The organism is Sphingomonas sp. So64.6b, assembly GCF_014171475.1.
Classification (GTDB): domain Bacteria; phylum Pseudomonadota; class Alphaproteobacteria; order Sphingomonadales; family Sphingomonadaceae; genus Sphingomonas; species Sphingomonas alpina_A.
On record NZ_CP048817.1, the window covers coordinates 4,546,131 to 4,661,473 of the forward strand.

At 63.2% G+C, this 115,343-nt stretch carries 98 protein-coding genes (2 of these 98 cut by a window edge); 54 read left to right on the forward strand and 44 right to left on the reverse strand.

Annotated elements, in window-relative coordinates; translation table 11 throughout:
* Positions 1–1,826: the 3' portion of a S9 family peptidase gene (locus G4G27_RS21825; RefSeq protein ID WP_183110575.1), read on the forward strand. Its footprint begins 169 nt before the window's first position; only the last 1,826 of its 1,995 coding nucleotides appear in the window; the start codon falls outside the window, past its left edge; the stop codon is at positions 1,824–1,826.
* Entirely contained in the window at positions 1,804–3,096 is a 1,293-nt protein-coding gene (locus G4G27_RS21830; RefSeq protein WP_183110576.1) for an MFS transporter, read from the forward strand. Before G4G27_RS21825 ends, G4G27_RS21830 begins: the two co-directional genes overlap by 23 nt.
* Here G4G27_RS21830 and G4G27_RS21835 read toward each other — a convergent pair.
* Positions 3,093–3,845: a GntR family transcriptional regulator gene (locus G4G27_RS21835; protein ID WP_183110577.1), complete on the reverse strand. Its 753-nt coding sequence runs from the start codon at positions 3,843–3,845 to the stop codon at positions 3,093–3,095. The genes G4G27_RS21830 and G4G27_RS21835 overlap by 4 nt on opposite strands.
* Positions 3,846–3,858: 13 nt before the next feature.
* The gene (gene argE, locus G4G27_RS21840) at positions 3,859–5,055 is read right to left on the reverse strand and encodes an acetylornithine deacetylase (protein WP_345940661.1); all 1,197 of its coding nucleotides are present in this window, start codon (positions 5,053–5,055) and stop codon (positions 3,859–3,861) included.
* Positions 5,056–5,537: 482 nt separating this feature from the next.
* Between argE and G4G27_RS21845 the strand changes: the two genes are divergently transcribed.
* The 3 genes from G4G27_RS21845 (at position 5,538) to bla (ending at position 10,159) form a co-directional block, all read left to right on the forward strand.
* A complete protein-coding gene (locus G4G27_RS21845; RefSeq protein WP_183110578.1) occupies positions 5,538–7,946 on the forward strand; it encodes a TonB-dependent receptor in 2,409 nt (802 codons plus the stop codon).
* Positions 7,947–8,030: 84 nt separating this feature from the next.
* Positions 8,031–9,146, forward strand: coding sequence for an FAD-binding oxidoreductase (locus tag G4G27_RS21850; protein ID WP_183110579.1), 1,116 nt, complete (start codon positions 8,031–8,033; stop codon positions 9,144–9,146).
* A 20-nt stretch (positions 9,147–9,166) separates the two neighbouring features.
* Positions 9,167–10,159 carry a class A beta-lactamase gene (gene bla, locus G4G27_RS21855; RefSeq protein WP_183110580.1) on the forward strand — a complete coding sequence of 331 codons (993 nt, stop codon included), beginning with the start codon at positions 9,167–9,169 and terminating at the stop codon, positions 10,157–10,159.
* Positions 10,160–10,219: 60 nt separating this feature from the next.
* Here bla and G4G27_RS21860 read toward each other — a convergent pair whose 3' ends face one another.
* Both G4G27_RS21860 and G4G27_RS21865 read right to left on the reverse strand, forming a co-directional pair.
* On the reverse strand, positions 10,220–11,146 hold the full coding sequence (locus tag G4G27_RS21860; protein WP_183110581.1) for an ornithine cyclodeaminase family protein: 927 nt from the start codon (positions 11,144–11,146) through the stop codon (positions 10,220–10,222).
* A 7-nt stretch (positions 11,147–11,153) separates the two neighbouring features.
* Positions 11,154–12,155 (reverse strand): membrane dipeptidase, encoded by a 1,002-nt coding sequence (locus tag G4G27_RS21865; RefSeq protein WP_183110582.1) that lies wholly within the window; start codon positions 12,153–12,155, stop codon positions 11,154–11,156.
* A 152-nt stretch (positions 12,156–12,307) separates the two neighbouring features.
* Between G4G27_RS21865 and G4G27_RS21870 the strand changes: the two genes are divergently transcribed.
* Positions 12,308–13,558 (forward strand): MFS transporter, encoded by a 1,251-nt coding sequence (locus tag G4G27_RS21870; RefSeq protein WP_183110583.1) that lies wholly within the window; start codon positions 12,308–12,310, stop codon positions 13,556–13,558.
* Here G4G27_RS21870 and G4G27_RS21875 read toward each other — a convergent pair.
* Entirely contained in the window at positions 13,547–14,155 is a 609-nt protein-coding gene (locus G4G27_RS21875) for an XRE family transcriptional regulator (protein ID WP_183110584.1), read from the reverse strand. The two genes, G4G27_RS21870 and G4G27_RS21875, sit on opposite strands and share 12 nt — an antisense overlap.
* 90 nt (positions 14,156–14,245) lie before the next feature.
* Here G4G27_RS21875 and G4G27_RS21880 point away from each other — a divergent pair, with 90 nt between their 5' ends.
* Positions 14,246–15,772, forward strand: coding sequence for an amidase (locus G4G27_RS21880; protein WP_183110585.1), 1,527 nt, complete (start codon positions 14,246–14,248; stop codon positions 15,770–15,772).
* Positions 15,773–16,298: 526 nt separating this feature from the next.
* On the opposite strand, the gene G4G27_RS21885 is transcribed toward G4G27_RS21880, so the two are convergent.
* The 3 genes from G4G27_RS21885 to G4G27_RS21890 form a co-directional block, all read right to left on the reverse strand.
* Complete coding sequence (locus tag G4G27_RS21885; RefSeq protein WP_183110586.1) at positions 16,299–17,807, reverse strand: MFS transporter; 1,509 nt, start codon at positions 17,805–17,807, stop codon at positions 16,299–16,301.
* 109 nt (positions 17,808–17,916) lie between these two features.
* Positions 17,917–18,141: a hypothetical protein gene (locus tag G4G27_RS24045; RefSeq protein WP_210275211.1), complete on the reverse strand. Its 225-nt coding sequence runs from the start codon at positions 18,139–18,141 to the stop codon at positions 17,917–17,919.
* A 64-nt stretch (positions 18,142–18,205) separates the two neighbouring features.
* A complete protein-coding gene (locus G4G27_RS21890) occupies positions 18,206–19,786 on the reverse strand; it encodes an AMP-binding protein (RefSeq protein ID WP_183110587.1) in 1,581 nt (526 codons plus the stop codon).
* A 263-nt stretch (positions 19,787–20,049) separates the two neighbouring features.
* Here G4G27_RS21890 and G4G27_RS21895 point away from each other — a divergent pair, with 263 nt between their 5' ends.
* The 4 genes from G4G27_RS21895 to G4G27_RS21910 all read left to right on the forward strand — a co-directional run bounded on the left by G4G27_RS21895 (position 20,050) and on the right by G4G27_RS21910 (position 24,276).
* Positions 20,050–20,370 (forward strand): CoA transferase, encoded by a 321-nt coding sequence (locus G4G27_RS21895; RefSeq protein ID WP_183110588.1) that lies wholly within the window; start codon positions 20,050–20,052, stop codon positions 20,368–20,370.
* Positions 20,367–20,702: a CoA transferase gene (locus G4G27_RS21900; RefSeq protein WP_183114009.1), complete on the forward strand. Its 336-nt coding sequence runs from the start codon at positions 20,367–20,369 to the stop codon at positions 20,700–20,702. The genes G4G27_RS21895 and G4G27_RS21900 overlap by 4 nt, the downstream gene beginning before the upstream one ends.
* Positions 20,703–20,876: 174 nt before the next feature.
* Positions 20,877–23,363 (forward strand): TonB-dependent receptor, encoded by a 2,487-nt coding sequence (locus G4G27_RS21905; RefSeq protein WP_183110589.1) that lies wholly within the window; start codon positions 20,877–20,879, stop codon positions 23,361–23,363.
* Between the two features lie 43 nt (positions 23,364–23,406).
* The gene (locus G4G27_RS21910) at positions 23,407–24,276 is read left to right on the forward strand and encodes a TetR/AcrR family transcriptional regulator (RefSeq protein ID WP_183110590.1); all 870 of its coding nucleotides are present in this window, start codon (positions 23,407–23,409) and stop codon (positions 24,274–24,276) included.
* Here G4G27_RS21910 and G4G27_RS21915 read toward each other — a convergent pair.
* Entirely contained in the window at positions 24,273–24,818 is a 546-nt protein-coding gene (locus tag G4G27_RS21915) for a TetR family transcriptional regulator (RefSeq protein WP_183110591.1), read from the reverse strand. The genes G4G27_RS21910 and G4G27_RS21915 overlap by 4 nt on opposite strands.
* Before the next feature lie 443 nt (positions 24,819–25,261).
* On the opposite strand from G4G27_RS21915, the gene G4G27_RS21920 reads away from it, so the two are divergent.
* From G4G27_RS21920 to G4G27_RS21945, 6 genes are all read left to right on the forward strand, one after another.
* Positions 25,262–26,446: an amidohydrolase family protein gene (locus G4G27_RS21920; protein ID WP_183110592.1), complete on the forward strand. Its 1,185-nt coding sequence runs from the start codon at positions 25,262–25,264 to the stop codon at positions 26,444–26,446.
* A gap of 75 nt (positions 26,447–26,521) precedes the next feature.
* Positions 26,522–26,965: a VOC family protein gene (locus G4G27_RS21925; RefSeq protein ID WP_183110593.1), complete on the forward strand. Its 444-nt coding sequence runs from the start codon at positions 26,522–26,524 to the stop codon at positions 26,963–26,965.
* A 505-nt stretch (positions 26,966–27,470) separates the two neighbouring features.
* Positions 27,471–27,962, forward strand: a complete 492-nt coding sequence (locus G4G27_RS21930) for a hypothetical protein (RefSeq protein ID WP_183110594.1) — start codon at positions 27,471–27,473, stop codon at positions 27,960–27,962.
* A gap of 79 nt (positions 27,963–28,041) precedes the next feature.
* Entirely contained in the window at positions 28,042–28,413 is a 372-nt protein-coding gene (locus G4G27_RS21935; protein WP_183110595.1) for a transposase, read from the forward strand.
* Positions 28,410–28,601, forward strand: a complete 192-nt coding sequence (locus tag G4G27_RS21940) for a hypothetical protein (protein WP_183110596.1) — start codon at positions 28,410–28,412, stop codon at positions 28,599–28,601. The genes G4G27_RS21935 and G4G27_RS21940 overlap by 4 nt, the downstream gene beginning before the upstream one ends.
* A 914-nt stretch (positions 28,602–29,515) precedes the next feature.
* Positions 29,516–31,855 (forward strand): TonB-dependent receptor, encoded by a 2,340-nt coding sequence (locus tag G4G27_RS21945; RefSeq protein ID WP_183110597.1) that lies wholly within the window; start codon positions 29,516–29,518, stop codon positions 31,853–31,855.
* Between the two features lie 82 nt (positions 31,856–31,937).
* Here G4G27_RS21945 and G4G27_RS21950 read toward each other — a convergent pair whose 3' ends face one another.
* Together G4G27_RS21950 and G4G27_RS21955 are read right to left on the reverse strand one after the other, a co-directional pair.
* Positions 31,938–32,543: a TetR/AcrR family transcriptional regulator gene (locus G4G27_RS21950; RefSeq protein WP_183110598.1), complete on the reverse strand. Its 606-nt coding sequence runs from the start codon at positions 32,541–32,543 to the stop codon at positions 31,938–31,940.
* 501 nt (positions 32,544–33,044) lie between these two features.
* Positions 33,045–34,361 (reverse strand): MFS transporter, encoded by a 1,317-nt coding sequence (locus G4G27_RS21955; protein WP_183110599.1) that lies wholly within the window; start codon positions 34,359–34,361, stop codon positions 33,045–33,047.
* Between the two features lie 84 nt (positions 34,362–34,445).
* On the opposite strand from G4G27_RS21955, the gene G4G27_RS21960 reads away from it, so the two are divergent.
* Together G4G27_RS21960 and G4G27_RS21965 are read left to right on the forward strand one after the other, a co-directional pair.
* A complete protein-coding gene (locus tag G4G27_RS21960) occupies positions 34,446–34,592 on the forward strand; it encodes a hypothetical protein (protein WP_183110600.1) in 147 nt (48 codons plus the stop codon).
* A 10-nt stretch (positions 34,593–34,602) separates the two neighbouring features.
* On the forward strand, positions 34,603–35,517 hold the full coding sequence (locus G4G27_RS21965; RefSeq protein ID WP_183110601.1) for an alpha/beta hydrolase-fold protein: 915 nt from the start codon (positions 34,603–34,605) through the stop codon (positions 35,515–35,517).
* A 209-nt stretch (positions 35,518–35,726) separates the two neighbouring features.
* Here G4G27_RS21965 and G4G27_RS21970 read toward each other — a convergent pair whose 3' ends face one another.
* Positions 35,727–36,731, reverse strand: a complete 1,005-nt coding sequence (locus G4G27_RS21970) for an AraC family transcriptional regulator (RefSeq protein ID WP_244624459.1) — start codon at positions 36,729–36,731, stop codon at positions 35,727–35,729.
* Positions 36,732–37,421: 690 nt separating this feature from the next.
* Between G4G27_RS21970 and G4G27_RS21975 the strand changes: the two genes are divergently transcribed.
* From G4G27_RS21975 to G4G27_RS21990, 4 genes are all read left to right on the forward strand, one after another.
* Positions 37,422–38,597 carry an amidohydrolase family protein gene (locus tag G4G27_RS21975; RefSeq protein WP_183110602.1) on the forward strand — a complete coding sequence of 392 codons (1,176 nt, stop codon included), beginning with the start codon at positions 37,422–37,424 and terminating at the stop codon, positions 38,595–38,597.
* A 33-nt stretch (positions 38,598–38,630) separates the two neighbouring features.
* The gene (locus G4G27_RS21980) at positions 38,631–40,037 is read left to right on the forward strand and encodes an FAD-linked oxidase C-terminal domain-containing protein (protein ID WP_183110603.1); all 1,407 of its coding nucleotides are present in this window, start codon (positions 38,631–38,633) and stop codon (positions 40,035–40,037) included.
* A 154-nt stretch (positions 40,038–40,191) separates the two neighbouring features.
* A complete protein-coding gene (locus G4G27_RS21985) occupies positions 40,192–42,342 on the forward strand; it encodes a TonB-dependent receptor (protein ID WP_183110604.1) in 2,151 nt (716 codons plus the stop codon).
* Positions 42,343–42,526: 184 nt separating this feature from the next.
* Positions 42,527–43,462 (forward strand): alpha/beta hydrolase-fold protein, encoded by a 936-nt coding sequence (locus G4G27_RS21990; protein WP_183110605.1) that lies wholly within the window; start codon positions 42,527–42,529, stop codon positions 43,460–43,462.
* Positions 43,463–43,639: 177 nt separating this feature from the next.
* On the opposite strand, the gene G4G27_RS21995 is transcribed toward G4G27_RS21990, so the two are convergent.
* From G4G27_RS21995 to G4G27_RS22030, 8 genes are all read right to left on the reverse strand, one after another.
* The gene (locus tag G4G27_RS21995; RefSeq protein ID WP_183110606.1) at positions 43,640–44,932 is read right to left on the reverse strand and encodes a DUF3422 domain-containing protein; all 1,293 of its coding nucleotides are present in this window, start codon (positions 44,930–44,932) and stop codon (positions 43,640–43,642) included.
* Complete coding sequence (folD, locus tag G4G27_RS22000; protein WP_183110607.1) at positions 44,929–45,837, reverse strand: bifunctional methylenetetrahydrofolate dehydrogenase/methenyltetrahydrofolate cyclohydrolase FolD; 909 nt, start codon at positions 45,835–45,837, stop codon at positions 44,929–44,931. The genes G4G27_RS21995 and folD overlap by 4 nt, the downstream gene beginning before the upstream one ends.
* A 4-nt stretch (positions 45,838–45,841) precedes the next feature.
* Positions 45,842–46,699 (reverse strand): formyltetrahydrofolate deformylase, encoded by an 858-nt coding sequence (gene purU, locus G4G27_RS22005; protein ID WP_183110608.1) that lies wholly within the window; start codon positions 46,697–46,699, stop codon positions 45,842–45,844.
* Positions 46,700–46,755: 56 nt separating this feature from the next.
* Positions 46,756–47,277, reverse strand: a complete 522-nt coding sequence (locus tag G4G27_RS22010; protein ID WP_183110609.1) for a sarcosine oxidase subunit gamma family protein — start codon at positions 47,275–47,277, stop codon at positions 46,756–46,758.
* Positions 47,270–50,317 (reverse strand): sarcosine oxidase subunit alpha family protein, encoded by a 3,048-nt coding sequence (locus G4G27_RS22015; protein ID WP_244624460.1) that lies wholly within the window; start codon positions 50,315–50,317, stop codon positions 47,270–47,272. The genes G4G27_RS22010 and G4G27_RS22015 overlap by 8 nt, the downstream gene beginning before the upstream one ends.
* Positions 50,206–50,502 carry a sarcosine oxidase subunit delta gene (locus G4G27_RS22020; protein WP_183110610.1) on the reverse strand — a complete coding sequence of 99 codons (297 nt, stop codon included), beginning with the start codon at positions 50,500–50,502 and terminating at the stop codon, positions 50,206–50,208. The genes G4G27_RS22015 and G4G27_RS22020 overlap by 112 nt, the downstream gene beginning before the upstream one ends.
* 9 nt (positions 50,503–50,511) lie before the next feature.
* The gene (locus tag G4G27_RS22025) at positions 50,512–51,762 is read right to left on the reverse strand and encodes a sarcosine oxidase subunit beta family protein (protein ID WP_183110611.1); all 1,251 of its coding nucleotides are present in this window, start codon (positions 51,760–51,762) and stop codon (positions 50,512–50,514) included.
* A 1,108-nt stretch (positions 51,763–52,870) separates the two neighbouring features.
* A complete protein-coding gene (locus tag G4G27_RS22030) occupies positions 52,871–53,620 on the reverse strand; it encodes a phytanoyl-CoA dioxygenase family protein (RefSeq protein ID WP_183110612.1) in 750 nt (249 codons plus the stop codon).
* 114 nt (positions 53,621–53,734) lie between these two features.
* On the opposite strand from G4G27_RS22030, the gene G4G27_RS22035 reads away from it, so the two are divergent.
* Positions 53,735–54,631, forward strand: coding sequence for an AraC family transcriptional regulator (locus tag G4G27_RS22035; RefSeq protein ID WP_183110613.1), 897 nt, complete (start codon positions 53,735–53,737; stop codon positions 54,629–54,631).
* An 88-nt stretch (positions 54,632–54,719) separates the two neighbouring features.
* Here the strand turns inward: G4G27_RS22035 and G4G27_RS22040 are convergent, their stop codons facing one another.
* The 3 genes from G4G27_RS22040 to G4G27_RS22050 are packed head-to-tail and all read right to left on the reverse strand — an operon-like array spanning position 54,720 to position 58,899.
* A complete protein-coding gene (locus tag G4G27_RS22040) occupies positions 54,720–55,598 on the reverse strand; it encodes a LysR family transcriptional regulator (protein WP_202049615.1) in 879 nt (292 codons plus the stop codon).
* Positions 55,599–55,606: 8 nt separating this feature from the next.
* Positions 55,607–58,033, reverse strand: a complete 2,427-nt coding sequence (locus G4G27_RS22045) for a sodium:solute symporter (RefSeq protein WP_183110614.1) — start codon at positions 58,031–58,033, stop codon at positions 55,607–55,609.
* Positions 58,033–58,899, reverse strand: coding sequence for a CoA ester lyase (locus G4G27_RS22050; RefSeq protein ID WP_183110615.1), 867 nt, complete (start codon positions 58,897–58,899; stop codon positions 58,033–58,035). Before G4G27_RS22050 ends, G4G27_RS22045 begins: the two co-directional genes overlap by 1 nt.
* A 241-nt stretch (positions 58,900–59,140) precedes the next feature.
* Here G4G27_RS22050 and G4G27_RS22055 point away from each other — a divergent pair, with 241 nt between their 5' ends.
* From G4G27_RS22055 to G4G27_RS22075, 5 genes are read left to right on the forward strand one after another with little or no spacing between them, the layout of a single operon-like run.
* On the forward strand, positions 59,141–61,336 hold the full coding sequence (locus tag G4G27_RS22055) for a TonB-dependent receptor (protein WP_183110616.1): 2,196 nt from the start codon (positions 59,141–59,143) through the stop codon (positions 61,334–61,336).
* Positions 61,337–61,355: 19 nt separating this feature from the next.
* Positions 61,356–62,339 carry a ribokinase gene (locus tag G4G27_RS22060; RefSeq protein WP_183110617.1) on the forward strand — a complete coding sequence of 328 codons (984 nt, stop codon included), beginning with the start codon at positions 61,356–61,358 and terminating at the stop codon, positions 62,337–62,339.
* On the forward strand, positions 62,336–64,480 hold the full coding sequence (locus G4G27_RS24275) for an SUMF1/EgtB/PvdO family nonheme iron enzyme (protein ID WP_183110618.1): 2,145 nt from the start codon (positions 62,336–62,338) through the stop codon (positions 64,478–64,480). Before G4G27_RS22060 ends, G4G27_RS24275 begins: the two co-directional genes overlap by 4 nt.
* Positions 64,464–66,368, forward strand: a complete 1,905-nt coding sequence (locus G4G27_RS22070) for a beta-L-arabinofuranosidase domain-containing protein (protein ID WP_202049616.1) — start codon at positions 64,464–64,466, stop codon at positions 66,366–66,368. Before G4G27_RS24275 ends, G4G27_RS22070 begins: the two co-directional genes overlap by 17 nt.
* Positions 66,365–67,537: a CoA transferase gene (locus tag G4G27_RS22075; RefSeq protein WP_183110619.1), complete on the forward strand. Its 1,173-nt coding sequence runs from the start codon at positions 66,365–66,367 to the stop codon at positions 67,535–67,537. The genes G4G27_RS22070 and G4G27_RS22075 overlap by 4 nt, the downstream gene beginning before the upstream one ends.
* A 392-nt stretch (positions 67,538–67,929) precedes the next feature.
* Here the strand turns inward: G4G27_RS22075 and G4G27_RS22080 are convergent, their stop codons facing one another.
* Positions 67,930–68,937, reverse strand: coding sequence for a helix-turn-helix domain-containing protein (locus tag G4G27_RS22080; RefSeq protein WP_183110620.1), 1,008 nt, complete (start codon positions 68,935–68,937; stop codon positions 67,930–67,932).
* 242 nt (positions 68,938–69,179) lie between these two features.
* Positions 69,180–70,049: an NAD(P)-dependent oxidoreductase gene (locus tag G4G27_RS22085; RefSeq protein WP_183110621.1), complete on the reverse strand. Its 870-nt coding sequence runs from the start codon at positions 70,047–70,049 to the stop codon at positions 69,180–69,182.
* 1,796 nt (positions 70,050–71,845) lie between these two features.
* On the opposite strand from G4G27_RS22085, the gene G4G27_RS22090 reads away from it, so the two are divergent.
* Positions 71,846–72,370: a GNAT family N-acetyltransferase gene (locus G4G27_RS22090; RefSeq protein ID WP_183110622.1), complete on the forward strand. Its 525-nt coding sequence runs from the start codon at positions 71,846–71,848 to the stop codon at positions 72,368–72,370.
* A 239-nt stretch (positions 72,371–72,609) separates the two neighbouring features.
* On the opposite strand, the gene G4G27_RS22095 is transcribed toward G4G27_RS22090, so the two are convergent.
* Entirely contained in the window at positions 72,610–73,275 is a 666-nt protein-coding gene (locus G4G27_RS22095; protein WP_183110623.1) for an HD domain-containing protein, read from the reverse strand.
* A 180-nt stretch (positions 73,276–73,455) separates the two neighbouring features.
* Positions 73,456–73,767, reverse strand: a complete 312-nt coding sequence (locus tag G4G27_RS22100) for a cupin (RefSeq protein WP_183110624.1) — start codon at positions 73,765–73,767, stop codon at positions 73,456–73,458.
* Positions 73,768–73,861: 94 nt separating this feature from the next.
* Here G4G27_RS22100 and G4G27_RS22105 point away from each other — a divergent pair, with 94 nt between their 5' ends.
* The 4 genes from G4G27_RS22105 to G4G27_RS22120 all read left to right on the forward strand — a co-directional run bounded on the left by G4G27_RS22105 (position 73,862) and on the right by G4G27_RS22120 (position 79,841).
* Positions 73,862–74,326 carry an Lrp/AsnC family transcriptional regulator gene (locus tag G4G27_RS22105; RefSeq protein WP_183110625.1) on the forward strand — a complete coding sequence of 155 codons (465 nt, stop codon included), beginning with the start codon at positions 73,862–73,864 and terminating at the stop codon, positions 74,324–74,326.
* A gap of 629 nt (positions 74,327–74,955) precedes the next feature.
* The gene (locus tag G4G27_RS22110; RefSeq protein ID WP_183110626.1) at positions 74,956–77,310 is read left to right on the forward strand and encodes a hypothetical protein; all 2,355 of its coding nucleotides are present in this window, start codon (positions 74,956–74,958) and stop codon (positions 77,308–77,310) included.
* Positions 77,311–77,763: 453 nt separating this feature from the next.
* Complete coding sequence (locus G4G27_RS22115; protein ID WP_183110627.1) at positions 77,764–78,417, forward strand: alpha/beta hydrolase; 654 nt, start codon at positions 77,764–77,766, stop codon at positions 78,415–78,417.
* The gene (locus G4G27_RS22120) at positions 78,414–79,841 is read left to right on the forward strand and encodes an alpha/beta hydrolase (RefSeq protein ID WP_183110628.1); all 1,428 of its coding nucleotides are present in this window, start codon (positions 78,414–78,416) and stop codon (positions 79,839–79,841) included. Before G4G27_RS22115 ends, G4G27_RS22120 begins: the two co-directional genes overlap by 4 nt.
* A 139-nt stretch (positions 79,842–79,980) precedes the next feature.
* On the opposite strand, the gene G4G27_RS22125 is transcribed toward G4G27_RS22120, so the two are convergent.
* Positions 79,981–80,949 carry a quinone oxidoreductase gene (locus G4G27_RS22125; protein WP_183110629.1) on the reverse strand — a complete coding sequence of 323 codons (969 nt, stop codon included), beginning with the start codon at positions 80,947–80,949 and terminating at the stop codon, positions 79,981–79,983.
* A 92-nt stretch (positions 80,950–81,041) separates the two neighbouring features.
* Here G4G27_RS22125 and G4G27_RS22130 point away from each other — a divergent pair, with 92 nt between their 5' ends.
* From G4G27_RS22130 to G4G27_RS22155, 5 genes are all read left to right on the forward strand, one after another.
* Positions 81,042–81,947: a LysR family transcriptional regulator gene (locus G4G27_RS22130; RefSeq protein WP_183110630.1), complete on the forward strand. Its 906-nt coding sequence runs from the start codon at positions 81,042–81,044 to the stop codon at positions 81,945–81,947.
* A 1,098-nt stretch (positions 81,948–83,045) separates the two neighbouring features.
* Positions 83,046–84,197, forward strand: a complete 1,152-nt coding sequence (locus G4G27_RS22140; RefSeq protein WP_202049618.1) for a serine hydrolase domain-containing protein — start codon at positions 83,046–83,048, stop codon at positions 84,195–84,197.
* A gap of 143 nt (positions 84,198–84,340) precedes the next feature.
* Positions 84,341–85,162, forward strand: a complete 822-nt coding sequence (locus G4G27_RS22145) for a hypothetical protein (protein ID WP_183110633.1) — start codon at positions 84,341–84,343, stop codon at positions 85,160–85,162.
* A gap of 61 nt (positions 85,163–85,223) precedes the next feature.
* The gene (locus G4G27_RS22150) at positions 85,224–85,703 is read left to right on the forward strand and encodes a hypothetical protein (protein ID WP_183110634.1); all 480 of its coding nucleotides are present in this window, start codon (positions 85,224–85,226) and stop codon (positions 85,701–85,703) included.
* Positions 85,704–85,766: 63 nt separating this feature from the next.
* Positions 85,767–86,165, forward strand: a complete 399-nt coding sequence (locus tag G4G27_RS22155; protein ID WP_183110635.1) for a hypothetical protein — start codon at positions 85,767–85,769, stop codon at positions 86,163–86,165.
* A gap of 611 nt (positions 86,166–86,776) precedes the next feature.
* Here G4G27_RS22155 and G4G27_RS22160 read toward each other — a convergent pair.
* The 4 genes from G4G27_RS22160 to G4G27_RS22175 form a co-directional block, all read right to left on the reverse strand.
* The gene (locus G4G27_RS22160; RefSeq protein ID WP_183110636.1) at positions 86,777–88,126 is read right to left on the reverse strand and encodes a phage tail tip lysozyme; all 1,350 of its coding nucleotides are present in this window, start codon (positions 88,124–88,126) and stop codon (positions 86,777–86,779) included.
* A gap of 84 nt (positions 88,127–88,210) precedes the next feature.
* The gene (locus G4G27_RS22165; protein WP_183110637.1) at positions 88,211–89,059 is read right to left on the reverse strand and encodes a hypothetical protein; all 849 of its coding nucleotides are present in this window, start codon (positions 89,057–89,059) and stop codon (positions 88,211–88,213) included.
* A gap of 62 nt (positions 89,060–89,121) precedes the next feature.
* Entirely contained in the window at positions 89,122–89,631 is a 510-nt protein-coding gene (locus G4G27_RS22170) for a hypothetical protein (RefSeq protein ID WP_183110638.1), read from the reverse strand.
* Between the two features lie 68 nt (positions 89,632–89,699).
* Positions 89,700–89,936: a hypothetical protein gene (locus G4G27_RS22175; RefSeq protein ID WP_183110639.1), complete on the reverse strand. Its 237-nt coding sequence runs from the start codon at positions 89,934–89,936 to the stop codon at positions 89,700–89,702.
* Positions 89,937–90,182: 246 nt separating this feature from the next.
* Here G4G27_RS22175 and G4G27_RS22180 point away from each other — a divergent pair, with 246 nt between their 5' ends.
* Together G4G27_RS22180 and G4G27_RS22185 are read left to right on the forward strand one after the other, a co-directional pair.
* Positions 90,183–90,800 carry a hypothetical protein gene (locus G4G27_RS22180; RefSeq protein WP_183110640.1) on the forward strand — a complete coding sequence of 206 codons (618 nt, stop codon included), beginning with the start codon at positions 90,183–90,185 and terminating at the stop codon, positions 90,798–90,800.
* 115 nt (positions 90,801–90,915) lie between these two features.
* Positions 90,916–91,641 (forward strand): DUF6683 family protein, encoded by a 726-nt coding sequence (locus G4G27_RS22185; protein WP_183110641.1) that lies wholly within the window; start codon positions 90,916–90,918, stop codon positions 91,639–91,641.
* Between the two features lie 4 nt (positions 91,642–91,645).
* Here the strand turns inward: G4G27_RS22185 and G4G27_RS22190 are convergent, their stop codons facing one another.
* The 7 genes from G4G27_RS22190 to G4G27_RS22220 form a co-directional block, all read right to left on the reverse strand.
* Positions 91,646–92,002, reverse strand: a complete 357-nt coding sequence (locus tag G4G27_RS22190) for a helix-turn-helix transcriptional regulator (RefSeq protein WP_244624461.1) — start codon at positions 92,000–92,002, stop codon at positions 91,646–91,648.
* Positions 91,999–92,778 (reverse strand): type III secretion system export apparatus subunit SctT, encoded by a 780-nt coding sequence (gene sctT, locus G4G27_RS22195; RefSeq protein ID WP_244624462.1) that lies wholly within the window; start codon positions 92,776–92,778, stop codon positions 91,999–92,001. The genes G4G27_RS22190 and sctT overlap by 4 nt, the downstream gene beginning before the upstream one ends.
* A complete protein-coding gene (sctS, locus tag G4G27_RS22200) occupies positions 92,775–93,044 on the reverse strand; it encodes a type III secretion system export apparatus subunit SctS (RefSeq protein WP_183110642.1) in 270 nt (89 codons plus the stop codon). The genes sctT and sctS overlap by 4 nt, the downstream gene beginning before the upstream one ends.
* A gap of 168 nt (positions 93,045–93,212) precedes the next feature.
* Positions 93,213–93,908 (reverse strand): type III secretion system export apparatus subunit SctR, encoded by a 696-nt coding sequence (gene sctR / locus G4G27_RS22205; RefSeq protein WP_183110643.1) that lies wholly within the window; start codon positions 93,906–93,908, stop codon positions 93,213–93,215.
* 5 nt (positions 93,909–93,913) lie between these two features.
* A complete protein-coding gene (locus tag G4G27_RS22210) occupies positions 93,914–94,915 on the reverse strand; it encodes a FliM/FliN family flagellar motor switch protein (protein ID WP_183110644.1) in 1,002 nt (333 codons plus the stop codon).
* Complete coding sequence (locus G4G27_RS22215) at positions 94,912–95,247, reverse strand: flagellar biosynthetic protein FliO (protein WP_183110645.1); 336 nt, start codon at positions 95,245–95,247, stop codon at positions 94,912–94,914. The genes G4G27_RS22210 and G4G27_RS22215 overlap by 4 nt, the downstream gene beginning before the upstream one ends.
* Positions 95,247–96,398, reverse strand: coding sequence for an EscU/YscU/HrcU family type III secretion system export apparatus switch protein (locus G4G27_RS22220; RefSeq protein WP_183110646.1), 1,152 nt, complete (start codon positions 96,396–96,398; stop codon positions 95,247–95,249). The genes G4G27_RS22215 and G4G27_RS22220 overlap by 1 nt, the downstream gene beginning before the upstream one ends.
* A gap of 510 nt (positions 96,399–96,908) precedes the next feature.
* Between G4G27_RS22220 and G4G27_RS22225 the strand changes: the two genes are divergently transcribed.
* The 12 genes from G4G27_RS22225 to G4G27_RS22280 are packed head-to-tail and all read left to right on the forward strand — an operon-like array spanning position 96,909 to position 107,692.
* On the forward strand, positions 96,909–97,544 hold the full coding sequence (locus G4G27_RS22225; RefSeq protein ID WP_183110647.1) for a transglycosylase SLT domain-containing protein: 636 nt from the start codon (positions 96,909–96,911) through the stop codon (positions 97,542–97,544).
* A 6-nt stretch (positions 97,545–97,550) separates the two neighbouring features.
* Positions 97,551–99,539 carry a flagellar biosynthesis protein FlhA gene (locus tag G4G27_RS22230; RefSeq protein WP_183110648.1) on the forward strand — a complete coding sequence of 663 codons (1,989 nt, stop codon included), beginning with the start codon at positions 97,551–97,553 and terminating at the stop codon, positions 99,537–99,539.
* Between the two features lie 8 nt (positions 99,540–99,547).
* A complete protein-coding gene (gene sctC / locus G4G27_RS22235) occupies positions 99,548–101,443 on the forward strand; it encodes a type III secretion system outer membrane ring subunit SctC (protein ID WP_183110649.1) in 1,896 nt (631 codons plus the stop codon).
* Positions 101,440–102,588 carry a hypothetical protein gene (locus G4G27_RS22240; protein ID WP_183110650.1) on the forward strand — a complete coding sequence of 383 codons (1,149 nt, stop codon included), beginning with the start codon at positions 101,440–101,442 and terminating at the stop codon, positions 102,586–102,588. The genes sctC and G4G27_RS22240 overlap by 4 nt, the downstream gene beginning before the upstream one ends.
* 40 nt (positions 102,589–102,628) lie before the next feature.
* Entirely contained in the window at positions 102,629–102,943 is a 315-nt protein-coding gene (locus G4G27_RS22245) for a hypothetical protein (protein WP_183110651.1), read from the forward strand.
* A gap of 14 nt (positions 102,944–102,957) precedes the next feature.
* The gene (locus tag G4G27_RS22250; protein ID WP_183110652.1) at positions 102,958–103,356 is read left to right on the forward strand and encodes a hypothetical protein; all 399 of its coding nucleotides are present in this window, start codon (positions 102,958–102,960) and stop codon (positions 103,354–103,356) included.
* A gap of 31 nt (positions 103,357–103,387) precedes the next feature.
* Positions 103,388–104,176, forward strand: a complete 789-nt coding sequence (gene sctJ / locus G4G27_RS22255; RefSeq protein WP_183110653.1) for a type III secretion inner membrane ring lipoprotein SctJ — start codon at positions 103,388–103,390, stop codon at positions 104,174–104,176.
* Positions 104,173–104,688, forward strand: a complete 516-nt coding sequence (locus G4G27_RS22260; RefSeq protein ID WP_183110654.1) for a hypothetical protein — start codon at positions 104,173–104,175, stop codon at positions 104,686–104,688. Before sctJ ends, G4G27_RS22260 begins: the two co-directional genes overlap by 4 nt.
* On the forward strand, positions 104,685–105,299 hold the full coding sequence (locus tag G4G27_RS22265; RefSeq protein WP_183110655.1) for a FliH/SctL family protein: 615 nt from the start codon (positions 104,685–104,687) through the stop codon (positions 105,297–105,299). Before G4G27_RS22260 ends, G4G27_RS22265 begins: the two co-directional genes overlap by 4 nt.
* On the forward strand, positions 105,289–106,617 hold the full coding sequence (locus tag G4G27_RS22270) for a FliI/YscN family ATPase (RefSeq protein ID WP_275944103.1): 1,329 nt from the start codon (positions 105,289–105,291) through the stop codon (positions 106,615–106,617). Before G4G27_RS22265 ends, G4G27_RS22270 begins: the two co-directional genes overlap by 11 nt.
* A complete protein-coding gene (locus G4G27_RS22275) occupies positions 106,614–107,069 on the forward strand; it encodes a hypothetical protein (protein ID WP_183110656.1) in 456 nt (151 codons plus the stop codon). Before G4G27_RS22270 ends, G4G27_RS22275 begins: the two co-directional genes overlap by 4 nt.
* Entirely contained in the window at positions 107,066–107,692 is a 627-nt protein-coding gene (locus tag G4G27_RS22280) for a hypothetical protein (RefSeq protein WP_183110657.1), read from the forward strand. The genes G4G27_RS22275 and G4G27_RS22280 overlap by 4 nt, the downstream gene beginning before the upstream one ends.
* A gap of 41 nt (positions 107,693–107,733) precedes the next feature.
* On the opposite strand, the gene G4G27_RS22285 is transcribed toward G4G27_RS22280, so the two are convergent.
* Positions 107,734–108,582: a hypothetical protein gene (locus G4G27_RS22285; RefSeq protein ID WP_183110658.1), complete on the reverse strand. Its 849-nt coding sequence runs from the start codon at positions 108,580–108,582 to the stop codon at positions 107,734–107,736.
* 29 nt (positions 108,583–108,611) lie between these two features.
* Positions 108,612–110,060, reverse strand: coding sequence for a DUF2974 domain-containing protein (locus tag G4G27_RS22290; RefSeq protein ID WP_183110659.1), 1,449 nt, complete (start codon positions 110,058–110,060; stop codon positions 108,612–108,614).
* Positions 110,061–110,208: 148 nt separating this feature from the next.
* On the opposite strand from G4G27_RS22290, the gene G4G27_RS22295 reads away from it, so the two are divergent.
* Positions 110,209–110,583, forward strand: a complete 375-nt coding sequence (locus G4G27_RS22295; RefSeq protein ID WP_183110660.1) for a hypothetical protein — start codon at positions 110,209–110,211, stop codon at positions 110,581–110,583.
* 16 nt (positions 110,584–110,599) lie between these two features.
* Here G4G27_RS22295 and G4G27_RS22300 read toward each other — a convergent pair whose 3' ends face one another.
* The 3 genes from G4G27_RS22300 to G4G27_RS22310 form a co-directional block, all read right to left on the reverse strand.
* Positions 110,600–112,699, reverse strand: a complete 2,100-nt coding sequence (locus G4G27_RS22300; protein ID WP_183110661.1) for a prolyl oligopeptidase family serine peptidase — start codon at positions 112,697–112,699, stop codon at positions 110,600–110,602.
* Positions 112,699–113,187 (reverse strand): FKBP-type peptidyl-prolyl cis-trans isomerase, encoded by a 489-nt coding sequence (locus tag G4G27_RS22305; protein WP_183110662.1) that lies wholly within the window; start codon positions 113,185–113,187, stop codon positions 112,699–112,701. Before G4G27_RS22305 ends, G4G27_RS22300 begins: the two co-directional genes overlap by 1 nt.
* Before the next feature lie 68 nt (positions 113,188–113,255).
* On the reverse strand, positions 113,256–115,343 hold the 3' portion of the coding sequence (locus G4G27_RS22310) for a pitrilysin family protein (protein WP_183110663.1). 741 nt of this gene lie beyond the right edge of the window; the window shows 2,088 of its 2,829 coding nt (coding positions 742–2,829); its start codon lies beyond the right edge, outside the window; it ends in the stop codon at positions 113,256–113,258.

Consider the following 115,343-nt stretch of genomic DNA (forward strand, 5'->3'; position numbering starts at 1 on the left):
CGGTCATGCGGATCGGGATCGTCGGGCCGGGCGGGGCGCTCGCGCTGCTGTCCGACGACGGTGCGAACGATACCGATCCGCATTGGTCGCCCGACGGCCGGACGCTCGCCTTCCTGTCGGATCAAGGGCATGGCGGCGGCAATTTCCAGCTCTGCCTGGCCGATGCGGATGACCTTGCCTCGCGCAAGGCTAGCCCGGTCCTGATCGGCGAGGCGGTCGAGGCCTTTTCCTGGTCAGCGGACGGGCGTCGCATCCTGATCCAGACTGCCGATGCCGGTGCCGATGCCGCGGGTTCGGCGAGCACCGCCCGGATCGGCAGTGCGGCGAAAGAGGCGCGGCCGTCCTGGATGCCGACCGTCGAGACTGGCGGTCACAACAATCTTTGGCGTCGCGCGCGGATCTGGGACGTGGAGAGCGGTGTGTTCACCGATCTCGGCGTTGCAGGGCAGAATGTGTGGGAGGCCGAATGGTGCGGCCCCGACGCGGTCGTCGCGATCCTGTCGGCGAGGCCGACCGAGGGTGGCTGGTACCAGACGGGGATCGGCATTGCACCGGCCGAGGGTGGTCCGTTCGTGCCGTTCGCCACCTCGGACGTCGAACTGGCCAAGATCTGTGCCTCGCCCGATGGGCGACGGATTGCGGTCCTTCAGGGGCGTTTCCATCGTACGGTCGCGCTGGGCACGCTGGTGCTCTACGACCGGGATGGCGGCAAGCCGGTGATTCCTGAGGTCGGTGCCGAAATCTCTTCGCTGGCGTGGCGAACCAACAGCGCGCTGTTCTTCACCGGTTTCCGCACCCCGGGGACGGTGGCGGGCACGCTCGATGTCTCGACCGGCGTCGCGACGATCGAGTGGGAATCCGCAGGCACCGCGGGCCGCAAGGTGCCCTATGCGAGCCCGGTGGGCGAGCATGCGCTGCTTGTGCCGGGCCATGGATCGGGCCGCTATCCGCATCTGTTGCGGGTCGAGCGCGCGCGCGAGGAGATGGTGCTCGATCTTGCCACTCCCGCGATTGGCGATCTGATCGATACGATCGGGTCCGCCGAAGCGATCTGCTGGCGTGGTCGCGACGGGCTCGAGGTGCACGGGTATCTGATGATGCCCGCCGGCGTCGTGCGGCCGCCGCTGGTCGCCTTCATCCATGGCGGGCCTTCTCACCTGTTCCGCGACAGCTGGACGTTCGACAATCCGCTCGCCGCCTTGCTGGTGAGCCAAGGCTATGCGGTATTCTTCCCCAATCCGCGGGGCAGTTCCGGACGTGGGCTGGATTTCGCCAGCCGGGTGATCGGAGACTGGGGTGGCGAGGATCGTCACGACGTGCTTGCCGGGATCGACCATGTCGTCGCGCATTACGATGTCGACGGCGCGCGGCTGTTCGTCACGGGGGGCAGCTATGGCGGCTACATGACGACCTGGCTGGTCACGCAGACCGACCGGTTTAACGCCGCCTGCGCGATCGCGCCGCTCAGCGACATGCGCTCCTTCTTCTTCACTGCGCATCATCCAGAATTCCTCGAAATCTATTCGAAGGGCGGGCCCTATGAAGTCGGCGGGATCTTCGACACGCGCAGCCCGCTGCGGTATGCCGACAAGGTCTCGACACCGACGATGCTGATCGCAGGCGAAATGGACAGGACCACGCCGCCGACCCAGGCGAGCCAATTCCATCACGCGCTGGTGCTGCGCGACGTGCCGTCCGAGCTGGTGCTGTATCCCGAAGAGGGTCACGCGGCCGCGCGGCTCGAGGCGCAGATCGACCAGGGCGTGCGCGTGCTGCGCTGGTTCAAAACCTGGGAGGACCGCTATGGGGGCGATCGCAGGCGCTGAGCTGTCCACCTCGGACGTATCGCAGCGCTACACGCCGATGCGACGCTGGATATTTCTGGCGGTGCTGTTCCTGGTCGGCACATCCAGTTCAGTCGACCGGGTGGTGATTTCGGTGCTGCTCGAGCCGATCAAGCATGAATTCCAGGTGTCGGATGCCGAACTCGGACTGCTTAGCGGCCTCTCCTTCGCCTTGCTCTATTCGGTGCTGGGTTTGCCGATCGCGCGCTATGCCGACCGCGGCGACCGCAAGCTGCTGATCACCGTTGCGATCAGCGTGTGGAGCGTGATGACCATGCTCTGCGCTGCTGCGACCGGCTTCTGGCACCTGCTCGCCGCGCGGATCGGGGTGGGCGTGGGTGAGGCGGGGGCGACGCCGCCGTCGCAATCGCTGATCGTCGATTATTTTCCTGCCGCTATGCGCGCCCGGGCGATCGGCATTTTCGCCACCTCGGGCACGGCCGGCTATCTGGTCGGGCTGTCGATCGGGTCGCAATTGGTGACGGCATTCGGCTGGCGCGTGACCCTGGTCGCGTTCGGAATGCCGGGGCTGCTGATCGCGGCGATCGTTTTCTTCGTGCTCGATGAGCCCCGGCGACAGGCGGGCGCGAAAGAGGCGGGCGCTGGCGAGAGCTTCGCTGTCTCGATCCGGAAACTGGCGGCGAAACCGGCCTATGTGCGGCTGCTGATCGCCTCTACCCTTTACAGCTTCGCGGCTTATGGTTCGCTGGTGTTCGTGCCGTCCTATCTGATCCGGGTGGTCGGTAGCCCGATCGCTACGGCGGGGCTCTATTACGGGATGAGTTCGGCCTTCGCGGTGCTGGTCGGCAGCCTCGCCGGCGGCTGGTTATGCGATGTGCTGGTCCGCCGCGACCGGCGCTGGACTGCGTGGTTTCCAGCGATCGGCTTCGGCCTGGCGGCGGTGCCGTGCATGGCGATGTTCCTGATCGACGACCTGACATGGTTCCTCGTCGTCAGCACGATCGGCGGCGTGTTGCTCTATGCCTCGCTGCCGGCCTCCTTTGCCGCGATCCATGCGGTGTGCGGCAGCGCCCGGCGTGCCACCGCGATCGCGATCATGCTGTTCTTCGGCAATCTGCTCGGCTTCGGAGTGGGCCCGGTGGCGACGGGTGCGCTCAGCGATATGTTCAGTGCGGCCCATGGCCCGGCAGGCCTGCGCTATGCCTTGCTGATCGTGATGTCGCTGACGATCCCGACCGCGATCATCACGTTCCTCGCTGCGCGGCACATGTCGGCCGATATGGAGGACTAGCGGACCTTGCGTTCGTCGAGCGACAGTTCCGAGGTCGGTTTGCCGGAAATGAAGGTCTTCATCCGGTCGCGAAACTCGTCGGAATGGAGATAGGCGAGTTCCTCGGCGCGGTCGGCATCGCCGGCGCGGATCGCCTCGATCATCTCCTGATGCTGCGCCACGACGATGTCGTAGTCGGCCAGGCTTGTACCATTCTGGCGGAAGGCGAGCAGCGAGAGGCGCATCACGCCGCGCAGCATCTTCGAGCAGTCGGCAGCCATATACTGATTGCCGCACGCTTGGTTGATCGCGTCGTGGAATGCCCAGTTGGTCTCGACCACCAGTCGTGGATCGCCCGTCTCGCAGGCGCCGGCGAATTCGTTGTTCGCGCGTTCCAGCGCGTCCAGATGATGGGGGAGGCGGCGTTGCGCAGCCCAGCGTGTTGTCGCGCGCTCGTAGAGCTCCAGCGTTTCGATCAGCTGCGGGACCTGATCGAAATCCAGTGGCGCCACCCGTGCGCCCCGATTGGGCGCGAGCACGACGAGGCTATCGGCGGCGAGGCGGATCAGCGCCTCGCGGATGGGAGTGCGCGAAAAGCCGAGCTCCCGGCTGAACTGCACTTCGTCGAGCTCGGCATTGGGGGGAAGCTTGAGGCTCAGTATCTGTTCGCGCAGCAGCGAATAGACGCGCTGACCGCTCGACTGCCTGACCTCGTCCTCGCCTGCGCCGTCCTCGATCTCGATTGGTTCAACGGTCTTTTGTTTCGCCATCCCTGAGCCCCCCTCAACCAACCCGGACGAATGACACTAGCCTTGAGATGAAGCGGGCGCCCGCCTCCATCTGGCTGAGTTCGATGAACTCGTCCGGTCGATGTGCCTGCGTTATCGATCCCGGGCCGCATATGACAGTGGAAAGGCCCGCCTGCTGAAACTGTCCGGCCTCCGCACCGTAGGAAACCGCGCTGCCCGGCATATTCGCACCGCTCAACATGGCCGAGAGGCGCTCGGCCGCGCCTTCCGGTTCGCGACGAAGTGAGGGCACCTTGGCCAGCCGCTCCACCATGATGCCGGTATCGTCGCCTTCCGCCGCTAGGCGCTGCCGGGCCTGTTCGACCGCCGCCCAGAAGGGGGCGAGCACCTCTTCCGCGTCGCGATCGGGCACGCAGCGCAGGTCGAAGGTGAAGCGGCATTCGCGCGCGAGAATGTTGGGCGCGGTGCCGCCATGGATGGTGCCGACCGTCAGCGTCGACCAGGGCGGATCGAAATGCTGATCTCGGTGGTGCGTCTCCGACTCTGCGATGCGGGCGAGCGTCGACAGCAGGTCGATCGCGACCATGTTGGCCGAGATGCCCTCGGTCACCAAGCTGGAATGCGCCTCGCGGCCCGTGACCACCACCTCGTAGAGCTGGATGCTCTTGTGGCTGTTGACGATCTGCATGTTGGTCGGCTCGCCGACGATCGCCGCCATCGGGGTGTAGCCGAGGTCGAGGATATTGCGGATCAGATCCGGCGCGCCGAGGCACCCGACCTCCTCGTCATAAGAGAAGGCGAGGTGCACCGGGCGCTCCAACTGCTCGTTCGCGAGCAGCGGCACGGCGGCCATGGCCAGCGCGAGAAACCCCTTCATGTCGCTGGTGCCTCGGCCATAGAGACGACCGTCGCGCTCGATCAGTTCGAACGGGTCGGAACTCCATGGCTGGTCGACCACGGGCACGACATCGGTGTGGCCCGACAGGATGATTCCGCCCGCGGTGCCCTGTCCGACTGTCGCCAGCAGGTTCGCTTTGGTACCGTCCGCGTTGGCCACGCGGAGTGCGGTGATGCCGTGATCGGCGAGATAGGACTCTACATAGGCGATCAGCGCGAGGTTCGAATCCGCGGAGGTGGTGTCGAACGACACCAGTCTCGCGAGGATGTCGATCGCTTCGCGCGCAATGGAGTCGCATCCCGCGAGCGCGGGCTTGTTGATGGCGGATTGCACGATTGTCCTATTCCCCTTGGCCGGGACGAATGGGAGCGGCGCGGCGGCGCTTCCCACGACACGATCGAGTCATTCTTCCGCCCCGCAAATCTCAACAAATCATGTATACATATTGTATTCTAGCGGTACACAGTCAACCGATATTTCGGCCGTAGGAGACCTCGTGAAGATTGCTGCCGGCGACTTCGTTGCCGGCTCGCGGCGAGGCAAGGCCTTGGGCGATTTGTACGCCTGCAGACGCGGGAAGCTAACAGCAGGTTGATTACCCTGACCTTCGCATCTGCGCCGCGCGCAACTAATATTCGAATAAAAATAATATTTGCGAAAACGAAAATTGCTGTTACGCTCTGATTCGGTGGTCATGGGATTGAGAAAAATGCGGCTTTGTCCGCGGTATCTCAACGTATTCGTTTTCCATCATATTTTTCGAACCGCCGGTCAGCGGCGGTCGAGGAGCCGTGTCAAATCGCGAAAGGGTCAATATGAACGGGCAGAAACTTACGCCGTACACGCGCCACAAGCTCCTAAGGATCACACTTGGCGCGGCGGCATTCGGCTCGAGCAATATCTCCGTGGCCCATGCGCAAGATGTGCCGGTAGAACAGGCATCGACCGACAACGGCATCGGTGGCGATATCGTGGTGACGGCGCGCAAGCGCGAAGAAACGCTCAGTGACGTGCCGATCTCGGCGGCGGCGATCGATTCCAATATCATCGAAAAGTCGAGCATCGCCGATATCTTCGAGACTCAGTACATCGTTCCCGGGCTGCTGATCGACAAGGGTAATGGCAACGAGAATACCGTGACGATCCGCGGTGCCGGGTCGGCCGTGCTCGGCGTCGGTGTCGAGCCATCGAGCGCGTTGCACGTTGACGGCGTCTTCGTTTCTCGCCTCACATCGCTCAACGCCGCCTATCTCGATGTCGAGCGCGTCGAAGTGCTGCGCGGCCCGCAAGGCACGTTATATGGCCGCAACTCGATCGGCGGCACGATCAATATCATCTCGAAGCGTCCTACGGCGGCCCCGGAATTCCGCTTCGAGGGAGAGGCGGGCAGCTTCGGCCATATCAAAGCGCAGGGGATCGCAAGTGGCCCGATCGCCGGCGACTCCGTGCTGGCGCGCGTTGCCGTCCAGCAGGTCAGCGAAAGCGGCTATCTCGACAACATCGCCACCGGCCGCAAATACGGCAAGGTCGATCATTTCAGCGTGCGTGGATCGGTCCTCACGCACCTCGACCCCACCAAGGACTTCATTGTCCATGTCGATTACGATCGGCAGCGCGATGACGGGCAGGGACAACGCGGCGTCGGCATCGGCCTCGATCCCAAGGATCGTTTCGATTTGCGCACGCTCGGCGCGCTTGAGCCCCGCGGTCCTTATGAGATCGGCAACGACCTGCAGAATTTCGCCAATACCGATGTGTTCGGGGTCAGCGGCCAGTTCGACTGGACGATGGATCGGATCGGCTTTCGCTCGATCACCGGCTTTCGCAAGGACAAGAGCCGAGCGCAGACGGACCTCGACGCCAGTTCGGTCAGTCTCGGCAATAACCGGGTCGACAATGACGGCAGGCAGTTCACCCAGGAGATCCAGCTCTTCAGTCGCGGCAAGAGCAGGCTCGACTGGCTGGTTGGCGCTTTCTTCTTCAACGATAAATCCGAGTACGGCTTTACTCAGGCGCTCAATATCGCTCATGACGCACGTGTAGGGGCTGGTTTCCTGGGACTTGGCGGCCTTGGTGGGTTCGTGCGCCCGCCGGCTTCCGATCCGGCAACCTGGGCCACGGTCAGCGCCGAGGCCCAATCGGTACGTACAAACAGCTTCGCGGTGTTTGCCAATACCACCTACAACTTTACCGACTGGCTGAGCCTCAACGGTGGCGTTCGCTACAGCACAGAGACGAAGCGTTTCGGCGCCCGCGCCGCCAATATCTACGTCGATCCCGGCCTCGGTCCGGTGCGGGTCGGTACGACCACGATTCCGTTTACCGTTATCCCCACGACGCTCGACGCGGAGCGCGACAATGCGACCCTGCGCCAACATTACAATAATTTCCTGCCTAGCGTGACCTTGTCAGCCAAGCCGATCCCGGAACTGATGATGTACGCGACCTATTCGCAGGGCTTTCATTCGGGTGGCGTGAATCTGCGCCTGTCGAAAGCACCGCTGGCTGACGCGGCATTCAACCCGGAAAAGGCGAAGAATTACGAACTGGGCATGAAGGGCGATTTCCTGAATGGCCGGCTGCGCGCCAATCTGGCGATCTATCAACTCGACTATACCGATCGACAGGTTTCTTCGGTCTTCCCGGATCCACTGACGGGGATCATCCGCAACATTACATTGAACGGCGTCGCGACACGCTCGCGCGGGCTTGAATTCGATATGTCGGTGCGCGTCAGTGAGGAGTTGAGTTTTATCGGGTCGGCCGGGCTGATCAAGACGAAGGTGCTGCGCGACACCCGGCCGATCGACCCTGCAGATCCGAGCAAAGGCAATGCGGTCGTGGACGTGTCAGGCGAGAATGTCGAATTGAACGGCGTACCCAAGAAGATGTTCAGCCTGATCGGCAATTATAGCCGGTCGATCTCCGACAGCCTCACCTTCGATGGATCGCTCACTTGGGCATGGCGCGCCCGCACTCCGATCTATTCGAATGTCGGGGGCACCTCAACACTCGACCCGAACCTTGCGATCCCGGCCTATCACCTGGTCAACGGCCAGCTCCAGATCCGCGGTGCGGACAATGGCTGGGGCGTCGGACTTTACGCCAAGAACCTGCTGAACAAAGTCTACTATAACAGCTTGTTCGCGGGCAGCTTCGCCGTCCGCCGGGAATTCGTCGCGCCACCGCGCGAATTGGGCGTTCGGGTCTTCAAGTCCTTTTGACCTTAACCAACCGGGGCGCCGCGGCCGATCAGGGCGGCGGCGATCCCGCTGCATCCTTATTCCAATTGGAGCTGCGCCGATTTTATGTCCGGCCTGAAGCATATACTCGTCATTGGCGGCGGCATCGCCGGTGCCTCTATCGCCTATGAGGCGGCGGCAACTCACCGCGTGACTCTGGTCGAGACCGAAGCTGCCCTCGGCTATCACGCTACCGGCCGATCGGCCGCGATGTACCTCGCCGGATATGGTAATGAGGTCATCCGCGAACTCACCGTCGCGAGCCGGTCTTTCTTCCAGGAGCCGCCGCCCGGGTTTGCCGCAGCACCGATTCTGAAACGACGCGGCTTGCTGACGATTGCCGAGCCCGGGGACGAGGCGCGGCTGGACGGGCCGGAATTCCGCGGTCAGGAATCACTGACACCCGCTCACGCGCAGGCGGTCGTACCTTGCCTTCGGGCCGACACGATTGTGGCTGCGATGTTCGACCGCGATGCGGCGGACATCGACGTCGATCTGCTACATCAGGGCTATGTCCGCGCCGCACGCGCCCGCGGCGTCACGATCCTGTCAAACGAGAATATCGTATCGGCAGGCCGGGCTGACGGCGGGTGGTCGATCGATACGTCTGCCGGACCGATCGCGGCGGATGTGGTGATCAATGCGGGCGGCGCCTGGGCTGACCAGATCGCAGGTCTTTTCGGCGCGGCACCGGTCGGCCTTTCCGCCATGCGTCGAACCGCCGTGCTCATCGACCCGCCGGCCCTGGCCGAATTCGACCGCTGGCCGATGGTCATGACGGCAAAGGAAGATCTCTATTTCAAGCCCGATGCCGGGATGCTGCTGGTGTCGCCGGCCGACGAGACGCCGACCGAACCGTGCGACGCTCAGCCCGACGAATGGGATGTCGCCGTCGCGATCGACCGGCTGCAGACGATCAGCGATGTACCCGTGCGCCACATCGCCCATCGCTGGGCGGGCCTGCGCACCTTCGCGCCGGACCGAGCCCCGGTCGTCGGTTACGATCCTGCGCTGCCCGACTTTTTCTGGTTTGCCGGGCAGGGCGGCTATGGTCTGCAGATGGCGCCTGCCCTGGCGCGCCTCGGCGCAAGTCTGCTCAATGGCGCTGCCGATCTGGGCGGCCTCGACTCTCTTGTCCATCGCTTGGCGCCGGATCGGTGCGGGCTTGCTGCAACGTCCTGACCCAACAAAGGAACTATCCCATGCGATCAATCCTGTTTCGTATTGCTGCGCTCAGCCTTCCGCTGGCCGTTTCCTGCCCGGCCATCGCTGCAGTCGAAAAATCGGCCGGCGCGTCACTTCAGGCAAGCATCGCGGCGTTCGAAAAGGGAACCGGCGGCAAGGTCGGATTTTCCGCGCGTCACCTCGAAAGCGGCGACGAGGTATCGTATAACGGCGACGAATATTTTCCGATGGCGAGTACCATGAAGGTCGCGGTCGCCACGCTGGTGATGAACCGCGTTGATCGCGGCGAAGTCGAACTGACCCAGATGATCACCGTCGAGCCGAAGTTCCTTGAGCAATCCGGGCCGGTAGCCGAATCCGTGATGCATCCCGGCATCTCGCTGTCGGTCGCCAATCTGCTCGAACTCATGCTGACCAAGAGCAACAATACCGCCACCGACATGATGGTCCGCCTCGCCGGGGGTCCGGCAGCGGTGACCGCATGGCTCCGCGACAATGGCATCAAGGGCCAGAATGTCGATCACGACACGCATGGCCTGCTGCTGAAATTCTACGACTTGCCCGCCGACAAGCCGTTCCTCACATCCTTTATGGCGAAGGCCGCACAGGACCCGAAAATCTTCGATACCATCTATCAGGACAAGCCCGCGTTCGACGCGGATGTGCAGGACAGCTCGACACCGAAGGCGATGAACCTGCTGCTGACCAAGCTGTTTTCCGGCAAACTCATCAGCCCGGCGAGCACGCTTTTCCTGCGCGGCGTGATGGAGCGGTGCACGACCGGTCCCGAACGATTGAAGGGCATGTTGCCGGTGGGAACGACGGTCGCGCACAAGACCGGCACGCTCGGCGGCTCGGCAAATGATGTCGGCCTGATCACACTCCCCGGCGAACGCGGCCATGTGATCATTTCGGTCTATGTGAAAGGGGCGACCCAGCCTTCCGCCGCGCGCGACAAGGCGATCGCCGAGAGTTCACGGGCCGCTTACGACTATTTCCTGTATCGGTAACCCAGCATGGATAGGCGCGCTCACCGCGCTTATCCAAGCCTGTCGGCGCGGATCGACCAGTCAGGTACGGGTGAGCAGCGACGCTGCGGCGAGATCCTCGCTCGCGTGACCCACCGATTTGAACACGGTGATCGCCTGATTGTTCGTCCGCCCGACACAACGCCCGCATATCAGATCAGGCAGGTCGCCACCGAACTGCGCATCGCGCAGCGCCCCTGAGGCGAGCGGCCCGATCAGGTCGCCGGCTTCGCGACGCGCGACGTCCGTCATATCGGCGAAGACGATCGTAGCCCGGCGAAACACATCGTCATCGGCCTCCCGCATGTCGGGGGTAAAGCCGCCGACGAGATCGACATGCGTTCCCGCCGACAGCCATTTGCCGGCCAGCACGGGGCTGGATGCTGAGGTCAGACAACTGATGATATCCGCAGCGGCAGCGTCTCCGGCAATGTCCTGGGATAGGCGGACAGGAAGACCAAGGTCTCTCAGCTTGGCCACCAACGCTGTGCCCCGCTCCGGCGAACGGCCGAAGATGGCGATATCGGAAATGGCTGGAAACATCGTCGCATAGGCCGCCGCGAATTCTTCCGCCAATCGGCCGGTCCCGATGATGAAGATCCGGCGCGCATCGGGGCGGGCGAGGTATTGTGCGGCGATGACCGAGGTCGCTGCCGTTCGCCGTGCAGTCAGTTCTTCCCCGTCGATCAACGCGATCGCCGCGCCGGTCCGTCCGTCGAACAGGATATATGCCGCGTTGATGCGCTGCGCCATTTCCGGAAAGAAGGTGACAAGCTTGACACCAATCAGATGGCCAGCCTGCCAGGCTGGCATCACCAGCAGCGTGGCGTCTGCTGCTCCCGGAACGCGGATGGTGTGACGGTGGCGCGTCGGCACCACCATCTCACCACTAAAACCATCACGAACTGCAGTGACCAGCAACGGCCAGTCGAGCGCCTGACGGACGTCCACCGATGAGAATATCCGCATCGGGGGATCAATCGCCCCAAACGGTTTCGTAGAGGCGCATCCAGTTACCGCCGAGAATCTTGCGGATCGATTCTGCGTCGAAGTCACGCTCGACGAGCCGGCGCGTAAGGTTGATCATGGTACGTGGCGTTTCGATGCCCTCGGGATAGTAATAGGGTGGCTTGGGGTAGGTGTCGGCCCGCCAGATCCCGGCGGCGATCGCCTGATCATAAATCGCCACGGCGGCTTCATCGCTCATGATCGGCCACTGCATCGATGCATAGTCGATGCCGAGGCCGACATTATCGATCCCGATCAGCCCGGCAATGTGGACTATGTGATCGATGAAATGGTCGAGCGTCGGTCGGGACGCATCGTTCACAAAAGCGGGAAAGCCGACCACACCGACCATGCCGCCATTGCCGCCGATTGCCTTGATCACGTCGTCGGTGACATTGCGAGCGGAAGGGTGGATCGTGGCGGAATTACCGTGGGAAATCACCACTGGTGAGGTCGATGCTTCGATCGCCTCCAGCGTCGTGCGTGGCCCGGTATGCGCGCAATCGACAACGATCCTGGCCTTGTTCAGCGCGGCGACGAGATCCTGGCCGAAATAGCTCAGACCAGAATCAGTTCGTTCGCTGCCGCCATCGCCGACGCGATTGCGCCGGTTGTAGCAAAGCTGGATCACCTTGATGCCAAGATCGCCATAGAGCGGCACCAGTTCGAGATTGTCCTCGATCGGGTCCGCTCCCTGAAAATGTAGCATGATGCCGGTTTGGCCGGCTTGCTTGACCGCCCGGATATCGGCCGCGCTGCGGATCAGTCGGGTGTCCGACCGGCCGGCGATATAGGCATGCCAGGACGCGATCGCCTTGAACGCAAAATCGGCATTCTGCACCCAGGCGAGGGTCGGAGTGACGACCGTAACGCCGCCCTCGCGATACCAGTCCACATATTGTTTCTCATAAGTGATCGGGCAGACCGCGTCGATGATGATGCTTTCGGCGTGCAGCGCTTCGATGTCCATGAAGACCCCTTCATTCTTTATTCAAATATCGTTTCGGAATAATTTTGCGCTTGGAATAGGGCTGGGCGGAGAAGATACCCGCCAAATATCTGCGACAACGTTGCCAATAGGTCAAGTTTCGATTACGAAATTACTGATCTAAGGGGAGCATGATGACCAAAGGACGCGGCTACGGATTCCTCCTGCTCAGTGCGCTGGTCTATGCGATCAACGTGGTCGACCGGCAGCTTCTGCCGCTGATGGCAGAGGCGGTTCGGAAGGATATTGCGCTCGCCGACTGGCAGATAGGGTTGCTGACCGGGCTCGCCTTTGCGGTCTGCTATGCCTTGTGTACGCTGCCCCTTGCATGGGTCGCGGACGGCGGCAATCGCCGCAACCTCGTGGCGATCTGTCTTGGTCTGTTCAGCGCCGCGACGGCCGCGTGTGGCTTTGCGCAAAGCTTCGCACAACTCGTTGTGATGCGTATGGCAGTTGCGATCGGTGAGGCTGGGACGACACCGGCGTCGTTGTCGATGCTGGCAGACAGATTTCCTGATCGAAAGGGGTTCGCCTCGGGCGCGCTGTCGGCGGGCGCACATCTCGGTCTGCTGGCGGGTGTTGTGTTGGTATCATTGCTCGCAACCAGAATGGGCTGGCGCGCGACTTTCGTCATCACTGGGCTCATCGGTATCGCGATCACCATCGTGTATTTGCTGACAGTTCGCGAACCCGAGCGACTATCCACCGTTGAACGGCAGCCTTATGGTCAGGCGCTGGCGACGCTGTCGCGCCATGCGAGTTTCCGGTTCGCGACCCTCACCATGGTCGGCCTGCTATTCTTCAACAACGCCACTGGCGCTTGGATGCCGGCATTTCTCGCTCGCGCACACCACTTGTCGTTCGATCAAATCGGCTTGTTCATCGGTCTGACCGCGGGCCTGATGGGGCTGGTCGCAGTGCTAGCGGTCGGGCCGCTTCTCGACCGCCTTTCGCGCGGCGACGTGCGTTGGATGGCCTGGCTTCCGGCGATCGTGATCACCTTGATGATCGCCAGTACATTTGCCGGGCTGATGCTCGACGATACGGCGCCGGCGCTGCTGCTGCTCGGTATCGCGCCCTGTATCGGCCTGGTCGCGCAAACCTGTATCTTTGCCGTTCTTCAGACGGTCATTCCTGCCGGATTGCGCGCGTCCGCGACAGCGGTGCTGTTCCTCGTCGCAAACCTTGCCGGCATGGGACTCGGCCCAACACTGGTGGGCGTCCTGAGCAGCTATTTCGGCACCGCGCATGGGCTCGAACTGCGTCCTGCGCTGTTGGTTGGAATCCTACCTGGGACGATTGGTATTGTGGCTTGCCTGTTCCTGGCGCGCAGCCTGCGGGCCGATGTCGTGGCGGTTCCGGGTCACCTCAGTTCAGATGACTAGATCTTCGATCACCGTTGGATAACTCGCCACTTCCATCTCGATCAGCAGGATCGTGTCCGCCTCACTAACCGAGACATATCTGTGGCCCATGCTCGAATCGAACACGACACTGTCACCCTCCTGGAGTCGGATCGGAGCATAGGCCTCGGTCTCCAATTGGAGCTCGCCGGAAACGACGTAGATGAATTCCTGGCCAGGGTGTCGGCGGAAAGCTGCGGGATCGGGATTGGGCTGCTGCTTGATTCGCGCGCGCAGGAAGACGTTGCGCATCCCCGCCAAGCCATCGGCCAAGACCTCATATTCAATGTCATGGCCTTGGAAACGAAGTCCCGCCCCCGCTCGCGTTACCGAACGGCGCGCACCGCTTATGGCCGGTGCGACCTCAGCGTTGGTGAAGTCAGTGACCGGCAGGTTGAGACCGCTGGCGAGCTTCACCACGCTCGAGAAATTGAGCTTTGTGCGGCCATTCTCCAGCTTGGAGAGCGTGCCCTGCGAGATTCCAGTGCGCGACGCAACCTCGGTCAGCGTCCAGCCTTCGCGCTTGCGCAATGCCCTGAGCCTGTCTCCGATCGTGTCAGCCGCAAGCGTCGAAATCATGCCCATCCTATGCCCGGGAAACCGGCGATGGCCTTCTTTACCGCCGAGCTCGCGCCGTTTCCAACTGAAAAAGCAAGGTAGCCCCTCAACATGAACCATGATGAATATAGTTGTTATGATGCCCTTGGATTAGCGGCGCTGGTCGTATCAGGTGACGTGTCTGCCGAGGAGTTGCTCGACGCGGCGATTGCGCGCGCCGAAACGGTCAATCCCAGGCTCAATGCGCTGAACCACGTGTTCGCCGCGCGCGCGCGTCACGAAGTATTGGCCGGACTTCCTGCGGGTCCTTTCCGCGGCGTGCCGTTTATCCTCAAGGACCTTTACATGGCGTATTGCGGCGAGCCGACGGCCAACGGATCGCGCTTCTGGGCTGGTGCCGTGCCGCAGCACAATTCGGAGTTGTTCGAACGCTATCGGCTTGCCGGCTTTTCGATATTCGCAAAGAGCGCGACACCCGAACTCGGCTTCAGCGTCACGACCGAGCCGGCCGCATTCGGCCCGACTCGCAACCCCTGGGACATGACGCGGACGACGGGCGGGTCGAGCGGCGGTGCCGCAGCCGCAGTTGCCGCGGGCATCGTGCCGATGGCGCATGCGAGCGACAGTGGCGGCTCGATCCGGATTCCCGCGTCTTGCTGCGGTCTGTTCGGGTTGAAACCAAGTCGCGGCCGGATGCCGATGGGCCCGGAGCGGGGTGAATCGAGTGCAGGTCTCGGCACGGCGCACGCGGTCAGTCGATCGGTGCGGGACAGTGCGGCGCTACTTGACGTTTCGGCTGGCCCAGACCTCGGCGCACCCTACGGCATCGCTCCCCCGACCCGGCCCTGGCTATGCGAAGTCGGTGCGCCTTCGGGGCGGCAGCGCATCGCGCTGATGCTTGGGTCCCCGGCGGGCGGGGACGTGAATCCGGACTGCCGTGCCGCTACGCTCGATGCCGCCGCGCTGTGCGAGGCGCTCGGCCATCACATCGAGGAGATCGCGCCGCCGATACGATATGAGGCACTCGCGGCGGCGTCGATGATCGTGTCGGCAACGCTGGTTCGGGCCCTGGTCGATGCGCGCTCGTTGGAAGTCGGACGAGCGCCGGAAGATGGCGAGTTGGAGCCGCATATCCACCTCCTGATCCGGGCCGCGCAGCAATCGAGCGGTGCCGATTACCTGAGGGCGATCCAGGAATTCCAAAACGCAGGCCGCGATCTGGCACGCTTTCAGCGACGCTATCCGCTGATCCTCAGCCCGGCGCTCGCCCAGCCTCCCCTAGAGCTCGGAACCCTCTCTGGCACCGAGGATTATGCCGCACGATCAAGAGCTTTCGCGCCCTTTTCGTCATTGGCAAACATCACCGGCGTTCCAGCGATGTCCGTGCCGTTGTTCTGGAATGCCGCCGGGCTGCCGATCGGCGTCCAGTTCACCGCCCGCTTCGGTGATGAGGCCTTGCTGTTTCGAGTTGCAAGCCAATTCGAGGAGGCGCGGCCTTGGCTAAATCGGAGACCTGCCGATAATGAGTCGGTGGGCTATCGCAAAGTCCATTTGCGCGAGTCGCGGTTGGCGGAAGCCAAGAGAAGAAGCACCTTGGCATCGACGGGGATAGTGACACCATCGACGTCTACATCGTGAGTCGTCGTCCGGACGAAGGTTTGCACGGTCGAATCCCAGCACAGGCTTTCGTCGAAGGCGCGAAATGAAAGCGTGGGCTGCTCACGCAGGACGGACCATTGATCGGGATGATGGGCAAGGGCCAGCATCATATGGGCGATGCGTTGACCGTAATGTCGATCCCGGCCGAGAGAACGGGCGCTCCATAGACATCAAGCGATATGAATTGGGCGAGGTACAACGGCAGCGGATTGAGGCGCTGTTGCCCGGCAAGCCAGGCGACCGAGGGCTTTCTAAAGCGCCGAATGTGAAGGAGAACTGTCGCAACCGGGGTGTTTTCTACCCGGCGGCTTCGCGACGGTGAGGACCCACAATCAGACCTTCAGAAGCCTTTAACTGCTTCCCGAAACCGCCGCTCGTTCATCCTTTTAGCGCGGCAGCTGTGCGCTCATTTACAGAGGTAGCGACGTGCCGGACGACGGCCCGGAGCAGATATTCCCCGAGCTGGGCACTACGGCCCGCTCGCTCACCCCGAAAGATCTTCTTGCTAAGTCAGTGGGGTGCCAAGCGCCGAGTCGCTCATCATTCGCGCCATTGCCTCCGCGCGGCGGGCTTCGAGAATTGCCAAGTTACGCTGATGCCGTTCGCGGGTGATCGGATAGAGGAGCAGAATCGCACAGCCAAACACCCACAGAGTCAACGACGCCGGAATGTAGTGGATTAGCAAGCTGTCAAGCATCGCCTCGGTTACTTCGCCTGGCTTCACTTTTTGCGGAAACGCCGCCCAGGTGAGGATTAGCCCGTTGACTACCAGCCCCAGAGCGGTCGAACATTGCTGCATGAAGCTGGAGGCGGCGAAGAACGTACCCGCCTCGTGCCGCCCGGTCTTCACCGCGCTGTCCTCCACCACATCGGCGAGCATCGATGAGGTGTTGATCAGTGAGATCGCGATCATCGCGCCATATACCGCGCCGATCAGGAACAGGGTGATCATCAGGCGCGGATCGCCAGGCTGAAAGAACAGATCGAGATAGGTCAGTATGAGCGGCGAAAGGCTGAGTATGACGCCGAGCACGGCGAATAGCATCGAACTGGCCCGCTTGCCCAGCCGGCGCGACATGAACGGCGCGAGTGGTGCGGCGATCGTCGCCGCCACCACGCTGTCGAGCGTCAGGATCGCCAGTTGCGATGCGCTGAGCCCGAACAGGTAGGTATTGAAGTACAAGGCGGTCGCTGCATACAGACCGATCGCGGTAAACTTGAACACGCCGAAACCAAAGATCGCCAGGAAGGCGCGGTTGCGAAACGCGCCGAACATCTCGCGGAAATGCGTGCCCACGGTGGCGCGCGTCGCGCGCGTCTCGGCCTGGCGGAGATAGGGAATGCGCGCATGCGTACCGAGCCCGCAGACGAACATCGACACCAGGATCATCGCCGAACCGAGCAGTGCGAAGCCGATATAACTATCTGGATTGAGCTGGCCGCGCGGGAATTCCGGCGTGGCGACAAAGAACACCATCAGCGCCGCCGCGCTGAAGCCGTACTGGCCGATATAAAGGAACCAGTATCTGAGCGAGAACAGCCGCGTGCGCTCGGCATAATCGTCGCTCAGTTCGGCGGTCATCGCCTGGCTGTTGATTTCGAACGCGCTGATCGACACCCGCGTCAGCATCGCAGTAACGAACACCCACATGCCGATCTGCGCGTTGCTGAGCCCAGCCGGAGGGAACCAGACGAGTACGAAGAATATCGCCGTCGGGATTGCGGAGGCATAGATGAACGGGTGCCGCCGCCCCCAGCGCGTGCGGATCACATCCGACCAGCGGCCAAGAAAGGGGTCGGCCAGCGCATCGATCAGCAGAGTCAGAGCCAATGCGGCGGACACGATCGCCGCGGGTACGCCAACTACCTGATTGTAGAAGAACATGAGATATGCCGAAAACGACACGTTCTTCACGCCGTTGGCGATCGCGCCTGCGCCGTAGCTCAGGCGGATCGTGCAGGTCAGTGGCGGAGCGCCCGCCCCTGCGCCGGCGCCGGGCGCCAGGCGGGGCATCGTGGTAGCCGCACTCGCCGTGCCCGGCGCGACTGGGATGCTTTGTGAGGCCATAATCTAGAGTCCCGAAATGCGCTGAAAAATTGCGAAATCGTTTTGGCCCTGGCGGTCATGCCAAGACGCCGACGAAGTGCGCCGTGAGCGCGGTATGGCCAGCGCCGAGCACGTTCGGGCGGACTGCGCCCGAATGAAATATCGGCGCATAATTCGAAGGCGAACGGTCGACCGACGCCGCCATCGACAGCGGATCCACTGCCGATGGACAGGCGGCGTTCGGGCTACCGTGGCGTCGCTCCCGCGATACCCTGGTGAGAATATGACCGGTTGCGGTCATGCGCGCCATCCCGTCGCGAAACAGCGCGGACGTCGGCGCCGGGCAGGTCCCGTTTGGCATGCGCTCAGATGCTGCGCGCACGGCCGGCCCAATAGGATGAGCGGACCTGGCCACGCAGCACCTTGCCCGCCTCCGATTGCGGGATCGCGGCGACGAAATCGATCCGGCGCGGAACCTTGTAGTGCGCAAGGGTGCCGCGCAACAGATCAAGCAAGTCGACCTCCAGCGCCGGCGTCGCATCATACCCTGATGCAAGCATCACCACGCCGCGAACCTCTTCACCCCATTCGCGGTTCGGCACACCGACGGTGCAGCTCTGCGCCACCGCCGGATGTCCCAGCAGAGCGTTGTCGATTTCCTGCGGATAGATGTTCACCCCCCCCGAGATGATCGTCTCGGCGGAACGTCCGGTGAGGAAGAGATAACCCTCTTGGTCGATGAATCCGATGTCACCGACCGTGAAATGGGCACCGCCGAACACGTCGCGATTCTTGTCCGGCGCATTGTGGTATCGGGTGGCCGTGTCGGGAAAGCAGATCCGGCCCGAAACACCGGGCAGGCACGATCGCCCTTTATCGTCGAGGATGCAGATGCCGCTGTCGTCCGGAATTTTCCCCACGCTGCCGGGCTTGCGCAGCCATTCCTCGGAGGTAATGTTGATCTTCGTCGCAACCTCGGTCGCGGCATAATATTCCCAAAGCACCGGGCCGAGCCAGTCGATCATCGCTCGCTTCACATCGGGCGGAGTCGGTGCAGCGCCATGCACAACCATGCGCAGGCTCGACAGATCGCGCGCGGTACGTTCCTCGAACGGCAATGCGAGCAAGCGCTGGAACATCGTCGCGACCATATGGGTATGGGTAACGCGGTGGCGCTCGATCAACGCCAGCGCGTCGCGCGCGTCGAACTTTTCCATCATGACGATGCCTGCCCCCGAGGATAACGGGAATAACAGGTCGAAAGCCAGCGGACCGCCATGATAGGCCGGACCGCACAACAGGTTCACGTCGCCATCGCGGTAGTCGAATGGTGGGAACCGCATCGGCATCAGCGCGGCGGAAGCGGCCTTGACTACGCCCTTGGGCCGACCGGTCGTACCCGACGTGTATAGCATCGTGCGGCCAGGCACTGCATCTGCGGGCGCGGTGCCAGACTGCGTCGCCAGCGCCTCGGCATAGTCCGCGAAGCCGTCGATCTGACCCTCGACCGCCAGTCGCAGGCATGTGCGTCGCGGATCGACGCCCGCTGCGCCATCGGTTGCCACCTTGTCGGCGAAATCGGCCTGAACGATCCAAGCCTCGGCCTCGCAGTCGTGCAGAATATAGGCGATTTCTTCGGCGGCGAGGTGCCAGTTAATCGGCGTAAAGCGCAGTCCACCGCGCTGGCACGCCAGCATCACTTCCACGAACTCGGGAATATTACCGCACAATGCGGCGACCGGAGATCCTTCACCGAGCCCAGCGCCGCGTAAGGCGGCAAGCAGACGGTTGGCATTGCCGTCGAGTTCGGCGAAGCTGCGCCCGCCCCGGATCGAATGGATCGCCGGATGATCGCCAAAACGGTCGGCCCAATATGAAAACAGCATGCCCTGCGCGGACAGGCTTTGCCACGGCGCCAGCGTCTCGCCCTTAGGCGTGGCAGCCATTGACGCAGGCGTTACAGCTAGGGCAGGCGCGGTGCTCATGCGGCCCGGCAGCCGAAAACGGCGTGCGTGCCTGATCCTTGCCTGTCGCCCATCGCGCTCTCCGACTCCGCCTTATGGCTTCTGATTGACGCACCAATACCTTTGACGGTTTCGCTTGGCAATCGCTTGAATGACAATTGCGGCGTCAGGTTATTACTGCGATCCAGCGTTGCAGGTTTCATAACCGGCTCACCAATAGGGTGGAAACAAAGATCGGAGCGGCCATGCTGCAGGGCATTAGAATCGTCGACCTCGCGACCCATATCGCGGCGCCGGGCGCTGGTGTCCTGCTCGCTCAATGGGACGCCGATGTGATCAAAGTCGGATCGGCCGATGGCGACCCGATGCGGCGCTTACTCGATGCCACGCCGCCGTCAGGTGTGTCGCCGGTGTTCGAGATGGGCAATCGCGGCAAGCGCTCGATCATGCTCGACATTCGCTCGACCGGGGGGCGGGCGCAGCTCGCTGCGCTGATCCGCGAGGCCGATTCGACGACCTGCGCTTCGTCACCCCGACCGCGCGGGCCGAAACCGTCGCGGCCTTGATCGAAGCGCTGGATGCCAGCTTCGCCACGCAGACGATGACCGCGCTCGGCACCCGGTTACGCGCTGCTAATCTCGTCTGGGCGCCGGTACAGACGCCGGCTGATCTGGTCTCGGACCTCCAGGCGCATGCCGCCGGTTGCTTTAACGGCGGGATCGACGCGACTGGTGCGACGTTCGAAATGATCGCACCGCCAGTCGATTTCGGCGAAGAGTGCTGCGCGTCCCGCTGCTTGGCGAACATGGCGGCCTCATCTGCGCTGCGCTGCAGCGCAACGGTGAATGGCCGGAGTGCGACCCTTCTCTCGATTGAGCATCTGACTCAAGCACCATAATATTCCGACCTGACAGCCTCTCATTTCTGCGAACCTCGGTCATCAGCCCTTGAATTCTTCATTTGTCCGCGAAAAATCCGGCGATCCCAGTTGACGGACGCACCAGTCCTGTGCACCATTAAGAGGTTCAACATCGCCCGAGCCGGTGCGGACAATCATGGAGGAGGATAGCGGATGGCGTTCCAGATCATTTCGCGGCGCGTGCTGGCGTCGACTACCGCATTGGCTGCGCTGATCACCGCTTCGGCAGCTTATGGCCAGGCCAGCGCAACCGACGCACAAGCTTCGCAGGAGCCCGCCCCTTCTCCGCCGGCGCCGCTTTCCGATGCTTCGGCGGGGGATATCATCGTTACCGCCAATCGCCGCGCCGAGCGCCTGAACGATGTGCCGCTCGCGATATCGGCAACCTCGGGCGAACAGCTCAACCGGCAGAATATCGTCAATCTGCAGAGCCTGCGTACGATCGATCCCAGTCTCAATTATCGTGTCAGCACGGGCTCGGGTTCGTCTGCCTTCTCGATCCGCGGCATTGGCACCTCGAGCTTCTCGAGTGGGATCGAACAGAGCGTCTCGACCCTGCTCGATGGCGTGGTGCTGGGCGATCCTTCCGCGCTGCAGACACTGACCGATGTCGAGCGAGTCGAGATCCTGCGCGGACCACAGGGGATGTTGTTCGGCAAGAACGCGTCCTCGGGCGTGGTTGCGATCTACACCAACAAGCCGCGTTTCGACAAAAGCGAAGGCATTTTCCGCATCTCGCTCGGCGAGAATAACGAACGCATCGCGCAGGTTGTACTCAACGCACCACTACGCGATAATCTCGCCGTGCGCGTGACCGGGGTCTACAATCATCTCGGCGGCTGGATCTACAGCCCCGTCCTGAAAGACGATCTCAACGCGATCGACAATAGCGGCGTCACCGGTAAAGTGTTGTGGGAGCCCACGCCGGACATCTCACTGCTGTTATCGGCCGACTATAATTTCACCAACGAGTTCTGCTGCCAGCAAGTTCTGCGTAGCGTACCCTGGGCGGGAAGCCCGTCGGCGATCGTCAATGCGAAATACGGCATTGTTCCATCCTCGCGCAATTTCGACATCGCCGCCGATGGGCGCGGCGCGGGCTTCGGTCGTGCCGGCGGCGCGTCGCTGACCTCCGACATCAAGTTCGGGGAATATAGCTGGACGACGATCCTGTCCTATCGCGAGAGCCATCGGCAGAATTTTTACGATGCGGATTTCGTCGATTACAATTACGTCAATTACAATGGTGGCGACACGCGCAACAGAAATTTCAGCGGTGAAACGCGCATCGCATCGCCGGTCGGCGGCTTCGCCGACTTCGTCGCCGGGCTGTTCTATTATCATTCGAAGAATGATGGCCTGATCGGCTCGACCGGCTACTTCCCCAATTCCCCCAACCTTGCGCCTGCCACTCTTCCGGTCGGATCGATCCTGCAGACCAGCGCCAGTCGCGCCGTGGTGAAGAACAACAATTATGCCGCGTTCGGGCAAGTCAATTTTCACCTCGCACGGGGCCTCGAACTCTCTCTTGGCGGGCGCTACACGGTCGACCGGCTCGGCCTGGTTTACACCTCGGGCTCGCTGCTCGATCCGTCCTTACCGCTGCGCTTTGGTTATCCGGCGACCGGTATTCCGTCAGTCGGCTACGTCGGCTTTGACGGGCCTTACGTCACGCCGTGCGTGCGCGCCACGGTGCTGCCAGCGCGGCCCAATTGCTTCGATGCTATCCGCCAGTCGAACGATGCGGAGAATTTCTCCTATCGCGCTAGTCTGAAGTACGAATTCCTGCCTGACATCATGGCCTATGTCACTTATGCGCGCGGCTATAAGGGGCCGGGCTTTAGCGGGCTTTCGATCACGCCGTCGAACATCATCAATGGCACCGCCGACCAGCGCGTCGCGCCAGAAATCCCGCACTCGATCGAAATTGGCGCGAAAGGCGATCTTTTCGATCGCAAGCTCTCATTTAATATCGCGGTGTTCCGCACTCGTTACGAGAATTTCCAGGCGCAGGTCTCGACGCCTCAGAACGGTCAGTTCGTATCGCGCATCGCCAATGCCGGCCAAGTGACCGTTAAGGGCATTGAATTCGGCGTCTCGATTCATCCGGTGCGCGATGTATCGTTCGACTTCGGTGGCACCTATCTGAAGGCGCGGTTTGGCGATTTCCCCGGCGTGTCGTGTTATAGCATCTATGCCCCGACCCTGGCCAATCCGGCGGCGACGGTGCCACAGCCGGGCTGTGTCGGCGGGTTGATCAACGTGCGTGGCAACAAGGTCGATAACGCGCCGGAATTTCAATATTATATTCGCGCCGCCTGGGAGCCGAAGGAATTGTTCGGCAGCTTCACCGGCTTCGTTAATGCCGACTGGTCGCATCGCAGCAGCGTGTTCTATTCGGCGACCAACAATCCGCTGACCTTCCAGGAGGGTTATGGCCTCCTTGGCGGGCAGATCGGCATCGGCGCGGATGACAATGGCTGGCGCGTGTCGCTCTACGGGAGCAATATCCTTAACAAGATATGGGCTGCCAACCTTAGTGCATCGCCCACGCCGGCGATCAATCCCGGTGGATCGATCCAGTTCTTCAGCCCGGATTCCTTCCGTCACGTCGGCATCAAGCTGGAGGCGCGCTTCTAGGGCGTCGTTGCCGCTGGCCGTACTTTGTGACAATTGTCCAGGCATGACCCGGACCGATCCTGTTAGTTTCGTGACACGTGCGGTGCTCTTGCGTCGAGTCTGGGACGATCCATTGACGATGGTCGCCAGCGAAATCGGCTTGAGCGCCAACGGACTCGCCAAATTATGCGACCGTCTGGGAATTCCGCGGCCTCGACGCAGCTATTGGCTGCTGCCGGAGACCGAGCGCGCCCGGCTCCGGCCCACGCTGCCGCCGGCGCCTGCCGGAGTTAACGAAGAAATCGTCCTTGGTGAACGCCCGCAGCCGCGCCGTGATCGCACGCGCCTTTCGCTCGACGATCGCCGTCGTCAGCTGATGGACGAGGCCGCCGGAATCGCCGTCACCGAGGGTGTGCAGGAAGTGAGCATGAAACGTCTGGCCCGCGATGTCGGGATCAGTGAGGCGCAGGCGCATAATTGCTTCGCGCGGCGGCTAGACCTGCTGATTGCGCTCGCCCGGCGCGAGATCGCTGAGGTCGAGGCGAGCCGGCGTGGCGTGGTCTCTCGGGGCACCAACGTGCTGACCAACATCGTTCTATCGACGACCAACTATCTGCATGAGGCGCAGGCGCGTGGGCCATTGCTACAGGCGTTGCTGATGGTGCCGGAGGTGCGCGCGGAACTGCGCGACGAACGCACCAAGATGGCACACGAGGTGCGCCAGCCGATCCTCGAATCAATGATGACCCGTTATGGCATCTCCGAGGCAAGGGCGATGGGCACCAACGCGATCATCGCCGCGATATGCCTGCGCGCGGGCAGCTTGATCTCATCGCACAAAGTTAGCCTCGAAATGGCGGAACGGCTGTGCCTGCCAATCGTCATCGCCGGCGCGCGCAGCAATGCATCGGCGATGCGCAACAATCTGGATTAACGCGTCGGGCGCAACGCGGCGATGCTGCTCGCGAGCAGGCGGTGATTGAGTTCAATTCCCTCGTCGAGCGTCAGCGCTCCTTCCACGACCAGCCGCCCCGCATCGCCCGGGATGACCGCGAGCAATTGCACTAATGTCAGTGCTTCTTTCGCCCCCATACGCAATTCTGCCGCGATCGCGCGCGCGAGCAGTCGATAGATTTTGGCGCGGAATGCCGATGCGGCGCCGCCCAGTTGACGCGCGACCGAGGCCTCGCGCAGCACGACTTCGATCGCCATGCCATTGGCTGCAATGTGCCGCAGGTAAATGTCGGCGCACTCGATGCAACGATCGAGGATCGCCCCGTCAGTCGCCGCGCTCTCGATTCCCGCTGCGCGCAGAGCAGCGATGTGGCGATCAAGCACGGCTTCGAGCAACCGGTACTGGTCCGGGAAATAAGCATAGACCAAAGCGCGACTGGCGCCCGCCGTCTCGCCGATCGTCTTCATCGAGATCACTGCCGATCGTGTCGCGGTAAGGTGCGCATCGGCGATGTCGAGCATCTCCACGATCCGATCGGACGCACGCTTGCGCGTCGGTCGGCCCTCGATTGGAACATCGATAACTCGAAGATCGGAAATGATCGGACGTCTCGCAGTGGTTATGGAGCGATCATGCCCTGACACGCGGTCCATCTCAAGTGCCTGTCGGCCGAGTATGGTTTGTTGACCTCCACTCCAGTTTGAATCCATAATTAGGTAGGGATTCCGGTTATCGACCTTATCGAGTAGCTCTCCTCAGTTCGCGCGTCACCGGTAAGCGGGGCGTTTTTTTGTCGCTTTGCCCAAATTTGCCGAGAGCACCAATGCCGCAGCCGCTGCATCGTCATGCCGCAACGCCGGCAACGATGTTTTGTTTGACTCACGCACTAAAAGAGTCACATATTCGTCCTGCCGAGCAGGTTTGGCACCGGTTCGGAAATATTCATGCTGGAGAGGATTTGCCCATGACGTACGCGAAAGGCCGCATCATTAATGACGCCGATGCCCATACGATGGAAACCAACGAGTGGCTCGCGCCCTATCTCGACGGCGAGTTGCTGGAGCAGCTCGGCGAACTGTACGGCACGCCGGATCCGGGCAAGCGTATCCTTGGCATCATCGACACCGCGCGCCAGCGCAAGGTCGATGTTGCGAAGGACGCGGAGGCACGTGAGAACATCATCGCCGGAACCAAGGGCTGGGGCGGATATGGCGCGTTCGACAAGGAAGAACGCGTGCGCGCACTCGACTGGCTCGGCTTCAATAGCCAGCTGGTCTTCCCGACTTTCGGGCTCGGCCTCGTCAAGCGCGCCAGGAACGAAGATTCGCTGTATCGCGCGGTCCATGCTCTCAATCAGGCGCAGGCGGATTTCTGCAAGGCCGATCCGCGCATGATCTTCGTCGCCTTCACCCCGCTAGACAATCCGCAAAAGGCGCTGGCGATTCTGGAACAGGCGATCGAACTCGGCGCCGGCGCGGTGATGTTTGCGGCTAACGCGCCGGGTGGCAAGGCGTCCCCTGGTCATCCCGACTTCGACCCCTTCTGGCAGAAGCTGACCGATCACGATCTGCCGTTCATGCTGCATATCGGGCCGGGCACGATGAAGCAGCCGGTGGAGTATCACAATAATGGCAAACCACGCGCGCCGGACCTGCATGGCGGCGGAGAGAATCTGCGCTTCGGGGACTATCTGACGCTCTGGTACGCACCGCAGATGTTCCTGACCGCGATGGTCTATGACGGCGTGTTCATGCGGCATCCAAAGCTGCGCGGCGCGGTGCTCGAAGCTGGCGCCGGCTGGGTGCCCGATTTCCTGCGCCAGCTCGACCATGGCCACAGATCGTTCAAAAAGACCGATCCGAACCTGCAGGCAATGGACATTCTGCCGTCCGAATATATCCGCCGGGCGATGAAATTCTCACCCTTCCCGGACGAGAATGTCGGGCTGATGATGCGCGATGGCGGCGCGGACCTCTTCTTGTTCACCTCGGATTATCCGCATCCCGAGGGCACCCGCGATCCGATCGGCAAGTTCGAAAAGACGATGGGCGACATGGACGAGGAGGCGAAGGACCGGTTCTATCGCCGCAACTACGAACAGCTGATGGGCTGGGACGTGGCCGAAAAGGTCGCGGTGGCCGCCGAGTAATGTGCTGGGGGGCGGGCGGTGATTGATCGACCGCCCGCTTGCCTCTTTTTCGAGCCAGCATAGTTGCGAGGTGAGATGACCGCTTCTGCCATCGTCGACTCTACCCCCGGAACGCCGCCTGGCGCCGCGATCCCCAGCTTCGTCAAGATTTTCGTCAGCGATCTCGATGCCGCTAAGACCTTTTATGCCGCCGCATTCGCATTCGATGACGCCGAACGTTATTCGACGCAGCAGTTCGATGAAATCGTTCTCCGCCCACACGGCGCGGAGAACGGACCACGCATCGTGCTGTGTTGCTGGAAGGATGGCCGGGCGCTGGAGCTCGGCAATGCTCGCGGCCCGATCGGCCTCCGCGTTCAGGACGTGGCGCGGGCCTATCAATGCGCGATTTCTCATGGCGCAAGCCCCGTGCTGAAGCCGGTGATTTACAGCGGAATGGTGTTCGCGGTCGTTCGAGATGCCGACGGTCATTCGCTCGAATTGATTGCCGCGGTCAAAAGCTCGGTCGACCCAGGCTGATCGCGATCGCTTTGATAGCCGCATGTCCGAAAGCAGCCTGACCGCTCGCCGCGAATTGAAACGGGAACTTGCTTCAGCGTGGCGCAAATGCTGAGGACTTCCCTTCACAACTACAAAATAGCTTGGCTTCCGAGGGGGCCGCTTGTCACTGTCGCAGGGTCTTTGTTCGGGAACGGGCAGTCATGCCGGTCTGGGATCATGCGCAATGTCCGCATGAACTGATGACTGAGTTTATTCGCGCTTCGCCTGACAACCTACGCACGTACGTACGTGCAGCCGAGTGTCCTGCGGCGCGTGGCCGGTACCTCCTCTCCGCAATCCTCGCATTCGTCGTGGCCTTAGGTCGGCAGGCGAGCGCGAGCTCTCAGTACCGCATCGGTAATGCTGTCATTGATTTGATTCTGAACGGCACCATCGGGCGCTCAGCCATTGAGAAATCCAAGGGATACTTTACCAAACCTCGTTCGGAGAGGGTCACCTAGGGTGATGGCGTCGGGAGAATCGGATGTTCGGCTTCGGCAAAAAGCAGCAGACTAAGACGGCCAAGATATACGAGCTGACCTTTTTCCCGGATGGAGCGGTCATTGAAAATCGGTGGTTCGACGCCGATCCGGGCACATTGCGCCGTCCCGGCGAGGGCAAGGTCGTGCAGGAATTCCGGGTCGGTGGATCCGCCTGTCGACTGGACGCGACCCGCCGCAATGGTGACGCCATCTTCTCAATGTGGAGCGATGACCGGATCGTCACCTCCTCCTTGTTCCTGTCGTCCAGCGATACTGCCTTGAACGACCAGCTCACCGGGCTCTATCTGGACAGTATCCGGCAAACCGACCTCGTGCGGCAGCTGACCCAGGGGATGGATGCGCCCTTCCAGGAAGTCTCCCGCGCAGCCGAACGTCCCTTGCTGGTAACGCTACTGATGCCGGCTCCCTCAGCGGAATTGACCGACACGCTGATTGAGTATCAGCGGCAATGGGTGTCAGCCTTGATCGCATAGCCAATGCCAGGTCAGCACCGGCGCTCATCTGAGAGCCCACCTGAGGTGGCCCCTTAAATGACCTGACGGCGCCCCGCTCTTGGATAAGAGTGAGGCATATGTTCAGCGCCGGAGGCGGTGGACACCGGAGGAGAAGGTCCGGATCCTCGAGGAGACGCATCTGCCGGGGATGAGCGTGTCACTCGTCGCCCGCCGGCACGGCATCGGCGGCAATCAGACCTTCACCTGGCGTCGCTTGATGGCACAGGGTGCGCTGACCGCTGCGGCAGCGGGCGAGGAGGTGGTCCCGGCGTCCGAGTACCGCGCGCTCGAGGTGCAAGTGCGCGAACTGCATCGGCTGCTCGGCAAGGGGGCCATGGCGAACGAGCTGCTCCGCGAGGCTGTGTCCCGGGCCGCAGGTCCAAAAAAACTGCTGTTGCGCTCGACCTCGTTGCCAAGGGATGGTCTGTGACTGCCGCAGCCGATGCGCTCGGCATCGCGCGCCCGCCGCTAGCGGACGCCGAGCAGGTTGCCGACATTCGCGCGCGCGTCGCCGATCTCCCCACCGATGGCTATCGCCGCGTCCATGCTTTGCCACGCCGTGAGGCAGAGAAGACCGGGCGCGCAGACCCAATCCAAAACGCGTCTATCGTGTCATGAAAGTGCACGCCCTGCTGCTCCAGCGTGACGGTGAGCGCGCCGAGGAACGCCGTCATGACGGTCGCGTCGCACTCGCAACACCTGACGATGTTCCGACGGGCTCGAAATCGGCTGCGACAATGGCGAGAAAGTGCGCGTCCCGCGCCGAAGCCGCCAGCATGGGTTCGAGTCCAGAAATAATTTGGGGGCCTATTTGGGCCTATTCTGCGATCGCAGAGCAAAGTCGCGTTCATTACAATAGCTTAGTGGGTAAGTTCGAGTCCTGTAAGCGCACCAGCCGCTCGCGGGGAAATTCACAAATGAGAGCTAAGTCGGATAGGGTACGCCGATCGGATCGCATTGATTTGCACCGAAATGGACGTTCTCCACCAGCAGTAACTTATTGAGCCCGCTGGCCGTTGAGCTATGCTGCCACGCGATAGGCGCTCGCCGCCGCCACGGTCCGTGACGGGCCTGCTGCGCCGGCACCCGACGTCGCGGCATCCGCCGTTTCATCATCATCACCGTCTTCATCGCCCTCCCGCGGCGCCAGGCCCGTCGCGCGCTCTCGCTCTGCTCCATGGGCCACCGACGGGTAGGTCTGTTCCATACTCTGAACCGGCGGCGGGCTTCACCCATCGTCGCCCCTTGCGCCAGCACAACCCCGTTTCACGCTCGCCAATAATTTCACGCACTGGCGATGGGCGGCGTGTCGGCACAGAGTCCGCCTACCGACTCTGGGTCACCCAGAACGGCTCCTTGATAGACAGGACTGTTTTTATCGGTTTCTAGAGGGCAGCGTAACGGCCTCTTGATCGTCAGTATTTCAGTGGGGATCGGCTCCATCTATAAGCCTCACGGCATTTCCAGTTGACACATCTGTATTTTTACATGACCTCGTTCAGCGATATGGAGTCAAAAAAAGGGGAGAGCTAATGGTGCAAGAAAGTTTGGCCCGGGCCAGGATTGGCCGCAAAGGTGCTTTGTGGATTGCAGCGAGCGCCGTTGCGATCGGAGCTGCCGGTTCAGCCAACGCCCAAGTCGCGCCACCGACGGCGACGCCCCGCCAAGCGCCGGCGACGCCGGATATCGATCCGGAGCGATATGACTCGTCGGACATCATTGTTACCGCGCGCAAGCGCGAGGAGAGGCTGAAAGACGTACCGATCAGCATCACCGCTTTCACGGGCGATCAACTGACGGCTATCGGCGCGGAGAACTTCGAAGACTATGCCAATCGCGTGCCTGGTCTTTCGTTCAGCACGCGCGGCCCGACCAGCAGTCGAACGGAAGGGGTGACCTTGGGAATTCGCGGCGTCAGCGGAGGTCTGAGCGACCCTCCTGTGAGCTTCTATATCGACGACACACCGGTCGGAAGCGTGAATCTCAAGCTATTCGACATCGATCGGATCGAAGTGCTTAAAGGGCCGCAGGGCACCTTATACGGTGCGCGCGCGATGGGAGGACTCATCAAGGTCGTGACCCGCAAAGCCGACCCAAGCAAGTTCGAGGCGACGGGCGGCATCGAGCTGTCGAACACGAAAAATGGTGGCTTCAATTATCGCGGCGATGCCGCGATCAATCTTCCCATCGTCGCTGATCATCTTGCGCTGCGGGTCACTGGCTATGGCGTATTCCGCGATGGTGTGATCGATCGTTTGCCCGGTGCTCAGAATCTCCCGGCTCCCTATCCAACGAGCCTGCCGGGAAGCGGCCTGATCAAGAATGAGGATGATGAGAAAACCTATGGCGGGCGCGCGTCGCTCGCTTATACGCCCGATAGCGGTCTTCGTATCACGCTTGGCTATATTTATGAAAAGGCCCGGCTGGATGGCCGCTCCGAGTGGGATCTGCCACTGAGCAATTCGCTGGATCGACCGCTGACGAATGGCGGATTCGCTGCTGAGCCGAGCCAGGCGGAGTTCAGCAACGCTTCGCTGGCGGTCAACTATGACTTCGGCGACATCGCTACTCTAACGAGCAACACGTCTGAGACCTGGTACAAGACCGTCAACAACGAGGACTTCACCTATTTCCTCAAATCGACGCTCGCCGGCTTTGGGGCGGGCTGGGACACGCCCACGGTGAATATCACTAAGTCCCGTCGTAATGTCTTCACGCAAGAAGTGCGACTGGCTTCGCTTGGCCATCATATGTTCGACTGGCAGGTGGGCTTTTTCTATCAATATTCGCGCCAGACCGGGACCTTCTACTGGAATGCACCGGGCGTCGCGGATGCGATCAACAATGCGCTGGGATTCCAGTATGCGACGAGTGATCTGCTGATTGATCAGCGCGGGGTGACGACCACCCGCGAATATGGCGCCTTCGCAGAGCTTAACTGGAATATTTCCAGTGAGTTGACGGCAAGCGCGGGCGGGCGCTATTTCAAGAATAAATTCCACAACGCCGATCTGCGCGCGGGTCTATTCGGATCGCCCCCGAGCTATTTGTCTTCCGATAGCGACGGGATCAATCCACGCTTCGCGCTATCGTACAAGCCGAGCAGAGACCTGCTTTTCTACGCGTCGGCCACGAAAGGGTTTCGCCGCGGCGGCGCAAACAATATCGTCGCAATCCCGCCATCGTGCGACGCTGAAATTCACGCGCTGGGCTATAGCAGTGCTCCGGCGACCTTTGAGTCCGACAATTTGTGGCAGTATGAGCTTGGTGCGAAGGGGGGCACGGCAAACGGCGCCCTCACATTCGAAGCGGCCGGGTTTCGCACCGATTGGCGGAATAAGCAGCAGAATATCTTCCTGCCCCAGTGCGGCTTTAGCCTAGGCGCGAACATTGGACGCTCGACGATCGACGGTTTTGAGCTTGCTACCACCCTTCGCCCATCCGAACGATTTTCGGTCGATATCACGTTAGGATATCTGGATGCGCGCGTGGCCGAAGACACGCCGCAGGCGAATTCCTTCAAGGGAGACCGGCTGCCGTTGACACCGCGCTGGACGGCCACGACAGGCCTTGCATACGAAACCCCATTGTCGGCGCGCGTTTCCGGGTTCGGGCGCGCGGATCTCGTTTTCCGTGATAAACTGGTCGAGCCGACCACGAATCATACACTTGAAGACTTCGCCACGATCAATTTGCGGGGCGGAATCAAGTTCAACGATTACACGCTGACCGTCTTTGTAGATAATCTGACCAATAAGCTGGGGCAACTCGACGCGGTGGGCAGCAGCCTGCTTATCGGGCAAACCGGGGCGCTACGCGTTCACACATTGACCCCCCGCACCATCGGCGCGGAGCTTCGGGCGAATTTCTAAGGTCGATCCCGGAAATGGCCTGGGCCTGGCGGGTTAAACGCCGATATCTCGACGGGCTTGCCTGTCGAGATATCGGGCGCGATCAATTCCCGGCGTCGGCCGGCAAAGGCGTCTCGCGGTACAGCCGGCCACAGAGCGCGCCAAGATAATCCTCAAGTTCCTCGCGCCGCGCTTTCTTCGTCTGCTGTTCGTGCAGCCGCATGCCATAATATCCAATCTGGTGAAAATAGTAGATGCGCGCGCGCATCGAAGCTTCCTTGCCATCATAACCGAGCGTTTCGAGAAGCCTGGTGAGATCGGCCATGCGCTGTTTGTCGACGCGGCGAACGGCGCGAGCGGCTTTGGGTGAATTGCGCGCCCAGTCTCGGACGGCAAGGTCGAGCTCCGGATTGAAGTGTCGCTCATCTTGCAGTCGCGATGACATCGTGATGATCGCCAACTTCGCCTCCGACTGCGTCGTCGGCTGTTCATCCAGCGATATGAACAGATTCTTCTCTTCCCACCGCTTCAACAGACAGTCGAGTAAATCCTCGCGATCCTTGAAATAGTGATAAAAGCTGCCACGCGTTACACGGATGCGCCGAGAAACACGGTCGACCTTGACTTCGGATGCGCCGGTTTCGATCAGCATGGCCTCGGCGGCTTCAATCCAGTCTTCTGCCGAAGCCTTTGTCGCCCTGCCCGTCATGCGCCCTCCCGAAAATGCTTGACGGCTCTATCCCGTTCGAATGGTCTTTTCCAGTCGCACACGGGCTGCCGCTGTAGCGCAAAAGTTCGAGAGGTCGCATCAGATTGGCGGGATATGCCGGACCCCATCCGCGAACGGCCCAAGCTGCAAGTCGAGGATGGGTAGCGGTAGGATCCTGTAGTTTTTTGGGCCCTTGATGGCTGGTGCGACCGACGCGCCGACGTCACGACAAGGTGGTCCGATTCCAGCGCACCGGGAAGAGCGTACGGCAATGCCGCTGCCAGCGACAAGGGCGCAAGGTTTCAACCACGAGAAGATTTGACATGACGGTTTCCATTCTGGCGAGACCACCGCGAAGATCGGCGGGAGCGCTGCGAGAACGGGAACACCTTCTTTTCGGTGGGCCACCCAGGGCGGAGGTGAGGGGCAGCTGCGCCGAGTGGAGCTGGCAAGTGGGCCGCTGCCGACACCAGTCATTGGCGGTGCGAAAGCTATTTCTCGCTAGTCCTCCATGTCGACGCGTAGCGTTCGAGCCGCGTGCAGCATTAAAATGCCGCTTGGGATGAAGGTGAACATGACGGTCATTAGTGCGTACCGCAGCCCATCGGCTGGTCCGTAACTTTGCGCAAACCAATCGCTGAGCGAGCCAGCGATCAAGGGCCCGAGGCCAAGGCCGATCAGATTGGCGAAGAAGAACGCGATCGCCACCGCCATCGCCCGTCTCGAGGAGCCGCAAACGGCATGCAAAGCGGAGAACATTGGCGGAATGACTCCCGTCAGAAATATCGACGCGAGAAAGAGCGCGCCGGCCATAATTGGAATATTTGGTGCCATGAAGGCCATCTCGTATAGCGGCAAGGCCAGAATCAGACCCCATCCAGGTAGCCGCGCGGTCCACGCGATATCGCGCTTGGCGAGATAGTCCGTGATAATGCCGCCGCCGATATTACCGACGATCGCGCCGGCCGCCGACAATCCGCCGAACAGGGCTCCAGCCTCGGAAATGCTGAGGCCATGGACCCGGATCATGAAGGAGGAGGTGAAGAGGAGGGCACCATAGGCCATCAGGAAATAGAGCACCATGGCGCCGATGACGTTGCGGTATGACGGCTTTTCGAACAATGCGCGGAAGGTTGCTGTGACCGGTTCCTGGCTTTGCACACGGATCGCGAATTGCGGTAAATGCCGCGGCTCTGCGAGCAGGAATCGCGTCGTTAGAGCCAGCAATAGCCCGGGCAGCCCGACGATGAAGAAGGCGGCACGCCAGCCATAATGCTGGGCGATCCATCCGCCCGCGACGAGGCCGATGACGTATCCGGCCATCGAGCACATCATATAGGCACCAATCGCCTTGGAGCGGCTATCGGGAGGATAATAGTCCGCGATCAGGCTTTGCGCAGGTGGGATCGCGCCCGCTTCGCCCATCCCGACGCCCACTCGGGCCAATGCAAGCTGCCAGAAATTCTGCGCCATCCCGCATAAGACCGTCATCAGGCTCCAGACCGTCAGCGAAATCGTAATGATGAAACGCCGGTCGCCGCGGTCCGCCCACCGTGCCACGGGAATGCCGAGAGTCGCGTAAAACAAGGCGAAAGAAATGCCGGAAAGGAGTCCGAGCATTGTATCGGAAACATCGAATTCCTGTTTGATCGGCTCGAGCAGCACACCGATGATATTGCGGTCGACATAATTGGAGGTGCCGACCAGAAACAGGACAAGAAGGAAGACGCTGCGTTGACGGCCGGAATACAGATCCCAGCTTTTGGCGGCACTGGCCAGGGAGGGGGCAGGGCGCTCGGCCGGTGCTACATCGTTCATCCCGATTCCTCGCAAGTTTCATGTATTTCGGACAACGGTCCAGGACTGGTTGGTCGCGAAAATCATTGGCAGGTCAACGGAGCGATGACCGCTGCGGCCTGGATGAAGGCCGTTTTGGCGGCGCTCGAAAGCCTTTTGGCGATGCTCGAAAGCCATGTGGCCTATGCCTTGAACCAGCATCTTGTCGCCGGGATTGAAAACCTGAAGGGGTTTAACGGGCGTGCCGTTTGAAGAGGGAAACATGGAAAACGATAACGCTTCGATGGCGACGCCGGCTCGCTCACCTGTCGTGCGGCCTGGCTGTGAGCAGTGGGATATAACGTCCGGGGTCACGGGCCGCGCCTACCGCATCTATGTCTCCATGCCCGAGGAGAGTTTTCCGCCGCCTCCGGGGGGCTATCCGGTGTTCTATGTCACCGATGCCGACTATATATTCCATACGGCTGCCGACACGCAGATGATGCTCAGCATCGGCATGCAGGCAAAGCCTGCGATTATCGTCGGGATCGGCTATGGCACGGGTGCCATGGCGGCAACCGTCGCACGTTTTACCGACCTGACCCCGACGCCGCCGGGGGCCGCTATGATCCCCTACCTCGAAGGGACACCGATGTTCGAGGGCGCGACCTATGGGGGCGCGGAGGGCTTCTATCGCTTTCTGACCGAAGAGTTGAAGACCCTGATCGACACCGAGTACAAAACCGACAAGAGCGACAGCACCCTGTGGGGTCATTCGCTGGGCGGCCTGTTCGCCCTTCACGTGCTGTTCAACCATGCGGAGGCCTACAAGGCCTATGTGATTGGCAGCCCGTCGATCGTCTGGAACGACGGAGAGATTCTCGCGGGAGAGGCCAAGCTCGCCGCATCCTTGGCGGGCGGAAAAGTCGCGCCCCGCATATTGTTGACGGCCGGCGGGCTGGAGGAGACGGCGGACAATAACCCAAGGCTTCCGCCGGGCATGACGCGCGAGCAGTTGCAGGCGATGTTGGAAACCGCAGGCGTGATCAGCAGCGTCAAAGCCTTGACCGAACGCCTCAAGGCAATGAATGGTCCCGCGGGCTACGAAGTGGAGACGGTCGTCTTCGACGGCGAAACCCATATCAGCGTTATGACCGCTTTGGTCAGCCGCGGGTTACGCTTTGCCTTGAAGCCGTAAAGCTTCAAAGCGGCACGCCCGAAGACGAGATTTCTGAGCGATTAAAAAGAGGCGTGGCGGCATTACTGCGCAACGAGGTTTTTACGGCACCCGTCCTTCCAGCTGCCGGGATGCCGTGCTGCATCGTCCGCGGGCGCAAGGAATCTCATACCGGCGCAAGCCGCTCTGCGCCTTTCGAACTGCAATCGATGCTCGCTGCATCGCATTTTCTATTGCGCTGAACGAGCTTGTGAAGGGACGCCGGCTTTCTGCCGGTCTCTCGATCGGTGGCCACGCTTGCGGAGTTCGGAAGGTGTAGCACCGAAATGACGCTGCACCGCCACCGAAAAGCTTGACGCGCGGTTATAGCCGACCGCGTAGGCGATCTGGGAAATGGAGCCGTTGTGCTCATTCAGCAGCGCCAGGGCCTGCTGCATACGCAGATCCAGAATATAGTCGAAGACCGATTGGCCCAGAATCTGGCGGAAGCCTGTGCATAATCCACTGCGGCTCAGCCCCACTTCGTGGGCGAGATACTCCAGCGAAGGCGGCGCCACAAAATTCTCCATCAGAAGGCGCTGAGCTTTCATTACACCCCGAGCTGTCAGCCTTGTCGTATCTGGCGACCCGAAGCTCTCGCTATGTTCAAGCAACTCGATGGCTTGGCAGAGGATTTCCACGGCTTTCGACCGGAGGAATAAGCGTCGACGGAACCCTTCAAGCGAACTGGCGTGCACATCCTCAAGACAACGCAGCAGGGTGGTGTCCAATGGCAGCGTCAGCGCAACAGTTCGCTTTAGCGAGCCTTCGAGAAAAGATTGGAGCACAGCTGGCAATTCAAGTTCGCCACCTGAGTAGAGTGCCTTCAACGCCTTACGATGTATGAACACACAGACGAAGCGCGTGCGTCCTGCGACGGTTGCCTCGGTGTCGGGCGCGCCGGCCGGTTGAATTAAAATGGCGGTGTTCGGTGCGTCGAGGCTTATCGCGTCGTCATGCGACGATCCGTATTCGAAATCGCCATTGCTTGTCATGTAAATGCGCAATGTGTCGGGGAATGACATTTGCACCAATTGCGGCGCGCCGAATTCCATATCACCGAAGGTGACGAGGAAGCCGTCGGCGAGGCCGCAAAACTCATAGCGTCCGCTTCGTAAAAAAGGGCTGCGCCTGCAATAATGCAGGGGGTCGCTCGGCGGCACGATACCTTCCCAGAGCTCGATCGGGCCATTCACCGGGTCGATGTCGAAATTTCCAGGCGAATGACGAGCATACAGATTTGCGGCATCGCCAGCAGAATATGGGAAGCCCGACCTTAGGGCCGGACTTGAAATGGCTGGATCCTCGGCGGCCGCTCGCGACGCCGTGGCTCGTCGCCCGCCTCGTTTAGCCGCTGGCATGCCTGTTGTAGAAGATCGCATACTCGGGACTCCCTTGGCTGGTCGGCGCATCTCGAACCCTTCGCTCAATCCATTCGAGGCGGAATAGCTTTCCAGGTCAACAAATCGATGGCCCGGACGCAGGTCGCGAACGCCATTTGGCGGCGCTCGAAAGCCTTTTGGCCACGCTCGAAAGGGGTGCGGCCTATATCCCAAACAATCCGGTGTCACAAAAGCATAACGTCTCTGACCCGGGCACCATAGGCGGAGGTGGGGATATGCGCGACATGGCTTTATTGAGCGAGGAAGCCGGGCTGAGGTCCGCAACAGGACGCACAAACGTAATTTCGCTCGCATCGGTCCGGCTTTCACGCCGGCTCTTGAATGTCGGGAAACCCCTCTGAGCCCGCCGTCACCGCCCCACAGCATGGGGAAGTGCTGTGACGCCTTCCGCGAGCGGCCAACATTATTCAAAGCGGTTAGCAGATGATCCTATTGGAAAACGCACGCATTTTTGACGGTGTTAATGGCGAATGCGCCGAAGGCATGTCGGTCCTGATAGACAATGGCCTTATTCGCGACGTCTCCGATCGCCCGATCAAGGCCGATGACGCGCAGCGGATCGACGTCGCCGGCAAGACGCTGATGCCAGGTTTGATCGATCTTCACATTCACGCTTACTTTTCCGACCTGAACGCCAAGGTCGTCGACGGCCGCGATGCGCCCTACCGGACGGCGCATGCGGTCAAGAAGCTCGGCCACGCGCTCGATTGCGGCTTCACCACCGTTCGTGACATCGGTGGCGGCGATTATCCCTTGGCGTCAGCGCTTGCGGACGGGCTGATCCGCGGGCCACGCTTCTTCTACGCCGGCAAGGTCCTGTCGATGACCGGGGGTCATGTCGACTATCGCACGCCCACCGAAATGCACCACACCCACGGCTATTGTTCGTGCGGATCGATGAACTGGGGCGGTGTCGTGGTCGACGGCGTCGACGAGTGCATCAAGGCCGCGCGCGAGGAATTGCGCCGCGGTGCCCATTGCATCAAAATTACCGCGTCGGGCGGGGTGATGTCGCCAAGTGACCCGATGTGGATGAACCAGTTCCGCGAGGACGAAATCCGCGCGATCGTCAACGAAGCCGCCGAACGCCGAACCTATGTGTCGGCGCATTGCCATCCGATCAGCGCGATCCGCCGTTCCGTCGAGTTTGGTGTCCGCTGCATCGAGCATGCGACGCTGATCGATGCCGAGACTGCGCAATGGGTCGCCGAGCGAGGTGCCTATGTCGTGCCGACGATGTCGGTCATCTTCGCCAGCATGGAGGCCGGCCCAAAGCTCGGCATGACGCCCGACAGCCTGGCCAAGCTCCAGATCGCCGCAGATACGGCGATCGAAGGTCTGCAGCACATGCGCGATGCCGGGGTGAAGCTGGGCTACGGCACCGACCTGCTGGGTGTGACTTACGATCAACAATGCCGTGAATTCACGCTTCGATCGGAGGTCTTCACGCCGCTGGAAATGCTGCGCCAGGCCACGTCGATGGGCGCAGAGATTTTGATGCAGGAAGGCATGCTCGGCTGCATCAGCCCCGGGGCTTTTGCCGACCTGATCGTCGTCGACGGCGATCCGCTCAAGGATATCGGGCTGCTCGCCGCCGATGGCCGCAAGCTCGATCTGATCATGCGCGCCGGCGAGCTCGTGAAGAACAGACTGAATTGAGACCCGGCACTGCGCCGGCATGGAGCAACATCAATGAATGCTGTCGGAGAGATTTCACCACGATCCGGATTGCCGGCCGAAGCGCGCACCGCGCTCGACAGCCGATTGGGCGAGCGCGTCAGTTACGGCGAGGAGATCCGTTCGCAGCATGGCCAGAACGAAAGCCACTTCCCGTCGAGCCTGCCAGACGCCGTGGTCTTCGCGGAAAGCACCGAAGAGGTGGTTTTCGTTGTCCGCTTGTGCGCGGAACATGACATCAAGCTTACGGCCTATGGCGCCGGCACCTCAATGGAAGGAAGCGCTCTCCCGATTGCCGGCGGTATCTCGCTCGATATGAGCCGGATGAACCGCATCCTCAGCGTCAATGCCGACGATTTCGACGTCACCGTCGAGCCCGGCGTGACGCGCATCGCGCTTAACAATCATCTTCGCGATCAGGGTCTGTTCTTCCCCGTCGATCCCGGGGCCGATGCGACGATCGGCGGTATGGCATCGACGCGAGCATCGGGAACCAACGCCGTGCGCTACGGCACGATGCGCGAGGCGGTGCTCGGTCTGCGCGTTGTCACCGCCGACGGCCGGGAAATCCGTACGGCGCGGCGTGCGAGGAAATCGGCGGCCGGTTACGATCTCACCCACTTGTTCGTCGGCGCGGAGGGCACGCTCGGCATCATCACCGAGGTGACGCTGCGCCTCCATCCTATCCCCGAGGTGATCACCTCGGCGGTCTGCAATTTCGAGACGCTCGAAGGCGCCGCCACCACGGTGATCCAGGCGATCCAGCTGGGTGTCCCGATCGCTCGCGCGGAGATCCTTGACGATATGCAGATGCGCGCGGTCAATCTCTGGGGAAAGCTCGATTATCCCGAGCAGACGACCTTGTTCTTCGAATTCCACGGATCGCAGGCATCGGTCGATGAGCAGGTGGCAACGGTGGGTGAGCTCGCTGCGGCGAATGGCGGCGGGGAGTTCGCATGGTCCTCGCTGCCAGAGGAGCGCTCACGCCTCTGGAAGGCGCGTCACGAGGCTTATTACGCCACGGTCGGCCTGCGCCCCGGTGCGGTTGGCTGGGCGACCGACGTGTGTGTGCCGATCGGGCGGCTTGCCGGGTGTATTGCCGAGACGAAACGCGATCTCGCCACCGTTTCGGTTCCAGCGACGATTTGCGGCCATGTCGGCGACGGCAATTTCCACGTCATCTTTTCACTCGACCCGGACGCCCCGCTCGAGTGGGAAGAAGTGGAGTCCTTTAACACGCGCCTGATTGCGCGGGCGCTGTCGATGGACGGTACCTGCACCGGCGAACATGGCATCGGTCTGGGCAAGCAGGAAGCGCTGGTCGACGAAGTCGGCGAGGCCGTCGATGTCATGCGCCTGATCAAGCGCGCGCTCGATCCGCGCGGGATGTTCAATCCCGGCAAAATCTTCACGCCGGACTGATGACCAGGCCGTTCCTGATCTCCGCGACGAATGTTGTCGCGCAGCACGCGGAGGGCTTTGTTCAGGCCGCAGCGGGAGCAGTCTGGCTGTGATCCCGCGCACCGGAGAAATCGAAAAAGCCCGCTAAATAGAAAATGGGAAGATGAAAATGCGAATGCACATGAACGCGATACTTTTGGCAGGGTTCATTTCCCTGCTGCCGCAAGCTGCGATGGCTCAGGCTACGGCGCAAGCCGACCCGGTCGACGAGGCTCCGTCCGAGGACGATGGCGCAGCTTCCGACGGCGACATCGTGGTGACGGCGCGCAAGCGTTCCGAGCGCCTGATCGAGGTCCCGGCGACGATCAATGTTTTCTCGTCGAAGGAGTTGGTGGCCTCCGGCAATTTCACCATCAGCGATCTATCGACCAAATTGCCAAACTTCTTCATTGCGGCTCCGCGTGCCACACGGATTTCGGTTACGATGCGCGGGCTTGGCGTGCCCGGTGTCGGGCTCTACATCGACGGCGTCTATCAGCCTTCGGACGTGACTTTTGCCATTCCCCTGTTCGATCTTGAGCGCGTTGAGGTGCTCAAGGGCCCCCAGGGGACGCTCTACGGGCGCAACGCCTATTCGGGTGCGATCAGCTACGTCACCCGTGCGCCGACGAACGAGTTCGAAGGCGAGATCAACGCCGAAGCGGGCAATGCCGGAACCGTGCGCGGTTCGGCGACCGTTGCCGGTCCGATCGTCAAGGATCTGATCACGGCACGTTTTTCGGGGTCGGTTCAGCGGCGCTCGGGCTTCCGCAATTTCAGCGATGGCAGCAACGCGGATCGGGACAATTATGAGGCCCTGAGCGGTCGCGTGATGATTAAGCCGGCAAGCAACCTGACGGTCGATCTTAAATACACCTATGTGAACAAGCTCGGGCCGTCCTTTCTCTACCATCAGGTTGCGGACATCAACGACAAGCACGGCCGTCTGCTGCTGACGCCGGTCTTCGGCCCCGCGACCGGCGTCCTTGCCGGCAGCCGTCCCCAAAGCCGACTGCGCAGTAACAGCTATTCTGGTAAAATTACTTTCTCAGCAGCCGCGTTCGATCTGATCAGCACCACGGCCTATAATACGCTGCACTTTAGCGACACATACGACGTCGACCTGAACACGCCGGACACGTTCGTCGCGCGGGGGACGGGTGCGCTGCGGGATTTCAGCGAAGAGGTGCGGCTGCAATCGACCGGGAATGGCCCATTCAAGTGGCTTGTCGGCGGATATTACAACCGCGGTGCCAATGGGGATTGCTCTGACTGCGGCGGTCTCTTTGGAGGCACTGCGCTCGGGAGCCGATCGATCGCTCAAGCGGTACCGCCGGTCTTCTACAACGCATTGGCCGCCTTCACCGACCTGGAATACAAGATCGGCGATCATCTCGTGATCGGGGCGGGCGCGCGCTACGATGATCTCAAGCAGGAGCTCAGGCCGGCAACCGGGCTATCATTGAAGGGCCGATTCCACGGCTTCCAGCCCAAGGTGACGGCTCGCTACCTGTTCAATCCGGACGCCCAGATCTATGCCTCGATCACAAAGGGTTTCACCCAGGGCGGTTTCAACTCCTCGCTGGTCGGCACCGGCAGCCCGCTCGCGACCTATCCGAACCAGCGACTTTGGCAATATGAGACAGGCGTCAAGACCAATTTCGACGATCGCCGTGGCAGTGTTTCCGTTGCCTTGTTCTACATCGACGCACAGTCGTTCAACGCGGCGGCGACCGTTCCCACGCCAATCGGGCCGCGCGTCATTCAAGTGTCGGTCGGCAAACTCAAATCCTATGGCGTTGAAGTCGACGCTTCATATCGCGTCACTCCCGAGCTGGTGGTTGACTTGAGCGGCGGTTACAATCGCGTCCATCCGACCGTCCTCTCGCCGACCATCGCGCCGGGTGTCGGCAATGTCGGCGAGCAGTTCCAGCGCGCGCCGAAATGGAGCTATCGTTTCGCGACGACCTACACCCGGCCACTGTCGGGCGACGTGTCGTTCGAGTTCAACGGGGCGGTCAACGGCGTCGGGCCAACGCATTTCTGCGGCGAGGCGCAGGTGTTCGGCCCGTGTCCGACGCGCAATGCCTATACGCTCGTGGACGCAAGCGCCTCGATTGTCTGGTCGCGCTATCGAATCTCGCTGTTTGCGAAAAACCTGCTCGATACGACCTACGCGACAGACTTCTTGGCGAAGACGGCCTTGGCCCAGTTCGGAGCCCCGTCAGCGGGCTCGGTGTATGGCGATCCACGTTACTGGGGTGTCCGGGCCAGCGCGAAGTTCTGACGAAATTCGGTGGCCGATCGAAGGATCGGCCACGTTACCCTGAAATGCAGCCCATAGCAGCGGGCAGGGTTCGCGCGGAATCTCTGCAGCCTGCAGCCCGGGATCGCATTTCTAAAATCGCGCAACGCCGTCGCTTAATTATCGAAGCCAAGGGAAACGAACCGTGATTGATCGAAGGAAGTTCATGGAGAGCGGACTGAGCCTGACGGCTGTGCTTGGTGCAACGCAGCTCGATGCTGGTGTGGCGCACGCAAGGATGGGTGAGCAGACCAGGGAAAAAACTTCTCCCTGGGCTCTCCGGAACAGTGAGGCGTTCGAATTTCGATCGAGAGCGGTTGGCGACACGATGGCAGTTGGTGTCTGGTCCAACGTCAAGCCAGGTCCATCGGGTTCGGATGCCAAGCCGGTGCCGTTCGAATTAGTCTATGTACTCGATGGGTCATTCGCCCTTGCGGTCGCCGCAGCGACTTGCAGGCTGCTGACCGCCGATCTGGTCAATCCCGGATTCCCACCGATCTTGTTGGTCGGGCTCGACTATCCCGAGGATAGGCCGAACGCGCGCACCCGCGATTATACCATGAAGGATTCAGTCCCCGCATATATGGGCAAGTTGCTGGGAGCGGGGACCCCGCAGACGACCCCGGGCGGCGCCGATCAGTTCCTTGAGTTTCTGGAGAGCGAACTGGATCCGTTCATACGCTCCAAGTATAATATAAAAGAAGGCCCGGCAGGGATAATCGGCGACTCATTCGGTGGAACCTTCACCTTCTACGCGTTTCTGCGTCAGTCCAGGCTCTTCAATAGATACTGGCTGGGAAGCCCAGGTATATTCGAGACCGCGACCGACTATGTCGCGCAGTTCGAAAAGGGTCTCAAAGGCGCAATTGTCCACCCGACCAAAATGTTCCTTTCGAGCGGAACCAAGGAGATGGCCGGAGGGGTCAGCTTCTATGAAGAGATCGGTAGAAGCTTCAACAGGATTGTAAGTTCCTTGCGGAAAAACCCCTCCAACGACCTGACTTGGTCGGCTAAGACTTACGACGGCTACACGCATACCTCCGTTCTTATCCCGGCTTTAAACGATGCTCTGCTCTATCTCTACGGCAAGAACCGCGCATAAGCTCAGCTGTTTGTCTTTACGCCCGCCGCCATGCAGCGTGGCGCCTCGCTGCAGGGCGATTCGCACTTGGATCCGGCGGTGGGATGGTTTTGGAATTCGATGCGCGCGGTCGTAACGAGCGCCCCTATTGTCATTGTGTGCCGTCGCACGGACTCGGCGATGCAGCGCGCCTTGGCCTTAAGGCCTATCACCTTCACTGAACAGTCGCCGCCGCATGATCTGGAGTCCTGCCCAGACGACGAGGACGATAAGGGGTGCGGCGAGTCCAAGCACGGACGTCGACGAGATGCCGCCTAACACATGCTCCGCCGCCTTGATCGGATAGGCAATCAACCCAAGCAGATAATAGCTGATCGCTACCGCAGACAGTCCCTCCACGACATGTTGAAGGCGTAGCTGCATACGCGTGCTGCGTTCCATCGATGCGAGCAGCCGCGCATTCTGGTTTTCGATATGGGTGTCGATGCGCGTGCGCAACAGGCTGGTGAATTGCGAGGCTCGTCCGTTCAATAGCGCAAGGCGTCGCGACAGTGATGTACAGGTTCGTACCGCGGGATTGAACCGACGGCTCGTAAAATCGGTCAGAGACTGAAAACCTTTGATCGGTTGCGGCTGCAGCTCCTGCAGCCGTTCCGCGGCGATCTCGGCATAAGCGGCCGTGGCGCTCATGCGGAAGTCCGTTTCGGCCGCGATCGAGAGCAGGCGTTCGCTGTGCGCCGTCAGGGCCGCCAGCAAATCATCGTCTCGGTGTTTGCCATTCCGTAGCGCCCGTCCGGTTTCGCTCAACGCCATTTCGATTTCGTCTAATGCGGTCCACGCGGCCCGTGCTGCCGCCAGTCCGATTAGAGCGAGATTGCGATAATTCCCCAACTCCTGGAGACGCTGGACGCAGCTAATCACCTCGGTCGTGGGCAAGGTGTTTGCCGCAATCACTATACGGCCGTAACCGTCCTCATGAATCTGGAAGTCACTCCAGATCCGCGCGCCCCCCGCGACATGACAGGAAACCAGGTGTGATTGTCGGAAACGGGCGGCATCCACCGGGGACCGGGCGTCCTCGTCGCTCGCCACGACGATGAGCCGGGTTGCACGGATCACCGAACCGGGCACCGTTTCCGCCCATCTGAGCGCGGCGGCAGCGTCGGAGGTGGGAGGGCGATCCCAGCCGACGCCACGCGCGGCCGTTCCGACCATCGTCACCGTCACCGTACTCGCCTCGCTGTGCCGTTCCCACGATGCGCCGACGTCTGGCGACCAGCGGCCTTCCCGATGCCGCTCGCTTGTCGTGTCACACAGGCCGGGAAGAGCGGCTACAGCCAGCTGCTCTTCTGAATTCTCACGGCGATCGACGATGCGTACGAGCTGAACGAGTTGCGCCGGCAGCACGAATTCGGGAAAACGCCGAAGGTGCATTTCGCCGACGACTTCCCGACGCTGCGGATGTTCGGTGAAGCCCGGTGCCTGTGTCATGTCAGACTAACGAGGCGCTTCTGTCGCCCATCTCCCGGAAGCGCCGATCGCTGCTGCTTCTTTGCGGCTATGAGCGTGTTCCGAAGGAGGCAGGCAACCGTCATCGGCCCTACGCCTCCGGGCACCGGGGTGATCGCGGCGGCATGGCCGAGTTCGACGAACGCGGTGTCGCCAACGAGACGGGAGTCGATGCCGGGCGTGCCGATCCGGTTGATACCGACATCGATCACGACGGCGCCGGGCTTCACCCAGTCGCCGCGAACGAGCCCGGGGCTGCCGGCCGCGGCGACCACGATGTCCGCCGACCGGACAATCTCGGGAAGGCCGCGCGTTGCAATATGGGTGACGGTCACCGTGCACTCTCGTTCGAGCAGCAGCATGGCCACGGGTTTGCCGACGATATTCGACTTGCCGATGACCACCGCTTTCAGTCCGCGGAAGTCTTCGATGACGGTTTCAAGGAGTAGCATGCACCCAAGTGGCGTGCAGGGCACAAGCCCCTCTGTACCGATCGAAAGCCGACCGACATTCACCGGGTGGAAGCCGTCAACGTCCTTCAGCGGTTCGATCGCATCGAGAATGCGGTTCGCGCGAATGTGCGGCGGCAGCGGAAGCTGGACGAGAATGCCGTTGACCATCGGGTTGGCGTTGAGCTGCTCGATCAATTCGAGCAGATCGACCTCATTCGTTTCGGCGGGCAGCCGGTGTTCGAAAGACTGGAACCCCGCCTTGCGGGTGTGTGCGAGCTTGCGGCCCACATAGACGATACTGGCGGGGTCTTCGCCCACCAGGACCACGGCCAGCCCAGGCAGGCCGACGCCGGCCGCCGCCATTTCGCCGACGCCGGAGGCGACTTCGGCGAAGATCGCCGCAGCGATCGCCTTTCCATCGATAATCGTCGCCATCAACTCAGTCCGTGAATACGACGGTTTTCTCGCCGTTCAGCAGCACACGGTCGGCCAGGTGGTGGCGGACGGCCCGGGCGAGCACTCGCCGCTCGATATCGCGACCCTTGCGGACGAGCGCTTCGGGGGAATCGGCGTGGCTGATCTGTTCGACATCCTGCGCGATAATCGGGCCTTCATCGAGGTCGGCTGTCACATAATGCGCGGTCGCGCCGATCATTTTAACGCCGCGGGCATGCGCTTGGTGGTAGGGCTTTGCGCCCTTGAAGCCCGGCAGAAAACTATGATGGATGTTGATGCATCGCCCCGACAGGAATGCCGCCAGATCGTCCGACAAAATCTGCATATAGCGAGCGAGCACGATCAACTCGGCGCCGCTTTCGGTGACCACCGCCTTGATGCGAGCCTCTTGCTGGGCCTTGGTATCGCGCGTGACTGGAAAATGATGGAACGGCACCCCGCCGAGATCGAGCCCTGCGAACGTCGCGAGCGGGTGGTTCGATACGATACCCACGACGTCCATCGCCATCTCGCCGATGCGCCAGCGATAGAGAAGGTCGGCGAGGCAGTGATCGAACTTGGAAACGAGGAGCAGGACTTTGCGGCGCGCCTCCAACGGGCGGATTGACCAGTTCATCCCATCGCCTTCGGCAAGTTCGCGGAACCGCACCGAAAGCATCGGAAGCTTGTCCTCGGCGAGCGTGAACAGCACGCGCATGAAGAAATTGGCGGTCTCTTCATCCTCAAACTGGCCAGCCTCGCGGATGTTTGCACCGGCTTCGAAGAGTATGCCCGTCACCCGACTAACGATCCCCGGTTGATCGGGACAGGACAAGGTCAGGATATGCAGGATGTCGCTCATACAAGGCTCGCTATGTTTGGAATTTGAGAACAGCGCAGTCGGCCGACGGGTGGCCCTCAGCCGAACTCTATGACGGCGTCGGCAAACCAAAATCGGAGATAGTCGCGGACGCTGAAATCGAAGATCAGGCGGTACCCGTCGAGGCCCGGCGGCCGATCGATGATCACATTGGTTTGCGCAAACAACGTCATCGCAGACCGGTCTGCTGCGGACAGCGTCCGGTGAAGGTCGAGCGACGTGCCCTTAGCGATCAGGTCGGCCGCCGCAGGACCGGTGACCTCGAAAACGCAGCGGCCGTCGCCGACGCTGACGCACAGCGCCGCCGCGGCGTGCGTGGCGGCCTCCTCGATTGCGCTGGTCGGCGCCGTGTCGCCGACGATCAGCCATTCGTCAGGGCCCATCCAGATGACGCGCACCGCGCCGTCCCTTGCTTGGTTCGGATCCGTCGGAAGCGCGGTTCCGATCAGCGCGCCAATTCGCGCGAGGTCATCGTTCGAAGGGCGCCGCAAGCGCAAGACCGTAAGCCGGGGCGGCACGATCTCGCTGATGACAACGGGTCGATGCATCGTCTCAGCCATTGAACCGCGTTCCTTCGGGATCGTAGAGCGTCGGTTTGACAATTGTCGCGGAGAAGCGCCGCCGATCATGGTCGAGCGCGACCGTCTCGCCGATCCGGTTCGACCCGCCATGGACCATCGCCATGGCGACGCCGCGGTTAAAGATCGGGCTGAACGCGCTCGACGTCACGAACCCGTCGCTGATACGATCGGTACCGCTGCCACGCACCAGATGTGCGCCGATCGGGAGGACATTGCGGCCTTCGGCCTGCAGGCCGACGAGTTGGAGCCGCCCGGGGTCTTGATGATGTTCAAGCATCAGTGATCGCTTGCCTGCGAAGTCGCCCTTGCGCCGCAAGACATGATCCCATCCGACGTTAAGCGGCGTGCTCGTCCCGTCGGTATCGGCGCCTGGGTGGAGGAAGCCCTTTTCGAGGCGGAGCAAATCCCAGGCATCGATGCCGACCGGTGTCAGATCGTGGCGCTCGCCAAGGCGCAGGAGGATGTCCCAAAGTTCGCCCGTGCCGCGAGTCGGGACGTTGATTTCATAGGAGGTCTCGCCCGAGTAGCTCACCCGCATGACCCGCGCCTCAATCCCCGCGACCGTACCAAGCTGAAAGCTCATATGAGGAAATTCCTCGGTCCCGGTCGGGAAGCTCGTGTCAGCTTCGGTGAGGAGCGCGCGGGCTCCGGGGCCTGTCAGAGTCAGCACCGACCAGCAGGTGGTGACCGGCGCGACCACAACGTCCCAATCGGGATATTCACACTGGAGCCACTCCTCCAGCCAGGCGGCGATTCGATCCGCGCCGGCGCTTGAGGCGCCGACGAGGAAATGGTCCTCGCCAAGTCGCGCGCAGACTCCGTCGTCGATGATGACGCCGAGTTCGTTGAGCATCAGCCCGTAGCGGACCTTCCCGACCTTCAGGGTCGACATCGCACTCGCATAGATGAAGTCGAGGAGCTTGCCGGCATCGGGACCGCGCACCTCGATCTTGCCGAGCGTCGATCCGTCGAAGATGCCGACTCCGTTGCGCACGGCGAGTGCTTCGCGCTGTTGCGCCTCGAAACGGCTCTCGTTGCCGCGCGGGTAAGCCGACGGCCGGAGCCAGCCATAATCTTCCATGATGGCACCCAAAGCCACGTGCCGATCATTGATTGGAAGGCGACGGAGCGGCCGGAGAAGCTCGCCATGGGCACGGCCTGCAAAGGAACCGAGGGCGACCGGTACAAATGGAAAACGGAAGCGCGTTGTTCCGGTCTCGGCAATGCTCTGGCCCGTCTGGTGCGCCATGAGGGCGAGCGCGTTGACGTTCGATGTCTTCCCCTGGTCTGATGCCATGCCCAGCGTCGTGTAGCGCTTAAGGTGCTCAACCGAGCGAAAGCTTTCGCGCGCCGCAAGCTCGATGTCCGCCGCGCTGACGTCATGCTGCATATCGACGAAAGCCTTGCCCGGCGCATCGACCTGCCAGCAGGCGCGGATGCCGGATGGTCCATACGCCAAGGTAGCCTTGGGCCCGGCACAATCGTCTGCATCCGTGCCAACCCCGGCGGAATGCCCGCTGTCGAGCGCTTCGCTGAGGGTGAGGAGACCGTCCGCGGCGCCCGCTGACCGTTCGTTCTGCACCGAGCGGGCAGGACGAAAGGCGGTCAGTTCTTCGTCGAACCGCAGCTTTCCACCCGACTGCGAGAAGAGATTGACGTTGGGATTGCTTCCGCCGGACATTGCCAGCAAATCGCAGTCGAGCTTCCGGATGGAGCCGTCCGTGCTGCGGATCGCCACCCGGCGAAGGGCCTTCGTTCCTTTTGTTGCAACAACTACACTGCTGCGTAGCAGCGGGATGCCGAGGGTCTCGATCGATGTCGCGACTGCGGCGCCTATCTCCGTTCGAGTATCGACGACCGCTGCCACGACGCCGCCGGCGGCGACGAAGGCGACCGCCGTCCGGTAAGCTTCATCATTGTTGGTGAAGATTACAGCGCGATCGCCAGGCCGCACGCTGTAGCGAACGATATAGTGGCGCACCGCACTGGCCAACATGACACCGGGCCGGTCGTTACCGGGGAAGACCAGTGGGCGCTCGATGGCCCCGGTTGCGAGGACCACCCGGCCAGCGCGGACGTGCCATTGCCGGTAGCGCGGCAAATGCGCGGGCGCTGCCGGATCGTCGGCCGACACCGTCTCGACCATCGCCAGCGCATCATGATCGAAATAGCCGCAAACGGCGGTGCCGAGGAAGATGCGGACATTGGGCATGGCTTCCAGCGCCGCCACCTTTTGCTTTGCCCAGCGATCGGCCGGCAATCCGTCTATCGCGCCGCCTTCCCAGCGCAGCGTGCCGCCGGGTACATGATCCTGTTCGGCGACGATGACGCGTCTGCCGTCCCTGGCGGCCGCGAGCGCCGCCGCGAGGCCGGCCGGGCCGGTTCCGACGACGAGGACATCGCAGTGAGCGAAGCGGCTTTCATAACGGTCGGGGTCTGCCAGCTTCGACACCTTGCCGAGGCCCGCTGCGCGTCGGATCAGGCCCTCATACAGGTGCCAGCTCGGCCACATGAAGGTCTTGTAGTAAAAACCAGCCACCAGAAAGCGCGAGAAGAAGTTGTTCACGCCGCCGACGTCGAAACGGACGTTTGGCCAACAGTTTACCGCATTGGCTTCGAGACCCTCGTGAAGGCGGATCTCGGTCGCGCGCAGGTTTGGTGCGCTGCGCGCGCCGACGCCGAGTTGGATCAGGGCATTGCACTCTTCGGGCCCGAAGCCCAAAATGCCCCGCGGGCGATGATATTTGAACGAGCGCCCCACCAGCCGGATTCCGTTCGCAAGAAGGGCGGAGGCCAGCGTGTCTCCCTCAAAGCCTGAATAGACGCGGCCTTCGAACCGGAAGGTGAGCGGCCGGTTGCGGTTGATGAGCCCGCCAGAGCCCAGGCGAAAAGGCTGGTGAGTCCGGCTCATGGGGCAACTCCGTCTGCGGAAAAGGCAGGCGCGGCTTCGGTCATATGATAGGTTGCCCGGATTCGATGCGTCACCGTGTCGCGGGCCACGTTGAACCAGCGGCGGCATCCTGCGTTGTGCTGCCATCGTTCGAGGTGCTCGCCGCGCGGGTTGATCTTCTCACTCAGATATTTGCCCCAGGAGACGTCGTCGATTGCCTCAGGCGGATCCGGACGGATGATATGGCTCTGGCCGCCGCACCGAAACTCGAGCTCGTCGCGGGGACCGCACCAGGGACAGGAAATTTGCAGCATGAACGATCCTCAGTGCGCGATGCCGGAGCCGGCCGCTTCGTCGATGAGAGCGCCCGTTGTGAAGCGGTCGAGGGAGAAGGGTTTGGCGAGCGGATGCGGATTAAGCGTGGCGAGCTGGTGTGCTAGCATCGTGCCGCCGACCGGGATGGCCTTGAAGCCACCCGTGCCCCATGCGCAGTCAAGAAAAAGCCCCGGCACCGGGGAGGCTCCGATGATCGGGCTGCTGTCGGGAACCACATCGACGATACCCGCCCAATGGCGGAGCAGCCGGACCCGGCCGAGCGAGGGATATTGCGCCGCGACGGCGCCCAGCACGTTGCTCATCACCGGCATGTTTCCGCGCTGCGCATAGGAAGGGTAGAGGTCGAGCCCGCCGCCGATGACGAGCCCGCCTTTGTCCGACTGGCTCATATAGACGCCCGTCGCAGGAGACAGAATAACCGTGTCGAGAACGGGCTTCAACGGCTCCGACACAAAGGCCTGAAGCGCGTAGCTTGTGATCGGCAGGCGGAAACCGGCCATCTCGGCAAGCCGGCTCGAGTGGCCCGCCACAGCCACGCCGATCTTCCGCGAGGCGATCCGCCCGCGCGATGTCTCAACCCCGGTCACGGCGCCATCGGGGCCACGTTGAAAACCCGTGACCTCGCAATTCTGGATAATGTCGACCCCCAGCGCATCGGCGGCCCGGGCATAACCCCATACCACCGCATCGTGCCGGGCCGTGCCCGCGCGTTTTTGGATTAGGCCACCGAGGACGGGAAACCGTGCAGCTGGCGAAATGTCGAGAATCGGCACGCGGCGCCCGATTTCGGCCGGAGACAGCGTTTCGGCATCGACGCCGTTTAGCCGCATCGCGTTCATCTGCCGATTTACGAGCTCAAGATCGTGGAGGCTGTGCGCGAGCGAGATCATCCCGCGCTGGCTGAACATCACATTGTAGTTGAGCTCTTTCGACAGGCCCTCATAGAGCTTGAGCGAATGCTCGTACATCCGGGCGCTCGCGCGATAATAATAGTTCGAGCGGATCGCTGTGGTGTTGCGACCGCTGTTGCCACCGCCGATCCAGCCCTTTTCCAGGACCGCGACGCGGGTGATGCCGAATGACTTCGCGAGATAATAGGCGGTCGCGAGGCCATGGCCACCGCCACCGATCACAATAACGTCGTAGCTCTGCTGGGGGTCGGGCGAGCGCCATGCGGGTTTCCATCCGCGTTGCTCCTTCAGCCCCTCTTTGAAAACGTTCCAGGCGGAATAGCGCATATCATCTCTCGCCAATCTGGTGCGGAATTCGGATCGCGCTGACCCCCGGCGCATCTGAAGTCGGTTGCTGATTTGTGGTGCAAGTCCGCGCTGTGCTGCCATCGCCGCAGGCGCTTCCTCGCAAGTTTTCAACGAATCTGATGTTACAATACAGTACTGTATAGTTTAGTCAACTCGAGGACATGTTTTAATCATCGCTATGATTTATCGTGATTTTCTGCAGCTTCTTGCTTGCGTCGACAGCCCTAGTCCGCCTAGGAAGTCGCGATGCCTGCGCGCGTGCGAAAGATGAGGTCTCCCGTCAGCTACCGAGGTGCAGGACCGCATTGCGCGTTATCTGTCTCGACCTAGGGCCAATGTGGCGGTTCAACGGTCAATTGTCAGATCGATGACGTTTCAAAGCGCGCTGGCGCCTCCGGGTGACAGCGTTCAGAGCGTGCGGGGTGCAAGAAGACCGGGACGCCCTTGCCACCCAGCCGGTCTGCCCAAGGCCCAAGCGTGGGACGTGAGGCCAGTCAAAATCTTCAGATAGATCGCGCCCTGCGCTTCTGAACGCGCGCGCAGGTAAATGAACGCTGACCGCACATAAGCAGAACTGAGGAAATAGTGATGCGTCCCGAATAAATGCTTCTCCCTCGAGCCCGCCTTTCTTAACGACGGCGCGGGGCGCGTCGTCCGGTGCTCGACCACTACGTCGTCGTGGAGAACGGCCGACAAGACATGTAAATATCGCGGTCACCCAGCGCCCTTGATCTCAGAAAAGCAGTGGGCATCGTGGTGCCAACGCATTCACTCGGGCCGTGTCGAGGCGGCAAGCGGCCCCTTTGCGGATTCGCTCACTTGGGAAAGCAGCCTCATCAATGGCAGGTGGACGCGGTGTGCGACCGCGTCGCTGGACGAACCATCTGGGTGAACAGCTTCGAGTAGCGCGATCAATTTCTTCGGCTCTCCGTCCGGCGGCAAGGCCTTCCCCAAAATCGACGGCAATCCGCAAAGACCGAGCGCAAGCGTTTGATCCCGGCTGGGTGTGAGCGCTTCGCCATTATGCCGAGGCTCGTACCGATTTCTTCGCCGGGCGATCGCAGTAGAAGTGCTTTGTAGGTCGCGATCAACCCCCATCCGTCCGCTGACAAACCCTTACGCGCCAATCGTAATGGTCCGCTGCGAGCACCGCGCACGCTGGGTTTCGAAAATGCTGCGCGAGCGACAGGCGCCACCGCGGCGTGCTGTTGGCAGTGGTCATATGCGGCGTCTTGCTGTGATGAAACGTCACGCTACCGGCCTCAATCGGGCAGCCAATCACCTCGGCGTCCTGCGCAATATCGCAGACCAGCAGGTCGCTTGCCATTTCTGGAGGGTTGCAATGCTCGATCAGGCGTCGATGCGCACCGCGCGCGAAGTGCATGCAGCCATTTTCCGGTCCAACGGCGTGGAAGGCAGTCCAGCAGGTGATGCCACAATCCTCCAGCGTGCGCCCCCAATAGCCTTCGTCCTGATGCCAGGGCGTCGGTGCGCCGACGCCGGGCGGCTTACCGAGAAACTGTTCATACCAGAACGCCATATCCTGGCGCATCAGCGCGCCGCCGAACCGGCCGGCCCAGGCGCGGAAACGCGATTGCGGCAGCCAGGGAAACAGCCGGTCGACACCGCTCTGGACGATCCGATAAGCACGCTGATCAAGCGGCTCACCGCGTCGCCAATCCCAGTCCTTTCCCCAGTCCGCCGGGCGCTGCGTCATGTCCGCACCCATCGCGACAAGCGCCGCGACTTCCTCCGGGTCGATTGCATCGCGCACGACCAGAAAGCCGTCAGCTTCGAAGCGCAGTACGTCCTGCGTCGTTGGTTTAGGATAAGGCATGATTCCGCGGGCCTTTACATGGTGTTGTCAGGTAGGTCTCATTTTAGAAGGCCCTTTCGCCGACGTCTTTGCCCGGGCCGTGCAATATGTATCCCAATCGATTAAGCTGAGCCGATGAGCGCGCACGATACTGAGGGGGAGGGCGAGGCCAACCATGAGCTTTCGGCGATGCTCTCGCCGTATGTTCGGGGCGCGCTGGAGCATTGGCGCGGAGCGTGGCACATCGCCCGCCGCGCAGTGGCCGACTATCTCTTGGTCTATATCGTCTCCGGCACCGGTCGATTTTCGGTGGGCGACGAAACGTTCGATGTCGGTCCGACCGACTTGATCTGGATTGCCCCTGGTATTCTGCATGAGATGCGCGGCCATCCGCCGAAGATGTTCGTCGCCTATCTGCATTTCGATCTCGTCTATGATCCGCTGTGCAGTCCGCGCATCAGAAGCGGAACTGCCTATGCAGCGGGCGACCATGCCGACATGCATCCGCCGTTCTTGCGACAGCCGATCGCCGGCTGGCGCGGCAAGCTTCCGGTGGTCAATGGTCCGGCAATCTACGCGCTGATGAAACAGGCGATCGCCGAACAGCGCGGCGCGCGCCGACCGTTGTGCGTGTCGGGTCTGATGCTCGAGATTATCGGCGAGATCGCAACCGGCCTGTCTCCGTCGGCGACCGGCGCGCGCGCGCGGTGGCCAGCGCTACGCCGCGCGGCCGAGCGGATTCGCGTAGAGCCAGAAATCAACCTCGACCTCTCATCGATGGCGCGCGCCGCGCATCTCAGCGACTCGCACTTTCGCAAGCTCTTCCGCGAAACTCACGGTGAAAGCCCCCGTGCGATGAAGAACCGCGCGCTGATGCAGAAAGCATGTGACTTGGTGCTCCACTCGGGCGTGAGCATTTCGGAGATCGCATTTCAGCTCGGTTTCAGCACGGTGCACAATTTCTCCCGCGCCTTCAGCAGGGAAATCGGCGTTTCGCCGCGAGAGTATCAACGCAGGATGCTCGGCGGCTAACCGCGTCGTCGGCGCCGGTGCCGAGGCCGGGCGCCAGCCTTTGATCGCGCGATCGCGCCGCCAGTACACCCGCCGCTCCCATGCAGCGTTATGCAGCGCTATCGCCATTCTGCCCATTGGTCGCATCGGCGGTCGCTGCTTCGCTTTCGGCCAGCAGTAAATTGACCAGCCGGGTGTGTACGGTGGCACGCGACCATACGATCCCGATCCGCCGTCCGACGACGGGCGTCGGCAGCGCTATCCGGGCGAGCGAAAGTCCGGCCGGCCAAGGCGGTGCCCAATCGGGCACCAGCGCCACGCCGAGGCCGCGATCCACCATCACGGCAATGGCATTAAGGGCGTTGAGTTCGAAGCGCTCCCTTGGCGTGATCCCGACCTTGCGCAGATAATCCTCGGCGCTGCGGCCGCCCCATTGATGCCGGTCGTAGCGAATCAGGGGTTCGGTACGGAGGAGATCATGCGGATCGCGGTGCGCGAGATGCCGGGGCGCCAGCATGATCAGCGCCTCTTCGCGCAGCATGCACCATTCGCACGTCTTCGGAATCGGATAGGGTGCTTCGAGCACGAAAGCGGCATCGAGCTCGCCGGCCTCGACCGCAGCGTAAAGCTGCGCTGAGCTGGCCGACTGGATATGCACGTTGATCGCCGGGGATTTGCCGATCAGCCGGGCGAGGATATCCGGCAGCATGCCACTGAGCGGCGTCGTGCACGCGCCCAGACGCAGATTGCCGCTGATGGCATCATCATGAGCGGTGTTGCGCAACTCGGCCGCGTTGCGAAGCAGTTCGCGCGCCTGGCCGAGAATTCGCCCGCCCTGCTCGGTCATGCGCACGGTGCGGCCGACGCGAACGATGAGCGGCGTGCCGAGCTCCCGTTCGAGCGCATGGAGCTGTTGCGCGACCGCCGAAGGGCTGACGTTGAGCGCCCGCGCCGCCGCCGCCATCGAGCCGCGATCGACCACCGTCACGAAAGTTTTCAGGAAATGGAGGTCGATGGCTCATCCTCCTGTGTGCGCCGCCGTCCGAACCGGCCAATCGGGACGATGAGGCCTTCCAGCGAACGCTGGGGCGCCGGAAAGAACAGGCTCGCGACATAACCCACCGCGATCGAGACGAAGATCGCGATCGCCAGGTAGAAATAGGGATGGACGAGATGAAAGATGCTCGCCGCAAGCGTGATCGCCGATGCCGCGACGATGCCGATCCCGACACCGGCGGCGTTGGCGCGGCGGGTGAACATGCCGAGCGTATAGGCGCCCGCACAGCTTCCACCAAGCACGCCGAACAGCTCAATCGACAGGTCGAGCAGCGAATGGATGTCGAGCTGCGACAGCAGCACTGCCAGTCCGATGCCGACCACGCCGACTAGCACTGTCATCCATTCGGCAAAGCGCACGGTCTTTTTCTGTGTCGGATTCTTGGCGAACTTCTCGTAGAAATCGACTGACAGCAAGGTTGCGACGCTGTTGATCGTGCCCGACAGCGTGCCCATTGCCGCCGCGAACAGGCCAGCGATGATCAGCCCGGTCACGCCGTGCGGCAGTTCCATTCCAATGAACGAGGGGAACACGGCATCGATCGGCAGAAGCGGATCGAGCCGAGCCGGATGCGCCTGGTAATATGCGAACAGCACCGTACCGATAACGTAGAAGATGAGGCCCCCGGGCAGCAGCACCGCCGCGAATAGCCAGATCGAGCGCCCGGCGTTCTTGTCCGACGAAGTCGCCAGCGCGCGCTGCATCAGGATCTGGTCCTTGGGGAAGGTCAGCACGGTGTCGAATAGGATAAGGATGAGGAAGCCCCACAAGGTCGGCTGGGTGAAATCGAAGCTGGTGTTGATCATATGGGTCTTGTCGGACGCCATTGCGGCCTGCTCGATCGCGGTAAAGCCGAGCGACCAGACGATATAGCCGATGGCGAAGAGCGCGCCGCCCATCAGCACGATAACCTGGATGAAATCGGTCCATATCACCGCGCGCATCCCGCCGAGCGCCGTGTAGATGATGGTGCAGACGCCGAGGATGCAGATGCAGCCGATCACGTTGAAGCCGGTGATCGTGCCGATCGCTAGCGCCGGCAGGAACAGCACCACGCCCATCCGCCCGCCGACATGCATCGCGATGCACAGCGCGCTCGCGAGCATGCGGATCGCGGGATGGAAGCGCTGCTCGAGATAGTTGAACACCGAGACGAGGTTGAGTCGGCGCAGCGCCGGGACCACCCAGATCGCAACGAACATCAGCCCGAACACGGTGACGATCTTCGAGGTCATATATTCCCAATTGGTCTCGAACGCCTTGGCCGGGATGGCGAGATAGCTGATCGAGCTGGTATTGCCGGCGAACATGCTGACGCCGGCCGCCCAAAAGGGAATGGAGCGGCTGCCGAGGAAGAAGTCGCTGGTCGAGTTGAGCTTGGCGCGGCGGTACATATAGCCGCCAACCCCAAGCATCGCTGCCATATAGACAATGATGATCGTCCAATCGAGGAGATCGAGCGCGCGGCGCTGCCGCTCGAGCTCGGCGACGGCGAAGGTCATCCGGCCGCCGTCGGCATGAGCGAGAACCAGCCCGTTACCCGCCGCCACGCCCGCATCGACACCGCCCGTCGCGCGATAGGGCATAGCCGCCCACGCGGCCGTGATCGTGTGGAAGGCGTACAGTTGAGTGCCCCGCTTCGTATCGGACACGAGATACAGGATATGTGCCTGGCCGATCGCGCGTGCTGCACCGGCCAGTACCGGGCCGGGGGTAGAGCCGCGTCCCTTCCATCCGTCCTTGTCGCCAAACGCCAAGAGCTGCTCGGCCGCCCCATTGCGCAGCGTCAGGTAGAGCACGCCATTCTGCACGGCGAGGGTCGTGGGCGTGCCGGCGCCGGGCCATGGCGCGCGCACGCGCCATGACGGGTCACCCAAAGTCAGGTCGAGCACCCGCGCGGTACCGCCGATGCTCCGGCCGGCGATCGTTACGGTTTCGCCGCTCACCACGGCTTGGGCGACCGTCAGCGGTTGGGGCAGCGCGGGAAGCGTACGCAACGATAGCGCGCCGTTATCGAGCTGGAGCATCGCCACATTGCTCATGGCGTGCGCATCTCCCCGGAGTAGCACGGCGCGCTGGCCATTGCTGGCGACAATGCGCGGCTTCCGGTCGGCGGGCAGGCGCGAACGATCGAGCGGCTGCCAAGCTCTGCGGTCCGCGGCGAGCGCCCAGGCGCCGTTAGGGCCGATCACCACGGTGCGCCCGCCAAGTGCCACCATCGTCGCACCGTCTCCGGCGGCGAGCGGAGGCAGGTTGGAGGCCTTGACCAGCGAGACGCTATCGTCCGCGGACGCGGGCAATGCGGCACCGGCGAGGCAAAAAGCGAGCAGGACGATCAACCGCCGAACGATACGGGAAAAAGCCATTATTCCTTGTCCGCCATCGCAAGCGTCGCGCGTGCCTGCTCGATCGCGGGCCGGTCGATCATCCGCCCGTCGAGCTGAAAGGCGCCGCGTCCGATCGCAGCGGCTTCATCCGCGGCAGCGACAATCCGGCGCGCCTGATCCAGCGCATCCGCGCGCGCGCCGAACACAGCGTTGGCAATAGCGATCTGCCGGGGATGAATGCAGCTCTTGCCGAGATAGCCAAGTGCGCGAGCCTGCTCGGCTTCAAGGCGAAAGCCCTGGTCGTCGGCTATGGCCGCATAGGCACCGTCATAGGCGAAGGCGCCGCCCTCGCCGGTGGCGAGTCGCATGGCGAGCATCACGGCATGGGCGCTGCCGAGTGCCCGGCGATCGATCGCGAGCGCTTCGAAAAGATCGTTGAGCCCCAGTTGCAAGCCGGCGATGCGGGGATGTGCCGTCGCGATCTCGGCTGCCCGCCGCAATGCGCGGGGTGTCTCGATGGTGATCAGCAGGCCGATCGGGCGGGTAATGGCGGCAGCTTGCTCGGCGCGTTCAAGCGCGGTCACCGCGGTGACGACATCGTCGGGATCTTCAAGCTTGGGGAGGTTGATCAGAGCGACATCGGGCAGCGCCATCGCAGCGATATCAGCGGCAAAATGCGGCGAGTGAGGCGCGTTGACGCGCACGATCACCTGCTTGCCGTTCGCCGCCAGCGCGGTGCGCGTCGCTTCGCTGGCCAGGAACCCGGCTATTGCACTGCGCGCTGCGGTCTTGCCGCCTGTCGTCACGGAGTCTTCGAGATCGAACGAGATGGCATCCGCCTCGCTCGCCAGTGCCTTGATAAAAAAATCGGGCCGTGCGCCCGGCACGAACAATTTGCTGCGCATCGTTGTCGCATCTCCCCTGTCGGACGCATGATAGCCGTAGCAGTGCGCGACGCGCCAGTGCGGGGGCGGGCATCAATTGCGTTTGGACGACAGTATTTGTGCTGTTTTCCTTAACGGTTGGGCTACCGCTCTCGTTGAAACCGCACAAAATGTCGTGTCTGAACGCAGCCGGGGCCCGGTTTAACGTGTTGCGCCGCGCGTCTAATGATGGCGCCAATAAAAAAATAGGGAGGGGATTATCATGCAAATGCTTGCACGTCTGGCGCTCGGCACGGCTCTCGCCGGAACGATGTGCTCCGCCGCTTACGCCGGCTCGCTGCCTTCCGGCACGGCCGCCGACGCAGCCGCGCAGACACCGGACCAGACCGCCACAGCGCCCGAAGAGGACACGACGCCAATTGTCGTCACCGGCACGAGATCGCCCAAGGCAATCGACAAGATCGCCGGCGCGATCACCATCATCTCTCCCGCTGAAGTGCAGCGCTCGCTGACCATCACCGAGGATGCGACCGCAGTGCTGGCCCGTACCGTCCCGGGCTATTCGGAATCGAACCAGACGCTCAACACGCTAGGCGAGACGATGCGTGGTCGCACCGCGCTCTATATGTTCGACGGCATCCCGCAGTCGACGCCGCTACGCGACGGCAGCCGCAACGCGACCTTCACCGACATGGCGACGATCGAGCGCATCGAAGTGATCGGCGGCGCATCTGCGTCCGAGGGCATCGGCGCGGCCGGCGGTATCATCAACTATATTTCCAAACGTGCGACCGAGCCCGGTACGCATTTTGGCGTGACCGGCCGGTTCGGCACCCAGTTCGACGACGACAGTGCGACCTGGAAGATTGGCGGAACGCTTAGCCACAAGTCGGGCGGGATCGATGTCTTCGCTGCTGGATCCTATCTGACGCGCGGTATCACCTACGACGCTCATGGCCGCCGTATCGGGATCAGCGCATCGAGCTCGGTTGCCGACTCGAAGCAATGGGATGGTTTCCTGAAGATCGGCACCAATTTCGGTGACGGCGATTCCCAGCGCGTCGAGGGTGTCGCGAGCTATTTCAAACTCAAGGCCAACGGTAATTATCACTATGTCGCCGGCAGCCGCACACTCGGCATTCCCGACACGGCGGAGCCCGGGCCGCCGACGGATCCGATCACGGGCCAGCTCCTGTTCGCCCCTGATTTCAACAAGTTCCAGCAATATGCGCTGAATTACAGCAACACTTCGTTGTTCGGCGGCAGTCTTGTGGCCACGGCCTATTATGCGAAGCAGGAGATGTGCTTCCCAGGCGATAACGGGATCGACAAGCAGGATCCACGCATCTCGCCGGGTGTCATCTTCGACCAATCGGAAATCCTGTCGAAGAAATACGGACTGCGCACCTCCTACACGCGCCCCGACTTCCTGCTGCAGGGTTTTGAACTGCGTTTCGGCATCGACGCGGTGCATGATCAGACTCAGCAATATCTCGCCCTGACCAATCGCGTTTGGGTGCCGCCGCTCAACTATACGAGCTTCGGCCCCTATGTGCAGCTGGCCTATGATCTCGGTCCAGTGACGCTGAGCGGCGGCTGGCGTCACGAAGACGGCAAGGTCAAGGTCGACGATTATACGACCACTTTTTACCGCAACAGCGTGTTGGTGAAGGGCGGCAACCTCAAATACAAGAATGACCTGCTCAACGCCGGCATCATCGGTCGCTTCGGCGGTGGATTCTCGGCCTTTGCGACCTATGGTGAAGGCTTCACTCTGCCCAATGCCGGTATCCCGCTGCGCAACGTGAACACGCCGGGCAAGACAGTCGAAGGCCTGTTCGATCTCCAGGCGGTGGTCTTCAAGAACAAGGAGGTCGGATTCAACTGGCGCGGCCGGATGGGTAGCGTCGGCGTTTCCTACTATCAGTCCAAGTCCGACCTGGGCTCAAGCCTCACGGTCGATCCGATAACTAAGGACTATGTGCTCAACCGCCGACCGATCAAGATCTATGGCTTCGACGTGACGGCGGAGTTCCGCCCGACCTCCACAGTGCGATTGAACGCCCTGTTCAGCCATGTGGTGGGCAAGACATCGGCTGCCAATGGCGTGACCGATCCGCTCGATGTGACGCTCGGTGTGCTCAACATCGCGCCCGACAAGGCCAATGGGCAGATATCCTGGCAGTTTACGCCAGAGGGGTCGATTTCGTTCGGCGCGACCAGCTTGTTCAGTCGCAACATCAATAAGGGCAAATCGACCGAGGAGCACACCAAGGGGTACACGCTGTTCGATGCGACGGCCGGCTACCGGGTCAATGATGTCGGCACCTTCTCCCTCGGTGTCGAAAATCTGTTCAACAAGTTCTATTTCCTGTCGTCGTCGCAGATCGATATCTACCAGAACTATTTTGCAGGTCGCGGGCGCACGGTGTCGCTGACCTTCCACCGCGACTTCTGACCTGGGAGCAAGACCTGCCATGACCACGCGCCACGGCACCGTGCTGGTGGCGGGATCCGCGAATGCCGATTTCGTCGTCCGGGCGCCGCGCATACCGGCGCCCGGCGAGACGGTGCTCGGTGAGGACCTCGCGATCATTCCTGGCGGCAAGGGCGCCAACCAGGCGGTCGCCTGTGCACGGGCCGGAGGTGGTGCGACGCGCATGCTCGTCGCGTTGGGCGAAGACACGCTGGCGCCGATGATTGAGACGTCGTTGCGCGCGGCTGGCGTGATGCTCGACGTCATAACGTCGGACAGGCCGACCGGGGCGGCGCTGATCACCGTGTCGCATGACGGGGAAAATGCCATCACCGTCGCGCCGGGGGCCAATGCGCAGCTGCGGCCAGGCGACCTGCCCTCGCTCGACGGGGTCAGTCATTTGCTGATGCAGCTGGAAATCCCGCTCGACACGGTCATGGTCTTTGCCGCCGCCGCACGCGCGGCAGGCTTGACGGTAATGCTCAACGCGGCGCCTGCGCGGCCGCTGCCCGAGGAACTGCTGGCGACGCTCGACATACTCGTCGTCAACGAGGAGGAACTCGCGCGCATCGTTGGTGACGACGGATCGGTCGCCGATCGCCTCGCTGCGACCGGCGTGCCCTGCGCGATCGTGACGCTGGGCGGGCGGGGCTGCTGCGCGCTGGCTGAGGGCGCATTCTTCGTTCAGCCCGCCTTTGCGGTTTCGCCAATCGACACCACGGCGGCGGGCGACACGTTTTGCGGCGTGCTTGCGGCGACGCTCGCCGCCGGTCACGATCTTACACAGGCGCTGCGCGCGGCAAGTGCCGCCGGTGCCCTGGCGACCACCCGCACGGGAGCGCAGACCAGCATTCCTACCGCTGCCGAGGTCGCCACCCTGCTCGATACGCCGAATGACCCCGGCCGAGCCGCCGCGCTGGCAGACTATTGCGGCGTGAACCACTATGCCGGGATCACCGATTCCCGCCCGCAAGGCCAGTCATGACGCACTCCCCGCATCGCACCAGCAGCGACATCAAATTCTCCCACGCGCTGACGGGGCCGTTTCTGCCGCAGCCCGGCAAGGTGCCGGGCTGGCCGTTCGCCGAGATGGGGCGATGGAAAATCGATGTCGACGGCGCGATCGACGATTGGCTGCAGGGCCTGCGCGAATGGCGCACTGAGCACCTCATCCGGATCGGCTTCGACGACGCGGCCTATCGCCGGCCTGAGCTGGCCTGGGCGCAACGCAACTTCGTCCATGTCCAGATGATGGCTGAGGACCGCTACCTCTATGATCCGGACACCGGTCGCTACACGGTCGACCGTTATCTCGACGATCTGGAGGCGCGCTTCGGCGGGGTCGACAGCGTGCTGCTGTGGTATATCTATCCCAATATCGGGATCGACGATCGCAACCAGTTCGACCTGATCGAGGCGCTGCCCGGCGGGATCGAGGGCGTGTGCGGCATGGTCGACGATTTTCATGCGCGCGGCGTCAAGGTGCTGTTGCCGACCATGCCGTGGGACAATGGCACCCGCCCCGCCGGCAGGCCCGACTGGGAACGGATGGCCGATCTGGTCGTCGCGACCGGCGCCGATGGCATCAACGGCGACACCTATAGCGGCGTGCCGCGCGCCTTTCTCGAAGCGTGCGACGCGCGCGGCCGCTCGGTCGTGCTGCAGCCAGAGACGACCGCCCAGGCCGGTGACCATATCCTGTCATGGAATGTGCAGAGCTGGGCCAAGCGCATTCCGACCGACACCATCCCGGCCGTGCTCAAGCTGAAATGGCTCGAGCCGCGGCATATCATCAACATCGAGAACCGCTGGGGCCGCGAGCGCAACAACGACCTGCAACAGGCCTTCTTCAACGGCATCGGCTACAATGCCTGGGAGAATGTCTTCGGTTTCATGAACCAGCTGACGCCGCGTGACGGCGAGACGCTGCGCCGCGTCGCGACCGTGCAGCGCCGCTTCGCCCCGCTGCTGGTCAGCGCCGATTGGACGCCCTTTGCGCACACGCTTCAGGCCGGGGTGTTCGCCAGCCGCTTTCCGGGCGAGGGCATGACGCTGTGGACCATCGTCAACCGCAATGAATATGCGGTGGACGGCGAGCAGGTCGTCCTGCCGCATGCCGCGGGCGCGTCCTATTTCGATGTGTGGAACGGCACGTCCCTGACACCGCGTATCGCCGATGATCAGGCGGTGTTCGCGTTGCCGCTCGAAGGGCGGGGGTTCGGCGGCATCCTTGCTATGACCGATGCAGCGCCCGAATGGCTGCCCGGCTTCCTCGACACAATGCGTGCCCACGCCGCGACGCCGCTCGCCGAATATTCGGCCGAGTGGCGCTCGCTGCAGCAGGAGCTCGTCGCCATCGCGCCGACGGCGCGAGCCGAGACGCTGCCCGAGAGCATGGTGGATATTCCCGCCGGCACGTTCGACTTTGCCGTGCATGGCGTGGTGATCGAGGGCTACGCCGCCGAGGGCGTCGACGTACAATATCCATGGGAGCCGAACGCCCGGCGCCATCACCGCCAACGGCTCGACGTCGCGGCCTTCGCAATAGACCGTTTCCCGGTGACCAATGCCGCGTTCAAACTGTTCCTAGATGCGAGCGGCTATCACCCGGCCGATGCGCATAACTTCCTGCTTCACTGGCAGGATGGTGCGCCGCCGTCGGGATGGGGCAATAAGCCGGTCACCTGGGTGTCGATCGAGGATGCTCGTGCCTATGCCGCCTGGGCGGGCAAACGCCTGCCGCGCGAGTGGGAATGGCACTACGCCGCGCAAGGGCGGGACGGTCGTCGTTACCCTTGGGGTGATGATTGGAATTCCGCTGCGGTGCCCGAACCGGCCTGTGGTCGGACAATGCCGGTTCCCGCCGATGTCGACGCGCACCCGGCCGGCGCAAGCCCGTTCGGAGTGATGGATCTGGTCGGCAATGTCTGGCAGTGGACCGACGAATATCGCGACGAGCATGTCCGCGGCGCGGTGCTGCGCGGGGGCAGCGCCTATCAGCCGCAGACCTCGCACTGGTATTTCCCTCAGGCCTATGCGCTCGATCAACATGGCAAGTTTTTGCTCATGTCGCCAGGCAAGGACCGCTCGGCGGGGATCGGATTCCGTTGTGTCGTCGATCGCTGACCTCGCCCTCACGCCGGCTGTTATCGCGAAGCTGCCCGGAGCAATGACCTTTGCTGCGCCTGACGCGGTAGCGCTGGGCGGCGTGCTCGGCGAGGCGCTCGCCGCCAATCATCGCGGCCGGCTGTCGCGTTTCATTGTCGACGAGACGAGTCCGGCCATCGCGCTGTTCGAAGCCGCCGAGACGTGCTGCAATATCGCCGGCGACTGGTATGGCGAGCATGCCGGCAAATGGCTTCAGGCCGCGACGCGCGCTGCCATCCGCACCGGCGACAAGGCTCTGCTGGAGCATGTCCGCCATGTCGCCGATCATCTGGTCGCGCTGCAGGATAGCGATGGGTATCTCGGCAACTACGCGCCCGAGCGTCGTTTCACCCAGCCGCAGCCGGCCAGGCCGGAAAGCTGGGACGGGGCGCCCGCTTTGCGCACCTGGGACATATGGACTCATAGCTATCTGATGCTCGGGCTGCTCGAGCTGGCTCGCCATACCGGCGAGCGCTGCTATCGCGACGCTGCCGCGCGGATCGGCGATCTGGTATGGCGCACGCTCAGCGAAGGGCAGGTTACGATCACCGGTCTCGGCAATCATTTCGGCCTGTCGGCGAGTGTCGTGATTGACCCCGCCATTGAACTCCATGCCGCGACCGGTGAACAACGATATCTTGACCTCGCGCGCCTCGTGCTCGGCCAGATCGATCGCGAACCGCGCAACGCGCTTTTGTCGCGCGCTCTCGCCGGCGCGGACGCATCGGAAATCGCCACCGGCAAGGTCTATCAATTGCTATGGAATCTGGTCGGCATCGCCAAGCTGTACCGCGCCACCGGCGAAGGCGACTATCTGCGTGCGGTCGAGCACCTTTGGCGCAACGTGCGTGACCATCACTTGACGCTGGGCGGCGCGCCATATGGCGGCATCGCGCATCGTTCGCGCGAGGTGTTCAACCCTGCCGGCGTGTTCAGCCCGTACGGCTATGTCGAGACCTGCTCGACCATGGCGTGGATCCAGCTCAACCGCGAACTGCTGGCGATCACCGGGGCGGCGCACTATGCTCAGGAAATCGAACGCACCGCCTATAACGACTTGCTCGGTGCTCAGGCCCCGAATGGTGAGGACTGGTGCTATTACAGCTTCCCCAACGGCCGCCGCGTTCACACCACCTATTGGCGCTGCTGCAAGTCGAGCGGGGCGGTCGCGCTCGAGGAACTGGCGCCGGTCGCGTACGGCGTGACGGCGGACGGTGCCGTCGCGGTGAACCTGCTCGGCCCGTCGGTGGCGAGGCTGGGGACGACTGCCGGCGCGGTAATGATCGAGCAGCGGACCCGCTACCCGTTCGACGGCGCCATCGATCTGCTCGTAACGCCGGAGCCCGCTGAGTCCTTTGCGATCGATATCCGCATTCCTGACTGGGCCGAGGGCGCGACACTGGCCGTGAACGGGGCGCCGGGGACGGATGTGGTTGCCGGCCTCTATGCCCGCATCGCCCGGACCTGGCAGGCCGGCGACATCGTGACGCTGCGTCTTCCATTGGTACCGCGCCTGCACCGCGGCATCGCGCGCAACGTGCAGGAGTCACTGGCGCCGGGCGGCGAGCCGGTGCGACAGGAAGTACTGCACTTCGACTATGCCGCGATCACGCTTGGCCCGCTGGTTTATGCCACCGGCCTGGTCGATGACTTCAAGGTCGAAGAAACGATCCGTCTGCCCGATGCTCCCGCTAAAGACTGGCTGACCGTCATACCGGCCAGCGGGGAAGCACCGGGCGACACCGTGCGGTTGAGCCCACAGGGGCGCGCGCCCATCGACTATGCGCCCTGGTACCGCGCCGGCGGCATGGCGGATGGGACGTGGCGGCTGACCTGGCTGATGTTGGCACCGGAGGGATCGTCATGACCGCGCGATCGTTGTTCAGCAGTGCCAGGCGCACTGGTCCGGCCGGGCCCCTCAGCGGGGTCAAGGTGCTCGACCTCAGTGCTTATATCGCCGGCCCCTATGGCTGTACCCTGCTCGCCGACCAAGGTGCAGATGTGATCAAGGTCGAGCCGCCCGGCGGCGACAATCTGCGCCAATATCCGTCCACCCTGCAGGGCGAGAACCGCGCCTTTCTCGGCGTCAATCGCAGCAAGCAGGGCGCCATGCTCGACCTCAAGAACGCAGAGGATCGCGCGGTATTACTCGCTCTCGCCGACGAAGCCGATGTGCTGGTGCATAATTTTCGCCCCGGCGTGCCCGAGCGGCTGGGGATCGATTTCGACCAGCTCAGCGCCCGCAATTCCAGGCTGATCTATTGCGCAGTGACCGGTTATGGCGAGGAGGGGCCGCTGCGCGACCGTGCCGGTTACGATCAGGTGCTGCAAGCAATGACCGGCATGTGCGTGCTTCAGGGCAAGCCGGGATGTGAGCCCGAGCTCACCTATGGTTCTCCGGTCGACTATTATGCCGCAGCGCTGGTCGCCGCCGGCGTCGCCTCGGCGCTGTTCGAACGCGAGCGCAGCGGGCGCGGGCAGTTCGTGGGCGTGTCGCTGCTGCGCAGCGCGCTCACCATGCAGTCGGCGCGGCTTATCTGTGCCCAGGGTGAAACGCTCGACATCTGGCGCGACATGCGCTCGGGCGGCATTACGGGTCTCTACCCCACCGCTGACGGGCATATTTATCTTTCCGCCAATACGCCGCGCTTCTGGCATGCGCTGTGCCGGCTAACCTGCCTGGCCGAGCTCGGCGATGACCCCCGCTACGACAGCGTCAAGAAGCGCGCGGAGCACGCCGGAGAGATCGTTCCACGTCTAAAGGAAGTCCTGATGACGCGTAATGCGCGGGAATGGGAAGAACTCCTGGCCGATCAGGTGCCTTGCTCCGTCGCGCGTCCGGTCGAGGACATGTTCGATCATCCACAGGTTCTGGCCGAGGAATTGATCGCGCCGATCGCGCATGACGCGCTCGGCAGCTATCGCGGTGTAACGCGGCCGATCAAATATGGGCGCACACCCGGACCCGATCCCTTTGCCGCGCCTCTGCTCGGGCAGGACACGATGCGAGTGAAACGAGGGCCGGCAGCCGACTGACTAAGGTGAACGGCGCGCATCGCGATCACCGCTGATTTCTGTTCGTCTACAATGTTCTGGAAAAAGCCGCCGTGTTGGATACAACTTCTCCGGGTGGTTGCATTGAAATCAGGGGCCGTCGGACTTGGGCCGGCGAAGGACCGGCGGTTTTCATGACAACCTGTTATCGATGTCGCGCAGCCGGTTACGGCGACCATAAAATCTGCACGCCAATCTGCGCCAAAGACGACCTTTGGTGGAAAACACTCGGCCGCAGCTGACCTCGCCTTAGGGAACCCATCAAGGTTGGTCAGCACCGCTCAATTTATCCGCCCGCAGGACCGCCAATAGCAGCTGGACCTATCGCGCGGCCGCGCCATCCGGACTGACGGCGCTTCGACCCGATGCGCCGGTCACGCCCGTAGCGCGACGCCCAACGGCGGCGGCAGCCTGTGGGCCCGGGACGAGCGGATCCGGGCGCGCAACTCCCGCGGGCCAAGCCCCGATCTTCGCTGGATCAGACCACGCAAAGTCGAGGGGTCTGAATAGCCCACACGGTACGCGACTTCTTCGAATGCCAGCGTCGTCGTCTCGATCAGTTCGACGGCGCGCTCGACGCGCAATTGCTGGAGGAAGCGGACCGGCGACATGCCTGTAGCTGCTGTCACTCGTCGCGAGAAGGTCCGCGGCGACTGGCCGACCGCGTCCGCCACGTCGTTGACACTAATGCCGTCGCCGAGGCGGGGGCGCGCCCAAGCCGCAGCGCGCGCGACACTTTCGCTGGAGGCAGCGAGCAGTCCGATCGCCATATAGGGGAGCTGCGAGCGCCGTTCGTCGAGCACCATGCGCCGCGCACAGCCTTCGGCCACCTCCGCGCCTGCATAGCGTGCGATCAGTCCGACCATCAGGTCGATCTGGGCCATTGCCGCGCCCGCGGTCGTGAACGCGCCGTCTCTCAGCACCAATTCGTCAATGTCGAGTGCTACCGCTGGATAGAGCTGGTCGAACACAGGGGCGAGCCACCAGGCGCTGGTTGCGCGTTTTCCGTCCAGCAGGCCGGTGCTGGCGAGCAGCAGGCTGCCGGTGCAAGAGGCGGTGATGTGTGCGCCCGCCCTTCGTGCCGCCAGGATCAAGTCACGGGCGATGATGGTGTCGGGTTCGGTAAGCCGAGTTCGATAGCATTCCGCCTTGGACAGGCCTTGCGCGGGGATGATGAACAGCTCCGGTTCGTCATGCGACGCCTCGGGGAAGGCGAGAAATGGTCGAAACAGCCCAGCGCCCGGCCCAACGATACGGACCTCGAACGCCAGCGGGCGGCCTGCGGCGATACAGATCCGATTGGCCATCGCCAGCACATCGATGGTGACCGTGACGCTGGATGCCAGCGCGGTTTCGAGCGTAAGTATCGTCGTGGCGATCATCTCGCGTCGTCCCTGTTCCGCTGCCCGCATTTGGCGCCACACAACGCTTCAATAGACCGCGCCGCTCTTGTGCGTAAAGCGCCAGCCGCCCCCAATGGCTCTGCAGCTGGCGATGCCAGATTGGTCGCCAGGCGCCTGCTTCGTTCGGCCAGAACCGCGCGTGGCAAATTCGCTAGGGTATGCGGAAGCGGTTCGCGCCCGCGGGTCGGTGGCGATCCACGCTATTTCGATCGTCTTGTCCATCACCTCGCGTGATTCCGGAAAACGGTGCTGACCGCCGCCATGTCGAGCGCGCCGCCTCCATCGTCGATCACCGCTTCGAAAAGTTGCCGGCTGCGATCCAACAACACGGCATCGGCACCAGCGGCGGCCGCGGCCTCGGATACCAATGCTGCGTTCTTGCAGACGTCTTTGATTGCCGCCTCCGGCGAGAAGTCGCGCCGAACCATCTTATCAAGCTTGGCCATGGCCACATCGCTGCGCAATGGCCCCGAGCGGATGATCTCCTGGAACAGCGCCAAATTCACCCCCATCGCGACCGCGAGATTAGCAGCCTCGGCCAGCGAAGCGATCGTGGCGATCAGATAGAGGTTGACTGCAAGCTTCATAGCTGTGGCGGAGGGGACCGGGCCGATGACCCGCATTTCGCGGCACATCGGCGCGAGCAGCGGGCGCGATCGCTCGACCGCCTCGGCGTCGCCGGCCAGCATCGCCACCAGCGTGCCGCGTTCGGCAGGGCCGCGCGAGCCCGAGACCGGCGCTTCCACAAACGCGCCGCCGCCCGCGTGAATTTCGGTTTCGAGCGCGCGTGAATATCCAGGCGCATGCGTGCCCATGTTGATGATCAACTTGCCGGCGACGCGGTCGCCGAGCGATGCATCAGCCCGGCCGAGCACGAAATCGGCGGCTGCATCGTCGCGCAACATCAGGATGATCGCGTCGCACGCCGCAAAGAGGGCCTTGGGTGTATCCACCGCGTTGGCGCCAAGGGCAGCTAGTCTCGCGCGGGGGGGGGCGGACCGGTTATAGACGGTCAGATCTTGGCCAGCGTGCCTGAGACGGGCAGCCATTGGCTCCCCCATCAGACCCAAACCTGCAAACCCCAAACGCATACCCGATTATAGCCGCGCATAATTCGTCAGGTAGTGGCGATTTCGCCGCTCATCGAGCTTAGCTCGCCAAATTCTGGTCAAAGGAGGTGAAAAGATTGTGCGCCGCTGGACGACGGCCTCGGGCGCAAGTGCCGGCCGCAGCTCAAGCTGGCTAAGCATGTCCACGCCGCGCGAAAGCACAAGCTTTGGTTCGACGTGACTAGGTTAATGCCGATGCAGGCGTCAGTTAAGGTCGCCACCAAGTCGTGTTCTGGTAGATGACGGCACCATCGACGTCCGGCGCGTCACTATCCATTCGTCGCGCAATCCCGGCCTGAGCGAGAAATGCATCGTGTCTACGGATCGACGCGAAGTCGTGTCAGCATGAGCATCACAATGGCCAGGTCTTTTAGCGCGCCACTCCCAAGGAGGATCAAATCGCCCCGCCCACAAACCCAGCCGTTGTCCGCGTGCGTCATTCTGCGTGTCTGAATATTGCCCCTCGACGTCCATTGCTGCGTCTCGCGTCACCATGTCCAGGTTCAACGAGTCGATACCGTTCTCGCATGACTCTGCCGTACCGCACGGTATGTCGCGGACAAAACACCGGCCAATAAAGCGTCGAGACGAAATGTCGGGTCCTTCACGACGGCACGCTACGGTGCGACCATCTATCAACTCTGCGAGTTCCGTTTGGGCGTAGTCGCCGCAGCGCCACGGGCGTCCGCCACGTTCACAGAACTGGCTGAGTTCAGGCGCGCCGATCGTCCACAGGTCGACCTCCACACCATCGATCTGGAGCGTGTCCCATCCACACTCCGGGCTCTGCCAAAGAGCTCCGCGGGCAGCTTAGCGCTTGTTGAGCGAGCGCCGGCGGCGCCCCGGCAGGGGCGGCCGAACGCTCTGCAGCGAGGGCGGCAGCCCGCCTTGCATCCGCTTGCTTGATCGGATGTACATGGGGCCGCACGACGTCGTACAGAAATAGGCCAGCACCCAGAATGGCTGCCAGCAGCAAGAGCCAGCGCATGGCTCAGCCAAATCGCGATACATGGGTTGTCGGCATGGGCGATCTCCTTTTGGATGAGCCATTCCACACACCTAGCAGCGCAACTGGCAAGTGACGCAAGTTAACAGCGGGCGAGCGAGTGGCTTTTGGGTGCCGAGAGCGAAAATCGCCCCAATAGAGGATAAGTCGTTTCGACTCATTTACACATCTCACTAGTCGAAACGAAAGCCGCCCCCGCACCATTCATCGCGAAATGCGAAACTGATATCGTCAATCTCGCCGATCAGCGAGGTACTCGGCGGGGCCCGCGCCGCGCAAGGCCGCTGCGACGCTCTGGTGTTCGATGACGTGCTGCCCGACCACAGCGCGCAGAGCTTGGCCGCCGAGTTGCGCGCGCTGCACGCCGATCTGCGGTTGCTAGTATATCGAGCGATGGTGCAGCAGCTTAGACCGACACTTCCGCACCAACCGTTCCCCGACGACGCTTGCCCGACCCTATTCCGGCGGCCAATTGCAGGCGGTGCTCTGGCGCTCGGGTTGCCACGCTGCGCAAGGCGAAAGGGGGCTGAATCACAGCCGCTCGGCGCGCGCCAGAATCATCCTGATGGTCTCCGCCGCCTGCAGCGGAAAACGGTCGTGCCCTGTTTGGAAAAGTTTGGAATGCTGGGCGATCCGGGCGCCGCCACTCTTGCAGCCATGCAGCACTGGCTTGCGCTACAATACAAAAAGATATGCGCGTCGTGCGAGCACTCGCTTCGTACGGTAAAAGCGTGGAATGACATCGACCCGCGCATCGTTTACGCGCGCCCAGATGACGAGCGACCACCTGCACTTTCACGCCGCCGGCAAATGCGAACTGCCGGAACTCCACTTCCTTATCGAATCGGCCTATCGCGGAAACCGTGCCCGCGCGGGTTGGACGCACGAGGCGGATCTGCTTGAAACGCCCAGAACAAGCATCGACACCCTCGCCTCGATCATCGACGATTCGGCGGAGCTATTGCTGCTGGCGATGGACGGGGCGGCGATTATCGGGTGCGTGCAAGTGACGCGACTTTCACCAACCACCGCCTATTTCGGCCTTTTGACCGTCGATCCGCAACGTCAGAACGGCGGGCTCGGTAAGCAGATCATCGCTGCGGCGGAAAGCGAAGCCATGCGGCGCTTCGGATCGACAGCAATGGAGCTGTCCGTTGTTTCGGAACGATCTGAACTGATCGCCTATTATGAGCGGCGCGGCTATGTAGCGACCGGCGAGCAACGTCCCTTTCCCATTGCGATCGATCCACCGCTGACCTTGGCTGTGTATCGAAAACCATTGTCGGCTCGTCCTTGAGACCTATTGGCTCGCGACCGCACCGTTAGAGAAAGCCCGTGGCACTTGCTGCCACAGGCTGCCGTGGCGGTCCCGACGGCGTCGTGCGGCCAGAGCAGTGACGCAACGGACGGACCGCGCCGCGTCCGGCCGATAAATGTCCTGTCTAAGGCTGGCGAGGATAACGTGTGCTCATGACGGGCTTGGCCGGTGCCGGCTGCGGGATATTGTGAATCACTCTCGAACCGTGAGCTTATCCGCTATTCAGGAAAAGGAGCCGCGAAGAGCGTATCGACCGAGGAGGGTGGCGAATAATCAGCGACGAAGCGCAGGCCGAAATCGGCGACCCAAGTCCCATATGTTGTGGCGGGCTTGTCGGCTGCGAGCTTTGACAGGCACCCGCAGAACCGCTGCTTCATCTCGAGCCGAGGGAAGGCGGCCAGGATTGTATTCAATGTTTCGGACTCGATGCTGTCGAGACCCGAACCGCCATAGTCCAAGGCCACGCCTGCGTTGACGAGTGCGACCTCCACCTCCTTGTGTTTTGCGATCGATCCGGTTGAATGCAGTGCAATGCAGTCCCAGACGAGTTGCTGCCGGGAGGTTGCCATTTCGGGCGCTGCTCTGCCGATAAGATTCCGCGCCGCATTGGCGCCGTCGACTTCAAAACGGTTTTCGCCGGCGAACTGATCCGTAAGACCCAGATCATGCAGGATGGAGCCGACAGCCAGGACTTCGGCATCATATCGGACGCCGCGGGCGACTGCGATGTGGGTCGCAAAGAGCCATGTCCGCATAACGTGATTGAACAACCATGGTTCGGACGCGGATCTCGCCTGATCAATTGCGGTGTGCAGAATCGGTGCTTCGTCAATCGGGAGGGCAGTCAATGTCGATAGGAAGGCGGCGGTGTAATGGCTGGTCACGGGGATTTCCTTTTCATTGAATTGATCAGCGTGCATAGTGGAGGTGCGCTTTCTCGCGATCGGCCGCCCCGCGCCGGCCCCGTTGCCTGGCAGGTGCGCGCATTGGACGGTGCGCTTGCCCCATTTCCGCGAGAGGGGTGCGGGCCGCAGGTCGTGTGCGATTTATGTCGAATCTAAGGGCTAGACGCTGCCAGCCCTTTCAATGACGAGTATTCTTGCCTCGCCAATAGGAACCGCTTTGTGCTCATCTCCCTCTTTGGCATGGAAGATATCGCCGACGGCGAGCTGCTGACAACTCTCACCATTCGCGTCGCGGACATGCATATCGACCGCACCGTCCAATACCACGAAGACTTCCGGGCCGTCATTGACGTGCCAGATATATGCGGCGTTGGTCCAGTGCAGTCGGACCGACGCATCTTCGATCCGTTCGATGTCGATTGCTCCCCAAGCACGATCGGAGACAAATTGAGCTGGTCGATGGACGCGCATGGATGTTGTTCTCCAAAGTGGTGCGCTTAATGGCACCCGAAATTGCCGCCTGCGATATTGCGATTCGACGTAATCGCGTGCGAAGTGGAACCGGATGAACGCTGATCACATTCTCGATCCCACCGATCGCCGCCTGCTCGGCCTGCTGCAGAATAATGCGCGTTCATCGATGACAGCGCTGGGCAAGGCGCTCAACCTGTCTCGAACCGCGGTGCAGGCAAGGATCGGTCGCCTTGAGCGAGACGGCGTGATTACGAGCTATACGACAGTCCTGCGACCTTCGGGCCAGACAAGCCTTTGTGCCCTTATCTCTCTGCGTATCGGCATCCGTCCGTGTGCGAGTGTGCTGAAGCCACTGCTGTCCTGGCCGGAGATCGTCCATGGCTATTCCACCGCCGGTTCCACGGATGCCGTCCTTGTCGTACGAGTCGACGCAGCACAGACTTTGTCCGCGTTGACCGACCGGTTGGCGGTAATACCAGGTGTCGAGGGCGTGGAAACCACCGTCGTGCTGGACACTTTCATCGACCGTTCCGGGCAGGTCGGCACTGGCGTGTGACGATGAACAGTCTGAGGATGACCCGGCGGTCCGTCGCCGGCTCTTCTGTAACTTCCTCCAGAATAGCGTTGCCACGACTTGGGATATTCGCTGCTCTGTTTTCTATGACGTTTCAGCTTGCATAGTGGCGAGAATTGGCGGCGCTGGCGCGTTCAGTTTCACTGCACAATGACGGACGCTTTGGGCGGATCGCGGGCGCCAGATAATCGAAACGATTAAAGCCGCCCCAGGCCTATCGCGCTAGCGCGGTACCCACTCGGATGGTGTTGCTGGAGGCTTGGGTGATTGGAATCGTCAATGCGGTGCGGGCGCTGAATCAAGCGGCCGACAAAGCCCAGATGGCAGCGCAGCAGGCAACCCAACATCGCGTCGCGGCGCGTGAGACAATCGCAACCATCGCAACACAACACTCGATCACACCCGATGCACTGCGCCTCGCGAACCCACAGCTCCCGCGCTTTGTCGAACCCCCGGTCGGCGCCATACTACAGATACCAACAGCTGAGCTCGACGTTCCACTCTATGTGGCGAGGCGACACCCGCTTGAACAGGCACCGGTAGGGCAGCATGGCGAACGCCTAAGGGTTGATCAGGCGACCAGAAACCTCAACACGGCGGAGAGCAATCTCGTGGCCCTCAAGGCCGCGATGGCCGGCGGCAATCGTGCTGGCGCGGCCGACTTGAGCAGCTATGAGAATGCCCTTGGCGCGGCGCGTAGCAATCTGCGCGAAGCGGTCAGCGCGGAGATCGACGCATCAACCGGACATCGCCCCACCGGCGACATTTACGATGCCGGCTTCGTGCGCCGTCAGGGAGCGGCGATCGCCGAACGCTATACCGGCGATCCGGCGACTAAGGCAGCGATCGACCGCGAAGTGGCGGGCCTGGCGACCGACCGCGAGGTTTCCGACACCAAGACGATCCTGCTCGCACAGAAGGATCCGGCGACGATGGGCAAGCTGATGGCGACCGAGTTGCCCAAGCTCTCGCCCGACGCGCAGAACCGCTTGCTCAACGATCCCGATATCAGGAACTGGATCGCCGGGCCGCTGCGCGAAGTGGATTCGGCGAAGATCACCACGAGCGATGCCCAGATCGCGGCGTCGCACGAAGCCGATGCTTTTGCCCGGCGCCTCGCCGGCGTAACGGCGGCATTGTCGCCGGAACAGGCCCAGGCGCTGACCAAGTCGCTAATGCCAGAAATCCAGAAGGCCGGCGAAGACAAGCTGATCCCGACCGCGGTCAATAGCGGCAACACGCGCTTCGCCGACCTGTCGCGCGTCGTCAGCCGGCTCGGCGATGCGCCGGACGCCGATGCGCTGGTCAATGAGATCGCACGCAGCTATGCCGATGTGCTCGGCAATGCGCCGTTCGCCGGGCAGACGGTTCACGACGCTACGGTCGGCGAAGGCGGCCCGCGGTTAGCGGTCGCGGTGGCCAGGACGCTGCAGGGACGCAACGAGGTACCGCCGAGCGCAGTCAGCGACATCATGGGCGGTGTGCAGACCGGGGTCGACCAGCTGCGCAGCCAGGTCGATCACGACATGCAGGAATATGGCCAGCATCTCGCCAAGATCGATGCAGCGACACGGTCGACCCAGGGCCTGCCCGGTGCGGCCGAGGCGCGGCAGCGTTATATCGATTCCCAGCCTCAGGCATTCAAGGATCGGATGAAGGAGCTTTCGGGGATCGCGGCGGACGGCGGGACACGGCTGACCAAGGCCCTTGCCGGCCTCGCCGATATGCCGCCCGGACTCGATCGCGACACCAGCCTCCAGACCGTCCTGCAGCAGGTCGGTGAGGACAAGGCAGCGCAGACCGCGATGATCATGGGCGCGCAGAAAAATCCCGATGCGTTGATCGGCACTGAGGGCAAGCAGGCGATCGAAGCGCTCACCGCGGTCAAGATGGGCAAGGAAGGCACGGAGTTCGTGCGCGGCTTCACCGGAGTCGTGATCGGATTGAACCAGTCGGCCGCGATCGACCTTGCCAAGAGCGGCGATATCGTCGGCGCGCAGTCGAAGCTCGCACAATGGGCGGACCCGGTATGGGGCGAGCGGCTCGGCATGGATCCGAAGGATTATACCGGCCTCACCGGCAAGCTGGACGAAGTGTTGCAGGCGGCCGGCGATCCCGCCAAGGCAAACGCGGCGCTCGGCGAGATGCGCGATATGCTCGACAATCGAGGCGAGCTGATGGAGGCGGATACGACCGCGGGCCGGCTGTTCCGCGGACTGAATCTCGCGGCTTCGATCACCTTGGCAGGCAAGTCGCTGAACGAAGCGCTGAACGAAGGCGGCGTGGACAAATGGCTGTCCGCGGCCGGTGACAGTGCCGGTGTGGCCAAGGACGGCTATGATCTGATCGCGGCGCTGGCCGGCAAGGGCGCGGCGACCAGCACGAAATGGTTCCTTGGGATCTTTGGCGGGCTGTCGGTCGCGGCCGATGTCGGGAAGATGTTCACCGGCGAGACGTCCTTCGACAAGGGCGCATCGGCTGTCAGCGCGATGGGCGGCGGCTTCATGCTCGCGGCCGGCGTGCTGGGCGGACCTGCCGGCATGGCCTATGCCTTTATGGGCGCGTCGCTGACCATCATCATCGAATGGGCAAAGGGCGAACACGAGCAGAAAAAGCAGCTCGAGGACCTCACCAAATCCTCCGGCGAGGTGCTCAAGTTACTCGTCGAACACGGCCTCGACCCGGCGGCAATTCCGTCATTGTCGCGGCGCGGTGGCGATTCCGGCGAATTCGCGGCCACGCCGATCCTGACCGGCTATCTGGCCGATCGCGGCTTCTCGCCCGAACAGGCGCTGGCCTGGATCAACGATGCCGCGCGCGGCGGCAAGCTGGACTCGGTCATGGATACTGCGGTCGAACTCGCCGAGGAGGTTGGCGACGATCCGGACAAAGCGGACACGATCGGCGGGCGGCTGGACGAAACGGTCCACCGAGCAGGGCTTCCCGAACGCGCGCCAAGGGCATGAGGAGGTAGCGCCGGAAATCTAGCCGATATGCGGTAGGCGGGTACGAATTTGCGCAACCGTCTTCCCTCCTCGCCGTGCCCGCCCTCTTTCACCTTTCCTCGGTACCCGAAGGCGGGGCCTGTTCATCTGGGGAAATGCCTGTCGCGCTGCAAAAATCGTTTGATCGCGACGGCGTCGCGATGGTCATGTCGCGAAAACAGAGTGGCAGGCGACAGGCCTGATGTCGAGCTCGTCGAAGTTCGAGGACTTGAGCTGGACCGCTCCTCGCGCACCGGTATGCGAGTTCGAACAAGGGTTGAAGGCATCGACGACGCGTCGAAAGTGGTTCCATTCTGGATCGCGTCGATGACCATTGAACCAAGCGAGGTCAGCGGCAGTTCTTAAGTGTTCGACTTCGGTGCAGGCCCGGATAGGCGAAGCGCGCCGCACGCCGGTGAGATACGGACTGATGGCATGGCAACTTTCATTCTGGTGCCGGGAGGCTGGCAAGGCGGTTGGGTCTACGAAGCCGTCGCCAGTATCCTTGAAAAAAATGGGCACAAAGCCGTACCGATGACGGTTTATGGGCTGCCCGATTGCATTGTGCCTGCCGTTAACCTTGACTCCCACATCGCTGCAGCGATCGACGTCGCACGGGCACAGATTGGCGACGTGATACTCGCAGGTCAGTCTTACGGCGGCATGGTGATAGCCGGCGCAGCAGATGCCGTGGCACCGCAGATCCGAGCGTTGGTCTACGTGGATGCCTATGTCCCCGATTCGGGCGATTCGGTCTGGTCATTGACGACGCCGGCCTTTCGAGAATTGTTTGTGGCCGGTGCGGCGGCTGACGGCATCAATTGTGTGCCGCCGCCCGGTTCCGACCAGCGCTGTCGGGCGCAGCCGATCGGAACATTTTTGCAGACGATCAGCCTCAGTGGCCGTTGGCGCGAAGTGCAGCGCAAGACCTTCGTCTGCGCACTCGGATGGGAGGGAAGCCCTTTTCGTGATCTGTATAGCCGACTGAGCGATCAACAGGACTGGCAAACCGTAGCTCTCGACTGCGGGCATAATATTGCTCGGCTAGAGCCCGAGAAACTGGCAAAAATATTGCTGGCTCGTGCGTGACCGCCATTCGCTGGAGACGCGAGAGGTGTTCATCCGGATTTGCACTTCGTCACAATGAGGATAGAGCCATCGGCTCTGCGATCATCCTGGTTTTCCGACAGGATGAGCTGACCGGAAAGTATGAAGCCGTGCGATCGACCCTCTTCATTATCGGAGTAGCCCTGGCGACCGTAGGACCAGGGGCTCGTGGACAACAAGCGCCGCAGGTTGGCTGTGAGGCGGCATATTACCGATTGAGCGATGGCTCGGGGATAGACATTGCCCCGTCGACCGCCGGCCATTTTAGGTGGCGCCGCCCTGACGGCACAACAGGCCTATTGTCTTCGCGCGGAAATGGCGTTTGGGATAGCAGCACCGGCTGGACCGAGAGGCCTGACGGGAAAACAGTAGATCTGTCACACTGCGCCAATGGCTCAATCAAGTTCAACGGGGACCACGGCACCCGATTACCTTTTACCGTAGCAAGCTCGTCATTTAGCAGCGATGGCGTGCAACTCGCAGGGCGGCTGATATTGCCTTCGGGCAGTGCTCACGTTCCCGTCGTGGTGCTGGTGCATGGTTCGGAGGATAGCTCGGCTCTCGAGACATACGCGCTCCAGCGGATGCTGCCAGCGCAAGGCGTAGGCGTTTTCGTTTACGACAAGCGAGGCACGGGTAAATCTGCTGGTGCATTCACGCACGACATTCGTCAGCTCGCCCGAGATGCTAAGCGCGCGCTTGCTGCAGCAAAAGAGCTTGCGGGACGGCGCGGCGCGCGATTTGGTTACTATGGCACGAGTCAGGGAGGATGGACTGCTCCGCTTGCTGCCACACAGACGCGCGTGGACTTCGTCATCATTGGCTATGGGCTCGCTGTGTCGCCGATGCAGGAGGATGCCGAAGCGCTTGAGCAGGATATGATCCGCCACGGCTTTGGCCAGGCCGAGATCGTAAAAGCAAAGGAGGTTGGCTCAGCGGCACAGGCGATTGTGCGAGCGCGCTTTCGGGAAGGGTACGAATCCCTGCGGGCTGTTGTCGGAAAGTATGAAAAGGAGCCATGGTTTCCTTATCTGCATGGCAATGTCACCGGGTTCATCATCAAGACGCCCGAGGCTGAGTTGCGGCAACAAGGGCCCCGCCTTCTGGCCGGCATCATTCCAGATTATGACCCGATGCCCGTGCTAACGTCACTCAGGACGCCGCAGCTGTGGATCCTCGGCGGGGAGGATCTGGAGGCACCATTGCGCGAGACCTATCGCCGTCTCACGATGCTAAAACGCTCCGGTCGACCGATCTCGATCAAGGTCTATCCGCACGTGGAACATGGTTTGTACGAGTTCGAGGTTCGCGGGGACAAGCGCCTTTCAACTCGCCAGCCGGCATCGTTGCAACCGCTGATCGTCGCCTTTGCCAAGGGCCAGAAGGCCAGAACCATCGACGACTGAACTTGTCGGCCCCCGCCAGCTCTCGTCCGGCCCGCGCGTTCGGCATAGCAGGCATCGTAGCTTGGTCGTTCGACCATGTCTGCCAGCAAAGGCCGTAATCGCAACCTGCCTGTTCCCGCGTTTAACCATTTGCCCATGGTCAAGGCAGGAGCAAGACGCTTCCCGTTGTATCGCCCCGCTCCAGAACATCTTGCGCTTGGGCTGCGTCAGTGAGGGAGTATCTGGCGCCGACGTCGGCGGCGATTCCTGCAGCCATCATGGCGATCGCTGCCTGCGCAGCCGCGTCATAACCACCCTTCAAGCCCAAATATCCCATGATGCTCGGGCGCGCGAGAGAAAGGCTCCGCCGACCAATTTCCACTACAGAGACGGGCGGGATCGGCCCAGCGGCCTGGCCGATGCTCGCAACGATGCCGAACGGTTTCACGCAGCCTAAGGTCTTCAGAAGTGTCGCTCCACCGATCCCGTCGATCGCGTAGTCGACGAATGTCCCGCCGGTCAGTGCTTCAACCTCAGCCGCATAGTCTGCGTCCCGTCCGACGATGACGTGATCAGCACCATGCAATCGCGCTATCTCGGCCTTTTCCGATGATCCAACCGTTGCGATCACGGTCGCGCCAAGCGTCTTAATCCATTGCACCAGCAAGCCGCCCAAGCCGCCAGCGGCGGCATGGACAAGAATTGTCTGGCCACTATCGACCTTATGCACGACGGCGGTGAGCATGTGGACGGTCATTGCCCGCAACATTGAGGCCGCCGCCACCTCGCTGCTGACCTTGTCGGGCAGTCGCACGGCGCGTGAGGCGGGTATTATGCGCTTGCTGGCATAGCCTCCAAGCACACCGCCATAGACTATGCGATCGCCGACCCGGATATTCGTGACTTCGCTTCCGATCGCTTTGACGATACCGGCGCCTTCCACGCCCAGCGTGCTGGGCCATCCCGGAAGGGGATAAATGCCCGTGCGATGATAGATATCGACGAAATTGACGCCAATGGCTTCCTGACGAAGCAGGACCTCTTCCGGACCCGGTGAACCGGGTTCGCGGTTGACCACCTCGAGGACAGAGGAGTCGCCTGGTTTTGTAGCTTGCACGCAGATGTTCACGATCGTCTCCGAAAATTGCTGAGGTCAGTGTTCAATCTTGTGGTTTGATTGTAAATTGACGAAATCCTCACATGGATTGTGAAAAATTGCACATGTTCGACTGGGAGGATCTTCGCCATTTCGCAGCATTCGCCGATGCCGGCTCGCTTTCGGCAGCCGCGCGCAAGCTCGGTGTTGAGCATGCGACCGTCGCGCGGCGCATCATGGCGCTCGAGGCCGCACTTGGCACGAAGTTGGTTGATCGGCGCGGACGGCGATTGTCACTCTCCGGGGACGGCCTAACGATTGCCTCGCTCGCCCGGACCGTGGAAAGCTCGGCCCTTGCCGTTGCCCGCGCCGCTACAGGCGTACGGTCGACCTTGACGGGCAATTTGACGATCAGTGCCCCGCCGACCCTTGCCAGCGCTATTCTCGCGCGGCCGATCGTCCAGTTCCGCCATCATTATTCCAAGGTGGACGTGACATTGTTGGGAGAGAAAAGGCGGTCGTCCCTCGAGCGCCTTGAGGCCGATATCGCCATTCGGCTTGGGCGCCCTGAAGTCGGTGACCTCATTATTTCCAAACTGGGCGATATCGGATTCGGTCTGTATGGGCGCAATGATTACATCGCTGAAACATTGCCCGGCGACTGGACATTTATCGGCTATGACGATGAACTAGATGCGGCGCCTCAGCAGATCGCCTTGCTTAAGCTCGCGGGACGCCGTCCGGTTTCGCTTCGCTCAAGCACGTTGGAAGGTCAGTTGGCCTTGGTCGAGGCCGGCGGTGGTGTTGCGATGCTCCCCCATTTTCTTGCAGCACCACACGCTTTTACCCTGGCGCCCGCTGTCACGCCGATCCGCCGAGAGGTATGGTTCGTGGTTCATTCCGACCTGAGGAACTCCGCAGTCGTGCGGGCTGCGAGCGATCTACTTCGCGATGAACTTAAACAGGCGCTTCTCGCGCTGCCCGCTGGTCCGCAGGTGGCCAGCACCCTTGACGAGTGGCGCGTTGGTTGAGGCTTCCCGAGATCAACTCATGTCTGCCCCCTCAGGGTCTCGACGTTTCAGCCTGCCTTGGCCAAGCTCTCTGCAAAGATTTGCCTCGTTACGGCGAGGACGGCCTTGGCCGCAAGCGTTTGCGGGCGCTGCATTGACGTGACGGCGAACAGGTGGGTCAAGATGACCGGTCGCACGATCGGCCAGCCTGCCCTCGCTGCACTCTTCTCGCACGAGGAGTGATGGAAGGATGGTGTAACCGATACGCTTGCGCACAAGCTCCAAGACCGTGAGCGTGCCCGTCGCCTCGACGACGATGTTGAGATCCACGCCCGCCTCGCTTGCGCCCGACTCGATGATATTGCGCAGGCGCTGCGGCTTAGGAGGCAGGATCAGCGGCCACCGGTATCGGACCGTGAGGGGAGAACGGGGTTTGGAGTGCCGCTTCGTCCGAACGGGTGTCATTGCTAACTGGAACGAGGGCCCATCCTTTGCATCGGCGGCAAGCAACCACGAGGCGGGTTGAGTGCTTGCATCTGCGCACCCGACAGAATTCGAACCACCGACCCTGGTCTTCAGAGCGAAATATTGGATGCGTCGGACTCGAACCCATTGCGAAATTTATTTCGGGGGCACGATGGGGGCTAAGTTGAGTCTGCCCCAGAAAAAAATAGAAAATATCAATATCTTAAGATGCACGTCCGAGTCCTGTAAGCGGCACCAGTACCCCTCTTCCAAACACCTCTAAACCCTCGAAAAACCTTGGAAATCCGCGTATTATGCGGCTTCGGTTGCCTGGTGGTGTCCCCACAAATCCACCCACATCCAGCCCGTTTGGGGGTTGTTTTGGGGGCACGAAATCCGGTCGTTTGGACTCGTGCCCATGCCTCACTAATGCAGGCCCCGCTTCACTTGACCTAGCTGCGGCAGCAATCGCATGATGAGGGCATTCGAAGAAAAGGTAAGAAAAGAATGAGATCGATCGCGGCCGGAATTTCCTCAGGCCTGCTGGTCTTCAGCGCCTTGTTCAGCTGCGTCGCTGTCTCGAACGCCCAGACGGCTGCCCATAGTCTAGAGGCGCCGGCGGCTTCCAGGATTTCCCCCGAGCGGCTTGGCCGCTTGCGCGCGGAACTGCAGCGTTACGTCGATGAGGGCAGGTCGGCAGGCGCAGTGGTCAGAATCCAGCAACACGGCAAGCTCGTCTTCTCGAAGGCGGTGGGATGGCGTGACAAGGAAGCGCACGATCCTATGCGGGAGGACAGCATCTTCCGCATCGCCTCGCAGACGAAAGCGCTGGCCAGTGTCGCGGCGATGATGCTGATGGAAGAAGGCAAGTTGCTGCTCGACGATCCGGTCGGCAAGCATCTGCCCGAGTGGAAGACCACGACCGTCGCAGTGGCCAAGCCGGGCGGCGGCTACGAGACGGTTCCCGCCAAGCGGCCGATCACGATCCGGGACCTTCTCACTCACACGGCCGGTATCTCCTATGGCTCGGGACCAGCGGAAAAGGCGTGGCGCGATGCTGGCCTGTCCAGTTGGTACTTCGCGAACCGCAGCCAGCCTGTATCCAGCTTCGTCGCGCGCATGGCGTCCCTGCCCATGGCGGCGCAGCCTGGCGAGAAATTCGTCTATGGCTACAACACGGACATCCTGGGCGTCATCGTCGAGAAGCTTAGCGGCAAGTCGCTTCAGGCATTCCTTGACGAGCGTCTGATCAAGCCGCTCGGCATGAAGGACACCTCTTTCTATCTACCGCGCGACAAAGCAGGCCGGCTCGCGGTCGTCTACGAGAGCGAGGACGGCAGCCTCAGGCGAGCGGCGGACGCGAGCGCCTGGAAGGCCGGCGGTCATTTCGGCCAGGGGCACTATCTGGATGGTCCTCGCCTGGCCTATTCGGGTGGTGCAGGCCTGTTGTCCACCGCAGCTGACTATAGCCGTTTCCTTGAAATGATTCGACGCGGTGGCGAGCTCGACGGGCGCCGCTATCTGAGCCGCAAGACGGTGGCGCTGATGGTGTCCAACCATCTCGGGTCGATCGAATATTCCCCCGGCATGGGCTTTGGTCTGGGTTTCTCGATTCGTACCGACCTCGGGGCAGCGGGCGAGCCAGGCTCAAAGGGCGAGTTCGGTTGGGGTGGCGCCTATCACAGCGCGTATTGGGTCGATCCCGAGGAAGGGCTCACCGTGGCTTATATGACTCAGCTGCTGCCAGCCGGCGATATTGACGACCATGGAAAGCTGCGGGCCCTGATCTATCAGGCCATCGACTGAAAGCGGCTCCGGGAAGGAGGCACCCAGTCACCGGGGATCGTCGGCGGCCAGGGCCGGACGATGATGGCGGCAACCGCCTACTCGAAACGATTATAGGCAAATCCGCGGTCCGGGCAGCATAATGATGGTTCGGAGGTGATCCCATGGAAGCTGCATCGATTTCGAACCGCTCGAACGTCAATTTCTCGTCGAATGCGGGTCTTGCCGGACAGGCTAATGCGTATACGCGCACCAGTCTGGCGCTCGATGCGGGCGATGAGGGCGCGACGTTGCAAGCGCGGCTGGATGCGGGCGCGACATTGTCCCCGGTCGAGCAGGGGACGTTGGCGCGGATCATGGATCGTGCCGGCGGGCCGCCGGCGCATGGGCCGGCCGCCAATGACCCCGCCCCCGCCGACAAGGCAGCCAATGACGATGTGAAGACCGTCGAGGACTTCAACGTCACCGGCGCCAGCGCCCAGGATCTGAAGGACCTGAAGGAAGCGCTCGCCTATCTCCAGCAGACAGACGCGAAGGGCAATCCGGTATCGGAGACCGCGACCGAGTTGCTCGACGATTTGTCGGATGGCGCGACGATCCACATCGTCCATGACGGCGGCGATCAATATGATCCGAGCACCGGCGTGATCGATTGGGATCCGCGATCCGGCCTGACGGTAACGGGCGGCGCGGGCACGCAATCCGCCGCACTCGGCCTGATCCATGAGGTCGATCATGAGGTGAACGGCCTCGCCAATCCGCAACCGACCGGCGACGGTTATGACAATACCGAAGAGCAGCGCGTGATCCAGGGATCGGAAACGACGATCGCGCACGACCTGCACGAACCAACCCGCACCGATCACTATGGCTCGCTGGAGGTGATGAAATCCTCGACCGACCATACCGAGGTCGCGCCGCCCGATCCGTCGGTCATCTCTAAGATCGTCGATCGCGTGAAGGACTTCTTCGACAGTATTTTCTGATGCAAGCTCAACGACATTGGCCTTATCCGAACGAGCGGCTATCATCGCCGCGATGACACGGGTGACGATCTTCAGAGTCGCAGCAACCACCGCCGCGCTCGTTGCCGGCATCGGCGCGATCCAGTCGCTGGCGCCGGTTTCCCAGGCGGCGAAAGGAAGAGGCATGTCTCAACATAAGCTGGCCGCGTGCGAGGTTCGTGCGGCGACGCTGAACCTGGTCGGCGAGGCGGTGATGACGCGCGCATCGATCACCGCCGAGACGATCGGTAAGCATTCCACCCCCGTCGAGATCGGCAAGGGGGATCCGCGCCTGGCGAAGCTGACGCAAGTGCTGCGCGGCCTGAAGCTCGAGCCCGCGGCGCTGCCGCGCTTCGAGATGCGTTTGTTGCTCCGTCTCGAATGCGCCGATGGCGCAGTGATGACCCTTGCCGGGTCGCGCACCGGGCAGGATGGCCGGATCGACCTGAGCGTCGACGGGGAGCCGGCGAGCACGCATGAGCCGTTGCGGCGCGAGCTCGAGGCGCTCGCCGGTCACCGTTGACGCAAGCGGGAACGCGGCCGCCGGCGTCGCGTTGACCCAAGCGACGATGCCAGGAGGAACGGCATGCTCTGGGAGATCGCGATAATGATTGCTTCCGCCGCGGCCCAACCCGTTCCGGTCGTCGGCGCCGAGCGGGCCACTTTGCTTGACGTCGCCCGCGCGCCGGTCAGCAAGGCATTGGGCAAGCCAATATTGTTCAAGGTCGATCGGTTGGCCCGGGCCGGGGACTGGGCGTTCCTGCTGGCGCAGCTCGCCGATCGTGGCGGCGCGCCGGTCGATTATGCCGGAACCCCCAAGGCCGATGCCGCGCAACACGGCATGATGTCGCGGCGCTACGCCGCCTTGATGCGTCGCGAGGGCGATCGTTGGGTGGTGGTGACCGACGCGATCGGCCCGACCGATGTCGCCTGGGCCGATTGGGCGACGCGCTATGGCGCGCCGCCCTCGTTGTTCAAAAACTAGGGCATCAAGCGTCAAATCAGACGCCTGGGTAACAGCTGGTCTCGCGCGAGTGTTTGCGCGCTTGCCGCTATGGCAAACCTGCTTTTTCCGACACGGAGCTGATCGACCAATGCCGTCGGTGTTCGGCTCCTGTTACGTCCTGTTATCTTCTGTTTTTCGGCATTATTTTTCGCGCCTTTTATTTGTTGGATCGAAGGTCTGATTATCGGATTGTTTTCAATAGCTTAGTGGTGTCGGTCCTGTTATTGAAAAACAGGAGATAACAGGAGCAGTTTTAATCGACACTGGAGCCTGCGCCAGACGCGTCGCATCATGTGAAAAAGGGGCGGCCATGAGAAAGAGCGCGTCGGTATCCAACCCGGCAGGGGACGGCATGCCCGATCCTTTGTCACGGTTGAATCGCCACCGGCGACAGCGCTGAGGAGACCGGGCCGAGGGGAGCGGCGGCGGGAGATATGGGACACCGGTTGTGTCACCCATTTTTCCACCGCCGCCTCGACGAGATTGGGATATAATATCATTCTATATTAGATGCTTAATGCTATTTCATTAAGCTGCGTCGGACAGGATTCAGGGCAAACGGCAGTGGGATCGACCCCAGACCGGATTGCCTAGTGGTTTGCGGCGATCTGCGCCGCGCGGTCACCACGGCGCGCTGCCTCACCATTGGTATCGGCGGGACGTTCATATTGCCGCGTGACGATCTGCGCCGCGCTTCGTGCATCGGTCGCGCCGCGCAGGGCGTTGCCCGCGCCGCTTTCGCTATGGGTCAGTTCATATTGCACGAAGCGCAGTTGTTCCGCGAAGGACGAGCCGCGAATGTCGTGGCCGGCCCAGGCGGCAAAGTCGCGCTGGCGTGGTCCCTCCCATTGGGCAAGGCCATAGCCGGGCCCGCCACCGATTTGGTCGATCCCCGGACTCATTCCGCTTTCGGCATCGAGGTTGGCGACGATGCCGATCGCTTGCGCGCGGCTCCAGCCCTGGCCTTCGAAATAGCTGATCGCCTGATCGATCCGTGCGTTCTGGTCGCCGCTGCCACTCGGCGTGGTGCTGCTCGGCGCCTGAGTGCTGCCGGCCGGCGCGGTCCCGTTATTGGTGCCGCCGGGCGCGCGCAGGATCACGCCGCCATGCTGCAAGGCCCAGCTGAGATTATTGTGCGAGATTTCCTGGGTGCCGTCGGCGTTGATGTTGTTCGACCCGATCATCTGGCCGGGACCGGATACGATCTCGGTGTGCGACACGCCACCGCCCTGGATGATCACGACATCGCCGGGTTTCGCTTCCGACGCCGGTACCGCCGTCCAGCCGCGTGCGCGCAACGTCGAATTCAGCTGCGCCACGGAATCGGTGTGGAGATTGCCGGGTAACTGGCCGGCTTCGGTCAGCACCGCCGACACGAAGTTCGCGCAGCATACATCGGAGGGGACATTGGCATTCATCGGCAGATTGTCGCCGCGATTGACCTTCAGCGCCGATGCATCCTGGCCGAGATATTTCTCCGCGATCTGTGCGACGTTGCCAGTGCCGCCGCCTGGTGAGCCTCCTGGCGTCGGACCGCCGACGCCACCAGTGGTCCCCGTGCCCAAGCCGGTACCAGGGGCCGGGATTTCGAGCTGATCGTCGGGATGGATGAGGTTGGGATTGGCAATATGGTTGGCCGCCGCGATTGCCTGCCAGCTGACGCCGAAGCGCTCGCCGATCGCCGACAATGTATCGCCCGGCTCCACCTTATAGCTGTTACCGCCCGCGCTGCTGGCGCCGGATGGGAGATTGACGTGCTGACCGGGCCGGATGAGATCCGGGTGGACGATCTGCGGATTTGCACGCACCAGAGCGGCCAGCGAAACGCCTTTGTCGCGCGCGATCTGTGACAGGGTTTCGCCCGGCTTGACGAAACGGCCCTGGTCGCCGGAGGCGCCGGGGGCGGTGCGATTGCTCTGGACTGCGTTCACGGCTGGCATCGGATTCGCTCCATCACGTGTTGATGGAGAAAGCTTAACCGCCCGACCGAGCCCAGTCGCTAATCGGAACGCTTAGTATAGACCCTAAAGCGGCCCGCGGCGGGCGACACGATAGCTCATCTCGGCGCCGAAAAGGCGCGTCGCGGCGCGCATATTGACGCCCGACAGGCCATCGAGGCTTACAGTATCGAGTGTGTTGAAGGCGGCCGCGCCATGGCGTTTGCTGGCGAATAATGGCGTAGCCAGAGTCGGCACGATCTCCTGCGCGCCCGGCCATGTCGCAAGGCAGGCGAGACCGACGACCAGAGATTGCAGATCGGCCGGCGAGATGTCGGCGCGATTGAGCGACGAGATCTTGCGATACTGCTCGGGGTAGCTCTGTTGGAAATCGGCAATCGTCGCGGCCTGTTCGTCGGCACCGACCCCGGCGGCCGATCGGCAGACCGGCGTATCGACCGGCACAGCGCGGGCGGCGGCGATCGATCGACCGCCGCGCCGTCCGGCCAGCAAATGCATCGCGCCGTCGGCATAGGCGAAACGTGCCGCCGGTGCGCCGGCCGCGCCGGTCATCGTCACCTGCAATCGGCCGCCCACGATTGTCGCGCGCGCGTCCGCGCTGCACGTCCCGAACGGCTCGGTCGGATGTGGATTGCCATCGCCGCGCGAGACGATGACGACGTAGCGCGCAGGGCAGTCGCTGCCGCCGTCACCACGCACGAGATAGAAGCGCTCACCGGCGGCCGGATAAGTGCCGATAATTGAGAGTCGATCGATCAGTTCGGCACCGAACGGCCGCGACACGATTGTCTTGCCGATCTTCACCGCCGGCTCGCTGCCGGAAGTGACGATGGCGGCATCGCGGACTTGGGCGGAGGCGAAGCCAGGCGAGAATGCCGCGGCGACAAGGAGAGCATATGCGAGCGGCTTGGGCATAATCATTTCCTTGGGCCGTGATGCGATTCGAATCGCATATCTTCGCATAGAGTTCCGTCCAATTATCCGTTCAGCGCGGAAAGATGGGCGGTTGCGGCCTGAAGACGATCGATCACACCCTCCACGCCCGAACCGGAATGTGTTCCGGCCGCAACGTCGAGTGCCGAGCGGACACCCGCAATCTGACGATCGCCCGACGCGCCGGCGAGTCCGGCAAGCTGAACCACCGATGCGCGCGTGAAATTCTCCAGCGCGCGGTGCAGCTCGCCTTCCTGCGTCGGCGTGGCACCGGTGGCGCCGGCGATATCGCGCGCCATGCCGCGCACGTCATAGACATCGCCGCCACGGCGAAGCTCGCCCTTGTCAGGGGTGAAGTTGCTGGCACGGCCCGTCGCATCGGACCATGCGCCGGTGCCGGCCGAGGTCGTGCGCGTGCTCGCATCGACCCAGGCGAGAACCCGGTGGCCGATCTCGCCAACCGCATTGGTGGCGAGCGATTTCGCGTCGCCGTTCGTGGCGGCGGTCGTGCCGGCCAGCGGCGAAGATCCGGAAAGGCGATCGATACCCGTCATGATTACGTCCTAAACTTACGAATTGACGAAATGGGCCCTTGCACCCGAATCCGCCATCATCGTTACGACTAGTCCTCCGGCTGCTGGTCTGCAGGCTGGGCCGGATCGAAACGATCGAGCGGCCCGGGCTGATCGAGCAGCCGGTCAAGACCGCTGCGATGCCGCGCGATCCCTTGAGACAGAGTCTCGGTCGCGCTGTTCTGCGCAGCGCATGCGTCGTCGGTGCGCTTTTCCGCCGGGCTGGCGATCTGCACATCGGCGAGCTTGCCCAGGCGAGGTGTGTTCGCGCCGATCGAAATGGTCATGCGCCTTCTCCTTATTGCGCCTGCATACACAGGTACGCGCGTGCGACGCGCGCGGCCATAATCGCATCGACTATTCGCCGACCCTGCCGTTGAGGCTAATCGCATCGACTAGGTCATCTAGTCGAAACGCGGAGCGCATCGCCGCCGCCGATGTGGTGAAACAATTGCGACGGACCGGCCGACAGGCCTTCCGCCGGATTTTAGCGGGGTCGCTTTCGACCCGATGCACATGGCGAGGAGACTATCATGAGCTTCATCAACCCCCTGAACATCGCACGCCTGGCCACTCAGGTCGCCCCGATGGCGCTTGGCCCCGGCGGTATGGCCTTTGTGGCGGCGCGTCAGCTGACCTCGGCAATCGGCCAGCAGGCGATCCAGCAGATCGGTCAGATGCTCGGCCTGCCACAGTCGTCGATCGACCTGGCTCAGGGCGCGTTCGCGGCCTCGCATGGCGATTTCGCCGGCGCTGCGGGTAATCTGCAGGACGCAGCGGAGGGCTTTGGCGAGATGTTCAACGCTTCGCGGGCCGACCGGGACGACGCTTCGCAGCAATTGCAGGACGCGATCGACAAGATGGTCTCGCGCATGGCCGATGGCGACGACGCCAAGTCGGCGCGCAGCGGTCGCGGTGGCAGATCGTCGGGCCAGAGCTGGCTGATGGCGCTGGCCGAAGCGCTTGGCCGCAAGCTCGACAAGATGGCGCGCGAGATGAGCTCGATGGCCGATCAGATCACCGACAAGACCCCGTCGCTGACCGCGAAGTTCGGCGCCAAGAGCCAGGAATTCGGTATCCTGATGAACGCCGCAACCAACGCGATCAAGACGATCGGCGAGGCGGAAGCGAACTCGGCGCGCAAGGGCTAAGTTTGGGGCTAAGTTGCTTCGATCAGGATATTCATCCTGGTTACAGGAGGGGGTCGGTATATCCGGCCCCCTTCATGCGTTGGCATGAAAGCGCACCTGATTACGGGAGATGATGATGCGAAACCGGATATTCCTTGGCCTCACCGCGGCGGCATGCGCGCTGCTGCCGGTCAGCCTGCCCGCACAGGGCGTGTTCAACATGGGCATGCTGACCAACACGCTGACTCAGGGCGGCAGCGATTCCTCCAGCGTCTCGAGCGTGCGCAACAGTGGCGGGTTCCGGCAGATGTTGCGCCCGGCGCCGCGCGGGCCAGTACGGATCAACCCCGCCGCGCTCAATTTTCGCCCCGACAAGGCGGCGCGCAAGCGCAACATGGCGCGCTTCGTCGCCAGCATCCGCCGGGTCGATCCGGCCGGCGCCAAAGGCTTGCAGGATGTGCTCACCAAACATGACCTGATCGCGGAGATGAACGTGCAGTTGCCGCACAGCGGGCTGCGCGCAAACAGCGTGCCCGATGCGATGGCGCTGTATCTGGTAACCGCCTGGTACGGTGTGCGCGGCAGCACCGACAGCAAGCCGGCGGATTTCCGCGCGGTGCGCGATCAGTTCGCACGAGCGATCGGCACGACGCGCGGTTACGCGGGCACGAGCAATGCCGAAAAACAGCAAATGTCGGAATCGATGTTGCTGCAGGCGATGATCGCCGATCAGGCGGTGCAGAACGCCAAGGGCAATCCGGCGCAGTTGCGCCAGCTGCGCAACAATCTGAACGCCGGCGCGCGCGCGACGTTCGGGTTCGACCTCACTCAATTGCGGCTAGGGCCGAACGGCCTGGGCTGACGTGTCAGTCGGCCGAATAGAACAACATGCCCGCAAGCGCGGCGAGTTCGCGCATGCCGTCGAGCTCGAGCTTGCGGGCGACGTTCGACAAATGCACCCGGACGGTGTTTTCGGAAATCAGCAGCAGCGCCGCGATGTCGCTGTTCGACCGGCCCCAGCCGAGGAAACGGACGCAGGTCAGCTCCATCGGCGTCAGCTTGAGCAGTGCTTCGCGGTGCCGTTTGGGCACGCGCGCGGCCTCGACGATATGCTCGCCGAGCGCGATCGGCGCGGCCGCACCGGGCGTCGCGTCGGCCTTGCGCAGCAGTTCGGCGATCGCCGCGAGCCGCGCATCCTCGGTCATCGTCGCGGTCTCGCTCAAACCCCGCCCAGCCCACGTAACAGGTCGATCAGCACCCCCGGCCGGCTGACGATATCGCGCATCACCGCGTCGATATAGGATCCGAGCAGCAACAGGATGATCGCGGTTGCGGCGATCGATTTGATCGACAACGACAGGGTGAACACGTTCAGCTGCTGTGCGAACCGGTTCATCAGGCCGAGCGCGAGGTCGATCAGGAACAGGACGGTGAGCACCGGCGCCGCGAACAGCGTAGCGAGAACCATCAGCCGCCCGAACTCGCCCTCGAACAGCAACAACCCGCGCGGATCGAGCGCCGGTGCGGGCGACGCGATCGGCCAGAGCGCATAGCTTTCCATGATCACCTGGACGAGCAACGACAGGCCGCCGGAAAAGATGAACACGATGTTGGCGAGCCGCCCGAGGAACGCGCCGTTAAGCGATGTCTGATGTCCGGACAGCGGATCGACCACTTGCGCCAGGCTGGAGCCGACCTTGGTGTCGATAATTTGTCCGGCGGCTTCGAGCGCCCACAGCACCGAGCCGAAGAAGAAGCCGATCAGCAGCCCGACGAACGCCTCCTTGGCGAAGATCGGCACCCAGTCGGTCGCGCCGAGCTGAGTCAGTTCGAGCGGCGGCTGGATCGCGAGGCTGACAATGCCGAGCGAAATGAAGATCGAGTTGCGCACCAGCGCCGGCACCGTCTCGCTGGAGAAGATCGGCAACATCAGAAAGGCGGTCGCGGTCCGTGCAGTGCCGACGCCGAGCAGCAGTGTCTGATCAGCCCAGCCGCTCACCGCCGGATCAGCGCCGGAAATTCGGTGAAGATGCGGTCACTGAAGCGATAGAGCGACGAGGCGAGCAGGGCGGCGGTTACGAACAGGGTGATGACGATCGCGAAAAATTTGACCGTATATTGCAGCGTCTGTTCCTGGATCTGCGTCGCCGCCTGGACGATCGCGACGAGCAGGCCGGCGACCGACGCGACGATGATCGGCGGCGCCGATAGGATCAGCACGAGCCACAGCGCGTCATTGGTGAGGCTGACGAAGTCGCCGTTCACGACCGGGATTCCTCAGAGTTTGTCTGAAAATGCGCTGAGGGCGCATTTTGCGGTGCCAGCCCGCTCCCCCTCCCGGCCACCCACAGCATATCCTGGATGGGTGGCCGGGAGGGGGAGCGGGCTGGCACCGCTTTAAATTCGCCCTTTCGCGAATTTTCAAACAGCTCCTCAAACATAACTGAGCACCAGCCCGTGGGCGAGCTTCACCCAACCGTCGACCAGCACGAACAACAGCAATTTGAACGGCAACGAAATCGTCGTCGGCGACAGCATCATCATGCCCATCGCGAGCAGAATGTTGGAGATGACCAGATCTATGACGAGGAAGGGCAGGAAGATCAGGAAGCCGATCTGAAACGCGAGGCTCAATTCCTTCACGACGAACGCGGGAATGGCGACGATGAAGTCGCGGTCGGTCATCTCCACGGCGTGCTTCGGATCACCCACGCGCTGCGCCGTTTTCAGGAAGAAGCTGCGCTCGCGTGGGTCGCTATGCTTGATCAGGAATGCGCGCAGCGGCTCCTTGCCCGCTTCGACCGCATTGAGCATCGTGTTGGTCGACGACAACATGCCGCCATTTGGCCCGCCCTCCGCGACCTGCATCTGTTGTTGCTGCGGATTGGCGCGGATCGCTTCCTGCATCTGCTGGCCGACCGGATACATCACGTAGAGCGTGAGGATCAGCGACAGGCCGTTGAGCACGATGTTCGGCGGCACCTGCTGAAGGCCGAGCGCATTGCGCAACAGACTGAGCGTGACCACGATCTTGGTGAAGCTGGTCACCATCACCGCAAAGAAGGGCGCGATCGCCAGTGCGACCACGACGACGAGCGCCGAACCCGGCGTAAAGGTCGATAAATCCATGAGCGTCAGCCTTCCCGGTTCTGCAGGATCGTGGTCATGAGCACGCCAAACCCCTGGCCGATCGCAACCAGTTCGCCGCCGCCGATCGCGGTGTCTCCGGCGATGACTCGCACCGCGATCGTGCCGTTGTTCGGCGGCAGGGGGAGGACGCTTCCCTGACTGAGCGTAGCGAGTTCGGTCGCTGTCATGCTGGCGCCGACGATCTCGATGATGGTCTGGACGCGAATGTCGGCGATCCCGGCGCTGCCGGAATGAAGCGGGGCCGGTTCCCCGCCATGGGCGATGCCGGTATCGTTGTGCTCGAGATTTTCCTGCAAGATCAGAACCCTTTCGGTTGGGTCGATACGTACGCGGGGATGGTCGTTACGCCCCGGCAAGGTGAGTCGTGCGACGTGCGGCCCGATGCCGAGAAGCACGAGATCGCCGACGCCCAGCGTGTCGAGGCGCCGCGCGGAGATGGACGGCCCGGCAAGCCGCGCGGTCCAGCGAAGTTTGAGGCCGGCGATCGCGGCGGGAAGGATCCTCGGCAATTCAAGCGGCGCGAGCTGCAGGCCGACCGGAACCGCGATCAGCAGTCGGTTGCGCATCTCGCCCGCCGGGGTACTTGCATCGAGCCGGATCAGGACCGCGTCGCGATCGACCTCGCTCTCCAATCCGGCGGGGTGAAGCTCATCCCCCAGCACCAGTTCCAGCGCGGCGATCAGCGGCTCGATCCGCGACAGGCTGGCAGCGGCGCCGGCGGCATCGGGCTTGCCCTGTTTGCCCGAGACGCGCGCCAGCGTGCCGTCGATCAGCAGCGGCGCGATCGCGATCACATGGCTGCGTGCGCTGAACTGGATCCATGCCGTGGCGGCGCGACGATCGCGCTCCGACGCGAGCCGCGCGACAGTGTTGAGGCCGTGGATCTCGCGGCGATTCAGCGCGGCGATCAGGTCGGTCTGCAGCAACGCGCGTGCCGGGTCGACCGAGCGTATGGCATCGCCGAGTGGGCGTGGACGTTCGCTCATGGCTCGATCCTCGCTTCGGTGATGACATCGTCGGTACGCAAGGGTTTCGCTCCGGCGCCCCAGTTACGCAGCAACCGGACCGATCCGGACGCCACGCCGATCAGCATCAGCTCGCCCTCCGCCTCGACCAGCAGCAGCCGTTCGCGCTGCCCGACCGCGAGTGCGCGGACGAAACGCAGCTGACGTTCGGGTTCCCCGTCGCGCATGCCCATGCCGCGGTCCTGCCAGGTGCGCAGCGTCTTGAGGCAGATCCAGGCGAGGCCAAGCACGATCGCGAGCGCGACGATCATGCCGACAAGTCCGGACAAGGCGGTACCGATCGTCGAATCCATTATGCTCCCTCCAACTCAACATCGCGTTCGAGGTCGTTGACCCCATGATCGCCGCGCTCGCGCATCTTGCCCGCCCACAGGACGATCTGGGCAATGGCATCGAACATGTCGCGCGGGATGACCTCGTCGATGCCGCCATCTTCGTAGAGCTTGCGCGCGACGGGGACGTGGCGGATGATCGGCACGCCCGCTTCCTCGGCTGCTTCGCGCATCGCCTTGGCCAGCGGGCCTTCGCCCCGCGCGGTCATCACCGGCACCGGGCAGCTCTCCGGATCATAGTCGAGCGCGATGGCGATATGGGTCGGGTTGACCACCAGCACGCTGGCGCCACGCGCCGCGCCGACCGCGTTCTGGTTGGCCCATTCCTCATGCAGCTGGCGGCGATTCGATTTGATTAGCGGGTCGCCCTCGCTGTTCTTCGCCTCGTCGCGGATATCGCGCATGCTCATGCGCAGCTTCTTGATATAGCTGTGGCGCTGCCACGCCATGTCGGCAACCGCGATCAGCAGGAAGATCGCGAAGGTCCAGAGCAAGGTGGTGCGGATCAGCCCGCCGGAAAAGGACAGTACCGCGGCCGCGGCGGAGCGGCCGTCGCTTGCCCCCACCGGCAACAGCATCGGCCCGGTCTTTTCCAGGATCTCGGCGAGCGATCCGCGCAGCACAAGCCAGACGACGAAGACGATCAGCGCCGCCTTGGCCACGGTCTTGGCGAGATCGACGAGGTTGTCGACGCTGAACATCCGCTTCAGCCCCTCGACCGGATTCATCTTGCTGAGTTCGGGCTTGAGTTTTTCGGTGGTGAAGACGCCGCCTGCCTGCAGGAATTCGGACAGCACGCCGGCAAGTGCGGCCGGGATCAGGGCGATGGCGGTAATCGCGATCAGCGCGAATGCCGCACTGGCGCCAAGCGCTCCTGCGGCCGAGACGAATGAGCCACCCTTGGCAACCGCGGCAAAACCTTCGTCGAACAGGGCCAGGATACGAGTGGCGGCAAAGCCCGCGCCAAACACAAGGACGATCAGCCAGACGAGGAGCGTGACGGTGGCGGTGACGTCTTTCGACTTCGCCACGTCGCCCTTCTTGCGCGCATCTGCCAGCCGTTTTGGCGTCGGCCGTTCGGTCTTGTCGCCACCATCATTCTTTTGCGCCACACAGCACTCCCGTTGCGCCGGCACGCGCCAATAAAGGCACGTGCTCGACACCACGTCGGTAAACAGCGCTCACCGTCCGATCGCAGGACCCATTTGCGTATCAAACTCCCTAAAGGTTCTCAGAAGAGGTGAGACAAGTCAACGCCATCTGCAGAGGCTATTGCCTCAGAACTGTAACCAAATCCGATGCATTAATACTTTGCAGACAACGTCAAACCCGGCGACAGGCGCTCGGTTCGCATCCGAAACGAAATCTATTGTACGATGAAATGTTCGTTAACCGGGACGGATCGGACGAAAGTCGCGATGAACCGAACCATTTAGGGGTGCTAACTGTCACAAGAAAGGCATAGCCTTGAAAAGTCGGGAATAGTTCACCCGCCTCGCAGGACCCCCACGCGACATCGAACGCCCAATCAACGTACCCGGCAAGGGGCAGAGAGCAGGAGCGGGAAGATGATAAAGAACATAACTCGCAGGTTACGGCGATCTTCGGTCGGGGTCGCAGTGGTGGCCGCGTCAATCGCCACGCCGGCATTCGCCGATTGCGACGGCGCGGCGATCGCGGCTCGTTTCACTGAGGCCGTACGGATCTGCAAACCTGCGTCCGGCTCGGGCGACGGCACGGCCCGCTATCGGGGCGCAACGGTCGCCGAGATGCCGGTCGCCGTGTCGGTGAGCATGCCGGGTTACCGCGCCCGTCTCGCCAAGGCGGCACTGGCGGTCGAGGGTTCCGGGCGTCCGCACACCGATTCACTGGTTGTCGCGGTGGCGCAGCGTTACCGCATCGATCCGCATCTGCTCGCCTCGATCGTGCGCACCGAATCGGCCGGGCGGGCGAGCGCGATTTCCAACAAGGGTGCGCTCGGGCTGATGCAGGTGATGCCGGGGACCGCCCGTGGGCTCGGCGTGCGCAATCCGCGCGCAATGCTCAATGACCCTGTTCTCGCGCTCAGCACGGGGGCTGCGTATCTGAAACAATTGCAAGGCAAGCTCGGCAATAATGTGCCGCTGGTCGTTGCGGCCTATAATGCCGGCCCCGGCGCGGTCGCCAAGGCGCGCGGCATTCCCAATTATCGCGAGACGCGCGGTTATGTCGCGACCGTGATGGGCCGTTATGCCGCCGCCCGCGGCGCGGCACGGTAAGCCGCGATGAGCGTCGAGCGCTACCTCGCCAGCAGCAACGTCGCGCCGAAACTGGGGTTTTCGTCGCGCATCGCCGATCTGGTTCTGGTCGGTGGCATGGTCGCGATCATCGCCTTGATGATCCTGCCGATGCCGACGCTGCTGATCGATGCGCTGGTCGGCGTGAACATCACCTTCGGGATGATGTTGCTGCTGACGACGCTTTATATTCGCGGGCCGCTCGATTTCTCATCTTTCCCGTCGATCCTGCTGGTGTCGACGCTGTTCCGGCTCGCGCTGTCGATCGCGACGACGCGGATGATCCTGACTCAGGGCCATGCCGGGCATATCATCCAGACCTTCGGCACGATGGTCGCGGGCGGCAGCATCGTCGTCGGCCTGGTCGTCTTCCTGATCATCACGATCGTCCAGTTCATCGTCATCGCCAAAGGCGCCGAGCGCGTCGCCGAAGTCGCGGCACGCTTCAGTCTCGACTCGATGCCGGGCAAACAGCTGTCGATCGACAGCGACCTGCGCTCGGGCCTGATCGACAAGGACGAAGCGCGCCGCCGCCGCCGCACCCTCGAACTGGAGAGCAAGCTTCACGGCAGCCTCGATGGCGCGATGAAGTTCGTGAAGGGCGACGCGATCGCCTCGATCGTGATCGTGATCGTCAATCTGATCGGCGGTCTCGCGATCGGCGTGATGCAGCAAGGCATGACGCTGGGCGATGCGACCGCGAAATATTCGATCCTGACGATCGGCGAGGGCCTCGTCGCGCAAATTCCGGCGCTGCTCGGCGCGATGGCGGCGGGCCTGATGGTGACTCGCTCGACTGATGAGGAGACCGACGCCAATCTCGGCCAGGCGATCCACCGCCAGCTGATCGCCAACCCGCGCGTGTTGATTTTCGTGGGTGCGATTTCCTTCCTCGCCGCGCTGGTGCCCGGTTTCCCGGTTGCTGTGTTCCTGGTTCTCGGCTCCGCCTCGCTGATCGCCGGGGCGGCGCTGCATCCCCGCCTCCAGCCTTATATGATCCGTCATTCGGGACCGATGCGCCGCGTCATCGCGCGCGGCAAGGAAGCGCCGCGTCCGCTGGCGCTGACCGCTGAACCAAGCGCGCCGCAGCCGGTCGTGCCGCTGCTGCTTGAGATCGCCGGACCGCAATTGTCGCCCGATGACGAACGCATGATGGTGCAGAGTCTCGCGGCGATGCTCGACCGGTTGCAGCATCGCAGCGGCGTGCCGATGCCGCGGATCGCGATCCATTATCCCGCGCTCGGTGCCGAACCGGGCTGGCAGTTGCTCGCCTTTGAAGTGCCGGTCGGCGGCGGCGAAGGCGCAACTCCCGCAGCGATCGAAGCCGGCGTGCTCGCCGTGTTGCGCCGCAACCTTGCCCGGTTCCTCGGCGTGCAGGAGGCGGTGACGTTGCTCAATCGAGTCGGCGACGAATATCCCGAAGTGGTCAAGGAAGCCGTTCGCGCGGTTCCGGCAGCACGCATCGCCGAAGTGCTGCGACGCCTCGCCGAGGAGGAAGTGCCGCTGCGCAACATGCGCGACGTGCTGGAAGGATTGACCGAGGCGGCGGCGCAGGAACGCGAAGCGCCGCAAATCGCCGACCTCACGCGCATTTCGCTCAAGCGTTACCTGATCGATTCGACCGCCGGCACCGGCCCGCTCCGCGCGCTGATGGTGACGACCGAACTGGAGACGATGGTGCGCGAATCGACCCGAGTGGTCGACGGGATCGAGCGGCTCGCGGTTCAGCCCGAAATTGCCGCCGACCTGGTCCGCGCGATCATCGCGACCGCGCATGAGACGCGGGCCCAGGCAATCGTCACGTCGTTCGAGGTGCGCCGCGCGATGCGCCGCCTGATCGAGCCCGATATTTTCGATCTGAAGGTGCTCGCCTTCAACGAACTCTCGGCAACCACGCAGATCGAGGTGGTCGGCCAGATCGGCCTGCCTCCGCGCGCGGTTACCCAGGAAACCAAACCGGCCCTTGCGGCGGAATGAAGGGAGAAATGATGCAGGTCACGACCGACGAACGCCAGACAAACGGGGTCGACCTCCCGGGCAAGCGCGCTGCGATGCATGCGGCAATGTTCGCGCTGGCCATGGGGTCGGCCTTGCCGGCCCGCGCACAAGATGCGGTGACACGCCAGAGCGAGGCCCCGCAGGTTTCGATCGTCGCTCGCGACCAGCCGGTCGGTGCCTTTTTGCGCGACCTTTTCGGCCGTGCGGGCCGCCCCGTCGTGCCAAGCAACGGTCTTACCGGCACCGTCAGCGGTACGTTCAACGGGCCGATCGAAAAGGTTTTCCGCGACATTTCGAAGGCGTTCAATTTCGTCGGCTATTATGACGGGGCTGCACTGTACATCTATTCGGCGAATGAGCTGACGGTGCAGACACTGCCGGTCGGCCCCGCGGTCGCACAGCGCGTCCTCGCCCAGGTTCGCGCGCAAAGACTCGGCGATTCGCGCAACATCCTTCGCGCGGCTGGTGACGGCAACCTCGTCGCGAGCGGCACGCCGCGCTTCATCGAACAGGTGACCGCGCTTTCACAGGGGGGCAGCGCAACGCCGGTGCCGAGCTATACCGGTGGACCCGGACCCGCGCCGCGATCCTATGGCGGATCGATGCCGCTCGAATTTCGCGTTTTCTATCTGCGCTATGCCCGTGCGGAGGACACGTTGATCTCCGCCGGCGGGCGCGAAGTGCGGATTCCGGGTCTGGCAACGACGATGCAGAACCTCGTGCTCGACCAGCGTCCGGGCGGCAGTGCGCTCGCCGGCACGACTCAGTTCGGCGCCCGGCTGGTGCGCCAGAGCCAGCCGCGTCTGAAGGGTAGCGGACTCGATTCGGTCGCGCCCAATATCCAGCAGACACCATTGCTCGGCCTGCCCACGCCGGGGCAGTATCCGGGGCAGTCGGACGTTCTGGGCTATGGCGGCGGTGGCGAGGGCGTCCCGCTGACTCAGGACGTCGTGCGGATCGAGCCCAGCCCCTATCTGAACGCGGTCATCGTTCGCGACGTACCGGAACGCATGGCATCCTATGACTCGCTGGTTCGCGCGCTGGATGTCGAGCCGCAGCTGGTCGAGGTCGAGGCGACGATCATCGATATCAATACCGACAAGGCGCGCGATCTGGGGATCAACTGGCGCTTCTCGTCGGGCGGGTTCGGCGCTCTGTTCGGCAACGGCACCGCCAGCGACACGCTGCTGTCGCGGACACCGGGTTCGCGGCGCGACAATGTCGACCGGATCACCCCGTCGGGCGTCGGCGGCACGATCTCGACGATCATCGGCAGCCAGCGCGAATTCCTCGGACGCATCACTGCGCTCGAAACCAAGGGCGTGGCGCGGGTCGTGTCACGGCCGCAGCTGATGACGCTGTCGAATGTCGAGGCGGTGTTCGATCGGACGCGCACGTTCTACGTCCGCGTCGCGGGTCGCGAGGAAGTCGATCTCTTCAACGTCACCGCCGGCACCGTGATGCGGGTCAATCCGCACGTCTTCCGCGATCACGACCAGACCCGCATCCGCGTGCTGGTCAATATCGAGGATGGCAGCATCAGCCCGACCTCGCGGGTGCAGGGCATTCCGATCGTGGACCGGGCGAGCGTCTCGACCCAGGCGATGGTGCTCGATGGCGAAAGCCTGTTGCTGGGCGGCATGACGATCGATGAGGATACCGACATGGAATACAAGATTCCGTTGCTCGGCGACATTCCGCTGCTCGGAAATCTGTTCAAATCCAAGTCGAAACGGCGCGGGCATACCGAGCGGCTGTTCCTGATCACGCCACGCGTCGCGACGCTCAGCTCGCGGCTCAACCCGGCGACCGTGGTCAGCAGCACGTCGACCCCGGCGACGCCGATGGCCACATTGCCGTTACCGATGGAGGGAACGAAATGACCGATCCCAGCCCTGTTGCATCCGGCCCCGATCCATCCAGTCCCGTCCTGCGCATTCTCAATGGCCGCCTCGCCGGCACCGAACGCGCGCTCGCACCGGGCAACACGATATCGATTGGATATCAGTTCTGGCAGGATGTCGTGATTCGTGACGCCGCGACCAAGGGCATCGCGATCGATCTGGCGCTCGGCGCTGATGGCGGGGCGCAGATCACCATCCTGTCCGGCAGTGCGACGATGCTCGGCTCGACGATCGAGGCGGGGGGCACAGCGATCGTCCCCGCCTATGTCCCATTCTCGCTCGGCGGCGTGGCGATCGCCTGGGGCGACCCTGAGAATGCACGCTGGGGCGAGGCCGGCGGTCTTGCCCAGGCCGTGCCGCATCCGCCGCCTGTACCACCGACCATATCCGACCAGGCGATGACGGCGATTGGCCGCGCCGGCGAAGGTTTTGGTGCGTTACTTTCGCCGCGTCGGGCGATCGTTCTCGGCGGCGTCGCCGCGCTGCTGATCGCCGCGACCAGCGCCGCACCCGCGCTCGAAGCGCTGGGCCTGCGCGGCTCACCCGCCCAGCGGGTCAGGCACGCGATGGATGTCGCCGGTCTGCCGCAATTGAACGCGGTCGATCACGGCCCGGCGGGGGTCAGCGTTACTGGCGTGGTTGCGAATGAGGGACAGCGCGTCAAGGCGCAGGACGTGCTCAGGGCAAGTGCCGTTTCCGGCGTCGTCAATGTCCAGACGATGGGTGAGCTCGTCAATGCCAGCGTCGATGTTGCGCGGATTCGCGGCCTGCAGGCGATCGCCCGGCCGATCGGGCCGGCCGCGATCGAACTGCGCACGACGCCACTCGACCCCGAGGGCCGGGCCAAGCTGACTCAGGCGGTGCGCACCGACGTGCCCGCGCTCAAACGCCTCGTGCTGCGCGACGACATGCCGCCACCCGAAGATGTCGCGGTGAAGACGGTCGCCGACGCCACCAAGAAAGTCTCGACCGTCGTCGCCGGTGATCCGGCCTATATCCAGACGGTCGATGGCGCACGCTACTTCAACGGCGCGATCATGCCGAGCGGCCACCGCCTGGTCAGCATCACCGGCGATACGGTGATGCTGGAAAAGAACGGCCGGCAGACAAGCCTCAGATTTTGACACGACGACCTACCCACCAAGCGAAGAAGGAGTGCAGACAATGACGAATTCGACGATCACGAGCAGCCTTGGCATGATGGCCACCACACCGATGACCGGCAATCGCATGGGCAAGAGCAGTGGAGCGGGCACCTGGTTCGAGGCGCTGTCCGACGCCTGGGGACAGACACTCGACAAGCAGGCCGCGAAGATCGAGCAAATGTCCGATGCGATTGGCGAGCAGGGTTCCGACAATCCGTCGCAGATCACCAAGCTGACCGCGGAATCGATGCGCATGAGCTTCATGGCGAACAGTTCGTCGACCTCGATCGACAGCGTCGGCAAGGCGCTCGAAACGATGGCACGCAAGGGTTAAAAGGAGGATAGATCATGTCGATCGAAGCCATAGCGGCGGCGGCCGCGGGCGCTGCACCGACGCCGCCTACAGAGACGCTCCAGGCCGGACCGAACGCCTCGGTCGCCGATATCAACGGGTTTCAGGACTCGCTGACATCAGTCAGCCAGGGGGCAGCGCCCTTTGCGACGGCACCGGCCCTCGACCCGTCGGTGAAGGCAGTGTTCGACCAGCTCGAAAAGGTCAACGGCGAGGCGAAGTCGGTGTCGGAATACGCCAAGGCGGCAGAGGCCAGCGGGATGGGGATGTCGCCCGGCGAAGTCGTGAACCTCACCATGCGATGCCATGAGTTCATGTTTCACTGCCAGTTGACCTCGAACATCGCCAACCGGACGTCGGACGGCATCCAGCAGCTGTTCCGCCAGCAATCGTAACCGCGTGGGCGGCGGGCGAAGGAGAGAGACGATGCATGCATGGACCGGACGCATGGGGAGCAAGCGCCTGCGGCCCGCGCTGATGATCGGGCTTGCCCTTCTGCTCGTCGCGTGCGGGCGGGCGGAACTCTACGGCAAGCTGACCGAGTCACAGGCCAATGAGATGATCGCGGTGCTGCAAAGCGCCGGGATCAGTGCGAACAAGGCCGACAATGGCGAGAAGGGCTGGACGCTGTCGACCGGCCAGGGCGATTTTTCGCGCGCGGTCGAGATTCTTCACGCGCAAGGCCTGCCGCGCGAGGAATTCGCCACCCTCGGCACGGTGTTCAAGAAGGAAGGCTTCGTCTCGTCGCCGACCGAGGAACGGGCGCGGCTGATCTACGGTCTCAGCCAGGAACTGTCGCACACCATTTCCGAGATCGACGGGGTGGTGCAGGCGCGCGTCCACCTCGCGCTGCCGGCGGATCAACCGCTGGCCGATGCGCCCAAGCCGTCGGGCGCGTCGGTGTTTATCAAATATCGTCCGGGCACCGACATCCAGAGCCAGGTCGGCAAGATCAAGGCGCTCGTGGTCAATTCGATCGAGGGCCTGAAATACGAGAATGTCTCGGTCGAGACCTTCCCGGCTCAGCCGCTGCCGCTCGCGCAGATCGAATCGGCAAGTACGATGACGCGCTCCAGCCTTGTGACGATCGCGCCGATCTTCGTGCTGTTGTTGCTCGGCGCGCTGGGGTACCCCGCGTTCCGGCGCTGGTTGCAGCGCCGCGCCGCCGCCAATGCCAGGACCGAGATATTGCCCGGTACTGAGGTGAAGCGGTGAGTGCCGCGGCGGCCCGGGCCGCGCTCGCTTCGATCGGCAGCGACCTGACGGCGCTCTCCGGTACTCCCGACGAACGGCGCGGCAATGCCTTGTTGATGCGGATGAACGGCGTTGCGCTGGGGCAAGCGACGATCGGTGATCTCGCCGCCGTGCCGGTGTGGCTGCGTGGCACGCGCGAGGCGCAACGCCGCCTCGCACTGCGTGTCGCACTGCTGTCGATCGCGCCAGTGTTGGCCAACTCGATCGATGGCCGGTGGCTCGGCGCGATCGCAACGCTGGCCGGTGAAGACATGCTCGACTGGGCGATCCAATTGGCCGACACCATCAACGGGACCAGCGATGCGCCTGTCGCGCCGGCCCAGATCGAAGCGCGCGGTTTCGCCTTGCTGCGCAGCCAGTTGAGCCCCGCGTTGCGCGACTATCTCGGTTGGGCGCCGCAGGGCGACCTGCCGCAGGACCCTGTGCTGGTCTCCACTTGGCTGGATGCGGCGCTGACGGCGGAGGCGGCATGAGTTACGTTGTCCTCCACGCCGATGCTTTCACCACCGCCGCGACTGACGATCCGGTCGTGTCCGCAGGCGATGTCGACCGGTTCGGGGATGTGGCGGCGCTGCTCGCCGGAACGGCCGCGCTGCGCAACACTACCGAGCAAGCGGTCGCCGCGGCTCGGGCAGAGGGATTCGAAGCGGGCCGGGCGGAAGGCGTGCGCGCCGGCGAAGACGATGTCCGTGCCGAATGGCTGCGCCTTGCGGTGCGCGACGGCGAGATACGGCGCGAGCGGCAGGCCGAGATCGCACAGCTTGCCCTGGCGGTGGTGCGCCGGATCGCGGGCGATGTCGGCGCAGCTGAAATGGTCGCCGGGCTGGCTGAGCGTGCCACAGCGACGATCGCTCCCGATGATGGTGCGACCGTGCGGGTCGCGCCGGCGATGGTCGATATCGTCCGGGTCCGGTTCGACGGGCGCGCGGGGATTCTCGTCGAAGGCGACGCCACGCTGACCAACACCGATTGCATCATCGAAACCGCGCTGGGCCAGGTCCGAGCGGGTCTCGACGTGCAGCTGAGCGCAATCGAACATGCCTGGCGCGGCCATGGCTCTGGTGAGATGGCCGATGGCGACTGACGCGCCCAGCCGCATGGTCGAGAGCCTGCTCGACGGGCTACACCGCGCGACCACGGTCGAGCGCAGGGGCAGGATCGTTGAGATCCTCGGCACGACCCTGAAGGTGACCGGGATTACCGCGCGGATCGGTGAATCGTGCGAAGTGATCGAACCGGCGACGGGCCATGTGGTGCCGGTCGAGGTTGTCGGCATCGCCGGAAATGCGACGATACTGACCCCGCTGGCCGATGTCCGCGGCCTGTCGGTCGATGCCGAAGTCATCGTGCGTCCGGGCGACGACCGGGTGCAGGTCGGCGCGGCGCTGCTCGGGCGCGTGCTCGACGGCCGCGGGCGGCCGATCGACGGCAAGGGCGACCTGCCGGCCGATCTGCCGCGCCGCTCGCTGCATATGCCCGCGCCGCTGCCGATGGCGCGTGCGCTGATCGATACGCCATTGGTCACCGGCATTCGCGCGATCGACACGCTGCTGACGATCGGCACCGGCCAGCGCGTCGGCGTCTTTGCGGCGGCCGGCGGCGGCAAATCGACTTTGCTTGCGATGATGGCGCGCTTCGCCCGGGCCGATGTGATTGTCATCGCGCTGATTGGCGAACGCGGACGTGAAGTGCGCGAATTCATCGAAGACAGTCTCGGCGCGGAAGGGCTGGCGCGATCGGTCGTCATTTGCGCGACTTCGGATCGCGCCGCGATGGAACGGGTTCGCGCGGCGCATCATGCGACCGCCATCGCCGAGGGATTCCGGGCCGAGGGCAAAAGCGTGCTGCTGCTGATGGATTCGGTCACCCGCTTCGCGCGCGCTCTTCGTGAGATCGGGCTGGCGGCGGGCGAACCGGCGGTGCGGCGTGGTTTCCCACCCTCGGTCTTCGCCGAATTGCCGCGATTGTTCGAGCGCGCCGGCAATGACGAGACCGGGTCGATCACCGCGATCTACACGGTGCTGGTCGAGGATGAGGAGGGCGGCGACCCGATCGACGAGGAAGTCCGCTCGATCCTCGACGGGCATATCATCCTGTCGCGCAAGCTCGGATCGGCGGGACATTACCCGGCGATCGACATCCTCGCGAGCCTCAGCCGCCTGTTCCCGCGACTGGCCAACGCGCCGCACCGCGCCGCGGCGACTCAGGTACGGGCGTTGATGGCAAAACATGCCGAGATCGAATTCCTCGTTCAGGTCGGCGAATATCGTGCCGGCGCGGATCCGGTCGCTGACCGTGCGATTATCGCCAAACCGGAGATCGAGGCGCTGCTCCGTCAGGACGCGACCGTGCCCGAAGCATGGGATAGCGCGCTGATCCGGCTGAGGGGGATCGGCGGATGAGCGCGGATGCCCGGCGCCAAGCCGCGATGCTGGTGCGGCTGCGCGAAGTGCGCATGAACAGCGCCGCATCCGCGCTGGCCGTAGCGCGTGCTGAAACGCTCCGTGCCGAACAGGCGCGGGCGCACGCCGACGCGGCCTCGATCGATGCGGAAGGCGCTTATCGTCAGTCACGCGATCGGCTGGCCGACGATCCCAACGAAGCCGAACGGTTGCTGGCGGTAGTCGATCGCATGCGCTTCGCCCAGTCGGTGGCACGCAGCGCGCTGAACGACGCCCGCGAGGCCGAGCGACTGTGCGTCGCGGCGGAAACGGCGCGGCGCAAGACGATGATCATTGCCCGGGCTCGCCACGATATTCTTGCCGAGCGTGCCGCCGCGGCACGCCGGGCAGTGGCGCGCGCCAATGAAGACCGCAGTGCGGAAGAAGTCGATGAATCGAGGAGGATGCGATGACCAGCGTCAATAGTGCCACCCGTAGCCAGCCGAGCCGGACGCCGGCGTCGCGTCCGCAGCCCGCCCCGGCACGCGCTCAGCCAAGCGACGCAAAGGCGATGTCTGATGCCTTTGCCGCGGCGCGCAAGACGATGGGCCTGCCGCCCGAATCCCGCACCAAATTGGGCAAGGAAGCAAAACTTGGCGCGCATGGCGAGCGGGAGAGCTTCACCGCGACGGTCGATGCGAAAGCGCGCGATGCCGATCTGATCGTGCGCGAGCGGGAATCGCAGGATCAGCATGGCCAGGGCTTCGGCGCGCCGGCCCAGAGCGTGCCGATCGTCCCGCTGGCAATGCCGGCAATGCCCGCTCCGCATGTGGACGCGAGCGCCTTTGCGCAAATGCTCGCCGATCTATGGACGCGCGAGAACGGCAAGGGCGCGCGTGAGGTGCAGGTCCGGTTCGGTGCCAATGCGTGGCCCGCGACCGGCGCAAGGCTGGTGCGCAACGCCGCTGGCGCGCTGGATATCGCGCTGCAAGTCGGTGACGGCGGCCGCGCTTATGGCGATCGCCTGCAGGGCCTGGGTGCGTATCTGGAAGAAGCCGGCGTCACATTGGGGGCACTGGCCATCGAAGACCCCTGACCCGAGACACTCCTCCGGCGAGCAGTCCGGCGTGCTCTTGGTTATTGGATCGTGGCGGTGCCCTTGGCGCGCGCGGTGAGCAGCGCAAGAATATCGGCAGGCACTGGCGCAGCCCTCACACCCGGCGGCGGCCAGTCTCCGGCCAGCGCCGCCTCGCGGATTTGACCGGGGGTCAGTGCCGGATTGGGCCAGCCAAGCGCCAGCGCCCGCTGTGCCAGCCGGGTCTGTGCCGCCGCTTCTTCGGGCACGTTGGTGAACATCTGTGTCGTGGCCGACGTCCCCAGATTGGCGCCGCTGGCATCGATCGCCCAGGGGTCGGCGCCGCGATCGAGCAGCAGTTCGGCGATGCGAAAACGCTCCATGTCGAGCGCGACCTGCAAGGAACGGGTCCCGGTTGGACCCGCCGCCTTGAGGTCCGCACCGAAATCAAGCAGCAGTCTGACGCCGCCGATCGAGTTTGCCGCGATCGCCGCCCGCATCGCGCCGAGGGGATTGTCGGCCGGAGTCGCCTTTGCGCCGGATTGAAGGAGCCGCATCGCAAAAGCGGGATCGTCCGCCATCATCGCCAACGCCAGCGCCGGCCCCTCGACCTGCGCGCCATGCGCAATCAGCAAGTCGAGCGCATCGGTCGACGCCGTCGCGAGCGCGATGCACAGCATGTCATAGGTGTCGCCGATCCTGAACGACGCCAAAGCGGGATCGCGCGCCAGATAGCGCTGTGCGGCGTCGAGATCGTGGTCGAACAACGCTTCGGCAAGCGCCTGAGCCGACGAGCCGATGCGCAGATTGCCGACCACGTCCTTGCGGGTCGGAAGAGCCGCGCCACCGACGAAGCGATCGAACCGCGCATCGCCCGCCATCATGATATCCTCAAGTTCATGCGCCAGCATCGCCCCACCGGGACGGGCGCGTCAACCGCTTAGCCGCCGGTGTAACGCGCCGTGCTGGCCAGGACCGCATCGATCATGTGCCGGTTGACCGGATTGTTCTGCCACCACGACGCGCCTTCGGGCTTTACATAGGGCATGGTGTGTTGATCGCCGAACGCCTTGGGCAAGTCGAGCTTGGCCGCGCCCACGCCGCCGCCGATCGCGCCGCCAATGCCGCCGACGATCGTGCCGAGCCCGGGGATGATCGAGCCGATTCCAGCACCGGTCGCACCGCCGGCAAGCGCGCCGACGACGCCACGTGCGCCGGGATTCTCCTGCAACATGGTCAGCGCTTCGCCGTCGACGCGGTAATTGTCGACATCGCCCGCCACTCTGCCGCCGGCGGCGGCTTCCGCCTTGGCGATGGTCGATCCGTGCAGGCCTGCGGCGTTGAAGGTGGTCGCATCGCGTCCCGAGGCGATTGCCGCGTCCGCGGCAAGGCCGCCGCCGAGCGAATGGCCGACCAGCGTCACTTCCGCGCCCGAATTCTGCAGCTGGCGCCCGATTTCGAGCGCGCGCGCATAATGGACGGAATCGGCGCCGAATGCCTGTTGGGCGTCTGCGGCGATGTCTTTCATCGAACTCGGGTTGGTGCCGCGGAAAGCGACCGTATAGGAGGTGCCGGCCGGGGAATCATGGGCATAGACCCGTGCGAAGAACCCCTTCTCATCGGCCTTGCCAAGCAGATTGGCATCGACGCCGAGTCCCTTGATCTCGTCGGCGCTCGCGACGCGAAAACCCGCCGGCGGGGAAATCGAGCTATCCTTGGCGCCGGTCTTGTAGACATCGCCCGCCAGCTCGGCGCGCTCCATCAGCGTCGGGCCTTCATCGGCCGCGTTGGCCAGCCGGGAGGCCGGCCCGCTCGGCGGCGGTGTATCGGCGCGCGGCGCGGGCTGAAGCGCCGGCGGCTCGGCCAGCTTGCGTGCGGCGCCCGGCGTCACCGCGCCATCCGCAGTGCGCGCGGCGGTGCGCGCGACATCGGTACCCGCCTGCGCGGCATTGCCGCCGCCACGCAGTGCTGCCTTCGCCGCATCGCCGATGCCGGGCACGAAACCGATCAGCGATGCGCCGAGGTTGAGCCAGCCACCGCTTTCGCCGCGCGCGATCTGACCGATCGATGCGGCAGTGTCACGGACATCGGCGATTTGCCCTGCGATCGGCACGAAGCCCATCGCGACTTGCCCGGCGGTCGCCGACCAGGTGTGGTTATCGCTGAAATTGCCCGCAACCGCGCCGGTGAAGAAGGAGCCGATCCCCTCCTGCGCCTCGGGTGGCGGGGTTGGGCGGCCGGCGATCGGCTGAGGGCCGGCGGGCTGCGTTGCCCAATCGCTGCGATAGGAGGAAGTCGGCTGGATACCAGGCAGCGCAGGCCCACGCACCGGAAGCAGCACAGGAGGGGACGGTGGCGGCGGCGGTGGGGCCTGGCGAATGGGCTGCACGACACGGACTCCTGTGCTCAATAAGCAGCGACTATCGGCCAAAATGCACGTTCGAAGCCATAATCGATCCGACTATCCCGATTTCGGCGCTCGTGCGTTTGAACCGGATCGGTGGCCGCCACCCAAGCAGCAGCGAAGGAGAAAAACGATGCAGCGACCCTGGATATCAGCGCGGACGATATCGGTACTGCTTGGGCTTGCAGCCTTGGGCGCATCCCTCGGCGCCGCGCAAGCGCAAGGCGGGCGCGAGCGAGTCCGTTGCGCGATCAATGACGCGCCCGACAATCTTTGCGTATTCGTCGATCAGCTACGCGCGCCGGGTGTGCATCGCATGACCTTCCTCGCGGGCAATCGTCGGGTCATCTTCGAAGGACGCTCAAACAGCGGATGGTGGACCGGGACACTCAATGGTCGCGCGGCGATGGGTTACGAACGCAATCGCGGCAATATCGTCTTCTCGACCACCGACCTGAAGACCCGTTTCTCCTGGTGGTATCCGACCAACGCGCACGGGACATATTGAGGCAGCGAATCCAAGTTCATTTCAGCGTGTCGAAGAGAAAGGTCATGCGATCCGCCATCAGCTCCGGCCGGCTGAGCGGGTCGCTGACGCCGTGGCCGCCCTCCTGGTCCTCCAGATAATAGACCGGTGCGCCGACCTCTTTCAGTCGCGCGGCGAGCTTGCGCGCATGGCCGGGGCCGACGCGGTTGTCCGACGTCGCGACGGTGACCAGGAACGGCGGGTAATGCTTGCCCGCGACGACGTTCTGATAGGGCGAATAGGCGCTGATCGCCGCCAGCAACGCCGGGTTCTTGGTATCGCCATATTCATTTACCCAGGCAGCACCCATGCCCATGAAGGGCATTCGGACAAGGTCGGTCAGCGGCACGTCGCTGACGATCGCACCGTAAAGGTCGGGGCGCTGCGTGCCCATGACGGCGGCCAACAGTCCGCCGTTCGAGCTGCCGAACACGCCGATATGCTTCGGGCTGGTCAAGCCGTCCTTGATGATCGCCTCGGTCACCGCGGCGAAATCGTCATAGCTGTTCTGCCGTTTCCCGCGGATCGCGGCCTGATGCCAGGCCTCGCCGCGCTCACCGCCGCCACGGATCATCGGCACCGCGAGCGCGCCGCCACGCGTAAGCCATGGCACCAGCGCCTTACCGCCGACGGTGCGGCCGAGATATTCGGGGGTGACGGAAACCCCAAATGCGCCATAGCCGGTCATCAGCAGCGGGATCGCGCCGGGCTTCGCTGTCCTCGGGCGCACCAGATAATAGTCGATCGGCGTGCCGTCCCTCGACGTCGCGGTCTTTAACTCGGTGACGAAACCGCTCGCATCGAATGCCGGCTTCTCGGCATAAAGCGGCACTGCCTTGCCGGTGTCGCCGACCAGTTCGAGCCGGTTGGGGAGCAGATAACCGGCGCGATGCATCACGACCGCATCGCTGTCCGGATCGATCGCACCGAAGCCGATCGCCGTCCCCGCCGGTTGCGCCTCGCCGCGCGCGCGCGTCCAGCCGTCCTTGCCCCGCGTCGCGGTGACGATCCGCTGCACGCCGCGCCGGGTCAGCACCATTTTCACGCCGCTGCGGCCCGGCGCCAGATAGCCGTTGGCCAGGAACTCGTCGTCAGTCGGGCCAAGGACGATACCGACCCGCTGCGCCGGTACGCTCGCCGCGATATCATAGGCGATGATCGTCTCGGCGGGCAGCGACCGGCCACCGACGGTCGCTGCCTCGCCGAGCTGGGCGAAGATGCGGCCGCCACCGATATTGTCCGACAGCATCTTGACCTTGCGCGGGATCGGCGTCGTTTCGACCGATCCGTCGCCGCGCACGATCAAATGCTCGAAGTTGGAATAATCGATCGCGCGCGTGATGACGCCGACACGGCCCGCACCCTCGCCGGTCACGCCGAGCGACATGAGCATATCGGTCGGCTGCGCGCGGTAGACGATTTTCGCCGCGCTGAGCGGCGTGCCGCGCATCCATAACGCGACGGTCGCCGGCCAGCCGGTCGGCAGCGTCGGCGCGCCGTTCAGGCCATGCTCGATCAGCAGCCGGTCCTTGTCGAGCCAGGCCGCGAACGTCCGGCCCGCTGCGGTGCGGAAGCCATCCGCGACAAATCGGCCGGTAATCAGATCGAATTCGCGCAACTCGGTTTCATCGCCACCCTGCGGCGACAGCGCAATGATGCAACGCGAATAAGCCGGCGCTGCGCAGCCAAGCCGGCCGAAGCGCAATTCATACGGCTTGCCCTCCGTCTTGCGCAGCGCATCGAGGTCAAGAATATCACGCCAGCCGCCGGGCGCGCCATCGCCCGCGCGGCGGCCGACTGCCAGCACGCCGTGCGGATGCGCGACCGAACGCTGGAAACGCAGCGTCACCGACCCCATCAGCAGAAAATCGGGCGGCGGGTCGCCGGCGGCGAGCACCGTCTTCAGCTCCGCCTCGATCGTCGCATGATCGGGCATCGCGGCGATCGTCGCCTGCGCTGCTCGCGTCTCCCGCCGCGCCCAGTCCAGCGCGCGTGCGTCGGTTGGCGCTTCCAGCCATTGCAACGCATCCTGCGCCGTCGCGGGCGCTGCCAGCGCAGTGGCGATGGCGATCAACGCGGCGCCGGCGGCGCGTTTCATCACGGCGCGGCCGGCGTGCCGTTGACGGCGATCAATTCGACCGTGAACAACAGGGTCGCTCCGCCGGGTATCGGCCCCTTGCCGCGCGGGCCATAGGCGAGCGTCCAGGGAACCGCGATTTCCAGCACATCGCCAATACCGGCGAGCGGCAGCGCCTCCCGCCAGCCGGGAATCACCTGTCCCAGCCGAAAGGTGATCGGTTCGGCCCGTGCATAGGAGCTGTCGAACGTCGCGCCATCGACGAACGTCCCGGCATAATGCGCCGTCACCTCGTCGTCCGGGCCGGGATGAACACCGGCGCCATCGCCCTTCACGCGACGCCAGTGCAGTCCGCTCGCGGTCACCTGCCATCCTTGCGCCGGCCCGCGCTGCGCCAGCGCCAGCTGCTGCACATTGGCATAGCTGACCGCGGCAGCGTCGTCGGGCCGGGCCGGGGCCTGTTGCGCCGACATCGCCGCAAGAGCGATCAACCAGAGATTAGCGGGCATCGCGCGATCCTTTTAAATATTTGTCGAACCATGCCACGGTGCGCTCGGCGGTGTCGATCCGCATCATGTCATTTGCCGATCAGCGCCGCTGCATCGATCAGCTCGACATTGGGATGCGCCGCGCGCAGCGCCGGCAGCCACATTTTGCTGTCGCCGACCACCAGCACCGTCGCGGTCGCCGGGTCTATCCGTTTCGCCGCTGCGGCGATTTCGGCCGGCGACACCGCGGCGCCGGGGCTCAGCTCGGCGCGCGCCACCGACAGCGGCGTGCCCGTCGCCACCAGCCCGGCGAGATAGTCGCCCAGCCCGGCGGTCCGGTCGGTCTGCGACGCCAGGATGCGCGACACGAACTCGCTGCGCTCCGCATCTTCCGCCGCGCTCGGCGGATTGGCCGGAAGCCGCGCGAACTGCGCCAGTATCAGGTCGAGGACTTCGGGCGCCGACGCGGTCTTGGTTTGCGATGCGGCCATCACGAAACCGCCGCCGCGCCGCATGTCGATCTGGCTGCCCGCGCCATAGCTCAGCCCGCGCTTCTCGCGAATCTCCTTCGACAGCCAGCCGATCGAGCCGCCGCCGACGATCGCGTTCGCGACTTGCAGCGCGCGCTGGTCGCCCGCGCTGCGTGGCCCGGTCGGCAACGCGGCGATCACCGCGCTTTGCGGCGCGCCCGGCAAATCGATCGCGATGATCCGGTGTGGCGCGGCGCTGGCGGTGAAGGCCGGCGCGGGCGCCCCGCCGCGCCAGCCGCCGAAAATGCGCTCGGCAAGCGCCGCCGCCTGCTTCGCGTCGAGCGATCCGGTCACCACCAGCGTCGCGCCGCGCGGCCCCCATTTGGCGCGCGTCGCGGCGACATCTGCCGCATCGATCGCGGCCAGCGATCGCGGCGTCGCCACCGCGCCATAGGGCGTGCCGGCAAACAGCGCCGCCGGCAGCACGCGCAGCGCGAGCTGGACCGGCTGCTTCTCGCTCACCGTCAGCGCATCGGACAGCTTGCGCCGCTCGCGATCGAGCTCTTCGGGTGCCGCGCCCGGCCGCAGCGCGACATCGCCAAGCAACGCGGCGGCGGCATCGGCATTGGCGGCCGGCACGGTGATCTTCACGATCGTCGCATCGGCCTGCGCGGCCGCGCTGATCCGCCCGCCCAGATCGCCGACCGCCGCGGCAAGTGCGGCCGCGTCGCGCGTACCGGCGCCGCGCAGCGCCAGCGCCGCGGTCAAATCGGCCAGCCCGGCATGGCCCGCCGGGTCGGCCGCGTCGCCGCCGGCGATGACCAGCTCGAGCGTGACCAGCGGCACTTCGGTCGATCGCGCGCTGACCAGCGTCAGGCCATTGGCCAGCTTCGCCTCGATGATCGGCGGCACCACGCGCCGCTGCGGCCCCGGGCCCGGCGGCTGTTCGCGTTCGCCCTCCGACGCGATCGTCACCGGCGTCCGCGTCGCCGGCGGCACGATCGGCCCCATCGCCGCGACCTGGTTGGTCGACGCGTCGCCGGTATAACCCGCCGGGCGCTGGCTTTCGTCCTGATAGCGGATCGTCACCTGGCGCTGCGCGCTCAGCCACCGCGTGGCGATACGCTGCACATCGGCCGGCGTCATCGCGCGGATCGCGGCGAGCCTCTTGTCGTCATGCGCGGGGTCGCCCGACAGGACATCGCCGTCCCCGACCAGCACGACGCGTCCCGCCGGCGTTTCGCGATCGCTCAGCGCCGCGCCAAGCATCGCGTTCTTGACCGATGCCAGTTCGGCGGCGGCGACCGGCGTATCGCGCAGCCGCGCGACTTCGGCATCGAGCGCGCTCCGTGCCGCCGCCATATCGGCGCCCTTGGCCAATGTCGTGACGATGGCAAAGGCATGGCCGTCGCGCGTGTCGAAATTATACGTCACGACCGACGACGCCAATTGCTTGTCGGTGATCAGCACCCGGTTGAGCCGCGACGCGGCCCCGTTTGTCAACAGCGCCTCGATCACATCGATCCCCGCCGAATCCATGTTCGCCTCGGGCGGCGCGACCCATGCCGCGACCAGCGCGGGCAGGGGCACATTGGGGGCATAGGCATCGACCAGGCGCGGGCTGGTCCGCTCCGGCTCGACCGATGGCGGGATCTGGATCAGCGGCGTCGCTGGCTTGGGGATCGACCCGATATAGCGGTCGGTCCA

Coding starts and splice junctions, on each gene's coding strand:
- G4G27_RS22045 (WP_183110614.1), bottom strand. CDS start 58,033: ATGGCTTTTTCCCGTATCGTTCGGCGGTTGATCGTCCTGCTCGCTTTT.
- G4G27_RS21915 (WP_183110591.1), bottom strand. CDS start 24,818: ATGCTCGACATCGCCGATGCGCACCTTACCGCGACACGATCGGCAGTG.
- G4G27_RS22280 (WP_183110657.1), top strand. CDS start 107,066: ATGACCAGCGTCAATAGTGCCACCCGTAGCCAGCCGAGCCGGACGCCG.
- G4G27_RS22285 (WP_183110658.1), bottom strand. CDS start 108,582: ATGCTGGCGCATGAACTTGAGGATATCATGATGGCGGGCGATGCGCGG.
- G4G27_RS22275 (WP_183110656.1), top strand. CDS start 106,614: ATGAGCGCGGATGCCCGGCGCCAAGCCGCGATGCTGGTGCGGCTGCGC.
- G4G27_RS22080 (WP_183110620.1), bottom strand. CDS start 68,937: ATGATCGCCACGACGATACTTACGCTCGAAACCGCGCTGGCATCCAGC.
- G4G27_RS21930 (WP_183110594.1), top strand. CDS start 27,471: ATGTTCGGCTTCGGCAAAAAGCAGCAGACTAAGACGGCCAAGATATAC.
- G4G27_RS21945 (WP_183110597.1), top strand. CDS start 29,516: ATGGTGCAAGAAAGTTTGGCCCGGGCCAGGATTGGCCGCAAAGGTGCT.
- G4G27_RS22015 (WP_244624460.1), bottom strand. CDS start 50,317: ATGCCGCCGCTGGTTCAACGTGGCCCGCGACACGGTGACGCATCGAAT.
- purU (WP_183110608.1), bottom strand. CDS start 46,699: ATGAGCGACATCCTGCATATCCTGACCTTGTCCTGTCCCGATCAACCG.
- G4G27_RS21860 (WP_183110581.1), bottom strand. CDS start 11,146: ATGCGGATATTCTCATCGGTGGACGTCCGTCAGGCGCTCGACTGGCCG.
- G4G27_RS21965 (WP_183110601.1), top strand. CDS start 34,603: ATGGAAAACGATAACGCTTCGATGGCGACGCCGGCTCGCTCACCTGTC.
- G4G27_RS22265 (WP_183110655.1), top strand. CDS start 104,685: ATGAGTTACGTTGTCCTCCACGCCGATGCTTTCACCACCGCCGCGACT.
- sctC (WP_183110649.1), top strand. CDS start 99,548: ATGATGCAGGTCACGACCGACGAACGCCAGACAAACGGGGTCGACCTC.
- G4G27_RS22035 (WP_183110613.1), top strand. CDS start 53,735: ATGAGCGCGCACGATACTGAGGGGGAGGGCGAGGCCAACCATGAGCTT.
- G4G27_RS22305 (WP_183110662.1), bottom strand. CDS start 113,187: ATGCCCGCTAATCTCTGGTTGATCGCTCTTGCGGCGATGTCGGCGCAA.
- G4G27_RS21920 (WP_183110592.1), top strand. CDS start 25,262: ATGACGTACGCGAAAGGCCGCATCATTAATGACGCCGATGCCCATACG.
- sctJ (WP_183110653.1), top strand. CDS start 103,388: ATGCATGCATGGACCGGACGCATGGGGAGCAAGCGCCTGCGGCCCGCG.
- G4G27_RS22155 (WP_183110635.1), top strand. CDS start 85,767: ATGCTCTGGGAGATCGCGATAATGATTGCTTCCGCCGCGGCCCAACCC.
- sctR (WP_183110643.1), bottom strand. CDS start 93,908: ATGGATTTATCGACCTTTACGCCGGGTTCGGCGCTCGTCGTCGTGGTC.
- G4G27_RS22160 (WP_183110636.1), bottom strand. CDS start 88,126: ATGCCAGCCGTGAACGCAGTCCAGAGCAATCGCACCGCCCCCGGCGCC.
- folD (WP_183110607.1), bottom strand. CDS start 45,837: ATGGCGACGATTATCGATGGAAAGGCGATCGCTGCGGCGATCTTCGCC.
- G4G27_RS22100 (WP_183110624.1), bottom strand. CDS start 73,767: ATGCGCGTCCATCGACCAGCTCAATTTGTCTCCGATCGTGCTTGGGGA.
- G4G27_RS22055 (WP_183110616.1), top strand. CDS start 59,141: ATGCAAATGCTTGCACGTCTGGCGCTCGGCACGGCTCTCGCCGGAACG.
- G4G27_RS22030 (WP_183110612.1), bottom strand. CDS start 53,620: ATGCCTTATCCTAAACCAACGACGCAGGACGTACTGCGCTTCGAAGCT.
- G4G27_RS21910 (WP_183110590.1), top strand. CDS start 23,407: ATGACCCGGACCGATCCTGTTAGTTTCGTGACACGTGCGGTGCTCTTG.
- G4G27_RS22240 (WP_183110650.1), top strand. CDS start 101,440: ATGACCGATCCCAGCCCTGTTGCATCCGGCCCCGATCCATCCAGTCCC.
- G4G27_RS22010 (WP_183110609.1), bottom strand. CDS start 47,277: ATGGCTGAGACGATGCATCGACCCGTTGTCATCAGCGAGATCGTGCCG.
- G4G27_RS22025 (WP_183110611.1), bottom strand. CDS start 51,762: ATGCGCTATTCCGCCTGGAACGTTTTCAAAGAGGGGCTGAAGGAGCAA.
- G4G27_RS24045 (WP_210275211.1), bottom strand. CDS start 18,141: ATGACCGCAACCGGTCATATTCTCACCAGGGTATCGCGGGAGCGACGC.
- G4G27_RS21995 (WP_183110606.1), bottom strand. CDS start 44,932: ATGACACAGGCACCGGGCTTCACCGAACATCCGCAGCGTCGGGAAGTC.
- G4G27_RS22130 (WP_183110630.1), top strand. CDS start 81,042: ATGTTCGACTGGGAGGATCTTCGCCATTTCGCAGCATTCGCCGATGCC.
- G4G27_RS21975 (WP_183110602.1), top strand. CDS start 37,422: ATGTCGGTCCTGATAGACAATGGCCTTATTCGCGACGTCTCCGATCGC.
- G4G27_RS22245 (WP_183110651.1), top strand. CDS start 102,629: ATGACGAATTCGACGATCACGAGCAGCCTTGGCATGATGGCCACCACA.
- G4G27_RS21905 (WP_183110589.1), top strand. CDS start 20,877: ATGGCGTTCCAGATCATTTCGCGGCGCGTGCTGGCGTCGACTACCGCA.
- G4G27_RS21875 (WP_183110584.1), bottom strand. CDS start 14,155: ATGATTTCGACGCTTGCGGCTGACACGATCGGAGACAGGCTCAGGGCA.
- G4G27_RS22105 (WP_183110625.1), top strand. CDS start 73,862: ATGAACGCTGATCACATTCTCGATCCCACCGATCGCCGCCTGCTCGGC.
- G4G27_RS22145 (WP_183110633.1), top strand. CDS start 84,341: ATGGAAGCTGCATCGATTTCGAACCGCTCGAACGTCAATTTCTCGTCG.
- G4G27_RS21895 (WP_183110588.1), top strand. CDS start 20,050: ATGCTGCAGGGCATTAGAATCGTCGACCTCGCGACCCATATCGCGGCG.
- G4G27_RS21950 (WP_183110598.1), bottom strand. CDS start 32,543: ATGACGGGCAGGGCGACAAAGGCTTCGGCAGAAGACTGGATTGAAGCC.
- G4G27_RS21955 (WP_183110599.1), bottom strand. CDS start 34,361: ATGAACGATGTAGCACCGGCCGAGCGCCCTGCCCCCTCCCTGGCCAGT.
- G4G27_RS22115 (WP_183110627.1), top strand. CDS start 77,764: ATGGCAACTTTCATTCTGGTGCCGGGAGGCTGGCAAGGCGGTTGGGTC.
- G4G27_RS22250 (WP_183110652.1), top strand. CDS start 102,958: ATGTCGATCGAAGCCATAGCGGCGGCGGCCGCGGGCGCTGCACCGACG.
- G4G27_RS22185 (WP_183110641.1), top strand. CDS start 90,916: ATGCGAAACCGGATATTCCTTGGCCTCACCGCGGCGGCATGCGCGCTG.
- G4G27_RS22210 (WP_183110644.1), bottom strand. CDS start 94,915: ATGAGCGAACGTCCACGCCCACTCGGCGATGCCATACGCTCGGTCGAC.
- G4G27_RS22085 (WP_183110621.1), bottom strand. CDS start 70,049: ATGCGTTTGGGGTTTGCAGGTTTGGGTCTGATGGGGGAGCCAATGGCT.
- G4G27_RS21830 (WP_183110576.1), top strand. CDS start 1,804: ATGGGGGCGATCGCAGGCGCTGAGCTGTCCACCTCGGACGTATCGCAG.
- G4G27_RS22165 (WP_183110637.1), bottom strand. CDS start 89,059: ATGCCCAAGCCGCTCGCATATGCTCTCCTTGTCGCCGCGGCATTCTCG.
- G4G27_RS22295 (WP_183110660.1), top strand. CDS start 110,209: ATGCAGCGACCCTGGATATCAGCGCGGACGATATCGGTACTGCTTGGG.
- G4G27_RS22020 (WP_183110610.1), bottom strand. CDS start 50,502: ATGCTGCAAATTTCCTGTCCCTGGTGCGGTCCCCGCGACGAGCTCGAG.
- G4G27_RS22270 (WP_275944103.1), top strand. CDS start 105,289: ATGGCGACTGACGCGCCCAGCCGCATGGTCGAGAGCCTGCTCGACGGG.
- G4G27_RS22090 (WP_183110622.1), top strand. CDS start 71,846: ATGACGAGCGACCACCTGCACTTTCACGCCGCCGGCAAATGCGAACTG.
- G4G27_RS22075 (WP_183110619.1), top strand. CDS start 66,365: ATGACCGCGCGATCGTTGTTCAGCAGTGCCAGGCGCACTGGTCCGGCC.
- G4G27_RS21865 (WP_183110582.1), bottom strand. CDS start 12,155: ATGGACATCGAAGCGCTGCACGCCGAAAGCATCATCATCGACGCGGTC.
- G4G27_RS21980 (WP_183110603.1), top strand. CDS start 38,631: ATGAATGCTGTCGGAGAGATTTCACCACGATCCGGATTGCCGGCCGAA.
- G4G27_RS21960 (WP_183110600.1), top strand. CDS start 34,446: ATGACCGCTGCGGCCTGGATGAAGGCCGTTTTGGCGGCGCTCGAAAGC.
- G4G27_RS22180 (WP_183110640.1), top strand. CDS start 90,183: ATGAGCTTCATCAACCCCCTGAACATCGCACGCCTGGCCACTCAGGTC.
- G4G27_RS21880 (WP_183110585.1), top strand. CDS start 14,246: ATGAACCATGATGAATATAGTTGTTATGATGCCCTTGGATTAGCGGCG.
- G4G27_RS21990 (WP_183110605.1), top strand. CDS start 42,527: ATGGAGAGCGGACTGAGCCTGACGGCTGTGCTTGGTGCAACGCAGCTC.
- G4G27_RS22230 (WP_183110648.1), top strand. CDS start 97,551: ATGAGCGTCGAGCGCTACCTCGCCAGCAGCAACGTCGCGCCGAAACTG.
- G4G27_RS22170 (WP_183110638.1), bottom strand. CDS start 89,631: ATGACGGGTATCGATCGCCTTTCCGGATCTTCGCCGCTGGCCGGCACG.
- G4G27_RS21885 (WP_183110586.1), bottom strand. CDS start 17,807: ATGCCCCGCCTGGCGCCCGGCGCCGGCGCAGGGGCGGGCGCTCCGCCA.
- G4G27_RS24275 (WP_183110618.1), top strand. CDS start 62,336: ATGACGCACTCCCCGCATCGCACCAGCAGCGACATCAAATTCTCCCAC.
- G4G27_RS21985 (WP_183110604.1), top strand. CDS start 40,192: ATGCACATGAACGCGATACTTTTGGCAGGGTTCATTTCCCTGCTGCCG.
- G4G27_RS22050 (WP_183110615.1), bottom strand. CDS start 58,899: ATGCGCAGCAAATTGTTCGTGCCGGGCGCACGGCCCGATTTTTTTATC.
- G4G27_RS21845 (WP_183110578.1), top strand. CDS start 5,538: ATGAACGGGCAGAAACTTACGCCGTACACGCGCCACAAGCTCCTAAGG.
- G4G27_RS21835 (WP_183110577.1), bottom strand. CDS start 3,845: ATGGCGAAACAAAAGACCGTTGAACCAATCGAGATCGAGGACGGCGCA.
- G4G27_RS22175 (WP_183110639.1), bottom strand. CDS start 89,936: ATGACCATTTCGATCGGCGCGAACACACCTCGCCTGGGCAAGCTCGCC.
- G4G27_RS22300 (WP_183110661.1), bottom strand. CDS start 112,699: ATGAAACGCGCCGCCGGCGCCGCGTTGATCGCCATCGCCACTGCGCTG.
- G4G27_RS22215 (WP_183110645.1), bottom strand. CDS start 95,247: ATGGATTCGACGATCGGTACCGCCTTGTCCGGACTTGTCGGCATGATC.
- G4G27_RS22060 (WP_183110617.1), top strand. CDS start 61,356: ATGACCACGCGCCACGGCACCGTGCTGGTGGCGGGATCCGCGAATGCC.
- G4G27_RS21890 (WP_183110587.1), bottom strand. CDS start 19,786: ATGGCTGCCACGCCTAAGGGCGAGACGCTGGCGCCGTGGCAAAGCCTG.
- G4G27_RS21870 (WP_183110583.1), top strand. CDS start 12,308: ATGACCAAAGGACGCGGCTACGGATTCCTCCTGCTCAGTGCGCTGGTC.
- bla (WP_183110580.1), top strand. CDS start 9,167: ATGCGATCAATCCTGTTTCGTATTGCTGCGCTCAGCCTTCCGCTGGCC.
- G4G27_RS21925 (WP_183110593.1), top strand. CDS start 26,522: ATGACCGCTTCTGCCATCGTCGACTCTACCCCCGGAACGCCGCCTGGC.
- G4G27_RS21850 (WP_183110579.1), top strand. CDS start 8,031: ATGTCCGGCCTGAAGCATATACTCGTCATTGGCGGCGGCATCGCCGGT.